This window comes from Noviherbaspirillum aridicola (assembly GCF_019656455.1).
GTDB classification, from domain to species: domain Bacteria; phylum Pseudomonadota; class Gammaproteobacteria; order Burkholderiales; family Burkholderiaceae_D; genus Noviherbaspirillum; species Noviherbaspirillum aridicola.
The window spans coordinates 1-110,611 of sequence record NZ_BPMK01000007.1 but is presented as its reverse complement, the minus strand read 5'-3'; the positions used below and the strand labels follow the sequence as shown (position 1 = coordinate 110,611).

The 110,611-nt window shown below is 65.6% G+C and carries 109 protein-coding genes, 2 tRNA genes and 1 riboswitch; of the genes, 33 read left to right on the top strand and 78 right to left on the bottom strand.

Translation table 11 applies throughout. The features are described 5' to 3' along the window. Positions 1 to 166: 166 nt before the first annotated feature. The 6 genes from bioB to NCCP691_RS09205 are packed head-to-tail and all read right to left on the bottom strand — an operon-like array spanning position 167 to position 6,826. Positions 167 to 1,192 carry a biotin synthase BioB gene (bioB, locus tag NCCP691_RS09230; protein ID WP_220807976.1) on the bottom strand — a complete coding sequence of 342 codons (1,026 nt, stop codon included), beginning with the start codon at positions 1,190 to 1,192 and terminating at the stop codon, positions 167 to 169. Positions 1,193 to 1,206: 14 nt separating this feature from the next. Beyond that, positions 1,207 to 1,905, bottom strand: coding sequence for a dethiobiotin synthase (gene bioD / locus NCCP691_RS09225; protein WP_220807975.1), 699 nt, complete (start codon positions 1,903 to 1,905; stop codon positions 1,207 to 1,209). Then, positions 1,902 to 3,086, bottom strand: a complete 1,185-nt coding sequence (gene bioF / locus NCCP691_RS09220; protein ID WP_220807974.1) for an 8-amino-7-oxononanoate synthase — start codon at positions 3,084 to 3,086, stop codon at positions 1,902 to 1,904. The genes bioD and bioF overlap by 4 nt, the downstream gene beginning before the upstream one ends. After that, on the bottom strand, positions 3,083 to 4,408 hold the full coding sequence (gene bioA / locus NCCP691_RS09215) for an adenosylmethionine--8-amino-7-oxononanoate transaminase (RefSeq protein WP_220807973.1): 1,326 nt from the start codon (positions 4,406 to 4,408) through the stop codon (positions 3,083 to 3,085). The genes bioF and bioA overlap by 4 nt, the downstream gene beginning before the upstream one ends. A gap of 25 nt (positions 4,409 to 4,433) precedes the next feature. Further along, positions 4,434 to 5,216 carry an enoyl-CoA hydratase/isomerase family protein gene (locus NCCP691_RS09210; protein ID WP_220807972.1) on the bottom strand — a complete coding sequence of 261 codons (783 nt, stop codon included), beginning with the start codon at positions 5,214 to 5,216 and terminating at the stop codon, positions 4,434 to 4,436. A 2-nt stretch (positions 5,217 to 5,218) separates the two neighbouring features. Beyond that, positions 5,219 to 6,826 (bottom strand): carboxyl transferase domain-containing protein, encoded by a 1,608-nt coding sequence (locus tag NCCP691_RS09205; protein ID WP_220807971.1) that lies wholly within the window; start codon positions 6,824 to 6,826, stop codon positions 5,219 to 5,221. Between the two features lie 408 nt (positions 6,827 to 7,234). On the opposite strand from NCCP691_RS09205, the gene NCCP691_RS09200 reads away from it, so the two are divergent. Both NCCP691_RS09200 and NCCP691_RS09195 read left to right on the top strand, forming a co-directional pair. Next, positions 7,235 to 7,576: a helix-turn-helix domain-containing protein gene (locus NCCP691_RS09200; RefSeq protein WP_220807970.1), complete on the top strand. Its 342-nt coding sequence runs from the start codon at positions 7,235 to 7,237 to the stop codon at positions 7,574 to 7,576. 9 nt (positions 7,577 to 7,585) lie between these two features. Beyond that, entirely contained in the window at positions 7,586 to 8,926 is a 1,341-nt protein-coding gene (locus NCCP691_RS09195; RefSeq protein ID WP_220807969.1) for a type II toxin-antitoxin system HipA family toxin, read from the top strand. Positions 8,927 to 8,963: 37 nt separating this feature from the next. Here the strand turns inward: NCCP691_RS09195 and NCCP691_RS09190 are convergent, their stop codons facing one another. The 12 genes from NCCP691_RS09190 to NCCP691_RS09135 all read right to left on the bottom strand — a co-directional run bounded on the left by NCCP691_RS09190 (position 8,964) and on the right by NCCP691_RS09135 (position 19,609). After that, positions 8,964 to 9,356: a YchJ family protein gene (locus NCCP691_RS09190; RefSeq protein ID WP_220807968.1), complete on the bottom strand. Its 393-nt coding sequence runs from the start codon at positions 9,354 to 9,356 to the stop codon at positions 8,964 to 8,966. Beyond that, the gene (locus NCCP691_RS09185; protein ID WP_220807967.1) at positions 9,353 to 10,006 is read right to left on the bottom strand and encodes an HAD family hydrolase; all 654 of its coding nucleotides are present in this window, start codon (positions 10,004 to 10,006) and stop codon (positions 9,353 to 9,355) included. Before NCCP691_RS09185 ends, NCCP691_RS09190 begins: the two co-directional genes overlap by 4 nt. Then, the gene (locus NCCP691_RS09180; RefSeq protein WP_220807966.1) at positions 10,006 to 10,401 is read right to left on the bottom strand and encodes a rhodanese-like domain-containing protein; all 396 of its coding nucleotides are present in this window, start codon (positions 10,399 to 10,401) and stop codon (positions 10,006 to 10,008) included. The genes NCCP691_RS09185 and NCCP691_RS09180 overlap by 1 nt, the downstream gene beginning before the upstream one ends. A gap of 260 nt (positions 10,402 to 10,661) precedes the next feature. Then, positions 10,662 to 11,111, bottom strand: a complete 450-nt coding sequence (locus NCCP691_RS09175) for a transposase (RefSeq protein WP_220807965.1) — start codon at positions 11,109 to 11,111, stop codon at positions 10,662 to 10,664. A 465-nt stretch (positions 11,112 to 11,576) separates the two neighbouring features. Continuing rightward, complete coding sequence (locus NCCP691_RS09170; protein ID WP_220807964.1) at positions 11,577 to 12,707, bottom strand: acyl-CoA dehydrogenase family protein; 1,131 nt, start codon at positions 12,705 to 12,707, stop codon at positions 11,577 to 11,579. A gap of 36 nt (positions 12,708 to 12,743) precedes the next feature. Next, positions 12,744 to 13,412 carry an SDR family oxidoreductase gene (locus NCCP691_RS09165; protein ID WP_220807963.1) on the bottom strand — a complete coding sequence of 223 codons (669 nt, stop codon included), beginning with the start codon at positions 13,410 to 13,412 and terminating at the stop codon, positions 12,744 to 12,746. A gap of 48 nt (positions 13,413 to 13,460) precedes the next feature. Beyond that, complete coding sequence (locus tag NCCP691_RS09160) at positions 13,461 to 14,645, bottom strand: acetyl-CoA C-acetyltransferase (RefSeq protein WP_220807962.1); 1,185 nt, start codon at positions 14,643 to 14,645, stop codon at positions 13,461 to 13,463. Positions 14,646 to 14,660: 15 nt separating this feature from the next. Then, a complete protein-coding gene (gene aceK, locus NCCP691_RS09155) occupies positions 14,661 to 16,457 on the bottom strand; it encodes a bifunctional isocitrate dehydrogenase kinase/phosphatase (RefSeq protein ID WP_220807961.1) in 1,797 nt (598 codons plus the stop codon). Between the two features lie 2 nt (positions 16,458 to 16,459). Further along, positions 16,460 to 17,386, bottom strand: a complete 927-nt coding sequence (locus NCCP691_RS09150) for a pyridoxal-phosphate dependent enzyme (protein WP_220807960.1) — start codon at positions 17,384 to 17,386, stop codon at positions 16,460 to 16,462. 54 nt (positions 17,387 to 17,440) lie between these two features. After that, positions 17,441 to 17,878 (bottom strand): PaaI family thioesterase, encoded by a 438-nt coding sequence (locus NCCP691_RS09145; protein ID WP_220807959.1) that lies wholly within the window; start codon positions 17,876 to 17,878, stop codon positions 17,441 to 17,443. A gap of 6 nt (positions 17,879 to 17,884) precedes the next feature. After that, positions 17,885 to 19,069 carry an isovaleryl-CoA dehydrogenase gene (locus NCCP691_RS09140; RefSeq protein ID WP_220807958.1) on the bottom strand — a complete coding sequence of 395 codons (1,185 nt, stop codon included), beginning with the start codon at positions 19,067 to 19,069 and terminating at the stop codon, positions 17,885 to 17,887. 108 nt (positions 19,070 to 19,177) lie between these two features. Next, complete coding sequence (locus NCCP691_RS09135) at positions 19,178 to 19,609, bottom strand: MerR family transcriptional regulator (RefSeq protein ID WP_220807957.1); 432 nt, start codon at positions 19,607 to 19,609, stop codon at positions 19,178 to 19,180. Positions 19,610 to 19,761: 152 nt separating this feature from the next. Between NCCP691_RS09135 and NCCP691_RS09130 the strand changes: the two genes are divergently transcribed. Next, positions 19,762 to 20,817 carry an MBL fold metallo-hydrolase gene (locus tag NCCP691_RS09130; protein WP_220807956.1) on the top strand — a complete coding sequence of 352 codons (1,056 nt, stop codon included), beginning with the start codon at positions 19,762 to 19,764 and terminating at the stop codon, positions 20,815 to 20,817. Positions 20,818 to 20,825: 8 nt separating this feature from the next. On the opposite strand, the gene NCCP691_RS09125 is transcribed toward NCCP691_RS09130, so the two are convergent. After that, the gene (locus tag NCCP691_RS09125) at positions 20,826 to 21,575 is read right to left on the bottom strand and encodes a M48 family metalloprotease (RefSeq protein WP_220807955.1); all 750 of its coding nucleotides are present in this window, start codon (positions 21,573 to 21,575) and stop codon (positions 20,826 to 20,828) included. Between the two features lie 245 nt (positions 21,576 to 21,820). Between NCCP691_RS09125 and NCCP691_RS09120 the strand changes: the two genes are divergently transcribed. Next, entirely contained in the window at positions 21,821 to 22,222 is a 402-nt protein-coding gene (locus NCCP691_RS09120; RefSeq protein WP_220807954.1) for a hypothetical protein, read from the top strand. 1 nt (position 22,223) lies between these two features. Here the strand turns inward: NCCP691_RS09120 and NCCP691_RS09115 are convergent, their stop codons facing one another. The 8 genes from NCCP691_RS09115 to NCCP691_RS09075 form a co-directional block, all read right to left on the bottom strand. Continuing rightward, positions 22,224 to 23,015 carry a helical backbone metal receptor gene (locus NCCP691_RS09115; RefSeq protein WP_220808097.1) on the bottom strand — a complete coding sequence of 264 codons (792 nt, stop codon included), beginning with the start codon at positions 23,013 to 23,015 and terminating at the stop codon, positions 22,224 to 22,226. Further along, positions 23,015 to 23,800, bottom strand: a complete 786-nt coding sequence (locus NCCP691_RS09110; RefSeq protein WP_220807953.1) for an SDR family oxidoreductase — start codon at positions 23,798 to 23,800, stop codon at positions 23,015 to 23,017. Before NCCP691_RS09110 ends, NCCP691_RS09115 begins: the two co-directional genes overlap by 1 nt. Positions 23,801 to 23,911: 111 nt before the next feature. Continuing rightward, complete coding sequence (locus tag NCCP691_RS09105) at positions 23,912 to 24,577, bottom strand: thiol:disulfide interchange protein DsbA/DsbL (protein WP_220807952.1); 666 nt, start codon at positions 24,575 to 24,577, stop codon at positions 23,912 to 23,914. A 27-nt stretch (positions 24,578 to 24,604) separates the two neighbouring features. After that, positions 24,605 to 25,237 carry an SPOR domain-containing protein gene (locus tag NCCP691_RS09100; RefSeq protein WP_238482379.1) on the bottom strand — a complete coding sequence of 211 codons (633 nt, stop codon included), beginning with the start codon at positions 25,235 to 25,237 and terminating at the stop codon, positions 24,605 to 24,607. 18 nt (positions 25,238 to 25,255) lie between these two features. After that, positions 25,256 to 26,986 carry an arginine--tRNA ligase gene (gene argS, locus NCCP691_RS09095; RefSeq protein WP_220807950.1) on the bottom strand — a complete coding sequence of 577 codons (1,731 nt, stop codon included), beginning with the start codon at positions 26,984 to 26,986 and terminating at the stop codon, positions 25,256 to 25,258. An 81-nt stretch (positions 26,987 to 27,067) separates the two neighbouring features. Further along, on the bottom strand, positions 27,068 to 27,847 hold the full coding sequence (locus tag NCCP691_RS21365) for a gamma-glutamylcyclotransferase family protein (RefSeq protein ID WP_238482378.1): 780 nt from the start codon (positions 27,845 to 27,847) through the stop codon (positions 27,068 to 27,070). A gap of 16 nt (positions 27,848 to 27,863) precedes the next feature. Continuing rightward, the gene (locus tag NCCP691_RS09080) at positions 27,864 to 29,081 is read right to left on the bottom strand and encodes a GGDEF domain-containing protein (protein ID WP_220807949.1); all 1,218 of its coding nucleotides are present in this window, start codon (positions 29,079 to 29,081) and stop codon (positions 27,864 to 27,866) included. Between the two features lie 109 nt (positions 29,082 to 29,190). Then, positions 29,191 to 29,526, bottom strand: a complete 336-nt coding sequence (locus NCCP691_RS09075; protein ID WP_220807948.1) for a TFIIB-type zinc ribbon-containing protein — start codon at positions 29,524 to 29,526, stop codon at positions 29,191 to 29,193. Positions 29,527 to 29,759: 233 nt separating this feature from the next. Here NCCP691_RS09075 and NCCP691_RS09070 point away from each other — a divergent pair, with 233 nt between their 5' ends. Both NCCP691_RS09070 and NCCP691_RS09065 read left to right on the top strand, forming a co-directional pair. Then, positions 29,760 to 30,686, top strand: coding sequence for a histone deacetylase family protein (locus NCCP691_RS09070; RefSeq protein ID WP_220808095.1), 927 nt, complete (start codon positions 29,760 to 29,762; stop codon positions 30,684 to 30,686). A 23-nt stretch (positions 30,687 to 30,709) separates the two neighbouring features. After that, entirely contained in the window at positions 30,710 to 33,349 is a 2,640-nt protein-coding gene (locus NCCP691_RS09065) for a bifunctional acetate--CoA ligase family protein/GNAT family N-acetyltransferase (RefSeq protein WP_220807947.1), read from the top strand. 9 nt (positions 33,350 to 33,358) lie between these two features. Here NCCP691_RS09065 and NCCP691_RS09060 read toward each other — a convergent pair whose 3' ends face one another. Continuing rightward, positions 33,359 to 34,501, bottom strand: a complete 1,143-nt coding sequence (locus NCCP691_RS09060) for a GGDEF domain-containing protein (protein WP_220807946.1) — start codon at positions 34,499 to 34,501, stop codon at positions 33,359 to 33,361. Between the two features lie 137 nt (positions 34,502 to 34,638). After that, positions 34,639 to 35,529, bottom strand: coding sequence for a patatin-like phospholipase family protein (locus tag NCCP691_RS09055; RefSeq protein WP_220807945.1), 891 nt, complete (start codon positions 35,527 to 35,529; stop codon positions 34,639 to 34,641). Positions 35,530 to 35,663: 134 nt separating this feature from the next. Between NCCP691_RS09055 and NCCP691_RS09050 the strand changes: the two genes are divergently transcribed. Then, complete coding sequence (locus tag NCCP691_RS09050) at positions 35,664 to 38,009, top strand: hybrid sensor histidine kinase/response regulator (RefSeq protein WP_238482377.1); 2,346 nt, start codon at positions 35,664 to 35,666, stop codon at positions 38,007 to 38,009. Here NCCP691_RS09050 and NCCP691_RS09045 read toward each other — a convergent pair. Beyond that, positions 37,960 to 39,132 carry a methyltransferase gene (locus NCCP691_RS09045; protein ID WP_220807944.1) on the bottom strand — a complete coding sequence of 391 codons (1,173 nt, stop codon included), beginning with the start codon at positions 39,130 to 39,132 and terminating at the stop codon, positions 37,960 to 37,962. The two genes, NCCP691_RS09050 and NCCP691_RS09045, sit on opposite strands and share 50 nt — an antisense overlap. 211 nt (positions 39,133 to 39,343) lie before the next feature. On the opposite strand from NCCP691_RS09045, the gene NCCP691_RS09040 reads away from it, so the two are divergent. Continuing rightward, a complete protein-coding gene (locus tag NCCP691_RS09040; RefSeq protein ID WP_220807943.1) occupies positions 39,344 to 41,482 on the top strand; it encodes a putative bifunctional diguanylate cyclase/phosphodiesterase in 2,139 nt (712 codons plus the stop codon). Between the two features lie 7 nt (positions 41,483 to 41,489). Here the strand turns inward: NCCP691_RS09040 and NCCP691_RS09035 are convergent, their stop codons facing one another. The 3 genes from NCCP691_RS09035 to NCCP691_RS09025 all read right to left on the bottom strand — a co-directional run bounded on the left by NCCP691_RS09035 (position 41,490) and on the right by NCCP691_RS09025 (position 43,097). After that, the gene (locus NCCP691_RS09035) at positions 41,490 to 41,885 is read right to left on the bottom strand and encodes an aminoacyl-tRNA synthetase (RefSeq protein WP_220807942.1); all 396 of its coding nucleotides are present in this window, start codon (positions 41,883 to 41,885) and stop codon (positions 41,490 to 41,492) included. A gap of 48 nt (positions 41,886 to 41,933) precedes the next feature. Beyond that, positions 41,934 to 42,257: a hypothetical protein gene (locus NCCP691_RS09030; RefSeq protein WP_220807941.1), complete on the bottom strand. Its 324-nt coding sequence runs from the start codon at positions 42,255 to 42,257 to the stop codon at positions 41,934 to 41,936. Positions 42,258 to 42,316: 59 nt separating this feature from the next. Next, a riboswitch (cyclic di-GMP riboswitch) is annotated at positions 42,317 to 42,405 on the bottom strand. Between the two features lie 47 nt (positions 42,406 to 42,452). Next, positions 42,453 to 43,097 (bottom strand): MBL fold metallo-hydrolase, encoded by a 645-nt coding sequence (locus NCCP691_RS09025; protein WP_220807940.1) that lies wholly within the window; start codon positions 43,095 to 43,097, stop codon positions 42,453 to 42,455. 113 nt (positions 43,098 to 43,210) lie between these two features. Here NCCP691_RS09025 and NCCP691_RS09020 point away from each other — a divergent pair, with 113 nt between their 5' ends. Further along, on the top strand, positions 43,211 to 43,930 hold the full coding sequence (locus NCCP691_RS09020; protein WP_220807939.1) for an SDR family oxidoreductase: 720 nt from the start codon (positions 43,211 to 43,213) through the stop codon (positions 43,928 to 43,930). A gap of 30 nt (positions 43,931 to 43,960) precedes the next feature. On the opposite strand, the gene NCCP691_RS09015 is transcribed toward NCCP691_RS09020, so the two are convergent. Beyond that, positions 43,961 to 44,713 carry a metallophosphoesterase family protein gene (locus NCCP691_RS09015; RefSeq protein ID WP_220807938.1) on the bottom strand — a complete coding sequence of 251 codons (753 nt, stop codon included), beginning with the start codon at positions 44,711 to 44,713 and terminating at the stop codon, positions 43,961 to 43,963. A gap of 105 nt (positions 44,714 to 44,818) precedes the next feature. On the opposite strand from NCCP691_RS09015, the gene NCCP691_RS09010 reads away from it, so the two are divergent. The 5 genes from NCCP691_RS09010 (at position 44,819) to NCCP691_RS08990 (ending at position 49,515) form a co-directional block, all read left to right on the top strand. Further along, on the top strand, positions 44,819 to 45,646 hold the full coding sequence (locus NCCP691_RS09010; protein WP_220807937.1) for a nucleotidyltransferase family protein: 828 nt from the start codon (positions 44,819 to 44,821) through the stop codon (positions 45,644 to 45,646). A 64-nt stretch (positions 45,647 to 45,710) separates the two neighbouring features. Further along, positions 45,711 to 46,235, top strand: a complete 525-nt coding sequence (locus NCCP691_RS09005; RefSeq protein WP_220807936.1) for a hypothetical protein — start codon at positions 45,711 to 45,713, stop codon at positions 46,233 to 46,235. Positions 46,236 to 46,541: 306 nt separating this feature from the next. Further along, positions 46,542 to 47,588 carry a porin gene (locus tag NCCP691_RS09000; protein ID WP_220807935.1) on the top strand — a complete coding sequence of 349 codons (1,047 nt, stop codon included), beginning with the start codon at positions 46,542 to 46,544 and terminating at the stop codon, positions 47,586 to 47,588. A 296-nt stretch (positions 47,589 to 47,884) separates the two neighbouring features. Next, the gene (locus NCCP691_RS08995; protein WP_220807934.1) at positions 47,885 to 48,778 is read left to right on the top strand and encodes a LysR substrate-binding domain-containing protein; all 894 of its coding nucleotides are present in this window, start codon (positions 47,885 to 47,887) and stop codon (positions 48,776 to 48,778) included. Between the two features lie 59 nt (positions 48,779 to 48,837). After that, the gene (locus NCCP691_RS08990) at positions 48,838 to 49,515 is read left to right on the top strand and encodes an SOS response-associated peptidase (RefSeq protein ID WP_220807933.1); all 678 of its coding nucleotides are present in this window, start codon (positions 48,838 to 48,840) and stop codon (positions 49,513 to 49,515) included. A 6-nt stretch (positions 49,516 to 49,521) separates the two neighbouring features. On the opposite strand, the gene NCCP691_RS08985 is transcribed toward NCCP691_RS08990, so the two are convergent. Next, entirely contained in the window at positions 49,522 to 49,689 is a 168-nt protein-coding gene (locus NCCP691_RS08985; protein ID WP_220807932.1) for a hypothetical protein, read from the bottom strand. A gap of 254 nt (positions 49,690 to 49,943) precedes the next feature. On the opposite strand from NCCP691_RS08985, the gene NCCP691_RS08980 reads away from it, so the two are divergent. Beyond that, the gene (locus tag NCCP691_RS08980) at positions 49,944 to 50,210 is read left to right on the top strand and encodes a hypothetical protein (RefSeq protein WP_220807931.1); all 267 of its coding nucleotides are present in this window, start codon (positions 49,944 to 49,946) and stop codon (positions 50,208 to 50,210) included. Between the two features lie 11 nt (positions 50,211 to 50,221). On the opposite strand, the gene NCCP691_RS08975 is transcribed toward NCCP691_RS08980, so the two are convergent. Both NCCP691_RS08975 and NCCP691_RS08970 read right to left on the bottom strand, forming a co-directional pair. Then, positions 50,222 to 51,910, bottom strand: a complete 1,689-nt coding sequence (locus tag NCCP691_RS08975) for a cation:proton antiporter domain-containing protein (RefSeq protein ID WP_220807930.1) — start codon at positions 51,908 to 51,910, stop codon at positions 50,222 to 50,224. A gap of 98 nt (positions 51,911 to 52,008) precedes the next feature. Further along, positions 52,009 to 52,305 carry a hypothetical protein gene (locus NCCP691_RS08970; RefSeq protein ID WP_220807929.1) on the bottom strand — a complete coding sequence of 99 codons (297 nt, stop codon included), beginning with the start codon at positions 52,303 to 52,305 and terminating at the stop codon, positions 52,009 to 52,011. Positions 52,306 to 52,519: 214 nt separating this feature from the next. On the opposite strand from NCCP691_RS08970, the gene NCCP691_RS08965 reads away from it, so the two are divergent. Further along, the gene (locus tag NCCP691_RS08965) at positions 52,520 to 52,912 is read left to right on the top strand and encodes a PA2779 family protein (RefSeq protein ID WP_220807928.1); all 393 of its coding nucleotides are present in this window, start codon (positions 52,520 to 52,522) and stop codon (positions 52,910 to 52,912) included. A gap of 16 nt (positions 52,913 to 52,928) precedes the next feature. Here the strand turns inward: NCCP691_RS08965 and NCCP691_RS08960 are convergent, their stop codons facing one another. The 3 genes from NCCP691_RS08960 to NCCP691_RS08950 form a co-directional block, all read right to left on the bottom strand. Next, positions 52,929 to 55,772, bottom strand: a complete 2,844-nt coding sequence (locus NCCP691_RS08960; RefSeq protein ID WP_220807927.1) for an adenosylcobalamin-dependent ribonucleoside-diphosphate reductase — start codon at positions 55,770 to 55,772, stop codon at positions 52,929 to 52,931. A gap of 461 nt (positions 55,773 to 56,233) precedes the next feature. Continuing rightward, the gene (locus tag NCCP691_RS08955) at positions 56,234 to 56,857 is read right to left on the bottom strand and encodes an energy-coupling factor ABC transporter permease (protein ID WP_220807926.1); all 624 of its coding nucleotides are present in this window, start codon (positions 56,855 to 56,857) and stop codon (positions 56,234 to 56,236) included. Between the two features lie 121 nt (positions 56,858 to 56,978). Next, positions 56,979 to 57,272 (bottom strand): PsiF family protein, encoded by a 294-nt coding sequence (locus NCCP691_RS08950; RefSeq protein ID WP_220807925.1) that lies wholly within the window; start codon positions 57,270 to 57,272, stop codon positions 56,979 to 56,981. Positions 57,273 to 57,435: 163 nt separating this feature from the next. On the opposite strand from NCCP691_RS08950, the gene NCCP691_RS08945 reads away from it, so the two are divergent. Continuing rightward, positions 57,436 to 59,298, top strand: a complete 1,863-nt coding sequence (locus tag NCCP691_RS08945) for a sensor domain-containing protein (RefSeq protein WP_220807924.1) — start codon at positions 57,436 to 57,438, stop codon at positions 59,296 to 59,298. Between the two features lie 33 nt (positions 59,299 to 59,331). On the opposite strand, the gene NCCP691_RS08940 is transcribed toward NCCP691_RS08945, so the two are convergent. The 9 genes from NCCP691_RS08940 to NCCP691_RS08900 form a co-directional block, all read right to left on the bottom strand. Next, positions 59,332 to 60,621: a caspase family protein gene (locus NCCP691_RS08940; protein WP_220807923.1), complete on the bottom strand. Its 1,290-nt coding sequence runs from the start codon at positions 60,619 to 60,621 to the stop codon at positions 59,332 to 59,334. After that, entirely contained in the window at positions 60,618 to 61,766 is a 1,149-nt protein-coding gene (locus tag NCCP691_RS08935; RefSeq protein ID WP_220807922.1) for a hypothetical protein, read from the bottom strand. The genes NCCP691_RS08940 and NCCP691_RS08935 overlap by 4 nt, the downstream gene beginning before the upstream one ends. Positions 61,767 to 61,861: 95 nt before the next feature. Further along, positions 61,862 to 62,746 carry a hypothetical protein gene (locus tag NCCP691_RS08930; protein WP_220807921.1) on the bottom strand — a complete coding sequence of 295 codons (885 nt, stop codon included), beginning with the start codon at positions 62,744 to 62,746 and terminating at the stop codon, positions 61,862 to 61,864. 10 nt (positions 62,747 to 62,756) lie between these two features. Beyond that, positions 62,757 to 63,464 carry a head GIN domain-containing protein gene (locus tag NCCP691_RS08925; protein WP_220807920.1) on the bottom strand — a complete coding sequence of 236 codons (708 nt, stop codon included), beginning with the start codon at positions 63,462 to 63,464 and terminating at the stop codon, positions 62,757 to 62,759. Continuing rightward, positions 63,443 to 63,793, bottom strand: a complete 351-nt coding sequence (locus tag NCCP691_RS08920; RefSeq protein ID WP_220807919.1) for a hypothetical protein — start codon at positions 63,791 to 63,793, stop codon at positions 63,443 to 63,445. The genes NCCP691_RS08925 and NCCP691_RS08920 overlap by 22 nt, the downstream gene beginning before the upstream one ends. 1 nt (position 63,794) lies before the next feature. Next, complete coding sequence (locus tag NCCP691_RS08915; RefSeq protein WP_220807918.1) at positions 63,795 to 65,339, bottom strand: DUF4384 domain-containing protein; 1,545 nt, start codon at positions 65,337 to 65,339, stop codon at positions 63,795 to 63,797. A 36-nt stretch (positions 65,340 to 65,375) separates the two neighbouring features. After that, positions 65,376 to 65,720 carry a hypothetical protein gene (locus tag NCCP691_RS08910; protein ID WP_220807917.1) on the bottom strand — a complete coding sequence of 115 codons (345 nt, stop codon included), beginning with the start codon at positions 65,718 to 65,720 and terminating at the stop codon, positions 65,376 to 65,378. An 81-nt stretch (positions 65,721 to 65,801) separates the two neighbouring features. Then, a complete protein-coding gene (locus NCCP691_RS08905; protein WP_220807916.1) occupies positions 65,802 to 66,332 on the bottom strand; it encodes a hypothetical protein in 531 nt (176 codons plus the stop codon). 60 nt (positions 66,333 to 66,392) lie between these two features. Next, positions 66,393 to 66,626 carry a hypothetical protein gene (locus NCCP691_RS08900; RefSeq protein ID WP_220807915.1) on the bottom strand — a complete coding sequence of 78 codons (234 nt, stop codon included), beginning with the start codon at positions 66,624 to 66,626 and terminating at the stop codon, positions 66,393 to 66,395. Between NCCP691_RS08900 and NCCP691_RS08895 the strand changes: the two genes are divergently transcribed. Then, a complete protein-coding gene (locus NCCP691_RS08895; protein WP_220807914.1) occupies positions 66,625 to 67,320 on the top strand; it encodes an OmpA family protein in 696 nt (231 codons plus the stop codon). The genes NCCP691_RS08900 and NCCP691_RS08895 overlap by 2 nt on opposite strands. A 74-nt stretch (positions 67,321 to 67,394) precedes the next feature. After that, positions 67,395 to 68,267, top strand: coding sequence for a hypothetical protein (locus NCCP691_RS08890; RefSeq protein WP_220807913.1), 873 nt, complete (start codon positions 67,395 to 67,397; stop codon positions 68,265 to 68,267). 52 nt (positions 68,268 to 68,319) lie between these two features. On the opposite strand, the gene NCCP691_RS08885 is transcribed toward NCCP691_RS08890, so the two are convergent. Next, complete coding sequence (locus NCCP691_RS08885; RefSeq protein WP_220807912.1) at positions 68,320 to 70,626, bottom strand: CHAT domain-containing protein; 2,307 nt, start codon at positions 70,624 to 70,626, stop codon at positions 68,320 to 68,322. A gap of 63 nt (positions 70,627 to 70,689) precedes the next feature. Further along, positions 70,690 to 71,865: a hypothetical protein gene (locus NCCP691_RS08880; protein WP_220807911.1), complete on the bottom strand. Its 1,176-nt coding sequence runs from the start codon at positions 71,863 to 71,865 to the stop codon at positions 70,690 to 70,692. 789 nt (positions 71,866 to 72,654) lie between these two features. On the opposite strand from NCCP691_RS08880, the gene NCCP691_RS08875 reads away from it, so the two are divergent. From NCCP691_RS08875 to NCCP691_RS08850, 6 genes are all read left to right on the top strand, one after another. Further along, positions 72,655 to 75,447, top strand: a complete 2,793-nt coding sequence (locus NCCP691_RS08875; protein ID WP_220807910.1) for a class I SAM-dependent DNA methyltransferase — start codon at positions 72,655 to 72,657, stop codon at positions 75,445 to 75,447. A gap of 982 nt (positions 75,448 to 76,429) precedes the next feature. Then, entirely contained in the window at positions 76,430 to 77,035 is a 606-nt protein-coding gene (locus tag NCCP691_RS08870) for a recombinase family protein (RefSeq protein ID WP_309295115.1), read from the top strand. A gap of 377 nt (positions 77,036 to 77,412) precedes the next feature. Next, positions 77,413 to 77,823 carry a BRO-N domain-containing protein gene (locus tag NCCP691_RS08865; protein WP_220807908.1) on the top strand — a complete coding sequence of 137 codons (411 nt, stop codon included), beginning with the start codon at positions 77,413 to 77,415 and terminating at the stop codon, positions 77,821 to 77,823. 159 nt (positions 77,824 to 77,982) lie between these two features. Further along, complete coding sequence (locus tag NCCP691_RS08860; protein WP_220807907.1) at positions 77,983 to 78,765, top strand: hypothetical protein; 783 nt, start codon at positions 77,983 to 77,985, stop codon at positions 78,763 to 78,765. A gap of 446 nt (positions 78,766 to 79,211) precedes the next feature. Beyond that, positions 79,212 to 79,805, top strand: a complete 594-nt coding sequence (locus NCCP691_RS21600; protein ID WP_373870343.1) for an HNH endonuclease signature motif containing protein — start codon at positions 79,212 to 79,214, stop codon at positions 79,803 to 79,805. A 134-nt stretch (positions 79,806 to 79,939) separates the two neighbouring features. After that, positions 79,940 to 80,461 (top strand): HNH endonuclease signature motif containing protein, encoded by a 522-nt coding sequence (locus NCCP691_RS08850; protein WP_220807905.1) that lies wholly within the window; start codon positions 79,940 to 79,942, stop codon positions 80,459 to 80,461. A gap of 52 nt (positions 80,462 to 80,513) precedes the next feature. Here the strand turns inward: NCCP691_RS08850 and NCCP691_RS08845 are convergent, their stop codons facing one another. Further along, the gene (locus NCCP691_RS08845; RefSeq protein WP_309295114.1) at positions 80,514 to 81,986 is read right to left on the bottom strand and encodes a DUF6538 domain-containing protein; all 1,473 of its coding nucleotides are present in this window, start codon (positions 81,984 to 81,986) and stop codon (positions 80,514 to 80,516) included. A gap of 99 nt (positions 81,987 to 82,085) precedes the next feature. Next, positions 82,086 to 82,161, bottom strand: a tRNA-Arg gene (locus NCCP691_RS08840). A 239-nt stretch (positions 82,162 to 82,400) separates the two neighbouring features. On the opposite strand from NCCP691_RS08840, the gene NCCP691_RS08835 reads away from it, so the two are divergent. Further along, complete coding sequence (locus NCCP691_RS08835; RefSeq protein ID WP_220807903.1) at positions 82,401 to 83,291, top strand: c-type cytochrome; 891 nt, start codon at positions 82,401 to 82,403, stop codon at positions 83,289 to 83,291. Positions 83,292 to 83,352: 61 nt separating this feature from the next. On the opposite strand, the gene NCCP691_RS08830 is transcribed toward NCCP691_RS08835, so the two are convergent. The 4 genes from NCCP691_RS08830 to NCCP691_RS08815 form a co-directional block, all read right to left on the bottom strand. Beyond that, positions 83,353 to 84,198 (bottom strand): YiaD family glycine zipper/OmpA-like lipoprotein, encoded by an 846-nt coding sequence (locus tag NCCP691_RS08830; RefSeq protein WP_220808093.1) that lies wholly within the window; start codon positions 84,196 to 84,198, stop codon positions 83,353 to 83,355. A gap of 65 nt (positions 84,199 to 84,263) precedes the next feature. After that, on the bottom strand, positions 84,264 to 84,632 hold the full coding sequence (locus tag NCCP691_RS08825) for a hypothetical protein (RefSeq protein ID WP_220807902.1): 369 nt from the start codon (positions 84,630 to 84,632) through the stop codon (positions 84,264 to 84,266). Further along, on the bottom strand, positions 84,625 to 85,035 hold the full coding sequence (locus NCCP691_RS08820) for a phage holin family protein (protein ID WP_220807901.1): 411 nt from the start codon (positions 85,033 to 85,035) through the stop codon (positions 84,625 to 84,627). The genes NCCP691_RS08825 and NCCP691_RS08820 overlap by 8 nt, the downstream gene beginning before the upstream one ends. Then, entirely contained in the window at positions 85,032 to 85,334 is a 303-nt protein-coding gene (locus NCCP691_RS08815; RefSeq protein ID WP_220807900.1) for an ElaB/YgaM/YqjD family protein, read from the bottom strand. The genes NCCP691_RS08820 and NCCP691_RS08815 overlap by 4 nt, the downstream gene beginning before the upstream one ends. Positions 85,335 to 85,639: 305 nt before the next feature. On the opposite strand from NCCP691_RS08815, the gene NCCP691_RS08810 reads away from it, so the two are divergent. Next, entirely contained in the window at positions 85,640 to 86,125 is a 486-nt protein-coding gene (locus tag NCCP691_RS08810) for a hypothetical protein (protein ID WP_220807899.1), read from the top strand. Positions 86,126 to 86,192: 67 nt separating this feature from the next. Here NCCP691_RS08810 and NCCP691_RS08805 read toward each other — a convergent pair whose 3' ends face one another. From NCCP691_RS08805 to pip, 3 genes are all read right to left on the bottom strand, one after another. Beyond that, positions 86,193 to 86,711, bottom strand: coding sequence for a hypothetical protein (locus tag NCCP691_RS08805; protein ID WP_220807898.1), 519 nt, complete (start codon positions 86,709 to 86,711; stop codon positions 86,193 to 86,195). Between the two features lie 180 nt (positions 86,712 to 86,891). After that, a complete protein-coding gene (locus NCCP691_RS08800; protein ID WP_220807897.1) occupies positions 86,892 to 87,377 on the bottom strand; it encodes an energy transducer TonB family protein in 486 nt (161 codons plus the stop codon). A 90-nt stretch (positions 87,378 to 87,467) separates the two neighbouring features. Next, positions 87,468 to 88,463: a prolyl aminopeptidase gene (pip, locus tag NCCP691_RS08795; protein ID WP_220807896.1), complete on the bottom strand. Its 996-nt coding sequence runs from the start codon at positions 88,461 to 88,463 to the stop codon at positions 87,468 to 87,470. Between the two features lie 132 nt (positions 88,464 to 88,595). Between pip and NCCP691_RS08790 the strand changes: the two genes are divergently transcribed. After that, positions 88,596 to 88,672: transfer RNA gene (locus NCCP691_RS08790), tRNA-Asp, on the top strand. Between the two features lie 95 nt (positions 88,673 to 88,767). Here NCCP691_RS08790 and NCCP691_RS08785 read toward each other — a convergent pair. From NCCP691_RS08785 to NCCP691_RS08775, 3 genes are all read right to left on the bottom strand, one after another. Further along, positions 88,768 to 89,679 carry a recombination-associated protein RdgC gene (locus NCCP691_RS08785; RefSeq protein ID WP_220807895.1) on the bottom strand — a complete coding sequence of 304 codons (912 nt, stop codon included), beginning with the start codon at positions 89,677 to 89,679 and terminating at the stop codon, positions 88,768 to 88,770. 179 nt (positions 89,680 to 89,858) lie between these two features. Next, positions 89,859 to 91,007 (bottom strand): DNA polymerase IV, encoded by a 1,149-nt coding sequence (gene dinB, locus NCCP691_RS08780; protein ID WP_220807894.1) that lies wholly within the window; start codon positions 91,005 to 91,007, stop codon positions 89,859 to 89,861. A 121-nt stretch (positions 91,008 to 91,128) separates the two neighbouring features. Then, positions 91,129 to 91,734 (bottom strand): hypothetical protein, encoded by a 606-nt coding sequence (locus NCCP691_RS08775; protein WP_220807893.1) that lies wholly within the window; start codon positions 91,732 to 91,734, stop codon positions 91,129 to 91,131. Between the two features lie 294 nt (positions 91,735 to 92,028). On the opposite strand from NCCP691_RS08775, the gene NCCP691_RS08770 reads away from it, so the two are divergent. Beyond that, positions 92,029 to 92,418: a hypothetical protein gene (locus NCCP691_RS08770; protein ID WP_220807892.1), complete on the top strand. Its 390-nt coding sequence runs from the start codon at positions 92,029 to 92,031 to the stop codon at positions 92,416 to 92,418. After that, on the top strand, positions 92,418 to 93,338 hold the full coding sequence (locus NCCP691_RS08765) for an NAD(P)/FAD-dependent oxidoreductase (RefSeq protein ID WP_220807891.1): 921 nt from the start codon (positions 92,418 to 92,420) through the stop codon (positions 93,336 to 93,338). The genes NCCP691_RS08770 and NCCP691_RS08765 overlap by 1 nt, the downstream gene beginning before the upstream one ends. Here NCCP691_RS08765 and NCCP691_RS08760 read toward each other — a convergent pair. Genes NCCP691_RS08760 through NCCP691_RS08740 form a run of 5 tightly spaced genes read right to left on the bottom strand, consistent with a single transcriptional unit; the run spans position 93,332 to position 95,864 of the window. Next, a complete protein-coding gene (locus tag NCCP691_RS08760; RefSeq protein ID WP_220807890.1) occupies positions 93,332 to 93,754 on the bottom strand; it encodes a hypothetical protein in 423 nt (140 codons plus the stop codon). The genes NCCP691_RS08765 and NCCP691_RS08760 overlap by 7 nt on opposite strands. Positions 93,755 to 93,756: 2 nt before the next feature. After that, the gene (locus NCCP691_RS08755) at positions 93,757 to 94,071 is read right to left on the bottom strand and encodes a DUF2288 domain-containing protein (protein ID WP_220807889.1); all 315 of its coding nucleotides are present in this window, start codon (positions 94,069 to 94,071) and stop codon (positions 93,757 to 93,759) included. A gap of 1 nt (position 94,072) precedes the next feature. After that, on the bottom strand, positions 94,073 to 94,279 hold the full coding sequence (locus tag NCCP691_RS08750) for a SlyX family protein (RefSeq protein ID WP_220807888.1): 207 nt from the start codon (positions 94,277 to 94,279) through the stop codon (positions 94,073 to 94,075). Positions 94,280 to 94,296: 17 nt separating this feature from the next. Then, entirely contained in the window at positions 94,297 to 94,977 is a 681-nt protein-coding gene (locus NCCP691_RS08745) for an SDR family oxidoreductase (protein ID WP_220807887.1), read from the bottom strand. Next, positions 94,977 to 95,864 carry a DUF6544 family protein gene (locus NCCP691_RS08740; RefSeq protein WP_220807886.1) on the bottom strand — a complete coding sequence of 296 codons (888 nt, stop codon included), beginning with the start codon at positions 95,862 to 95,864 and terminating at the stop codon, positions 94,977 to 94,979. Before NCCP691_RS08740 ends, NCCP691_RS08745 begins: the two co-directional genes overlap by 1 nt. 37 nt (positions 95,865 to 95,901) lie before the next feature. Between NCCP691_RS08740 and NCCP691_RS08735 the strand changes: the two genes are divergently transcribed. Further along, entirely contained in the window at positions 95,902 to 96,273 is a 372-nt protein-coding gene (locus tag NCCP691_RS08735) for a hypothetical protein (protein WP_238482376.1), read from the top strand. 69 nt (positions 96,274 to 96,342) lie between these two features. Here the strand turns inward: NCCP691_RS08735 and NCCP691_RS08730 are convergent, their stop codons facing one another. The 3 genes from NCCP691_RS08730 to NCCP691_RS08720 form a co-directional block, all read right to left on the bottom strand. Continuing rightward, positions 96,343 to 97,368 (bottom strand): porin, encoded by a 1,026-nt coding sequence (locus NCCP691_RS08730; protein WP_220807885.1) that lies wholly within the window; start codon positions 97,366 to 97,368, stop codon positions 96,343 to 96,345. Between the two features lie 232 nt (positions 97,369 to 97,600). Continuing rightward, positions 97,601 to 99,658, bottom strand: a complete 2,058-nt coding sequence (locus NCCP691_RS08725) for a UvrD-helicase domain-containing protein (protein WP_220807884.1) — start codon at positions 99,656 to 99,658, stop codon at positions 97,601 to 97,603. Between the two features lie 157 nt (positions 99,659 to 99,815). Next, positions 99,816 to 100,646, bottom strand: a complete 831-nt coding sequence (locus NCCP691_RS08720) for an amidohydrolase family protein (RefSeq protein ID WP_220807883.1) — start codon at positions 100,644 to 100,646, stop codon at positions 99,816 to 99,818. 110 nt (positions 100,647 to 100,756) lie between these two features. On the opposite strand from NCCP691_RS08720, the gene NCCP691_RS08715 reads away from it, so the two are divergent. Further along, on the top strand, positions 100,757 to 101,227 hold the full coding sequence (locus NCCP691_RS08715) for an SRPBCC family protein (protein WP_220807882.1): 471 nt from the start codon (positions 100,757 to 100,759) through the stop codon (positions 101,225 to 101,227). Positions 101,228 to 101,274: 47 nt separating this feature from the next. On the opposite strand, the gene NCCP691_RS08710 is transcribed toward NCCP691_RS08715, so the two are convergent. Next, positions 101,275 to 102,477, bottom strand: a complete 1,203-nt coding sequence (locus NCCP691_RS08710) for a YsnF/AvaK domain-containing protein (protein ID WP_220807881.1) — start codon at positions 102,475 to 102,477, stop codon at positions 101,275 to 101,277. Positions 102,478 to 102,571: 94 nt separating this feature from the next. Continuing rightward, entirely contained in the window at positions 102,572 to 103,177 is a 606-nt protein-coding gene (locus NCCP691_RS21360; protein ID WP_238482375.1) for a YsnF/AvaK domain-containing protein, read from the bottom strand. Between the two features lie 213 nt (positions 103,178 to 103,390). Between NCCP691_RS21360 and NCCP691_RS08700 the strand changes: the two genes are divergently transcribed. Beyond that, the gene (locus tag NCCP691_RS08700; protein ID WP_220807880.1) at positions 103,391 to 103,984 is read left to right on the top strand and encodes a hypothetical protein; all 594 of its coding nucleotides are present in this window, start codon (positions 103,391 to 103,393) and stop codon (positions 103,982 to 103,984) included. 36 nt (positions 103,985 to 104,020) lie between these two features. Here the strand turns inward: NCCP691_RS08700 and NCCP691_RS08695 are convergent, their stop codons facing one another. The 5 genes from NCCP691_RS08695 to NCCP691_RS08675 all read right to left on the bottom strand — a co-directional run. After that, complete coding sequence (locus tag NCCP691_RS08695) at positions 104,021 to 104,764, bottom strand: endonuclease/exonuclease/phosphatase family protein (RefSeq protein WP_220807879.1); 744 nt, start codon at positions 104,762 to 104,764, stop codon at positions 104,021 to 104,023. Further along, complete coding sequence (locus NCCP691_RS08690) at positions 104,757 to 106,916, bottom strand: VTT domain-containing protein (RefSeq protein WP_220807878.1); 2,160 nt, start codon at positions 106,914 to 106,916, stop codon at positions 104,757 to 104,759. Before NCCP691_RS08690 ends, NCCP691_RS08695 begins: the two co-directional genes overlap by 8 nt. 82 nt (positions 106,917 to 106,998) lie before the next feature. Continuing rightward, on the bottom strand, positions 106,999 to 107,670 hold the full coding sequence (locus NCCP691_RS08685; RefSeq protein WP_220807877.1) for a glutathione S-transferase: 672 nt from the start codon (positions 107,668 to 107,670) through the stop codon (positions 106,999 to 107,001). 68 nt (positions 107,671 to 107,738) lie between these two features. After that, positions 107,739 to 109,754 (bottom strand): primosomal protein N', encoded by a 2,016-nt coding sequence (locus tag NCCP691_RS08680; RefSeq protein WP_220807876.1) that lies wholly within the window; start codon positions 109,752 to 109,754, stop codon positions 107,739 to 107,741. A 698-nt stretch (positions 109,755 to 110,452) separates the two neighbouring features. Beyond that, positions 110,453 to 110,611: uroporphyrinogen decarboxylase family protein (locus tag NCCP691_RS08675; RefSeq protein ID WP_274387233.1), on the bottom strand; the 159-nt coding region annotated here is incomplete at its 5' end.

The window sequence follows — 110,611 nt, the reverse complement described above, 5'->3', positions numbered from 1 at the left end:
AGGCGGCCTGCCGGGGCCGGTCCCGGCTAGCATCCACGGAGTGACTACCGCTTTGAAGCTCCGGAGAGATCCGACGTAAAGAGAGCAAGCTGCGCGCAATCCTCCGGAAGCGCCCTGCACGATCTGAGAAAAATAGTGCATCCCAACAGCTCCCCGAAACGACGTTTCACTCCGCCATATTCGCACTAACCTGCGTATGCTTAATCCGCATCCCCAGCTTCTCCAACAACGCCATATCCGCCTCCGCATCCGGATTCCCGGTAGTCAGCAGCTTATCCCCATAAAAAATCGAATTAGCCCCCGCGGCAAAGCACATGGCCTGCACCGCCTCCCCCAGTTCCCGGCGCCCGGCCGACAGCCGCACGCGCGCCTTCGGCATGGTGATGCGCGCCACCGCGATGGTGCGCACGAACTCCAGCGGATCGAGCGGGTCGAGACCGTGCAGCGGCGTGCCGGCGACCTGGACCAGGTGGTTGATCGGCACCGATTCCGGGTAGGGGTCGAGGTTGGCGACCTGCGCGATCAGGCCGGCGCGCTGGCGGCGCGACTCGCCCATGCCCACGATGCCGCCGCAGCAGACCTTGATGCCGGCGCCGCGCACCTTGTTCAGCGTGTCGAGCCGGTTTTCATAGTCGCGCGTCGTGATGATGTTGTTGTAGAACTCGGGCGCGGTGTCGAGGTTGTGGTTGTAGTAGTCGAGACCGGCGGCGGCGAGGCGTTCGGCCTGGCCGTCTTCCAGCATGCCGAGCGTGGCGCAGGCTTCCAGGCCGAGTTCCTTGACGCCGCGCACCATCGCTTCCACATGGTCGAGGTCGCGGTCCTTGGGGCCGCGCCAGGCGGCGCCCATGCAGAAGCGGGTGGCGCCGTGTTCCTTGGCGGCGCGGGCGGCGGCGAGCACCTGTTCCAGTTCGAGCAGCTTTTGCGCCTGCACGCCGGTGTCGTAGCGCGCGGCCTGCGGGCAGTAGCCGCAGTCTTCCGGGCAACCGCCGGTCTTGATCGAGAGCAGGGTCGCGAGTTCGACTTCCTGCGGGTCGAAATGCTGGCGGTGGACCTGCTGGGCGCGGTACATCAGTTCATTGAACGGCAGGTTGAACAGTTCCAGCACTTTCTCCACCGGCCAGGTCTTCGCGGCTTCGGCGCGGGCGGCGGCAGGGGTACGCAGTTCGAGGAAAGAGACGGCTTGACTAGACATTGTTGTCCTTTGTTTCAGTGTGAGCTTCCCTGCGGCCAGTCGGCCAGCAGGGTGAAATCGAGATGCGCGGCGGCGGGGGCAGGGCCGGGCGCGGCCAGGCGCGGGATGCGGCCGAGCAGCGGCGCGGACAGCCGCGCCGCGAGGGATTCTACATTGGCCTCGAGGTGGCGCATCTGCGGATCGACGGTGTTGGCGACCCAGCCGGCGAGTGTCAGCCCGCGCGCGGCGATCGCCTCGGCGCTCAGCAGCGCGTGGCTGATGCAGCCCAGCCGCAGGCCGACCACCAGGATCACCGGCAGCCCGAGCTGCCGCGCCAGTCCGGCGGTATCTTCCTCGTCGTTGAGCGGCACGCAGAAACCGCCGACGCCCTCGACCACCACCGCATCGGCCTGCGCCGACACCTGCCGGTAACAGTCGAGGATGGGCGCGATGCGCAGCGTCACGCCCTCCTGCTCGGCCGCGAGATGCGGCGCGGCGGCGTCGCGCAGCAGGTACGGCGTGGTCAGCTCGCGCGGCAGCGTCAGGCTGGCGGCCGCGGCGATGGCATCGACGTCTTCATTGCGCCAGGCGTCGTCGCGCCACTCCATGCCGGCGGCGACCGGCTTCATGCCGGCGGCGCGCAGGCCGAGCCGGCCGAGCGCATGCAGCAGCGCGCAGGAAACCAGGGTCTTGCCGATCTCGGTATCGGTGCCGGTGATGAACCACGCGCTCATGCCGATGCCTCCAGCCGGTTCAGCGCGCGCGCCAGCTGCCGCACGTCTTCCGCCTCGTGGGAAGCCGACAGCGTCACGCGCAGACGCGCGGTGTCCTTCGGCACCGTCGGCGGCCGGATCGCCGGCACCCACAAGCCCTGCTCATGCAGCGCGGCGGCGGCGCGCAGCGCTTCGTCGTTGGCGCCGATGACCACGGGCTGGATCGCGGTGTCCGAAGGCAGCAGCTGCCAGCGCGACAGGCGCAGGCTGTCGCGCAGCTGGGCCACCAGGGCGCGCAGATGGTCGCGGCGCGACTGCCCTTCTTCGCCGGCGATGATGTCGAGGCTGGTCAGCAGCGCATGCGCGAGCGCCGGCGGCGTGGCGGTGCTGTAGATGTAGGGCCGGGCGCGCTGCACCAGCCATTCGATCATCGTCTCGTGCGCGGCGACGAAAGCGCCGGCCACGCCGGCGGCCTTGCCGAGCGTGCCCATGTAGACGATGTTGGGCGAACGCAGCCCGCAATGCTCGAGTGCGCCGCGGCCGTTCTCGCCCAGCACCCCGAAGCCGTGCGCGTCATCGATCACCAGCCATGCGCCATGGCGTTCGCACAGCGCCAGCAGATCGGCCAGCGGCGCGAGGTCGCCATCCATGCTGAACACGCTGTCGGTGACCACCAGCTTCTTCTCCGCGCGGCTGGCCTGCAGCAGGCCTTCCAGCGCCACGGTGTCGCCGTGGGCATAGACCTGCACGTTCGCGCGCGACAGCCGGGCGCCGTCGATCAGCGACGCATGGTTGAGCGATTCCGAGAACAGGTCGGCATCGCGTCCGCCGAGCGCGCCGAGCAGCGCGAGATTGGCCATGTAGCCGGTGCAGAAATACAGCGCGCGGGCGCTGTCGATCTGCGGCGCCATGAATTCCGCAAGCGCCTCTTCCAGCAGCACATGCGCGCGCGAGTGGCCGCTGATCAGGTGCGAGGCGCCGCTGCCGGCGCCATAGCGGGATGCGCCTTCGGCCAGCGCCTCAATGATGCGCGGATGCGCGGCGAGACCGAGGTAGTCGTTGCTGCAGAAGGCCAGCATCTCGCGCCCGTCGACCGTCACGCGCGGCGCGCACGGCGTCTCGGTGGTGCGCAGGCGGCGGCGCAGGCTCTGGCTGTCGAGCTGCCGCAGCTGCTGTTCCAGTCCGGCGATCAGCGCGCTCATGCCGTCACCTCGTCGAATACCTGCATCGTGCGGGCGGCGAGCAGTGCCGTCTCCTCGTCGTCGAGCACATAGGGCGGCATCAGGTAGACCGTGTTACCGATCGGCCGCAGCAGCAGTTCATGGCGCAGCGCGGCGGTGAAGAAGCGGCGCGCGAAGGCAGGATCTTCCGTGACCGCATCGAAGGCCCAGATCATGCCGCGCCGGCGCAGGTGACGGACCTTCGGATGCGCGGCCAGCGGCGCAAGCGCGCGATCAAGGTGTTCTCCCCGCTCGCGGTTGCGCTCGAGCACCCGGTCTTCGCGGAAGATTTCCAGCGTCGCCAGCGCCGCGCGGCAGGCCAGCGGATTGCCGGTATAGGAATGGGAATGCAGGAAGCCGCGCCGAATGTCGGCATCATAGAACGCGGCATAGATGTCGTCGCGCGTCATCACCAGCGACAGCGGCAGGTAGCCGCCGCTGATGCCCTTGGACAGGCAAACGAAATCCGGCCAGATGCCGGCCTGCTCGCAGGCGAAGAAGCTGCCCGTGCGTCCGCAACCGACGGCGATCTCGTCAGCGATCAGGTGCACGCGGTAGCGGTCGCACAGCTCCCGCAGCAGCTGCAGATAGAGCGGATCGTGCATGGCCATGCCGCCGGCGCACTGCACCAATGGCTCGACGATGATGGCGGCGATCCTGCCGGCGCGGTCCTGCAGCAGGCTTTCGAAGGCGGCGGCGGCACGGCGTGCCACATCCTGCGCCGTCTCGCCCTCGCGCGCGGCGCGGGCGTCGGGCGAGGCGACCACATGCGCCTGCCGCAGCAGCGGCCCGTAGGCGTCGCGGAACAGCGCGACATCGGTGACGCCGAGCGCGCCGACGGTCTCGCCGTGATAGCTGCCCTGCAGGCAGACGAATTCGCGCTTGTCCGGCTGGCCGCTGTTGCGCCAGTAATGGAAGCTCATCTTGAGCGCGATTTCGGTGGCGGAAGCGCCGTCGGATGCATAGAAGGCATGGCCGAGCACGCCGCCGGTCAGCGCCGACAATTGCTCCGACAGTTTGACCACCGGTTCATGCGTGAAGCCCGCCAGCATCGCGTGCTCCAGCAGGTCGAGCTGCTCGCGCAGCGCGGCGTTGATGCGCGGATTGGCATGGCCGAAGAGATTGACCCACCACGAACTGATGGCGTCGAGATAGCGCTTCCCCTCGCGGTCGTACAGCCACGCGCCGCGGCCGTGGCTGACCGGGATCAGCGGCATGCTTTCATGGTGCTGCATCTGGGTGCACGGGTGCCAGACGCTTTTCAGGCTGCGCGCGACCCAGTTGCCTTGTTCTGCGTGCTTCAAGCAGGACTCCTGGATGAATGATCGATCAGAGCCAGCCCGGTTTGCGCTTTTCCAGGAATGCGGCGACGCCTTCCTTGCCCTCGTCCGAGCTGCGGATGTCCGCGATCCGTTCCGCCGTGTCGGCGATCAGGTCCGCCGTCAGCGGCGCGCCGGCCATGTCGCGCACCAGGCGCTTGGCTTCCCGCATTGCATGGGGACTGTTGGCCGAGAGCGCCCTGACGATGTCGGCGACGGCCGCATCGAGCGCGCCGGCGGCGGCGGTCTGATGGATGAAGCCGATGCGCAGCGCCTCCTGCGCGGAAAACCGCTCCGCCGTCAGGAAGTAGCGGCGCGCGGCGTTTTCACCCATGGCCCGGATCACGTAGGGCGAGATTGTCGCAGGAATCAGGCCGAGTTTGACCTCGCTCAGGCAAAAATTGACTGTCTCAGCGGCAATTGCGATGTCACAGGCGGCGACCAAGCCCATGCCGCCCGCATAGCAGTCGCCCTGCACCCTGGCCACCACCGGCTTGGAGCAGGTGTGGATGGTGCGCAGCATTTCCGCCAGCTGGGCCGCATCGGCGAGATTCTCGTCGCGCGTATAGCCGGCCATTTTCTTCATCCAGTTCAGGTCGGCGCCAGCGCAGAAGGCCGGTCCGTTCGCGGCCAGCACGACCGCCCGCACTTCCTGGGCGTGATCCAGCGCGCGGAAGGCGCCGGTGATTTCGCCGATCGCGGTTTCGTTGAAGGCATTGCGCATGTCGGGCCGGTTGAGCGTCACCGTCGCCACCCGGCCCTCGGTGGTCACGGTCAGTGTCTGGAAATTCATGATCACATCCTGAAGATGCCGAACTTCGTGTCGGGGATCGGCGCGTTCAAGGCCGCGGACAGGCCGAGGCCGAGCACCATGCGGGTATCGGCCGGGTCGATCACGCCGTCGTCCCACAGCCGCGCGGTGGCGTAATACGGATGGCCCTGCTGCTCGTATTGCTGCCGGATCGGCGCCTTGAAGGCCTCTTCCTCGTCGGCGCTCCAGCTGCCGCCCCGGCCCTCGATGCCGTCGCGCTTGACGGTGGCCAGCACGCTCGCCGCCTGCTCGCCGCCCATCACCGAGATGCGCGCGTTCGGCCACATCCACATGAAGCGCGGCGAATACGCCCGGCCGCACATGCCGTAGTTGCCGGCGCCGAAGCTGCCGCCGATGACGACGGTGAATTTCGGCACCGCCGCGGTGGCGACCGCCGTCACCATCTTCGCGCCGTGACGGGCGATGCCTTCGTTCTCATACTTGCGGCCGACCATGAAGCCGGTGATGTTCTGCAGGAAGACCAGCGGGATCTTGCGCTGGCAGCACAGCTCGATGAAGTGCGCGCCCTTCTGCGCCGACTCGGAAAACAGGATGCCGTTGTTGGCAATGATCCCGACCGGCATGCCGTAGATATGCGCGAAGCCGCATACCAGCGTGGTGCCGAAGCGCGCCTTGAATTCATCGAAGGCGCTGCCGTCGACCACCCGCGCGATGACTTCGCGCACGTCGAAGGGCTTGCGGGTATCGGTGGGAATGACGCCGTACAGCTCGCGCGCGTCGTACTTGGGCGCGACCGGTTCGCGCAGCGGCAGCTGCTGCGGCTTTTGCCGGTTCAGATTGCCGACGATGCGGCGCGCCAGTGACAGCGCATGCATGTCGTCCTGCGCCAGGTGGTCGGCCACGCCGGACAGCCGGGTATGGACATCGCCGCCGCCGAGGTCTTCCGCGCTCACCACCTCGCCGGTGGCCGCCTTCACCAGCGGCGGGCCGCCGAGGAAGATGGTGCCCTGTTCCTTGACGATGATGGATTCGTCGCTCATCGCCGGGACGTAGGCGCCGCCGGCGGTGCAGGAGCCCATCACCACCGCGATCTGCGGGATGCCCTGCGCCGACATGTTGGCCTGGTTGTAGAAGATGCGGCCGAAATGGTCGCGGTCGGGAAAGACCTCGTCCTGGTTAGGCAGGTTGGCGCCGCCGGAATCGACCAGGTAGATGCAGGGCAGCTTGTTCTGCTCGGCGATTTCCTGCGCCCGCAGGTGTTTCTTGACGGTGACCGGATAGTAGGTGCCGCCCTTGACCGTGGCGTCGTTGCAGACGATCACGCATTCCTGTCCGGCGACGCGGCCGATGCCGGTGATGATGCCGGCCGCCGGGGCGGCGTTGTCGTACATGTCGTAGGCTGCCATCTGCGACAGCTCGAGGAAGGGCGTGCCGGGATCGAGCAGCATCTGCACCCGGTCGCGCGGCAGCAGCTTGCCGCGCGCGGTGTGTTTCTTGCGCGCTTCCTCGCCGCCGCCCTGTGCGATCCGGGCCACCTTGGCCTTCAGGTCGTCCACCAGTTTCTGCATCGCAGAGGCATTGGCCTGGAAGTCTTCGGAACGCGCATTGAGTTTGGATTCGATCGTGTTCATGTTGTGCTTGTCCGGTCGTGGGTCTCCAGGCGGGCATTGTACTTTACGTTTACGTAAACGTAAGGCCCGCCGCTCACTTCGCCTGCTGGAGCGCAAGAATTGGCGGCTTTGTCAGGGATAGACCGCGAACGGAGCCTGCCGCCAGCGGCTGGCTTCAGGCGGCAGGGGCGCGTTACGGAAATTCATCTTCAACCGTTCTCCGGACCGCCGCCATTCGGGCCGGCAGGGACGCCGGCCCTACCGACTCAGCCCAGGCAGGGCCGGCCTCCGTGCCGCTCGGCGGAACCTGCACAACCTGCATCCCATGACCCGACCTGAGTATGCACTGCGCGCCGCTCGCCAGTAAATCGACTACAATTCATGTATCTTAAATCGAGCAAAAAGCGACTTACACTCGTTTTTACGAACATGAAGGTAGCACAAAACCGCGCCTTGCCCGCCGACCGGCTCGCCGAAATCGCGCTGGTCGGCACCCGGCTGGCGAGGCTGCGTATTGCGCGTCACATGACGCAGGCGGATGCAGCCGTGCGCGCCGGCCTGTCGCGTAATACCGCGTACCGAATCGAGAAAGGCGACGCAGGCCTGGCGATAGGACAGGTGCTGCGCTACCTGGAAGCGATAGCCCCGGGCAAGAGCCTGCTCGCGCTACTGCAGGAAGACGACCCGGCGGTCGCCGCGCTTGAAGCCAGCGAAAGGCGGCAGCGCACGCGGCGCCTGACGCGGGAAGAACAGGACAAGCTGGACTTTTAGGACAGATGCATGGCCAAGCGCGAACTGACAGTGTTTGCAAACCTTGACGGCGAATTCGTTCCTGCCGGTCTGCTGGAGCTGACCGAGAAGAACGAGCGCCTGCTCGCTTCAGAATTCGCGTACGGCACCCGCTACATCGACAGGCCGGGCGCCCTGGAAATCGATCCTGTCAGTCTTGCCCTGACGGACAAGGAGATCATCCGGGGCAGGAAAATTTTCCCAAAAAACGGCCTGCCGTTTTTCGGCGGCATCCGCGATGCCGCGCCCGACGCCTGGGGCCGCCGCGTCATCGAGGCGAGGCTGCATGCGCCGCCGAACAGCCTGCCGGAGTCGGTCTATCTGCTCGAGGCCGGCGGCGAGCGCGTGGGCGCGCTGGATATTCGGGAGAGCCGTGAAAGCGAACAGAAAAACGGACATGTTCTGATGACCGATCTGCAGTACCTCATCGAAGCGGCTGAACGCATCGAGGCGGGACTGCCGGTGCCGTCGCATCTGGAAGTCATCTTCGCCGGAGGCTCTGCGCTGGGTGGCGCGCGGCCGAAGGCGACTGTCCGCGATGCCCACGGCATTCTGTGGCTGGCGAAGTTTTCAAGCGCAGGCGAGCGACTGAACGTGCCGGAGATCGAAGCCGCGACGCTGCGCCTTGCCGGATTATGCGGAATGCACGTCCCCGAAGTGCGCACGGTTTCCATCGGCGAGCGCCGGGTGATGCTGATTCGCCGTTTCGACAGGTACTGGGCAACGCGCGGGACAATTCCTCCTCCAGACGGTATGTTTGAACCGACGCATCCAGGGCCGGGATTGCTGGAAAAGCGCGTGCCGTTCGTCAGCGGCCTGACGCTTCTTTCGTGCGATGAAACCGATGCACGCACCAGGAGCTATGGCGAACTTGCCGAAGCCATACAAAGATATTGTCATACCAGCGTTGTGCGGGACGACAAAAGGGAATTGTTCGCGCGCATGGTGTTCAACATCTTCGTCACGAACGACGACGACCACCTTCGCAACCACGGCTTCCTCTGGGACCCCGCCATCAAGGGCTGGCGTCTGAGCCCCTTGTACGACGTCATGCCGAGGCCGAGCATTTCGTCCGAAAGGTATTTGTTCCTCGCTCCGGGGCCTCAGGGCCGGCTCGCAAGCCTCGACAACGCAATGGGATCGCGCGAGAAGTTCGGGCTAGGCGAGAAGGATGCGGCCAATATCATTGCGCGCGTGTGGCGCGAAGTGCGGGAGTGGAAGATTCACTTTGAGTCTTTCGGCGCAAGCGGCCGGTCAATCGCCCAGGCAGAGCCGGCGTTCCGTCATATCGACGCGATTTCGAGCGCAGGTTTGCGGCAGAAGCTGCCCTGATATTTCCAGCGCAGCGCCGGAAAACCACAACCGCAGCTTATCCGCTCCCCGGAAAGCTCCCATCCACGTAATACCACCTGCCCCCCTCGCGCACGAAGCGGCTCACCTCGTGCAGCCGCTGCGCCCTTCCGCCCAGCTTGCAGCGCGCCACGAATTCCACCGTCGCCTCGTCGCCTTGCGGGACGTGGCGGCGCACGTCCAGCCCCAGCCATTTCACGCCGTCATCCTGCACGATCGGTTCCTGCGGGCGCGTCGTCGGATGCCAGCTGTCCCGCAGGTAGGCCTCGCGGCCGAGGGTATAGGCGGTGTAGCGCGAGCGCATCAGCTGCTCCGCCGTCTGCGGCAGTTCGCCGCCGTCGAGGTAGCGGCCGCAGCAGGCGGCGTAGTCCGTGCCGCCGCAGGGGCAGGCATTGCTCGCGGTCTTCTTCATGCCAGCGCCAGCGCCGGCAATTGCGCCATGTCGTCGAACACCCGCTCGGCGCCGGCCTCCAGCAGCAGTTGCGCATCCATGCGCTCGGCGTAGCCGTAGACGGTCATGCCGGCATCGCGGCCGGCGCGGATGCCGGTCGGGGTGTCCTCGATCACGAGGCAGCGCGCCGGGGCCACGCCCATCACCCGCGCCGCTTCGAGGTAGACATCGGGCGCGGGCTTGGACCTCGGCACCTCCAGCCCGGAAAACATCTTGCCGTCGAACCACGGCAGCAGCCCCGTCTTGCCGAGCGTGAGCTGCATCTTCGCGCGGTCCGCGCCGCTGGCCACGCAAAAGCGCATGCCGGCGGCATCCAGGCGCGCGATCGCATCGGCGACATGGCGCACAGGTTCGATGGCTTCGCGCAGCGCCGCATCGCGGCGGGCGACGAACTGCTGGTAGAAATCGGCGGGCGCCGGGCGCCCGGTGCGCTGCTCGATCAGGGGAATCTCGTCGCGCACCAGCCGGCCGACAAACGTGTGGATGGTTTCTTCCAGCGTGATTTGCCAGCCCAGCTCGCACAGCATCGCGGCCAGCACGCCGCAGGTCACCGGTTCGCTGTCGACCAGCACGCCGTCGCAGTCGAATGCGACCATGTCGAACTTCTTCATCAAGCCTTCTTTGCCTTCTCCGCCACCGGCGCTCCGGCCGCTTTCCATGCGCCGAAGCCGCCTTCGACATGGGCGACGTTGTCCATGCCCATGTCCTGGACGGTCTTGGTGGTCAATGCGCTGCGCCAGCCGGCCGCGCAAAAGAAAATGAATTCCTTCTTCTCGCCGAACACCGGCTTGAAGTAAGGGGAATCGGGATCGACCCAGAATTCGATCATCCCGCGCGGCGCGGAAAACGCGCCCGGTATTATCCCCTCGCGCTCCTGTTCCCGCACGTCGCGCACGTCGACGAACTGCACGTTCGGATCCTCGAACTTGTCCCTGGCCTCGGCGACGCTGTAGGTCTTTACCTCTGCCATGGCTTCATCGACCAGCTGGCGGTAGCCTTTTTTCATGACTTGTCTCCATTGGTAGTGCAGGCATCCCGGCCTGCATCATCTTTCCATCGCCCGGTAGTGCAGGCCTCCGTGCCTGCACAAACCACGTTCATTCAGAGAGACCGCTCTCCGGACCACCTCCGCCGTGCAGGCAGGGACGCCTGCACTACCTCTTCACCGCCGGTAGTGCAGGCCTCCGTGCCTGCACAAACCACGTTCATGCGGAGAGACCTCTCTCCGGACCACCTCCGCCGTGCAGGCAGGGACGCCTGCACTACTTATTTCGCCCACGACGGCCACACCCACGCATATTCCTTCAAATCCGGCCATCGTTTCAGCGGATTGTTCATGATGTACCGGATCTTCTCAAGCCTCTCATGTTCATCCCGCACGATGCGGTCAAAGGATTCCTGCTGCCAGACTGCGCCGCGGCGTCCATTCTCGCGCTGCAATCGGTTCGCCGAGAACGATTTCCAGCTGTGGACAATACGCTCAAGCGACACGTCCAGGGCGGGCTGCACGACCGCATGCACATGATCGTCCATCACCACGTACGCGTCGAGCGCATAACGCCTGCCGTCGAAGCATGTGATCGCCTCTGCAACCTTGGTTCGTTCGCCGTCGTCCAGATTCCGGCAGCCTGGATAGAGGCGCCACGTCACGAAATAGATCGCGCCATCGGAGCGCCAGTGCGGCAGATTGCGGCGATAGATTTGCAGATCGCTCATGGTCATCCCTTGCCAATGGAACAAGAGGGATTTTATGAGCCCCGGGGTGAATCTTCGAAGCAGTGCACGCGTCTGCGACTGCGTTTGCGGCGAAAACAATACACTTCACTTCTCCGGGCCACCTCCGTCGTGCAGGCAGGGACGCCTGCACTACCTCTTCACCGCCCGGTAGTGCAGGCCTCCGTGCCTGCACAAACCACGTTCATGCGGAGAGTCTCCGGACGACCTCCGCTTTGCAGGCAGGGACGCCTGCACTACCTCTTCACCGCAGGTAGTGCAGGCCTCCGTGCCTGCACAAACCGCGTTCATCCGGAGAGAATGTTCTCCGGACCACCTCCGTCGTGCAGGCAGGGACACCTGCACTACCCTTCACCGCCCGGTAGTGCAGGCCTCCGTGCCTGCACAAACCACGTCCATGCGGAGAGTCTCCGGACAACCTCCGCTTTGCAGGCAGGGACGCCTGCACTACTGCAGCGCCCGCGCGATCAGGATCTTCTGGATGTCGCTCGTGCCTTCGTAGATCTGGCACACGCGCACGTCGCGGTAGATGCGCTCGACCGGGAAGTCGCTGACATAGCCGTAGCCGCCGTGGATCTGGATGGCGTCGGAGCAGACGCGCTCGGACATTTCGGAGGCGAACAGCTTGGCCATCGCCGCTTCCTTCAGGCAGGGCCTGCCGGCATCCTTGAGGCTGGCGGCGTGCAGGATCAGCTGGCGCGCGGCTTCGATCTGCGTGGCCATGTCCGACAGCCGGAACTGCACCGCCTGGTGCTCGAACAGCGGCTTGCCGAAGGAGGTGCGCTCCTTGGCATAGGCCAGCGCGGCCTCGAAGGCGGCGCGCGCCATGCCCACCGATTGCGAGGCAATGCCGATGCGGCCGCCCTCCAGCCCGGACAGCGCGATCTTGTAGCCCTGGCCTTCCTCGCCGATGAGGTTGGCGGCCGGGATCCGGCAGTTCTCGAATACGATCTGCGCGGTGTCCGAGCTGTGCTGGCCGAGCTTGTCCTCCAGCCTGGCGACGATGTAGCCGGGCGTGTCGGTCGGCACCCAGAACGCGCTGATGCCGCGCTTGCCGGCGGCCTTGTCGGTCACCGCCATCACGATGGCGACGTCCGCATGCTTGCCGCTGGTGATGAACTGCTTGACGCCGTTGATCACGTAGTGATCGCCGTCCCGCACGGCGGTCGTACGCAGCGCGGCGGCATCGCTGCCCACGTGCGGCTCGGTCAGGCAGAAGGCGCCGAGCATCTGTCCGCTGGCGAGCGGGCGCAGCCACTGCTCTTTCTGCGGCTCGCTGGCATAGGCCATCGCGATGCTGCACACCGGGCAGTTGTTGACCGAGATGATGGTGGAAGTGCCGCCGTCGCCGGCCGCGATTTCTTCCAGCACCACGGCCAGCGCCACATAGTCGAGGCCGGCGCCGCCGTATTCCTCCGGAACCGCCACGCCGAACACGCCGAGCTGCGCCAGGCCCGCCAGCGCCTCCTTCGGAAAATAATGCTCCCTGTCCCAGCGCGCGGCATTCGGCGCCAGCATTTCGTCCGCGAATTCGCGCATGGCGTCGCGGATCATTTGATGTTGTTCGCTCAGAACCATTGCTCCTCCATCTGCCGCTTGTGGCGGTCTTGGTGATCACCAGGCGAGGTTGCGCCCGGCGTAGTTGCGGTAGCTGCCCGTGTCCTGCGGTCCGAGCTGTCCGATCACGTCCAGCAGCCCCGACACGCTCTCCTCGACCGAGATGCTGGCGTTCGGCCCGCCCATGTCGGTGCGAACCCAGCCCGGGCAGAGCGCGACGAAGACGGCGTCGGGATGATCGAAGGCGGCGGTTTTCACCGCCATGTTGAGCGCGGCCTTCGACGCCCGGTACAGCCAGCCGTAGCTGGATTCGGCTTCGCCGATGCTGCCCATGCCGCTGCTGATGAAGGCGAACTTGCCGCGCGCCGCCTCGACCATCGGCGCCAGCAGCGGTATCGCCTGCATCGCGCCGAAGACGTTGGTATGCATCACATTGTCGAAATCCTGCAGGGTGGGCGCGTTGCGCTCCTGGTGCTGCGGACCGTAGACGCCGGCGACGTAGACGGCGAGGTCGAGCTGCTCGCCGTCGAGCTGCCAGCCGAGCCCCGCCAGCGACTCGGGTTTCGTCACATCCAGCTTCAGCGCCTCGGCGCCGAGATCGCGCAGCGCCTGCAGGCCGGCGTCGTCTCGCGCGGTGGCGAACACTTTCCAGCCGCCTTCGCGCAGCTGGCGCACGAATTCATGGCCAATGCCGCGCGAGGCGCCGATGATGAGCGCAGTAGGCATGATGTGTCTCCGATAAAAAAAGGGGCGGCAGCGCCGCCCCGTGGTGGATCAGACCAGCTCGATCGCCATCGCGGTGCCTTCGCCGCCGCCGATGCACAGCGATGCGACGCCCAGCTTGCCGCCGGTCTTCTGCAGGGCGCCGAGCAGGGTCACGATGATGCGCGCGCCGGAAGCGCCGATCGGGTGGCCGAGCGCGCAGGCGCCGCCGTGGATGTTGACCTTCGCATGGTCGATGCCGTGGTCGCGCATGGCGGCCATCGGTACCGCGGCGAAGGCTTCGTTGATCTCGAACAGGTCCACGTCCTTGGTGGTCAGGCCGAGCTTCTTGTACAGCTTGTCGATCGCGCCCACCGGTGCGGTGGTGAACCAGTTCGGTTCCTGCGAATGCGTGGCGTGGCCGAGCACGCGGGCGATCGGCTTGCAGCCCAGCTTCTTGGCGGTCGATTCGCGCATCATCACCAGCGCGGCGGCGCCGTCGTTGATGGAGGACGAGGAAGCGGCGGTGATGGTGCCGTCCTTCTTGAACGCCGGCTTGAGCGACGGGATCTTGTCCAGCTTCGCCTTGAGCGGGCCTTCATCCTTGTCGATCACGGTCTCGCCGCCCTTGCCCGCCACCGTCACGGGCGCGATTTCCCACTTGAACGAACCATCGGCGGTCGCCGCCTGGGCGCGCTTGACCGATTCGATCGCGTAGGCGTCCTGCTCTTCGCGGGTGAACTGGTACTTGGCCGCGCACTCCTCGGCGAAGGTGCCCATGGAGCGGCCGCGCTCATAGGCGTCTTCCAGGCCGTCGAGCATCATGTGGTCGTACATCATCGCGTGGCCGATGCGGTAGCCGCCTCGTGCCTTCGGGATCAGGTAGGGCGCGTTGGTCATCGACTCCATGCCGCCGGCCACCACCACGTCGTTGGTGCCGACCACCAGCGAGTCGAAGCCGAACATGGCCGCCTTCATCGCCGAGCCGCACATCTTGGACAGCGTGACCGCGCCGGCCGAGACCGGGATGCCGGCCTTGATCGCTGCCTGGCGCGCGGGCGCCTGGCCCTGGCCGGCCATCAGGCAGTTGCCGAACAGGACTTCATTGACGAATTGCGGCTCCAGGTTGGCGCGCTCGACGGCGGCGCGGATCGCGACGGCGCCGAGATCGGCCGCTGCGAGCGACGAGAAGTCGCCCTGAAAGGCGCCCATCGGGGTACGGGCGGCGCCGACGATGACAATAGGATCGTTGTTCATGCTTGTCTCCAAGGTTCATGCAGCCTGGGCTGCGGGATTGAGTGGTTTGTAACTGAATCGCAATTCCTGCGGGTAGGGGAACACGTCTTCAACATGGCCATCCAGGATGCGCTGTTTGGCGTTCTGCCAGTACTGCGGGGTAAGCAGGTCGGCGTGGTGCTTCAGGAAAAACTTGCGGACCAGCGGATTCCCGAGCAGGAAGGTGCCGAACTGCTCGGGGAATACATCGTTCTTCGCGACCGGGTACCAGGGTTCGCTCGACATCTCGTCCTCCTCGTTGCGCGGCTCGGGGATTGCGCGGAAGTTGCAGTCGGTGATGTATTCGATCTCGTCGTAATCGTAGAACACGACGCGGCCGTGGCGGGTGACGCCGAAATTCTTGTACAGCATGTCGCCGGGGAAGATGTTGACGCCGACGAGGTCCTTGATCGCATTGCCGTATTCGACGATGCCGTGCTCGAGCGCCGCCACGTCGCCGCGCCGCTCGGCCTCGGTCAGCCAGATGTTCAGCGGCGTCATCCTGCGCTCGATGTAGAGATGCCTGACGATGATCTCGTCGCCCTCTTCCTCGATGATGGACGGCGCGACTTCCTTGAGCTCGGCGAGCAGCTCCGGCGCGAATCGCGAGCGCGGAAAGGCGACGTTCGAATATTCCAGCGTGTCGGCCATGCGGCCCACGCGGTCGTGGTATTTGACCAGCAGGTATTTTTCCTTGACCAGCGCGCGTGTGGTGTCCTTGGGCGGCGGGAAGAAATCCTTGATCGCCTTGAACACATACGGAAACGACGGCAGCGCGAACACCACCATCACCAGGCCGCGGATGCCGGGCGCGGCCTCGAAGCAGTCGGAGGAATGCTTCAGGTGATGCAGGAAGTCGCGGTAGAACGCCGCCTTGCCCAGCTTCTGCAGGCCGAGGATGGTGTAGATCTCGCTGCGCGGCTTGTACGGCATCAGCGAGCGCAGGAAATGCACATAGGCCGACGGCACTTCCATGTCGACCATGAAGTAGGCGCGGGTGAAGGAAAACAGCACCGTGATCAGGGTCGGGTCGAACAGCACGGTGTCGAGCACCAGCTCGCGCCGCCGGTTGTACAGGATCGGCACCACGAACGGGAACACCCGGTTGCCGTTGATGCACTTGCCGACGATGTAGGCGCCCTTGTTGCGGTAGAACAGCGAGGACAACACCTGTATCTGGTGATTCGGCTCGAGCACGTCGGTGCCGAACATCGCGCGCAGGCGCGTTTCCACCAGGCCGATGTCGCGGTCGAGATCGGCGAACGGCGGCGTCAGCTGGAAATTGGTGACGATGCGCTTGAGCGTGTAGCGCAGGCCGTCGGTGGACGGATAGTAGACGCGGTAGCTCGGCTGCGGCTCGTCGTTGTCGATGTACTCGGTGGACACCGCGGGCCGCACGAAGATGAAGTCATTGTGATAGTAGGAGCGGTGCAGGATGTTGCAGCAGACCGAGTTGAAGAAGGTCTCGGCCAGCTCCGGCTGCTTGTGGTTGACCAGCAGGCCGATGTAATGCAGCTTCACCTCGCGCCAGACTTCATCGCTGATCTCGTCCTGAGAATACTCGTCCTCCAGCGCCTGCACGCATTCCTGCACCCGCTTGTCATAGAAGGAGATGCGCTCGCGCGCATTCTTCTGCGCCGCCTGCCAGTCGCCCCGCTCGAAAAACCGCCGCGCGTCCTGGCTGGCCTGCCGGAACAGCCGGTAATGCTTGTCGAAGCCGTCGAGGATCGCGCGCGCGATGTCGAACGCGATCTGCGAGGACAGGAGCTTGGGGAAGGCGGGCGTGAGCGGCATGGTCAGAGTTCGAACCGGACTTTCCAGTCCTCCAGTTTAGCCAGATCCACGCCGATGCCGCCGCAGACGATGAACAATGGCCGCGAGAAATCTTGCAACACGGCCAAGGCGTCGTAGCCGACCGCGAGCGCGGCGCCGCAGGCCGGCTCCACCAGCGTGCGCATGTCGTCGGCGAAGCGCCGGCAGGCCGCCACCGCGCGCGCGTCGCTGACCAGCACGCTGCGCACCTCATGGCGCCGGGTCCAGTCCAGCGCCTCGCGCGCCACGCGGCGGGCGCCGAGCGTGCCGGCGATCGAGGTAATCGCCGGCAGGGTGACGAGTTCGCCGGCCTTGATCGCCGCATGCAGCGATGCCGCGCCCTCGGTCTCCACCGCGATCAGCGGGACATGGCCCAGCCCGTTGCGCTGCAGGCCCTGCAGGACGCCGCTCATCAGGCCGCCGCCGCCAACCGAACACACCACTACGTCGAAATCCGCCTGCCCGGCAGCCTCGTCGATCATCGTCGCATTGCCGTCCCAGATGTCGGCATGGTCGAAGGGCGGGATGTACATCGCGCCCGGCGCCTCGCACAGCCGCAGCGCGTGGTCGTTGGCTTCGTCCCAGACCGATCCGTGCACCAGCAGTTCGGCGCCGATGTCGCGGATGCGCTGGCGCACCGATTCCGGCGTCGTCTCCGGCACCACGATAGTGGTGCGCACACCGAGCGCCTTGCCGGCCACCGCGGCGGCGAAACCGGCGTTGCCGCCCGACGGACAGACGAAGCGGCTGGCGCCGCGCGCGGCGGCGCGCTCGCACATGCGGCCGATGCCGCGCAGCTTGAAGGATCCCGACGGCTGCAGGTTTTCCATCTTGAGCAGCACGTCCTTGCCGAGCGCGGCGGACAGCGCGTCATGGCGCAGGATCGGGGTGGAAATATGAAGGGAAGTCATGATGATGCGTAGTCGATGATGGAGGCGTGGCGCGCAAAAGTCACTACCGTAGGATTACTGCCGTGGCAGGACCGCCATCGTACCCGAGAGCTTGGCCACGAGTGTCCGGGCGCCCGCAGTGAGCGCATACACCTCCGATTCGACCACGTGGAAGGACTTGCCGGGCTTGAGCACCTGCGCCCGGCAGAACAGGGAGTCGCCGCGGCCCGGCCGCAGGAGATGGATCTTGAACTCCGTCGTCAGGATGAAGCCGTCGGCCGGCGTGACCGTCATCGCCGCGCCGCCGGCGGTATGGTCGGCGATGGTCGACAGCACGCCGGCATGCACCACGCCGGTATGCTGCAGATGTCGCGGGGCGAGTTCGAGGGTCGCCTCGCACCAGCCCGGCCCGCAGCCGGCGAGCCGGATGCCGAGATCCGCCAGGAAGGCGGCGTCGGCGAAGCCGGCCTCCACCACCCTGCGATAGTCGGGATCGGGCGCCCGCGGCGTCATGGCCGTCTACTTCGTCTCGGCGAAGAGTTCGCGGCCGATCAGCATGCGGCGGATTTCGCTGGTGCCGGCGCCGATCTCGTACAGCTTGGCGTCGCGCCACAGGCGTCCGGTCGGGTTTTCATTGATGTAGCCGTTGCCGCCCAGGGTCTGGATCGCTTCGCCGGCCATCCAGGTCGCCTTCTCGGCCGAGTACAGGATGGCGCCGGCCGCATCCTTGCGCAGCGCCCGCACCTGCTCCGGCGTCCTGGCCCGGTCGCAGGCCTGGCCGACTGCGTAGACATAGGCCTTGCAGGCCATCATGGTCGAATACATGTCGGCGATCTTGCCCTGCATCAGCTGGAATTCGCCGATCGGCTGGCCGAACTGCTTGCGCTCGTGGATGTAGGGCACGACCACGTCCATGCAGGCCTGCATGATGCCCAGCGGTCCGCCCGACAGCACGGTGCGCTCGAAGTCGAGGCCGGACATCAGCACGTTGACGCCCTTGCCGAGTCCGCCGAGCACGTTCTCGGCCGGCACTTCGCAGTCCTGGAACACCAGCTCGCCGGTATGCGAGCCGCGCATGCCGAGCTTGTCGAGCTTCTGCGCGATCGAGAATCCCTTGAAGCCCTTCTCGATCAGGAAGGCGGTCATGCCGCGCGGGCCGGCCTCGAGGTCGTTCTTGGCGTAGACCACCAGCACGTCGGCGTCGGGGCCGTTGGTGATCCACATCTTGGTGCCGTTGAGCACCCAGCGGTCGCCCTTCCAGTCCGCGCGCAGCTTCATGCTGACGACGTCGGAGCCGGCGTTCGGCTCGGACATCGCGAGCGCGCCGACGTGCTCGCCGGAGATCAGCTTGGGCAGGTATTTCGCCTTCTGCTCGGGGGTGCCGTTGCGGTTGATCTGGTTGACGCAGAGATTGGAGTGGGCGCCGTAGGACAGGCCCACCGAGGCGGAGGCGCGGGAGATTTCCTCCATCGCCACGATGTGGGCGAGATAGCCCATGTCGGTGCCGCCGAATTCCTCGGAAACGGTCACGCCGAGCAGGCCGAGTTCGCCCATCTTCTTCCACAGGTCCATCGGAAACTGGTCGCTGCGGTCGATTTCCGCGGCGCGCGGGGCAATTTCCGCCTGCGCGAATTGCTGCACGGTCTCGCGCAGCGCGGCGATGTCCTCGCCATGGTCGAAGGTCAAGCCGGGAAGATGCAACATGTCGTCCTCGCTGTGTTATTGGAATGGTCGCCGCCGATGATAGCGGCAAGTTACGTTAACGTAAACGTAAAGGGAAGATCGTGGAAATACGGTATTTGCGCCGCCTCATCAGGCGGCGTCGCGCAGCTTGCGGCCGCCGGTCCTGACGGTTTTGCCTGTCTTGCCCTCGGCCAGCATCTTGCGGCAGGTTTCCTCGTGCGCCGCGATCTCGGCCAGCGTCACCTCCAGGTCTTCGCGCTGGCGCTCCAGGGTTTCCCTGTGCTGGGCCAGCACCGCGAGAAAGCGCTTGAGCTGGGCCTCGGTATCCTTGGGCGACTCGTACATGTCGACCAGATCCTTGATTTCCGAGAGCGACAGGCCGAGCCGCTTGCCGCGCAGGGTCAGCTTGAGCCGCGTGCGCTCGCGCGCGCCGTAGACCCGGGTGCGGCCGCCGGCGCCTTCGCGCTTGGGGCTGAGCAGGCCCTGGTCTTCATAGAAGCGGATCGCGCGCGGCGTCACGTCGAATTCGCGTGCCAGTTCGGTGATGGTGTAGGTTGGCATGGCTGGTACGGACGGCCTCAGCAGTGAAATGGCTTTGTGTTTAGAATCGGGATCATGTATCCGCAGTTTACGTTAACGTAAACCACGCCGGCCTATTGTAGGCGGACGCCGCGCAAATGTGAATGTGTGTCCGCAACCTGACGGGAGATCCGATGAATCCACTTGAATCCCAGCTCGACTATCCGTTCGGGGAAGCCCTGCCGGCGCACGGCGGCGTGCGCGAGATCCTGCCCGGCGTGCTGTGGGTGCGCATGGGCCTGCCGTTCGCGCTCAACCACATCAACCTCTGGCTGCTGCGGGACAAGGATGAGCAGGGCGACGGCTGGACCATCGTCGACTGCGGCATCGCCAGCGAGGATACGCGCGCGGGCTGGGACAGCGTGTTCGCCTCGCATCTCGACGGTCTGCCTGTGCGGCGGGTGATCGTCACCCATTGCCACCCGGATCATGTCGGCCTTTCCGGCTGGCTGTGCGATCGCTGGCAGGCGCCGCTGTGGATGACCACCGGGGAATTCGGCTTCGCGCGGATGATGGCGGCCGCGCTGCCCGGCGTCGACGGTACCGCCGCGCTGCCGCATTTCCGCCGCCACGGCCTGGCCGATGCCGACATGCTCGACAAGCTGGGCAGCCGGAAGAACTACTATCCGAGCCTGGTGCCCGCCGTCCCCGCCGCCTACCGGCGCATGCAGGACGGGCAGCCGGTCCGCATCGGCGACCGCGACTGGACCGTGATCACCGGCTTCGGCCATTCGCCCGAACATGCCTCGCTGTACTGCGCGGAGCTCGGCCTGCTGATTTCCGGCGACATGGTGCTGCCGCGCATTTCGACCAATGTCTCGGTGTTCGCGGTCGAGCCGGAAGCCAATCCGGTGCAGCTCTATCTCGATTCGCTCGCGAAGTTCTCGCATCTGCCGGCAGACACCCTCGTGCTGCCTTCGCACGGCAAGCCTTTCCGCGGCCTTCACACCCGCATCCGGCAACTGGCCGATCATCACGACGCGCGGCTGGCGGAAGTGGTCGATGCCTGCGCGAGCGCGCGGTCGGCCGCCGATATCGTGCCGCTGATGTTCCGCCGTCCGCTGGATGCGCACCAGCTCACCTTCGCCCTGGGCGAGGCCCTGTCGCACCTGCACAAGCTGTGGTTCGACGGCGTGCTGGCGCGCGAGACCGGCGCCGACGGCGTGGTCCGCTTCCGGCGCGCCGGCTGAGCCGGATCTCACATCCCTTCCGGGCGTAATCTCCTGCGTCCCTGGGAAACGACGGGATCGGGATGATAGGGGCTGGTACCGTGCCGGCCGCCCTGCCTGGCCAGCTTGCGCTCGGCACGCTCCATCGCCTCGACCGGGTAGCGGTGCCGGTTCAGGAATGCCGCCGCGTAGTCCCCGGCCGCCTGTTCCTGCGCCTGCGAAAACTGCGACCTGAGCGCCTGTTCCAGCACGTCGCCCAACTCGCGCGCAGCCGTGCCGGCGGCGTAACCCTGGGTGCCGGCGGCGCCGCCGGCGAGATTGCGCGCCGCCGAGCCGAGGTAGGCGGTGCGCAGCGCACTCATCGAATGACCAAGGCTGACATGGCCGATCTGGTGGCCGATGACGGCGCGCAGCTCGTCGTCGTCGAGCTGGTCCATCAGCGCACTGGTCAGGCGGATGCTGCCGTCGGCGGCGGCGAAGACCGCCGGCGACGACGACTGGTATGCCTTGAAGTTGAGCGACAGTCCGTCTTCGCCCGCATGGGCGGCGGTGAGCGCCTGCAGGCGCCGGGCATGCGGGCTGGCATCGGCCGCCACCTGCTGGGCCTGGTCCTTCTGCTGTACCGCGCGGCGGGCGGCGCCGAGAATATCCTGTTCACGCAAGGTGGCCGCGCCGACCACATCCCTGGCGGCTTCGAAGAGACCCCATGCCTCGGCGGCGGCGGTGGCGGGCAGGACGGCGAGCAGGATGGCCAGGGCTTGGCGCAATTCGGACCTCATAAACACTCCCTCGTTGACAGAAACATAAGAATGGAGTGTACTGGCGGGGGCCTGGGCGCCGCTCCTCGTATCGAAAAATTGATCTATCGCCGCGGCGCGCGTCGCATATGGTTAGTAACAAGTAGACGAAGACTGGCGGGCGTGCAGAATGAGCGTCGTTTCACCGGCGTTACACATTTGGTCACGATTGGTTGGCCAGTCCCAATGACTGACTGTCAATAACCGACGTGGAATAGTTCGCGCTCATGAACCCTGCAAATGAACGAGAAGGTTTTAGCGAGCGCTTGCAGCAAGCGCTGCGCAATGCCAATTATTCGGCGGAGAGCCCGACCCAGCTCGCCCGCGAATTCAATATTCGCTTCGAGGGCAAGCCGATCACGGTCCATGCCGCGCGCAAGTGGCTGGTCGGCGAGGCCATTCCGACGCAGGAAAAACTGCGTACGCTGGCGCACTGGCTGGGCGTGCCGGCGGAGTGGCTGCGTTTCGGCGGCGCCGGGCCGGGCGAGGCGGCCGACGGCGGCGGCCAGCAGCGCTTCGAGTCGGCCGACGTCAAGCTGATCAACGACCTGCTGCGCCTGGACGAGCATCACCAGACGCTGGCCAGGGAATTCATCCGCATGCTGGTCAGGGTGAACCGGGAACGCTAGATCATCCGGCGCCCGCGGCCAGCGCGCGCAGATAGCGCAGGCCGTCGATCGCGCGGCTGCCATACCAGGACATCATCTCGCCATCGACCAGGGTCACCGGCTTGCCTATCTGCCGCTCCAGCGCGTCGGCATGCGCCTCGGTGAAACGATAGGGCTCGGTCGACAGGAGCACGCCGTCGACCGCCGCCGCCATCTCGTCCGACCAGCGGAACACCGGATAGCGCGCATCGCTGCCGGGCGCCGCCCAGCACCGCCAGCCTATCTCTTCCATCATGCGTGCGATGTAGGTGTCGCGCGATACCGTCATCCACGGGTCCTTCCATATGCAGTACAGCATGGTCTGCGGCGGCCCCTTGGGGGCGGCGCGCAGCAGCGCGTACTCGCGCTCGAAGGCCTCGCACAGCTGCAGCGCCCGTTCGCGCGCATGGAAGATCGCGCCGAGCAGCCGGTAAAGCGCGAGGTTGTCGCGCGGCGCCAGCGGATGGGTCACGATCACATGCGGTATGAACGCGGCGAGCGCATCGACGGTCGGTTTTTCGTTTTCGTCGATATTGACCACGAGATGGGTCGGCGCCAGCTTGCGGATCTTGTCGATGTTGACGTCCTTGGTGCCGCCGACCTTGGCGATGCCGCGCACAATGCCGGCGGGATGGATGCAGAAGCCGGTGCGGCCGACGATGTTTTCCGCCAGGCCGAGCGCGCACAGCAGTTCGGTCACCGACGGCACCAGCGAGACGATGCGCGGGCTGTCTCCGGCCGGCGGATGCACGGTGCCGAGCGCATCGGCCGGCATCACGGCTGCGGCTCCCGCGTCTTGTGCGGCGCGCGCGAGAACGCCAGGTCATACAGCGCGTTCGGCAACAGCCGCAACAGTTTGGCGACCACGCCCATCTGCCAGGGAATGACGCGGTAGCTGACGCCGGCATCGATCGCCTCCACCGCGCGCCGCGCGAACTCGGGCGCCGGCATCAGGAAGGGCATCGGGTAGCGGTTCACCCGCGTCATCGGGGTATCGATGTAGCCGGGCGCGATCGTGACCACGCGGACGCCGCTGCGCGCCAGCTCCACCCGAAGCGACTCGCAATAGCTGATCACCGCCGCTTTCGATGCGCTGTAACCGGCGGCGCCGGGCAGGCCGCGAATGCCGGCGACACTGGCGATGCCCACCAGCCGGCAGTCGCGGCTGCCGGCCTGCGCCTGGCGCTTCATGGTGCCGATGAAGGGACTGAAGGTGGCGAAGGTGGCCGACACATTGGTGGCGAGGATGCGCTCGAACACCGCCAGGTCGTCCGCGATCTCCGTGAGCGTGCCGCGAGAGATCCCGGCATTGGCGATCACGACGTCGCAGCCCCCGTTGGCGACGATGAAATCCTCCGCCGCCGCACGCAGCGCGGCGGCATCGGTGACGTCGAGCGGATAGACGCGGTGCTTCTGCGCATTCGGCAGCCGCGCCGCCAGCTCCCGCAGCTGCGGCTCCCGTCGCGCCGCGAGCCCGAGAATCGCGCCCTGTTCGGCATAGCGCATGGCGAGCGCCTCGCCGATGCCGCTGGAGGCGCCGGTGATGAATACGCGTTTCATGTCGTTCACAAAGGTGGAAACCTGCGATTCTAGCGGCAGTACCGCGCTACAAAAACAAAAAGCCCGCCGTCGTCACGACAGCGGGCTTTTCCTCAGATCCCTGATCCCCGATCACTTGCCCTGCTTGGCCTGCCTGACGAGGAAATCCATCACCTGGAAGGTACCCTGGTGCAGAACCGGTTCCGGGCGGTTGCCGATACTGCCGGCGATGATGGAGGGCGAGGTCAGGTAGCGGCCGCCCACGGCCAGCAGCGGCACGCCATCGACCTGGTAGGCCTGCATCAGCTGCGTGGCGCGCTTGGCCTTGGCCTGTACGCCGAAGGAGTTGTAGACGTCGAGGAATTTCTGCTTGTCGATGCCGTTGGCGGTGACGAACTCGATGATCTCGCTCTCGCTGTCGGTGCGCTTCTTTTCGACGTGGATGCGGTTGAACAGTTTCTGGTGCAGTTCATCGAACTTGCCCATCGCCTCGAGCGTATAGAACAGCTTCTGCTGGGGCACCATGGAGTCGCGGAAGGCGACCGGCACGCGCTTGAAGGAGATGCTGTCTCCCTGCTTCTTGACCCAGGCGACGAGCTCGTGCTCGAGCGCGAAGCAGTGCGGGCAGGAGTACCAGAAGAATTCCGTCACTTCGACCTTCTGGCCGGATTCGGTCTGCTGGGGCTTTTCCAGCGTGCGGTAATCGACGCCGTTCTGCGGCTTGTCGGGCGCGGCGCCGGCGCCGGCGGCGAGCAGGCTCAGGCCGAGTGCGGCGATCAGTTGTTTCAGAAAACGCATAGCTTTGCTGACTCCTGTAAAAGTGGATTACTTCGCGCTGCGCACGACGGCGGCGTCGATGCCGCTGTCAGACAGCTTGGCGCGCACCTTGTTCATGGCGTCGATGTCGTTGAACGGACCGACCCGTACCCGGTACAGCACGCCGCTTTCGGACTGGCGCTCGGATACGCGCGCTTCGACGCCCTGCAGCGCGAGCTTGGCGCGCATGCCTTCGGCATCGCCCTGCTCGCGGAAAGCGCCGGCCTGGAGGAAGTATATCCATTTATCCTCCGGCGCCGCGGGCGCGGGCGCGGACAGCGCGGGCCTGGCGCTGGCCGACTGTTCGACCACCGGCGGCTTGCCCGCCGCCGGCGCTTCGGCGGCGGGAGCGACCTGGATTTCGCGCGGCTTGTCGGCCGGCTGCGGCGCGGCGGTGTTCTGCGGCGGCGCGACTTCCTTCGCCGCTTCGCGCGAGGGAGCCTTGCTGCCGTAGAGCGGGCGGTTGGGATCGCTGACCTGGGCGCCGGGGTCGCTCGCCTTCTGCCGTCCCGACTTGTCGGTAAACGGCATCGGCGTCTTGGTGATGGCCATCGCCACCGCGAGTGCGATGCCGAGACCGATGACCAGTCCGATGATGATGCCGAGCAGGGTACCGCCCTGCTGCCTGGTAGTGTGAATCATGCTTGCTCTTGCCATTCCTTACATCCTTGCGGGGGCCGATACGCCGATCAGCGCCAGTCCGTTGCGCAGCACCTGGCGCGTCGCCAGCAGCAGCGCCAGGCGCGCACTGCGCAGCGCGGCGTCGTCGACGAGCACGCGCTCGGCGTTGTAGTAGCTGTGCAGTTCGCCGGCGAGATCGCGCAGGTAGAAAGCTACCTGATGCGGTCCGAGTTCGTCGAGCGCTTTCTGCAGCATTTCCGGATACTCGGCCAGGCGGGCGAGCAGTGCCGCCTCGCGTGGCGAGGTCAGCGGCGACAGGTCGGTGTCGGCGGAGACGCTCTTTTCGTCGCCGCCCCACTGCGCCAGCACCGAGCAGATGCGCGCATGCGCATACTGCACGTAGTAGACCGGGTTTTCATCCGATTGCGACAGCGCGAGGTCGACGTCGAAGGTGAACTCGGTGTCGGCCTTGCGCGAGATGAGGAAGAAGCGCACCGCGTCGCGGCCGCGCGTCAGGTCGCGCTCGCCGGCTTCATCGACCGCATCGCCGGACGACCATTCGATCAGGTCGCGCACGGTGACGTAGGAACCGGCGCGCTTGGAGATCTTCACTTCCTCGCCGTTCTTCATCACGGTGACCATCTTGTGCAGCACGTAGTCGGGATAGCCCTGCGGGATGCCGAGGCCGACCGCCTGCAGGCCGGCGCGCACGCGGGCGATGGTGCCGTGGTGATCGCTGCCCTGCACGTTGATGACCTTGCCGTAGCCGCGCTGCCACTTGGTGATGTGATACGCGACGTCCGGCACGAAGTAGGTGTAGGTGCCGTCGGACTTCTTCATCACGCGGTCCTTGTCGTCGCCGTACTCGGTGGTGCGCAGCCACAGCGCGCCGTCCTGCTCGTAGGTCTTGCCGGCCTTGACCAGGGCGTCGACCGCCGCGGCCACCTTGCCGTCGCTGTAGAGCGAGGACTCGAGATAGTAGTTGTCGAAGCGTACGCCGAAGGCCTGCAGGTCGAGATCCTGCTCGTGGCGCAGATAGGCGACCGCGAAGCGGCGGATGGAATCGATATCGTCCGGGTCGCCGCTGGCGGCAACCGGTTTGCCGTCGCTGGCGGCAACGGTTTTCCTGTCCAGGAAGTCGGCGGCGATGTCGGCGATGTAGTCGCCGTTGTAGGCGGCTTCCGGCCACTGCGCGTCGCCCGGCTTGAAGCCGCGTGCGCGCGCCTGGACCGACAGCGCGAGGTTGCCGATCTGGACGCCGGCGTCGTTGTAGTAGAACTCGCGGGTGACGTCATAGCCCTGCGCCTCGAGCAGCGACGACAGGGCGTCGCCGAGCGCGCCCTGGCGGCCGTGGCCGACATGCAGCGGGCCGGTGGGATTGGCGGAGACGAATTCCACCATCACCTTGCGGCCGGCGCCGGCGCTGCCGCGTCCGTACTGTTCCCGGGCGCGCAGGATCTCCCCGACCACCGCCTGTTTGGCGGCGGCGGCCACGCGCAGGTTGATGAAGCCGGGACCGGCGATCTCGGCCGATTCGATCAGCTGCCCGCGGTTGTCGAGCAGGAAGGCGACGATGGCCTGCGCGACCTCGCGCGGGTTTTTCTTCAGCGGCTTGGCCAGCTGCATGGCGATGTTGCAGGCGATGTCGCCGTGCGACGGATCGCGCGGACGCTCCAGCGCCACGGCGGGCTGCAGTCCGGTGCCGTCGACGATCGGCGCGAGCGCGCGCTGGAACAGGTCGATGATCTGCTGTTTTTGTGATGCGAGCATGGAAGAGATGCTTGCGGCGCGGGCCGCTCAAGGAGTGGAAGAACGGCGGCAATTATACCGGCTTGCGCTGTCCCCCCGTCGTCATCGGCAATGCCGGGCGATGAAGCCGGCGAGGTCGAAAGCCTGCGGTTCCCAGGGCGACGCGGACAGTTTCCCGGGCACCAGGTAGAGATAGGCGGCGGCGTCGACCTGCGCGCCGGCGGCGTCGCGCACGCGCACGGTGACGCGCTCGTATTCCGGGCCCTCGAAGGCGTCGAGCGCGGCCAGCGCGGCCTCGCCGACGTCGCGGTACAGCACGCCCGGGACCTGGGCGCCGCACCGGGCGACGACGCCGGGATAGCTTTCGCCGTGTATTGCATGACGGGCATGATCGGCCAGCAGCGCCGGTTCGCCGCGCCGGGTGTCGCCGGTGACGCGGCGCCAGACCTCGGGAAACATCAGCGATCCGTAGGCGAACACATGCATGGCGGCGGCGCGGACCTCAGGCGGCCGGGCGATGAAGCCGGCGAGGTCGAAAGCCTGCGGTTCCCAGGGCGACGCGGACAGTTTCCCGGGCACCAGGTAGAGATAGGCGGCGGCGTCGACCTGCGCGCCGGCGGCGTCGCGCACGCGCACGGTGACGCGCTCGTATTCCGGGCCCTCGAAGGCGTCGAGCGCGGCCAGCGCGGCCTCGCCGACGTCGCGGTACAGCACGCCCGGGACCTGGGCGCCGCACCGGGCGACGACGCCGGGATAGCTTTCGCCGTGTATTGCATGACGGGCATGATCGGCCAGCAGCGCCGGTTCGCCGCGCCGGGTGTCGCCGGTGACGCGGCGCCAGACCTCGGGAAACATCAGCGATCCGTAGGCGAACACATGCATGGCGGCGGCGCGGACCTCAGGCGACCACCGCTTCGCGCGAGGCCACCACCTGGTTGCGTCCGAGCTCCTTGGCGCGATACAGGGCGGCATCGGCCGCGGCCACCAGCGACGACGGCGAGCGGCTGCCATCCGGCACGACCGAGGCGACGCCGAAGCTGGCGGTCACGTGGCCGGCGGCGCCCGAGGCGGCATGCGGGATCTCGGCGGCGGCAACCGCCAGCCGCATGCGCTCGGCCAGCTGTACGGCGGCAGCCGTGCCGGCCGACGGCAGCAGAACCGCGAATTCCTCGCCGCCGACGCGGGCGACCAGGTCGGCCGGACGCCTCGCATGCGCATCCAGCACGGCGGCGACGCGCTGCAGGCAGACGTCGCCGGCCGGGTGGCCGTAGTGGTCGTTGTAGCGCTTGAAGAAGTCGATATCCATCATCAGCAGCGACAGCGGCTCGCCGGCGCGGCGCGCGCGCGCCCATTCGGCCTCGAGCCGCTGGTCGAAGGCGCGGCGGTTCGCCAGGCCGGTCAGCCCGTCTTCCGACGAGAGTTTCTCGAGCAGGGCGTTGGCGCGGCTGAGCTGGTCGTTGCGCTCAGTCTCGCGCATGCGGGCCAGGAAGGCGCGCCGCTGGTCCTGGTCCATGCGATGGCAGGCGATCAGGCTGATCACGGCGGTGGACAGGCAGAACAATACGTTGTTGAAGCGGGCGGCGAGCGGCAGCGTCTCGGCCTGGGCGATCAGCGCGCCGTAGACGCCCAACAGGATCAACGAGGTGATCAGGGCGCTGCGAAAGCGCTGGTTCATCACGATATTGCCGAACAGGATGATCAGCATGACGCCGCTGATGTAATGCTCGGAATTCGGATGGCGGCTGAGCGTCGCGATCCAGGCGAGGCTGGCGCCGCTGAGGATGACGCATACCGCGACCAGGACCTCGCGCGCGACGAGGCGGCGCAGCCGGACCAGGAACAGGGTGCAGGCGAGCATGAGCGGAATCACCAGCAGGAAGCGCACGGCCCATGCCTTGAGGTAGATGTCCGGCACCATGTTCATGTCGGAGATCGCAAACGATGCGTACAGGCCGACGCCCACCAGTCCGGTCTTCACGTAGCGCCGCTCGCGCGAGCGCTCGCTCTCGAGCTGGTAGAGATGCTCCAGCTCGGGCGGAAAGCCGTCGCCGCCCACGGGGCGCGCGGGCCCGCCCGGCGGGTCGGACTGCGAGTTGGCTTGCGTGTCGGCTGGCATCGGAAAGGGCGCGCCCCGGAAAGGTGCATCGTATTGCTGTATGGCAAGCATAACGCCGCCCCCGTTCCGAGTCCAGCAGGAAGCGCTTTCCCGTGTCCTGGATGGGGAATTAGTCGAAATCGAACAACTCGCCGAGGAAGCCCTTCTTCTTGCGCTTGTGATAATCGTTGCCGTAGTGGGAGTGCTGGCCGGGCGGGTAGCCGGACTGATGGCCAGGCTGATAGCCGGGCTGCGGACCCGGCTGCTGCCGGCCGAAGCCCGGGGGCGGAGCAGCCTGGGCGGGCTGGGCGGCCTGCTGCTGCGGCACCTGGGCGCTGCGGTCGATGATCTTGTCGAGTTCGCCGCGGTCGAGCCAGACGCCCCGGCATTGCGGGCAGTAGTCGATCTCGATGCCTTGTCTTTCCGACATCACGAGCTGCGTATTGCTGCATACGGGACATTGCATGGACGTTCTCCTGTGACGGGTGCTCAGGGCTGCCAGTTTGCCATGTCCGGGGCCGGAAGGAGAAAATGGGGGCGCGCCGCCGCTTCCGGCATTGCTTGATGCAGGACAAGGAAAGCCGTTTGCCAAACGCGCAATGTTCCAACGACAACCAAATCCCGCCCGGCGGCGTCCAAGCGTCACAGACAACGCTATGGAACGCCAGTACGACGCCGTGCGTCTTCGAGGTCCGTTTGATGCTACCCGCCTATATCTATCATCCCGACTGCAGCAAGCATGAGATGGGATCCATGCACCCCGAATGCCCCGAGCGCACCGGCGCCATTCATGACCATCTGCTGATGAAGGGCCTGCTCGAGTTCATGCAGCCTTTCGAGGCGCCGGCCGCCACCGAGGAACAGCTCGCGCGTGCCCACACGATGCTCCATGTGCACGAGATGGCGGCGAAGTCGCCGGCCGAAGGCTATGAACAGGTGGATCCGGATACCTGGATGAATCCGCACACCTACCAGGCAGCCCTGCACGCCGCCGGCGCCGCGGTGCTGGCGACCGACCTGGTGCTGCGCGGCGAGGCGCCGGTCGCGTTCTGCAATGTGCGTCCGCCGGGACACCACGCCGAGCGGGCGCAGGCGGGCGGCTTCTGCTTCTTCAACAATGTCGCCATCGGCATTCGCCACGCGCTCGACGTGCACGGCCTGCAGCGGGTGGCGCTGGTGGATTTCGACGTACATCACGGCAACGGCAGCGAAGACATTTTCCACGACGATGAGCGGGTGCTGATGTGCTCGACCTTCGAATACGACCTTTACCCGTTCTTCGGCCACGAACCGCGCGGACCCAACATGGTCAACATCGGACTGACGCCGCGCGCCGGGGGCGAGGGTTTCCGCATGGCGGTCGACCAGTTCTGGCTGCCGGCGCTGGAGAAATTCCGGCCGCAGATGATCTTCATCTCCGCCGGCTTCGACGGCCACCGGGAGGACGACATGGGCAACCTCGGGCTGGTGGAGGCCGACTATGAATGGGTGACGCGGCAGGTGATGGAGATCGCGCGCCGCTATGCACAGGGACGGGTCGTGTCCTGCCTGGAGGGCGGCTACGTGATGTCGCCGCTGGCGCGCAGCGCCGCCGCGCATGTCAAGGTCCTCATCGGCGCGGACTAGCACCGGACAACAACAAGGCAGGCATGGACAAGCATTATCTCGCTCCGCTTTTCTCTCCGCAGTCGGTGGTGGTCTTCGCCGGCAACGACAGCGATCCCGACAGCCGCACGCCGCAGGCGCGCTTCCTGGTCGAACAACTCAGAAACGGCGGATTCGCCGGCGCGGTGCGCTGGCTGGACGTCGGCATGAGCGGCACGCTCGGCGACCTGGTGCAGTCGAAATCGGACCTCGCGATCATCGCGCTGCCGCATGCGCAGCTGGCGCCGGCGCTGGAACTGGCGGCACGGGTGCGCAGCAAGGCGGCGCTGATCCTGTCGACCGGGGTCGATGCGCGGCTGGCGTCGGAACTGCATGCGATCGCGCGCCACCACGGGCTGCATCTGCTGGGACCGAACTCGCTCGGCTTCCAGCGTCCGCGCCTGAAGCTCAACGCCAGCGCGCTCGGTCCGCTCGCACGCGAAGGCGGGCTGTCGCTGGTGTCGCAGTCGGGCGCGCTGACCTCGGCCATCCTCGACTGGGCGATCAAGAACGGCGTCGGTTTTTCCAGCGTGGTCTCGCTCGGCGCCAATACCGCGCTCGGCCTGGCCGATGTGCTGGACTTTTTCGCGGACGACCGCGGCACCCAGAGCATCGTGGTCTACCTCGAAGGCATACGCGATGCGCGCCGCTTCATGAGCGCGCTGCGCGCGGCGGCCAATGCCAAGCCGGTGTTCGTGCTCAAGGCCGGCCGCCGCCCGGGCGGCTCGAGCGCGGCGCTCACGCATTCCGGAGCGATCGTCGGCAGCGACGATGTGTTCGACGCCGCGCTCAAGCGCGCCGGCGCGGTGCGGGTGAAGAGTTTCGTGCAGCTGTTCACGGCGGCCAAGGGCCTGTCGGCGCGCAATCTCCCGGTCGGCAAGCGGCTCGCCATCGTCAGCAATGGCGGCGGTCCCGGCGTGCTGGCGGCGGACTGGGCCAACGAGCTGGGCATCGAGCTGGCGGCGCTGCCGGCCGACGCCGCCGCCGCGCTGGCCAAGGCGCTGCCGCCGCAGGCGACGGTGGATGCGCTGATCGACCTGGCCGAGGATGCCGATCCGGCCCACTACCGCACCGCGGTGTCGGCCTGCGCGGCGGCCTCGGGCGTCGACGGCATCCTGGTCATTCTTTCGCCCAAGCCCGATCTCGACACCGCCGCGGTGGCGCAGGCGCTGGCCGAGCTGTACCCGTCGGTGGGCAAGCCGCTGATCACCTGCTGGATGGGCGACGAGCGCGCGTCGTCCGCGCGGCAGATCCTGGTGAAGGCGGCGATTCCGACCTTCCGCACGCCGGAGGCGGCGGTCGACGCCTTCTACAACATCGCCTCTTTCCACCAGAACCAGCAGCTGCTGCACCAGACGCCGCCGCCGCTGTCGCCGCTGCCCAAGCCCGACGTGGAAGGCGCGCGCATCCTGATCGAGAGCGTGCTGGCCGAGCGCCGCAAGGTGCTGACCGAAATGGAATCCAAGGCCCTGCTGGCGGCCTTCCACATCCCCGTGACCAAGACCATCCTGGCGCGCTCGGCGAGCGAGGCGATCCTGGTGGCCAACCAGCTCGGCTACCCGGTGGCGCTGAAGATCGATTCGCCGGACATCCCGCACAAGACCGATGTCGGCGGCGTGGCGCTCAACCTGCTCAACGCGACCGCGGTGCGCGATACCTGGGTCAGCATGATGGCCGGCGTCAGCGCGCGGCATCCCGAGGCCCGCATCAACGGCGTCACGGTGCAGCCGATGTCGGGCAAGCCGCAGGGGCGGGAGCTGTACATCGGCGTCACCACCGACCGTCCTTTCGGGCCGGTGATCTCCTTCGGCGCCGGCGGCACCATGATCGAGCTGATCGACGACCGGGCGATCGAACTGCCGCCGCTGAACCAGTTCCTCGCGCAGCGCCTGATCGACCGCGCGCGCTGCGCCGGCACGCTCGGCGCCTGGCGGGGCGCGCCGCCGGCGGACCGCGAGGCGCTCGAACGCATCCTGCTGCGCGTATCGGAAATGGTGTGCGCGCTGCCGCAGCTGCGGGAGATGGACATCAATCCGGTGATCGTCGATGCCGGCGGCGCGCTGGCGGTCGACGCGCGGGTGGTGGTGGACCACGCGACCGGCGGCAGCGGCCATTATCCGCACCTGGCGATCCTGCCCTACCCGTCCGACCGGGAACAGGAATGGCCGCTGCGCGGCGGCGGTCAGTTCACGCTGCGCCCGGTGCGGCCGGACGATGCCGAGATGCTGCAGGATTTCGTGCGGCGCATGTCGCCGGAGAGCCGCTACTTCCGCTTCGTCTCCACGATGCGCGAGCTGCCGCTGCGCATGCTGGCCCGCTTCACCCTGATCGACTACGACCGCGAGATGGCGCTGGTGGCGGTGCATGAGGGCCGCATCATCGCGGTGTCGCGCTATGTGACGAATCCGGATCTCGACAGCTGCGAGTTCTCGCTGGCGGTGGCCGACGACTTCAACGGCCAGGGCCTGGGCTCGCGCATGATGTACGCGATCATGGACGCGGCGCGCGCCAAGGGCCTGAAACAGATCGAGGGCCTGGTGCTGACCAACAATGCGCCGATGCTGCGGCTGATGCGCAGCCTGGAATTCGAAGTGCGGCGCTTCGAAGAGGATCCGGATTTCCGCCTGTGCGTGCGGCCGCTGTAGCCGCCGCACTCAGTCCGGCTCGCACACCACCCGGTTGCGGCCGGTGGCCTTGGCCGCATAGAGCGCGGCATCGGCCCGCTTCATCACGTCGTGATAGGACTCGGTGCCGTGCAGGGTGGCCACGCCGATGCTGACGGTATAGGCGGCCACGCCCAGCCCCGGCTTGCGCTCGAGCACCGCGCGCAGCCGCTCGGCCACCACCAGCGCCGCCGCGCGGCTGGTCTCGGGCAGCAATACCGCGAACTCTTCGCCGCCGATGCGGGAGAAGTAATCGATGCTGCGCGACACCGTCTCGGCGCGCAGCACGACCTCGATCAGCACCTGGTCGCCGGCGGCGTGGCCGTAGGTGTCGTTGATCTGCTTGAAGTTGTCGACGTCGATCAGCAGCAGCGACAGGTCGCGGCCGGTGCGCTGCGAGCGCGACATCTCGCGCTCGGCGATCTCGAAGAACGCCCGGCGGGACCAGGCGCCGGTCAGGAAGTCGCGGTTGGCCGCATGCTCGGCCTTCTCCATCATCGAGTCGTGCACCATCATCACCGCGCCGAAGGTCAGCGCCGGCATCACGAAGCTGCCGAGCGACAGGAAGAACAGGTTCAGCGGCGCCGGCTGCAGCAGCGAGGTGAGGTCGCCGGCGTGGACGAAATAGACCGCGCTGCGCCCGAAATGGCCGAGCGCCACCGCCAGCGCCATGCCCTGGGTGAAATAGTAGGGATAGCGCGAGCGCCAGTTCTTGCGCGAGCGCTGTATCGTCATCACGATGCCGGCGCAGACCGCGCCCTGAAACAGCGCCACCGCGATGGTGCGCGCGGCGTGGGAATCCACGCGGTAATGGAAGAAGGCGATCACGCCGGCGAATGCCACCACCGATCCCGCCAGCACCGGCAGCGACACCCGCAAGCCGAAGAAGCGCCGGAAGCCGGCGTACAGCGCCACGGCGCCGGCGGCATATACGCCGTTGGCGATCTCATAGGCGACAAACGGCGACAGCTCGCGGCCGTAGGCATACAGGACCAGCCCGCCGGCGGCGAGCGCATTAGCCGCGCACCATTCGCGGATGCCGGCGATGCTGCTGCGCAAGAGGGAAACCAGGACCAGCAGCATCAGGACACATAGCAGCGCCCCAACCAGCAGGATGACAAACGTACTCGACATGGAATGACTGGCCGCGGCGTCAGCGGACCCGTTGGGGTTGAGTCGGAAGTATAGACATTTCCACTTCAGACAAGATCAGCCGGGCATGCGTTCGCGTTCGCGTCCGCGGCGTGAGATGGCTCAGGTTTTTCCGCCCGTCATGCGATGCAGCGGCTTTCGAAGACGCGCGCCGTCCGCTCCCGCCCCAGCACGATCATTTCCTCGGCGCGCCAGAATTCATGGATGCGGCAGGCGTTGCGCGGCAGCTCGATGACTGCGTCCGGCGAGTTGGCGGCCAGCTTGAAACGCGCGATGGTGTTTTCCATCGCCTCCATTGAGCGCAGGCCGATGCTGATCATGTCCGGCGCGGCAAGCCCGGTCTCGCGCGCCGACTGCAGGCTGTCGAGAAAGGCCAGGATGCGGCGGCGGTAATCGCCGCCGGCGGCGGGAATGCTGTCGCTTTGCGGCGGCGCCGGCATCGTTTCGTAACGCCCGCCGCAGTTGACGGCCACGGTGAGGCCGGTGCGGTCGTTGAGGGTGGGCGCGACCGGCACCGGGTTGACCAGGCCGCCGTCGACCAGGGTCAGTCCGTCGCGCTGAACCGGGGTCAGCAGCAGGGGAATGGCGATCGAGGCGCGCACCGCGTCGAACAGGCTGCCCTCGCGCAGCCAGATTTCCTTGCCCGTTTCCAGATCCATCGCCACCGCGGTGAAGGCCACCGGCAGGTCGCGGATGTCGCCGTCGCCGATCAGCGCGCGCAGCGCCGCCATCACTCTTTCGCCCTTGAAGAGTCCGGCACGGTTGAAGGCGGGGTCGAGCAGGCGCAGCACATCGGCACGCTCCAGCGCCAGCACCCACTCGGCGAATTGCTCCAGCTTGCCACTGGCAAACACGGCGCCGACGACGGCCCCCATCGACGCGCCCGCGATCGAGCGGATCGTGTAGCCGTTGTCGAGCAGCCAGCGGATGACGCCGATGTGCGCGAGCCCGCGCGCGCCGCCCGAGCCGAGTACCAGGGAGACCGACTTGTCCTGCGTCGCCTTGTCCATAGCCATGCCTGTGGGATAAAGACGGCAGTATGCAATCAAATCGCAGAAATGTGCATGAGGGAAAGAATGGCGACGGCATGTGCCGTGCCTGTTTTATTACAGGCCCGGCCGAAGCTGTTTACAATGCATTTCCCATGAATGAGAAAACAGGCGACGCTTTGTCCGCGACCCCCTCCCCCCGCACCGAACCCATGGCCCAGGACCAGCTTTTCCGGTTGCTGGTGCATGGCGTCGTCGACTACGCGATCTTCATGCTCACCCCGGACGGCACGGTCAACAGCTGGAACGCGGGCGCGCAGCGGATCAAGGGTTACCAGGAAAGCGAGATCATCGGGCAGCATTTCTCCCGCTTCTACCGGGAAAAGGAACGCCTGGCCGGCGACCCGGAGCGCGCGCTGGCCACCGCGCTGCGCGAAGGGCGTTATGAATCCGAGGGCTGGCGCGTGCGCAAGGACGGCACCGAGTTCTGGGCCAATGCGGTGCTCGACGTCCTGCACGATCCCGAGGGGCGCTTCATCGGCTATGCCAAGGTCACGCGCGACCTGACGGAGCGCCGCATCGCGCGCGAGGCGCTCGACGCCAGCGAGCAGCGCTTCCGCCTGCTGGTGCAGGGCGTGACCGACTACGCGATCTACATGCTCGATCCCGACGGCATCATCAGCAACTGGAACTACGGCGCGCAGCGCATCAAGGGTTATCCGGAGGCGGATGTGATCGGCACCCATTTCTCGCGCTTCTATACCGAGGAAGACCGCGCCGCCGGCGAACCGCGGCGCGCGCTGGACATCGCGGCGAGCACCGGCAAGTACGAGCGGGAGGGCTGGCGCGTGCGGCGCGACGGCACGCGCTTCATGGCCAGCGTGCTGATCCAGCCGATCCGCGACGAACGCAATCAGCTGGTCGGATTTTCCAAGATCACCCGCGACATCACCGAAAAACGCAAGGCCGAGGAGCAGCTCGAAAAGGCCCGCGTGCGCCTGGCCCACGCGCAGCGGCTGGAAGCGATCGGCAAGCTGACCGGCGGCGTCGCGCATGACTTCAACAACGCGCTGCAGATCATCGGCGGCAACCTGCAGCTGCTGCAGCCGCGGGTGGAGGGCGACGAACAGGCGCGCCGCCACCTGGCGCTGGCCCAGGAGGGCGTGGAACGCGGCACCCGGCTGTCCTCGCAGCTGCTGGCTTTCGCGCGGCGCCAGCCGCTCCAGCCCCGGGTCACGAATCTCGCCCGGCTGATGCGCGCCATCGATGCGCTGCTGCGCCGCGCGCTCGGCGACTCCATCTCGATCCATACCCATGTCGCGGACGATCTGTGGAATACGCTGGTCGACCCGAGCCAGCTGGAAAACGTGATCCTCAACATCGCGCTCAACAGCCGCGACGCCATGGGCGGCGACGGCCAGCTCACGATCGAGCTGGGCAATGCCATGCTCGCCGGCGAGCCGCTGGTGGGCGCCTCCGATGTGGTGCCCGGCGATTATGTGATGCTCGCCATTACCGATACCGGCTGCGGCATGTCGCCGGAGGTGCTGGACCGGGTGTTCGAACCCTTCTACACCACCAAGGCCGAAGGCGAAGGCACCGGTCTCGGCCTGTCGATGGCCTATGGCTTCGTGCAGCAGAGCGGCGGCCAGATCAAGATCTACAGCGAGCCCGGCCACGGCACCACGGTGCGCATCTACCTGCCGCGTTCGCTCGAGCAGGAAGAGGAAGCGCCGGCGCGCAGCAGCGGCCCGGTGGTCGGCGGCGACGAAACCGTCCTGGTGGTGGAGGACGATCCGCGGGTGCAGCTGACGGTGGTGGAAATGCTCGCCGGCCTCGGTTACCGCGTGCTCAAGGCCGACGACGCGCAGGCCGCCCTGTCCATCATCCGCAGCGGCCTGCCGGTCGACCTGATGTTCACCGACGTGGTCATGCCCGGTCCGCTGCGCAGCACCGACATGGTCAGGCAGGCGCGACGCCATCAGCCGACGATGGCCGTGCTGTTCACCTCGGGCTATACGCAGAACGCGATCGTGCACGGCGGCCGGCTCGACCCCGGCATCGAACTGCTGAGCAAGCCCTACCGGCGCGAAGACCTGGCGCGCAAGGTGCGCGAGATGCTGTCGGCGCGCGCCGAACGCGTGCGCGCCGAGGCGGCGGACAAGCGCCGCATCCTGGTGGTGGACGACAACGACGACTTGCGGCTGACGGTATGCCAGTTGCTCGAGGCGCTCGGCTATGCGCCGCACGGCGTGGGCAGCGCCGAAGCGGCGCTCGAAGAACTGCGGGGCGGCGAGTATGGTGTGCTGTTGACGGACGTCATGCTGCCCGGCATGTCGGGCATCGAACTGGCGCGGCTGGCGCGCGGGCAGATGCCCTCCCTCAGGCTGATCATCGCATCGGGCGCCGAGGAAGCGCGTGCCGCCGGCGCGGCGCTGCAGGCCCGGCTGCTCAGGAAACCGTTCGATCTGTCGGCGCTGCAGGCGGCGCTGGCGCCCTGAGACGCAGCCGCCACAGCGAGGTCACCTCGGCCGCGCGTGCGCGATGCAGCGGATCGTCGGCATCGCTCGCCTTCGGATGGCGCGGCTTCGCGTCATGCCGGGCCAGCACCTCGAGCCCGGCCTCGGCGATCCAGCCCAGCAGCGTTTCGCGGCTGCGCAGGCCGAGATGCTCGGCGAAATCCGACAGGATCAGCCAGCCCTCGCCGGCGGGCGCGAGATGGGCGCCGAGGCCGGACAGGAAACCGCGCAGCATGCGGCTGTCCGGGTCGTAGACCGCCGCCTCGACCGGCGAGCTCGGACGCGCGGGCAGCCAGGGCGGATTGCAGACGATCAGCGGCGCCTGCCCCGGCGGGAACAGATCGGCCTGCAGCAGCTCGACCCGCCCGGTCAGCCCCAGCCGCGAGAGATTGTCGCGGGCGCAGGCCAGGGCACGAGGATCCTGGTCGGTGGCCACCACCTTGCGCACGCCGCGCCGCGCCAGCAGCGCCGCCAGCACGCCGGAGCCGGTGCCGATGTCGAAGGCGAGCGCGTCCGACGGCAGCGGCGCGGCGGCCACCAGGTCGATGTACTCGCCGCGCACCGGCGAAAACACGCCGTAATGCGGATGGATGCGCGCCCCGAGCGCGGGCAGCTCCACGCCCTTCTTGCGCCATTCATGGGCGCCGATCAGGCCGAGCAGTTCGCGCATCGAGGCCACGTAGGGCTCGCGCGCCTCCCCCCACACTTCCTCGCACGCCGCATGCACATCCGGCGCGCGGCGCAGCGGCAGCGCATGCCCGGCATCGAACGGCAGCAGCAGCATGCCGAGGATGCGCGCGCGGCGGCCCTGCGCCTGCCGGTGCCGGTGAAAGGCCTCGGCCTGGTCCGCCGGTTCGGGACGCGGCTTGCGCGGCTTGCGGTCCACCCGCCGCGCCAGCGCCTGCAGCAGCTGCCGCCCGTTCTGATAGTCGCCCCGCCAGAGCAGGGCCGTCCCTTCGCAGGCCAGCTTGTAGGCGGCGTCGGCATTGCTGCGGTCGTCCGCGATGACGATGCGCGGCGGCGGCGGCAGGCCGGCCTCGGAGCGCCAGCGCGCGCGCTTCACGGCGCCGTCTTCATGCCATTCGACAAAAGGGAGTTCGTTCATTGCGCGCGGACATGCCGGGCCGGGGCCGCGGACACGGGAGGTGGAAGGGAGCGCTATTGTAAGCCCTGCGCCGGCCGCGCGAGTGCGCCTGCGCTGGCGCAAACGCGCCGCCGGAACCTCGACGCGGCTGGTCATTCCTAGAAGATGAACATGGACATGTGTCCAAAATCCGCTTGGACACCAGCAAGACCACGCATCCGACAGGCATGTGATGACACAGCAAGAGCAGGCGCCGCGACCGACACCGGACAATCCGGCGAAGGCGGCTGTGCCCACCGACGGCTCGCTCGTGACGCTTGCCCATCGCCTGTTCCAGATCGCGCCGGGCTTCGCCTGCATCCTGCGCGGCGCCGACCATGTGTTCGAATTCGCCAATGACGGTTTCTACGACCTGGTCGGCCAGCGTCCCCTGATCGGCAAGCCGGTCCGGGTTGCGTTTCCCCACCCGGAACTGGAAGAACTCATCCGCCTGCTCGACCAGGTCTACCGCACGCGCCGCCCCTATGCCGGCCGGGCGGTGCAGCTGCTGGTGCGCCGCGGTCCGGACGCGCCGCCGGAAGAGCGCTTCCTGGATCTGTCCTATCTGCCGATCCCGGGCCCCGACGACGACGCGGCAGGCATCCTGGCCCAGGGTTACGAGGTGACGGAACTGGTGCGCGCGCAGCAGGCGTTGCATGCCAGCGAACAGCGACTGCACCTGGCGCTGGAAGCGGCCGGCGAAGGCGTGTGGGACTGGAACATCGCCGACGGCCGCTTCTCCTTTTCCGAGCGCGGCCGCGACATGCTCGGCTACGGGCCCGGCGACATCGGCGCGCGTCTCGAGGACTGGGTCGCGATCACCCATCCCGACGACATGCAGCGGCTCCAGGACGAGACCATGGCCTGCGTGCGCGGCAGGGTGCCGACCGTGCTGCTCGAATACCGGGTGCGCAACCGCCAGGGGGACTGGCAATGGATACTGGCGCGCGGCGCCGTCGTCGAACGCAGCCCCGAGGGGCGCGCGCTGCGCATGATGGGTACCACGGTCGACATCTCCGGCGAGCTGGAGACGCTGCACCGCGCCAATTTCGATACCCTCACCGGCCTGGCCAACCGCGCGCTGTTTCGCGAGCAGCTCGAGCATGAGGTCGAGCTGTCGCGCCGCAACGGCCGACCGCTCGCGCTGTTCTTCATCGATCTCGACCGCTTCAAGGAAATCAACGACCTGTTCGGCCATGATGCCGGCGATGCCCTGCTGTGCGAGGCGGCGGAGCGCATCCGCGACTGCGTGCGCAAGTCCGACATGGCGGCCCGCCTCTCGGGCGACGAGTTCACCGTGATCCTGACCGAACTCGACAGCGCCACCCATGCAAGCGGCGTGGCGCAGAAGATCCTGCATGCGCTGGCGCGGCCCTTCGACCTCGACGGCAAGGAAGTGAGCATTTCCGGCAGCATCGGCATCACCCTGTTCCCCGCCGATGCGGCCGGGACCGGGGACCTGCTGCGCAATGCCGACCAGGCGATGTACGCCGCCAAGAAGGCGGGCCGCAACCAGTTCCGCTTCTTCACCCCGGCCATGCAGGAGGACGCCACGCGCCGGCTCGCCCTGCTGCGCGAACTGCGGGAAGCCCTGCCGAAGCGGCAGCTGCAGGTGGTATTCCAGCCCATCGTCGAGCTCGCCGGCGGACGCATCGTCAAGGCCGAGGCGCTGCTGCGCTGGCAGCACCCGGAGCGTGGCCTGCTGCGCCCCGCCGCTTTCATGGCACAGGCCGAGGAAAGCGGGCTCATCAGCGAGATCGGCCACTGGGTCTTCAGCGAAGCCGCCGCCTGGGCGCGCCGCTGGACGGAACAGACCGGCGCCACCTTCCAGGTCAGCATCAACCGCTCGCCGGTGGAATTCGCCGCGCACGCGCAGGCGCCCGACTGGGAAGCGCTGCTGCGCGACCTGGGTCTGGCCTGGCACAGCCTGTCGGTCGACATCACCGAAGCCCTGCTGCTCAAGCCCAGCCTGGCGGTGGAGAACGGACTGCTGCAACTGCGCCAGTCGGGCATACAGGTCTCGATCGACGGCTTCGGCAGCGGTTATTCCTCGCTGGCCTCGGTCAAGAAGTACGACGTGGACTTTCTCAAGATCGACCAGTCCTTCGTGCGCGAGGCCGACACTCCCGGCAATGCGCGCACCATCGCCGAGACCATCGTCCTCATGGCGCACAAGCTGGGCCTGCGGGTGGTGGCCGAAGGCGTGGAAACCGCGCAGCAGCGCGACTGGCTGAGGGCGGCGGGATGCGACTACGCGCAGGGCTATCTGTTTTCCGAACCCCTGCCGCCGGAAGGCTTCAGCGCGCTGCTCGCCGCCCAGGGGCGGGCCTGAGCGCGCATCAGCAATGGGGCGGTTCCGGATCCGGCAGATGCTGCCGGCGCAGCGGCATGCGGTGGCAGGCGCCATGCTCGAGCAGATGCACGACCGCCTTGACGACGGCGAAGCGCAGCGCATGCTCGGCATCGGGATGCTCGGCCAGGCGCACGATCACCGGGCCGACGCTGACCGCGCTGCTGTGCGCCTCGCCCGGCGCATGGGTGAATGCGATGGACAGCTCGTACTCGGCGATCAGCGCGCCGCACGCGGCCCAGTCGCGGGTCCACTTCGGCATCGGCGTCCGGCCTTCCCACAGCGTGCCGGCGCTGTCCGCGTATTCCTCGACTTCATGTCCGAGCAGCTGCGCCAGCCGGCGCTCCCTGGCCACGCAGGACCGGAAATATTCTTCGTCGCTCATCCGCATACCGTCACCTCCTTCGGATTAGACGGCGGGATGGCGATCGGTTCAGCGCTGGCCGTAGTAGGCGGCGTTGGCCAGGCTCGCCTGGCGGCGGCCTTCGGCGATGTTCCAGAGCTTGGCGCCGCGCGCGCTGCGTTCGTCGATCGAGCGCTTGCGGCCGTCGGCGGTCGCGGTCCCGGCGTCCATGGCCTGCACCGAGGACACCAGGGTTTCGCGGAATGCGTTGCGGAAGCCGCCGGAATCGAAGCAGCGATTGCTCTTGCCGACGATGATCGTCAGTCCCTGCTCGCCCTGCGCAAAGCCGCACTCGGCCAGCGCCGCGCCGGGCAGCAGCGAAAGGAAGAACAGGGACAGTAACCGCTTCGGCATGGGAATCCTCACAAGAAGCGCAAGGCAATGCCGACGGCTGGAGCATGTCTTCGCTCCCGGAAGGCGGCCCCGCTGCCGTGGGAGCGGTCGCTCCTTTAGGCCGGTGGCTTTGCGTCCCGTTCTTTCAAACGGTTTGCCCTGCAGTTGATGTGCGGCAAGTATAGCAGCGTCAAAAAATTCCTGCTGCGGCGCACACTAACCCCAGCGCCGGTCCGCGACGAAGGGGTTGGTCTGCCGCTCGTGGCCGAATGTCGACGCCGGGCCGTGGCCGGGCACGAAGGTGACGTCGTCGCCGAGCGGGAACAGCTTGTCGCGGATCGAGCGGATCAGGGTGTCATGGTCGCCGCGCGGGAAGTCGGTGCGGCCGATCGATCCCTGGAACAGCACGTCGCCGACCAGCGCGAGCCGCTGCCGGCGATGGAAGAAGACGACGTGGCCCGGCGTGTGGCCGGGGCAGTGCAGCACCTCCAGCGTCTGCGCGCCGAACGCGAGGGTGTCGCCGTCCCGCAGCCAGCGGTCGGGCTCGAAGGCTTGCGCGGGCGGGAAACCCATGCGCCGCGTCGCCTCCTCCAGCTGATCGAGCCAGAAACGGTCGTCCTCGTGCGGCCCCTCGATCGGCACGCCGAACTGCCGGCGCGCCAGATCCGCCGCCGCGCAATGGTCGAGATGGCCGTGCGTGAGGAAGATCTTCTCCAGGCTGACTTCCAGCTCTTCGAGCGCCTGCGCCAGGCGCGGCAGTTCTCCGCCGGGGTCGACCAGGGCCGCCTTGCCCGTCTCCTCGCAGACGAGGATGCTGCAGTTCTGCTGATAGGGCGTGACCGGAACGATGGCGCATTTCATGGGTTTTGCCGAAGAGGTTGAAACGGCGTGAGTATGCCATGCCGGCGCGCGTGTGCAGGAAGGCGCGCATCCTGATAATCTGCCAACGCATCGAGACCAGGAGGGAGACCGACATGAAAGCGATTTTGACCGGACACAGCCGCGGACTGGGCGCGGCCATCGGCGCCGAACTGCTCGCGCGCGACATTCCCGTGCTGGGGCTGGCGCGGCGCGCCAACCAGGCGCTTGCCGCGCGCTTCCCGCAGCGGCTGCTGCAGCACGAGCTCGACCTCGGCGACACCGCGGCGCTCGGAGAGTGGCTCGCCGGCGACGCGTTGCCCGGCTTCCTCGCCGGCGCGCGCAGCGTCGTGCTGATCAACAATGCCGGCATCGTGCAGCCGGTGGGTCCCGCCGCCGCCCAGGATCCCGCGCTCGTGGCGCAGGCGGTGACGCTCAACGTGGCCGCGCCGCTGATGCTGGCGGCCGCGGTCGCGCGCTCGCAGGCGGCGGAAAAGCGCATCCTGCATGTCTCCAGCGGCGCCGCCCGCCAGGCCTATCCCGGCTGGAGCGTGTACTGCGCCACCAAGGCCGCGCTCGATCATCATGCGCGCGCCACCGTGCTCGACGGCGTGCCCGGCATGCGCATCTGCAGTCTCGCGCCCGGCGTCATCGATACCGACATGCAGGCGGAAATCCGCGAGGTCGGCAGCGACCGCTTTCCGCTGCGCGAGCGTTTCGTCGCCCTCAAGCGCGAAGGCCAGCTCACCAGCCCCGAGGACTGCGCGCGCCGCCTGGTCGACTTCCTGCTCGCGCCGGGTTTCGGCGACAACCCGGTCGCCGACCTGCGCGACTGAAGTCATTCTTGCGCACCCGCCGGGCGAGATTTACACGGCGGGTGCCGAGGGCGCCGGCACTTCGATGATGCGGAAAGGCGGACGGTCGGTGAAGGTCCGCTGCAGCAGCGGCTTGGCCACGTTGTAGACGGGAATACCGTTGGCGGTCTTGCCTTCGGGCGTGCCGCGGTGCGCGTGGCCGTGCACCACCGCGTTGACCGGATAGCGGATGAGCGGGTCTTCCAGCCGGCTGGTGCCGAGGAAGGGAAATATCTCCAGCGGCTCGCCCTGCACGGTGGCGGCGATCGGCGAATAATGCAGCATCGCGATGCGCTGCTCGGTGCGCAGCTTGGCCAGCGCCGATTCCAGCTTCAGCGCTTCCTGTATCGCTTCGTTGACGAACTGCTTGATCGCCCGCTCCCCCCACGGCCCCAGCGCGCCCCGTCCGTAGCCGCCGGCGAAGCCCTTGACGCCGGCGATGCCGACGCCGTGGATCTCGACCGCCTCGCCGTCGAGCACCTTGACGCCGGCGTCGGTCAGGATGCGCCGCACCTGGTCCGGATCGTCGGATTCAAAATCATGGTTGCCGAGTACCGCGACGATCGGGATGCGCGCGCCGCCGAGTTCTTCGACCAGCACATGCGCTTCGGCGGCAAGGCCGTAGTCGGTCAGGTCGCCGCACAGCAGCAGCGCATCGGCCGCCTCGGCCGCCTCCGCGAAGAATCTGCGCAGCGATCCGCCCGAGTCCTTGGTGCAATGCAGGTCGCCGACCGCGGCAAACCGGATTTTGTCCCTGGAAATCACCCGTTCCTCCTTTGTCCGTGACACCCCTTACAGACCGCAGCCTGGTGGCATAAGTTTTGCTGATTCCGGTTGTCATCACCTCTTTTCTTCGAGGGAACAATGAAAATGACCGAACCCGTACCGGTGTCGCATCCGGTGGACGAAACCGACGCCGACACCGCGCGCTTCTACCGCGGCGTGCTCGAGACACTCAACGCGTCGTCGCTGCCCTACCTGATCGGCGGCGCCTACGCCTTCAACCGGCATACCGACGTCAACCGCCCCACGCGCGACCTCGACATCTTCATCCGCCGCGCCGATTTCGACCGCATCGGGGAGGCGTTGCGCGCGGCCGGCTACCAGTGCGAGCTGACCTATCCGCACTGGCTCGGCAAGGTGCACCATCAGGAGGTCTACATCGACCTGATCTTCAGTTCCGGCAATGCGATCGCCGAGGTCGACGACGCCTGGTTCGAGCATGCGTCGCCCGGGGAAGTGCTGGGCGTGCCGGTGAAGATATGCCCGGCGGAGGAAATGATCTGGTCCAAGGCGTTCATCATGGAAAAGGAACGCTTCGACGGCGCCGACATCGCGCACCTGATCCGTGCGCGCGGCCACCTGCTCGACTGGCCGCGGATGTTCCGGCGCTTCGAGCCGCACTGGCGGGTGCTGCTCAGCCACCTGGTGCTGTTCGGCTTCGTCTACCCGGCCCATCGCGACATCGTGCCGGCGGCAATCATGGATGAACTGATCGAACGCCTGCACAAGGAAACCCACAGCGAACCGCCGGACAGCAGCCTCTGCCTCGGCACCCTGCTCTCGCGCGAGCAGTATCTCAACGACATCCGGCGCGAAGGCCTGCAGGACGGCCGCATCGCGCCGGTCGGCAAGATGACGCCCGAAGATACCGAGCAGTGGACGCGCGCCATCTCGGACGATCACGATCCCGACTAGCGGCATCGGGAGTCCGGCCGGGCGTCCCGTACAATCTTCTCGCGAACAAGTTCAGGAGGTTGCCATGAACGGATTGACACCACCCCGCCCCCGCTTACTGCCGGCCGCCCTCGCGGCGGGCCTGCTCGCGGCCGCTCCGGCCGCGTTCGCGGCGGGCACCGCGTCCGACCAGCGCTATCAGGACGAGCGCGCCGCCTGCATGCAGCGGCCCGAGCCGGAACGCGCTCCCTGCCTGCGCGAGGCGGCGGCCGCGCGCCAGGCGGCCCGCAAGGGCGAGTTCGACAGCGGCGGCGCATACGAGGCCAACCGCGTGAAGCGCTGCGAAGCGCTGCCGGCCGCCGAGCGCGATGCCTGCGTGCGCCGCGCCCGCGACGAAGGGACAGCGAGCGGCAGCGTCGCCGGCGGCGGGATTCTGCGGGAATACCGCGAAGTCATTCTTCCGCCGGTCCCGCCCGCGCCGGCTGTCGACATCCCGCAACAGGCACCGACGGTAACCGCCCCGGCGCCGGCCGGCGTCGCCGCGACGCCCGCGCCCGTCCTGCCGCCCCAGCCTGCCCCCGCCGGCGTCATGCTGCAGCCCGCCCGGTAAGACCTGCCCGCCCGCGGCAGCGCGCCTGATTCCCTCTTCCCGCGCCGTTCGATTGCTACTTTTTCCGTAGCCGTCGGGCGACCGCCTTCCCGATCGTCTCCGCGCGCGTCCCATTCCTATTCGGAATGGGCGCCGGAATTTTAATCATTTGCTAACACCGGATTAATCGATCGATACTCCGCTTCACCCGGCCAGATGACCTACGGCAACGGGCTGAACCAGGCAGTCGTGCTTGATGCGGCGCCGTTCAGAACCAAGTATCTGCAGCTTCCAATCATCAGAGAATTCGTTAGGGACCGACAAACAATGAAAACCAAACTCCTTCTCGCTGGCGCAGGTTTGCTGGCAGCAGGTCTGGCGCATGCGCAGACCAACGTCACCATCTACGGCATCGCCGACGCCGGCGTGGAATTCCTCACCAATGCCGGCGGCGACGACGACAATGTCTTCCGCATGTCGTCCGGCAACCTCTCCGGTTCCCGTATCGGATTTCGCGGCACCGAGGATATCGGCGGCGGCCTGAAGGGCGTTTTCCTCCTGGAGAACGGCTTCGACATCGACACCGGCGCGCTCGGACAGAACGGCCGCCTGTTCGGCCGCCAGGCTTACGTCGGACTGCAGGGAGATTTCGGCGCCATCACCCTGGGCCGCCAGCAGAACGCCCTGTATGACGTGATCATCAAGTACGACCCGATGGCCTTCGCCAGCCGCTATTCCGCGCTGAGCCACGACCCGCTGTTCACCGGCCGCGCCGACAACGCGATCAAGTACACCGGCAACTTCGGCCCGGTCATCGCCACCGCCTTCTACAGCTTCGGCCGCAATGCGGACGGTGAAGTGCCCGGCAGCACCAAGGTCTCGCGCAACGTCGGCGCAGGCGTGGCGTATGCGAGCGGCCCCTTCGGCGTCGGTTTCGCATATGACCAGTTCCAGGGCAATACCGTGGCCACGGCCGGCGACAGCGCCCGCCGCATGGCCGTCGGCGGCAGCTACGAGATGGGTCCGGTCAAGGGTTTCGTGGGCTATCGCTGGCTCAAGGATGAACTCGTCGCCGCGGGCACGCCCAACGTCCGCTCGAACATGTACTGGGTTGGCGCGAGCTGGGACGCAAGCCCCGCGCTCAAGCTGACCGGTGTGGTCTATCACACCGACCGCCGCGACAGCGGCGCGGACCCCACCAGCCTGGTTCTGTCCGCCGATTACGCCCTGTCCAAGCGCACCGATGTTTACCTGACGGTTGGCCATGCCCGCAACAAGTCCGGTTCGAATCTCGGCCTCAACGGTTTCGGCAGTTCGATCATCGCCGGCGAAAACCAGAGCGGCGTGATCGCCGGCGTCCGCCACCGCTTCTAACTTCGAAGTTTTCGATTCAGTCGCAACAGTTTCTACGCTTGTCTCCTCCAATCCACGGATCCCCTAGGATTGGCTTTGGCCCGCCTCCCCCGCGGGCCTTTTTTTCTTGGATTCATCCGCTTCGGCTGCTCGGTTCGCATGAGCTGAACCGGGGGCATGCGCGGCGCGTGCAACACCGCGGCGGATATAAACGCGTACCTGAATACACCTACCGGAGGGGATAGCGACGCGCTGCCCGTGCTTGCCCCGCCGGACCGGAAAAGAAATAGCCCGCAATGCCATCTTGTCCCATGACGATGCAACAGCTACCTCAGTCCCTGACGGCGATACGTGTGTTCGACGCTGCCGCGCGCCATCTCTCCTGCTCGCGCGCGGCGGAAGAACTTTGTCTGACCCAAAGCGCGGTGAGCAAGCAGATACATGCCCTCGAGGAACACCTGGGCCTGCCCCTGTTCAACCGCGTGCATCACGGGCTGGAGCTGACCCTGGCGGGGCAGATTTACTGGGATGCGGTCAAGCCGGCGCTGGCGCTGCTCGCCGAGGGCACGACGAGAATACGCGCGCTGCGCGCCGACGACCGCGTCATCCATCTCGGGCTGCCGGCCGCGGTCGGCCAGAAGTGGCTCATCCCCCGGCTGGCCGGCTTCAATCGACGGCACCCCGACATCAATGTCGAGTTCACCCCGCGACTCACGCACGATGCCAAGTCCGGCGCGCTGACCGCCGAGATTCGCTTCGGCCGGGGGAAATGGCCCGGCGTGCGCGCCCACTACCTGCTCGGGCGCGAACTCTACGCGGTCGGCAGTCCCGCCCTGCTGAAACAGATGCCGGTCGAGCAGCCGGCGGATGTACTGCGGCATCGCCTGCTCGAACATATCGAACTGCCCAACATCTGGGAGCGCTGGTTCGCCGGGCACGGCGTCGCCGGATACGATGCGCGCCTCATCCAGAAGTACGAACAGTACACGCTCATGATCCCGGCGCTGACCGCAGGGCTCGGCGTCGGCATCCTGCCTCGCTTCCTGGTGGAGGAAGAGTTACGACGGCGCAAGCTGGTGCTGCTCGAGAAAGAGGCGCTCCGCAGCGACTATGGCTACTACCTGGTCCACGCGAAGGACCGCAAGGCCAGCGACGCGCTCGAACACTTCACCCGCTGGCTACTCGCCGAGGCGAAGCACACGCCGGTCTGATCGACCCGGCCCCGCGCGCCCTCAAACCGCGATCGCGCGCCGGGGCTAGAATGAGCGGCATGTGCGCGAACTACATACCCTCCACACGCCGGCAGCTGGAACAGCATTTCGGCGTGGCGCCGCCGGACTCCGAGTACAAGGCGGAATCCTTCCCCGGTTACATGGCGCCCTTCATCCGCACGCCGGGTCCCGATTCGGTGCCGGGCGACCGCGCCTGCGCGCTGGGCATGTTCGGCATCGTTCCGGCATGGGCGGAGCCGCGGCTGGCGCGCCAGACCTACAATGCGCGCAGCGAAACCGCCGCCAGCAAGCCGAGCTTCCGCAGCGCATACAAGCGCGGCCAGTTCTGCATCATCCCGGTCGGCGCTTTCTATGAGCCGAGCTACGAGTCGGGCCGGCCGGTCCGGCATGAGATCGCGGCGGCGGACGGCGCGCCGCTGGGCATCGCCGGACTGTGGGAGTACAAGCCGGCGGCGGATTCGGGCCTGCCGCTGCTGTCCTTCTCCATGCTGACCGTCAATGCAGACGGCCATCCGCTGATGCAGCGCTTTCACAAGCCGGACGATGAGAAGCGCATGGTCGTCATCCTGCATCCGGAACAGTATGACGAGTGGCTGCATTGCAAGCCCGAGCAGAGCGGCCCGTTTCTGACGCGCTATCCTGCCGAACTGCTCGTTGCCCGGCCGGCGCCGCGCCAGGCCGCGCCGAAGGCGCAGCCGGGGCTGCCCGGTCTCTGATCCCGCTCAGCGCCGGCGGCGGTCGGTCTGACGCCGTTCCGTCTCGCCCCAGCCGATTTCCTTGCGTATCTGTTCCGCGTCGTGCAGCGGCGCGCGGGCATCCTTGCGCCGCTCGGCCTGCCTGCGTTCGAGGTACTCCCGGACCTTTTCCTTGGCCTGTTTCTCGTGTTCCATGTGCTCGGCCTCCGCATGGCGCTTCCGAATGTGCCGCATTGTCCCGATTCGGAGGCCGCCGCGTCCTCAAGGTTTCAGGCGGGTCGGCGCAGGTCAGGACCTGGCGCAAATCGCTGAACTTTTGTCGTACGGCGACACTCGCCAACAGTACGAGATGCACGGAGTCGAGAATGCCCGCAACACGATTTTTTCAACGCAGACGCGCCGCCGGGGGATCCGGCCAGCGCGATCGGCAGGACAGGAAACACCAGGACATGCTGACCCGCAAGGCGGCATTGTGCGGCGAGCTGTCGCGCATCGATGACATCCTCGATCGTCTGCGCGACAGGCGCTCGATCGCTCCCGACATGTCCAGCGACGACCTGCTAGAACTGTTCCGGGAAGAGCGCGACCGCCTGTTCGCGCAGCTGCGGGAAGTCGACTGCGCGCTGGCCGGCGAGGAGGCGACGCAACAGGACGCGCAGATTGTCGAACTGCGCGTCCGCGGGACCGCCCGCCGCGACGTGCCCGACTTCAGCTGACCTGCCGGCGTTCACGTATCCTCGTGCCGGCGCGCCAGCCGCTCGAGCACAAATGCGCTCATCCCCTTGGCCAGCTCGTGCTCGCCGATGAACACCTCGCCCGCTTTTTCCTGCCGCAATAATGCGGCCTCTTCTTCGCTGTGCGTGCGCACGACGGTGCAGATGCCGGGATTGAGGATGCGCGCGGTCTCGATCATCGCGCGCACGTGGAAGGTATCCGGCGTCGCAATGACGAGGGCGCTGGCGCGCGCGATGTGGGCCTGGATCAGCACCGCGGGTTCGGCCGCGTTGCCGGCCACCGCCCAGGCGCCTTTCTGGCGCAGCATCTGCACCAGTTCGCGGTTCTGTTCGACCACCACGCAAGCCGTCCCGCGCGAGGCGAGCGTGGCCGCGATCTGCCGGCCGACGCGGCCGTAGCCCACCAGCACCACCTGCCCGGTCACTTTCTCGCTCGGCACGCTCGCCGGCAGTTCTGCCAGCGGGTCGGCGCGGCGCTGGTAGCCGGCGCGCGCCTGCAGCCGCGCCCGCACCGGCTCGATCAGGCGGAAGGTGAAGGGATTGACCGCAATGGAGATGATCGCGCCGGCGAGCACCAGGCTTTGCGCCTCCTGCGGCAGCAGTCCGAGCGACAGGCCGAGACCGACCAGGATGAACGAAAACTCGCCGATCTGGGCCAGGCTTGCCGAGACCGTGAGCGCGGTATGCAGCGGATAGCGCAGGGCCAGCACCAGCGCGAAGGCCGCCAGCGACTTGCCGAGCACGATGATGAGCACGGTGGCGAGCAGTTGCAGCGGCTGATCGATGATCACGCGCGGGTCGAACAGCATGCCGACCGAGACGAAGAACAGCACCGAAAACGCGTCGCGCAGCGGCAGCGATTCCTGCGCCGCGCGGTGGCTGAGTTCGGATTCGCGCAGCACCATGCCGGCGAAGAACGCGCCGAGCGCGAACGACACGCCGAACAGCTCGGCCGATCCATAGGCGATGCCGACGGCGGCGGCGATCACGCATAGCGTGAACAGCTCGCGCGAGTTGGTGCGCGCGACCTGCCACAGCAGCCAGGGAAAAATCCGGCGCCCGACCGCCAGCATGAGGCCGATGAACAGCGCCACCTCGCCCAGCGTCCACGCCAGGGTGGACCAGAGCGAGCCGCTCGGTCCCTCGGTCTTGCCGCCGAGCCAGCCGGAGAGGGCGGGCAGCAGCACCAGCACCAGCACCATGACCAGGTCTTCCACGACCAGCCAGCCGACGGCGATGCGGCCGTTCATGGTCTCCAGCATGCCGCGCTCTTCCAGCGCGCGTAGCAGGACCACCGTGCTGGCGACCGACAGCGCCAGGCCGAACACCAGCCCCGCTCCGATGCCCCAGCCCATCATCCACGCCAGTCCCATGCCGAGCACCGTGGCGGCCGCGATCTGCAGCACCGCGCCCGGCAGCGCGATGCGCCGCACTTCCATCAGGTCGTCGAGCGAGAAGTGCAGGCCGACGCCGAACATGAGCAGCATCACGCCGATTTCCGCGAGCTGGTTGGCGAGGTCGACATCGGCGATGTAGCCGGGCGTGAAGGGGCCGATCAGGATGCCGGCCATCAGGTAGCCGACCAGGGCGGGCAGCTTCATCCTGACGGCGACGAATCCGAATATGAGCGCGAGCCCGAAGGCGGCGGAGATGGTGGTGATGAGACTGAGGTTGTGGTGCATGGAAGCCGGACGATTGAATGAGCGAACAGGCGCCGCACCGGGCAACGGCGTCGGCGCCGGCAACGACAGGCGGCGCGCTCGGGCGCGCCTCGATCCGCTCAGGCCCGGGGCGGCGGCGGCGCGCGCGGCAGATCGATCGATTCCGGGTGCTGCGCCGACTGCGGCGTGCTCGTGCGAGGCCGGTCCGGCTGCGCGGCGGCCATTGCCGCCGCGACGTAATCGGACATCTCTTCGATATCCGCATCGACCGGCGCCTGGACGCTGTCTGCCGCGCCGCCTTCCTCATGCCCGTAGTCCTGCGCCGCGGCCTGTGCGAGCAGATTGCCGCCCACGGCCACGGTGAGGCCCTGGACGGCAAAGACCAGCAACAGGAATGCGAGCAGGATGCTTCTCATTAAAGGAACAAGGGGCGGTCGCTGATTGGGAACGGAACGGGCCGCGCGGCAAGATGCGGCCGGTCCTTTGCGGGCATTGTAGCGCGACCGCCACCGATGCACCCGGGCCGGCGGAGGGCGCTGACACCGGTCAAACCGCCCGGCGCTGCAGATGAAAGACTGGAAGGCGTGGCCCGTCCGGGCTCACATCTCCACTCGCGAAGGAGCAGACGTCATGATGCCGAAACTCAAGCGGTCCACCGCCTCGCTGGTCACGCTCGCGCTGATGCTGGGCGGCCTCGCCCAGCCAGCCGGCGCCGCCATCGTCACCACCGAGCAGCTTGTCGCCGCTCCCTCCTCCGCGGCCGGCCGCGCCCGCATCGCCGAGCTGCTGGAGCGGCCGCAGGTCGCGCAACGGCTGTCCGCCCTCGGCGTCGATGCGGATGATGCGCGGGCGCGCGTGGCGGCGCTGAGCGACGAAGAGGCGAGCGCGCTCGCCGCCCACCTCGACAGCGCCCCGGCGGGCGGCGATTTCTTCGCCACGCTGGGGCTGATCGTGGTGCTGCTGGTCGTCACCGACCTGCTCGGCGTGACCGACATCTTCCCGTTCATTAACTCGGTCCGCTGACGGACCGCCGGAACGGTCAGCCGCAGGCGCCGATGGCGCCGCAGGCGGTGCAGAACTCGCAGCCGTCCTTCTTGATCACGCTGGCATTGCCGCATTCACGGCAGGTCTTGCCATGCAGCTGCGGCGCCGCGCGCACCGCCTGACGCGGTTCGTCGGTGACCACGCCCATGGCCTTGACCGGCATGCCTTCCTCCGTGAGGATGCCGAGCATCGCGTAGCGGTGGATCACCAGCCTGGCGATGTAGGCCACGGTCGACGGATAACTGGCCAGCTTGTCGCCGCCCGGCACGCGCGCCATGAAATCGCCGCGCGGTTCGGCGTAGTTGAGCAGCTTGCGCAGCTTCATGCCGATCCAGGCCGGGTCGACCACGCGCATGTCGTGGCTGAGCAGCTTGCACAGCCCGTCGAGCGTGTGCGGGTGGCCGCCGGTGAGCCACATGCTGTAGGGGCGGCGGGTGCCGTCCGGCATCTGCAGCTCCTTGAGCATCAGCACGAAGTCGTCGTCGGTGGCCGGGTTGACCACGTCAGCGACCCAGGCCAGCGTGCCGTCGGGTCCGGTCTTGGGCTCGTGCGGCGCGAACAGGGCGTCGAGCACCGGCGACGGATCGTTGTCCTTCTGGTCGAGCGCGCCGAGCTGGTTGTAGCGCCAGGCGACCAGCCGCGCGAAGGCGGCGGTGGCGCTGGGCACCTGCAGCAGCTGCCCGTGCGGGGGCATCGGCATGTCGAACGGGTCGCCCCATGCGTTCGACAGCAGGGACAGGCGCTTGCGCAGCCAGCCGCGGTCGTTGGCCCGCATGTCGGTGGACAGGGTCTTGGCGATCGCATCCAGGCCGCGCGGCGGCTGGCCGCCGAGCACCCAGACTTCGAAGGGCACGCCGGCCTGGTCGCTGACCGCCACCGCGAACTCGCCTTGCGGGGTTTCGATCATCTCGCTGACCCAGGCGCTGGCCCCGGCGGGCAGGCCGGGGCGCGACGGCCAGCGCAGCGAGGCCAGCACCGGCGTGACCGCCAGCTCCTTGAGCACCAGGCGCTTGTCCTGCTCGGACAGCGTCATCGGCTTGGGCGCGTTGTCGGCGGCGGGCACCGACAGCACCGCGCCCAGCACGCCGTTGGGGCGGTAGGTGGTGATGCCCTTGAGCCCCCGCCGCCAGGCGGCCATGTAGAGGTCCTTGAAGTCTTCGTACGGATAGTCTTCCGGCACGTTGACCGTCTTGGAAATCGCCGCGTCGATGTAGGGCGCGACCGCCGCCACCATCAGCATGTGGTCGGTGGCGGAGATGTCCAGCGCCGAGACGAAGGCTTCCGGCAGCTTGGCGGTGTCGTTGCCGAGCGCGCGGTAGACGCGGTAGGCGTGGTCCTCCACGGTGTAGTCTTTCTTGCTGCCGTCGGGCATGCGCTTGGTGCGGTTGTAGAACCAGGAGAAGGCGGGCTCGATGCCGTTGGAGGCGTTGTCGGCGAAGGCGAGCGAAATGGTGCCGGTCGGCGCGATCGACGTCAGGTGGGAATTGCGGATGCCGTGCTGGCGGATCTGCTCGCGCAGGTGCTCCGGCAGACGGGAGGCGAAACCCGCGGCCAGGTAGCGCTCGGCATCGAACAGCGGGAAGGCGCCGCGTTCGCGGGCCAGTTCCACCGAGCCTTCATAGGCGGCGTCGCGCATGATGCGGGAGATCTCCGCGGCGAGGCTGCGTCCGGCTTCGCTGTCGTAGCGCAGGCCGAGCATGATCAGCGCATCGCCCAGGCCGGTGAAGCCCAGGCCGAGACGGCGCTTGGCTTCAGCTTCGGCGGCCTGCTCCGGCAGCGGCCAGCGGGTCGCGGTCAGCACGTTGTCGAGCATGCGCACCGCGATCTTCGTCACCTCCGCCATCCTGGCGAAGTCGAAGCGGGCCTGCTCGGTGAAGGGCTGCTCCACGTAGGCGGTGAGATTGAGGCTGCCCAGGCAGCAGCAGCCATAGGCGGGCAGCGGCTGCTCGCCGCAGGGATTGGTGGCCTCGATGCTTTCGCACCACGCCAGGTTGTTGTCGGCATTGATGCGGTCGAGATAGAGCACGCCCGGCTCGGCCGCGTTGTAGGTGCTCTGCATGATCAGGTCCCAGATCTCGCGCGCCCTGACCTTGCGGTAGACCCATTTGCCATCCTCGCGCCGCGTGGCGCCCCGGCGCTTGAGCTCCGCGCTCGGCTCGACGTCATGCACGAGTTCGAACTCGGTGTCGGCTTCGACGGCGCGCATGAAGACATCGGTGACGCCGACCGAGACGTTGAAGTTGTTGAGCTGTCCCTTTTCCTGCTTGACGGTGATGAAGTCGACGATATCCGGATGGTCGACATTGAGCACCGCCATCTGCGCGCCGCGCCGGGCGCCGGCCGACTCCACCGTCTCGCAGGAACGGTCGAACACCTTCATGTAGGAGATCGGGCCGGAGGCGCTGCTGCCCGTGCCCTTGACCTGGGCGCCCTTGGGGCGGATCGCGGAGAAGTTGTAGCCCACCCCGCCGCCGCGGCGCATGGTTTCGGCCGCCTGCGCGAGCGCGGTGTAGATGCCGGGCTTCCCGGCGGCATCCTCGGTGATGGAGTCGCCGACCGGCTGCACGAAGCAGTTGATCAGCGTGGTCTGCAGGCCGGTGCCCGCGGCGCTGGAGACGCGGCCGGCGGGAATGAAGCCGTGGCGCATCGCCCACAGGAACTGCTCGGCGCGCTGCTTGCGGGCGCGGGCCGGTTCCACCTCCGCGAGCGCGCGCGCCACGCGGGTGATGACCTGCCCGATCGTGGTCTCGTCGCCCTTGGCGTATTTTTCGATCAGGACTTCGGTGGAAATGTCTTGGGGTTCGGCGAGCGCGATTGAAGCGCTTTCCAGTTGATGCATAGTGACTCCTCGGGACCGGCTGGGACAGGAAGGGCGGCGGGCAGCGGGTAGCTGTCGCCTGATGGTGCGGCCATTCTAGCGATCGGCAAAAATTTCCGCCCTTGACTTGAGTCAAGCAAATCCGGGCGGGATCGCCGGCGGGCCGCAGGCAAAAAAAAACCCGCAGGCCTTGCGGCTTGCGGGTGAATCCAATTCTAGGAGAGTTGGAGGAGACAGGGAGAACTATATCGGCCTCGCCTGTCCGTGTCCGCTTCACAGTCGTGATGAGCGATATACGCTTTGTGTATATCAGCGGAAATAAAAAGCCCGCCGGACTGTCGCCGCCGGCGGGCTTTCGGGTCTCCTCGGCATCCTTTGCATGGATTTTTCTGGTGGCGGAATATTACAACGGAATGACGGCGAATGGCCAAATCTTTATCGGGGAGCGGACGACTTTTTACCTTCCCGTTCGGCCCCTGCGCCTACTTCCCGTTCAGATAGACCTCGTCGTCGAAAGTCAGCACCCACTGCGGGCGGTAGATGGTGAACATCGTGAGCAGAAAGCCGGTGATGAACGCCTCGCCCCAGGACAGCAGCAGCATGAAGGCCAGCGCATCGCCCTGTATCGGGGACGGCGCCATCCACAGCCGCTGCACGCCGAGCGACAGCATGCCGACCAGCGCCAGCATCACCATCGCGCCGAAAAAGCCGTTGCCGAGCAGGTAGACGAACAGGTGGTGGGGCAGGAAGCGTTCGACCGCGCGCATCACCGCCTCGCCGCAGTAGGCCGGCAGGATGGCCAGCAGCAGCAGGTTGACGCCGATGTTCTGCCACAGGTGCGGGTTCATGCCGGTGTAGGCAAGCACCGCGAGTGCGATGCCGGCCATCGCCAGCCGTCGGCCGAACATCAGGACGAACAGCGGCATACCGAGCAGGTGCAGCGCGGGCGCGTTGGGCAGCGCAACCGAGAAATGCCAGGTCAGGGGCAGCAGGATGACCGCCATGCACCAGGCGGAAAACGCGCCGTGCTCATCCAGGGTACGCCATGGTGCCCGCCGGACGTTGTCCCATAACACCAGCGAGGCGGCGGCCATCGCGGGCCACACGGCAATTTCGGGCGGAGTGTAGGAGAAAATACCCATGGCGCATTATAGAAAGGTGAGCGGGGACGACTATTGGCGTTTGCGCAAGATGCGGCGCACGCCCGCTTGTCCTGCTGCGGACCGGTCAGCTCGCGGCGGGCTTCTTCAGGCACTGGCTCATGAACTGCTTGCGCTCGTCGCCGGTCTTGCCCTTGGCCTCGGCGTTGCAGGTCTTCATGCGCTCCTGCTGCGCCTTCTGCGGGGTCGTCGCGGCGGGCTTGCTCAGGCACTCCTTCATGAAAGTCTTGCGCTCGTCGCCCTTCATGCCGGTCGCCTCCTTGTTGCAGGCGGCCATTTTGTTCTGTTGTTCATTGGCGGCGTGGGCGGTCGAGGCCAGCGCCGGCAGCGCGATCAGCAGTGCAAAGGCAAGATGTTTCATCGTGTCTCCTTGTCGGTTCTCCTCGGTTCAGCATATTTCATGCCGGCGCAAATGTGAAGGAAGATCATTTCTTTCTGAAAACAGGTTATGCTCGGTGTCCGACATAAAAAGACAGACAGTCGCCGACAAGCCAGGTGGCGTCACACCAATGGAGACAAGCGGCATGAGGAGCCCCCTCCCCGCCACGCCCGTCATGGAATCCGTCAGCCTGGACATCTACAGGCGGGTGTTCTTTTCCTCGCCCGAGTTCATCTCGATCAGCCGCCTCTGCGACGCCCGCTATGTCGATGTCAATCCGGGTTTCGAAGCTTTCACCGGGCTGCGGCGCGACGAAGTCATCGGGCGCAGCGCCCTGGCGCTCGGCATCTGGCCCGACGAGGGGACGCGCGACCTTATGCTGGCCTCCCTCGAGCAGCAGGGCCGGCTGCATCTGTTTCCCACCCATTTGCGCAAGCGCGGCGGCGAATTGTGCGAAGTCGAGTTGTCGGCGAGCGTGGCCCGGATTGAGGGCGAAGCCTTCCTGATCTGCGTGGTGCGCGACGTCACCGAGCGCAGGCGCAGCGAGGACGAGCTGCGTCTGTACCGCGACCGGCTGGAATACCTGATCGAGGAAAGGACTTCGGCGCTGCGCCGCAGCAATGCCGAACTGCGGCAGACCAATCTGCGGCTGGAAGAAGCCCACCAGCGTCTGCTGGACACCGAAAAGCGGCTGCGCCACATGGCCCTGCACGACCTGCTGACCGGGCTGCCGAACCGGGCGCTGCTGCAGGACCGGGTGACGCAGGCGATATCGCAGGCCCGGCGCGACGGCAAGCGGGCGGCGATACTCTTCATCGATCTCGACCACTTCAAGCACGTCAACGACTCGCTCGGGCACCTGGTGGGCGACCGCCTGCTGCAGATCGTGGCCGGCAGGCTGGAGCAGTGCGTGCGGCGCGGCGACACCGTGGCGCGGCTGGGCGGGGACGAGTTCGTGATGTGCCTCGGCGGGCTCGACGACGGCGGCGGCGCGGCGGTGGTCGCGCAAAAGATCCTGGCGGCGCTCGATGCCTCGACCGTCGTCGAGGGCCATGAACTGCATGTCACCGGCAGCATCGGGATCGGCCTGTATCCGGACGACGGTCCGCATGCGGAAGCGCTGCTGCAGGCCGCCGACACGGCCATGTACCACGCCAAGAGCCGCGGCCGCAACAGCTTCAGCTTCTTCACGCCGGCGCTCAACGAAGCGGTGCAGCAGCGGCTGACGATCGAAAGCCAGCTGCACCAGGCGCTGCCGCGCGGAGAGCTGCGGCTGCACTATCAGCCGCAGGTCGACCTGCGCAACGGTCGCATCGTGTCGGCCGAGGTGCTGCTGCGCTGGCAGCAGCCGCAACGCGGCATGATCGCGCCGAATGAATTCATCCCGGTGGCGGAAGACACCGGCCTCATCCTGCGCATCGGCGAATGGGTGCTGCGCGAAGCCTGCGCCCAGCTCGGGCGCTGGCGGCACGAGGGCCACCGCGAACTGTCCCTGGCGGTCAACCTGTCGGCGCGCCAGGTGCTGCAGCCGGGATTCGCGGCGACCGTGGCCGGCATCATCGCGCAGGCCGGTGTGCCGGCTTCGTCACTGGTGCTGGAGATCACGGAAAGCGTGCTGATGCAGCCGAGCGAAGACAACCTCGCGCTGCTGCATGCGCTGACCGATCTCGGGCTGAAGCTGTCGCTCGACGATTTCGGCACCGGCTATTCCAGCCTGTCGTACCTGAAGCGATTCCCGATCAGCGAACTCAAGATCGACCGCTCGTTCGTCGACGGCATCGAGCAGGACGAAAACGACCGCGCGATCGCCGCCACCGTCATCGCGATGGCGCGCGGGCTGCGGCTGACGGTGATGGCCGAAGGCGTGGAAACGGCGGGGCAGGAAGCCTATCTGCGCGCGAACGGCTGCGGCCTGGCGCAGGGCTACCGTTACGGCAGGCCGATGCCGGCGGACGACTTCGCGGCGCTGCTGGCGCGGCAGGCGGCGGAGTCGGTCTCGCGGCGCTGACGGCGGCGCTGCGGCCCGAGCGCCCCGCGCCGCTTACATCCGGGTGTCGGCGACTTCCGGCACCACCAGCATGCGCGGCGTCTGCGAATGCCCCATCGTGCGGGCGATGCGGATCACCGACGGCTTGGTCTGGTCGAAGGCGTTGGCGAAATCGCGGGCATCCCGCAGCGAGCGGATATAGGTCTGGGTAAAGGCGCCGCCGCCCAGCTCGGGCGATTCCAGCGATTCCTCGTTTTCCGAGGCGGAGACGATGACGATGCGCGAGGTGCGGGCATCGCGCGCCTTTTGCGCCAGGTCGGTGATCGCTTCCTGCGAGGGGCTGGCCGCATACTCGGCTTCCTTCTTGTGCTGCCGCAGCGAGCGCGTGCGCGACGGCAGGTAGCCCGGGATCGCGACGAAGGTCTTGCCGCTGTAGCAGGTGTCGAGCAGCACCACCGAGCGCACGTTGCGCGCGGTGAGCTGGGCGACGAACGCCTGCAGATCGTCGTCGGATAGCGCGGTCTTGCGATTCGTGATGACGAACTCGAAGGACTGGCCGCCGGCGGCATTGACCTTCTGGCGCGGGAACTCGGTATCGTGCAGGACGATGTCGAACTTGTTCATCGCATTGGGCAGTCCGTGCGCGGCGACGAACAGCACCACGGTGTCGCCCGACTGCACCTGGTCCATGATGTCGCGCATCGCCGACTTCACCGCCGCGGACGTGGCCTTGTCGTGGCGCAGCAGCCGTACGTGGTCGGCGGGGATCTTGCCGCCATCGGGCGAGGTCATGAACTTGTAGATGTCGACCGCATCCTTGTCCGCGCCTTCCAGCCCGTGCTCCGGCGGCAGGTACTTGTAGGTGCTGACGCCGACGATCAGGCCGAGCGTGCGCGCGGCGCGGCCCGCCGCCTGCGGCTGCAGCGCGGCGGCCACCGGCACGGCGGCCGCGGGTACCGGAGCGGGCTGCGCGGACGCGGGCTTTTGCATCATTTTCGCGACCGTGGAGGAGAACGCGCCGCTGAAGTTCTTGAGCCGGTAGCGGATCGCCGACGGCGTGGTGGGCGCGACCCGGCTCAGGCCGACCACTGCGCGCGCGGCGGCGAACGCGGTCTCGACCTCGTCGCGGTTTTCATACTCGCCGACCAGCGTGACGCGGCCGTCGTCGGCGAGCGCGACGTCCGCCTGGCGCAGGCCGATTCCCTGGAACGCACCCCGGATCTCCGCCAGTTCCTGCTGGCTGACCCGCTCCGGCGCTTCGCGCTGGGCATGGACCGGCGAAAAGGGCAGCGCGAGCGCGGCCAGCAGCGCCAGCCGCGCGGCGGCGACGAGCAGCGGGGTCATTTGATTTCCGCCAGCTCGCTTTCGGCGACCCAGCCGCCGTTGCCGGCGCCGCGCTCGGGCGCGACTTTCACCCAGCGCTCGCTCTTGCCCTTTTGTTCGACTTCCGCCCGCTCTTCGATGCGCACCCTGGCACCCCTGGCGAGAGAACCGGTGATCTTGCGCTTGCCGTCGGCGGCGCTGTAGAGCGAGACCTTGCGCTTGGCGCTGTGGGTCGCGCCCGCGGCCGGAGACGGCAGCGCGCGCATGGCACCGCCGCCGGCGGCGCCTGCGGCCGCGGTGAAGCGCTTCGGCCGTTCAGCCGCGGGCAGCAGCGCAAAGTCGACGGTACGGCGGTCGCTCAGGCCGTCGGCTTCCACCGTCAGCGTATAGCGCATCGGCACCGGCAGGGGCAGCGGCATCTGGTCGCGCGGCGGCACCTGCAGCTTGTGGCGGTAGCTCATGCGCGCGCCCTGCTGGATCACCACGTCTTCCACGTAGTCGTCCTTGCCCTCTTCGGCGATCGTCACCCACTGCAGGCGCTCGCGCGGCATTCTGGCCGCCATCTCCAGCGGAATCGTGTTGCCAGCTGCGTCGCGCATCGGCGCGCCGGCGGCATCGGCGAGCACCAGCTTGTCGTTGTCGTCGGGGGTGAAGCGGACGATCTCGACCTTGTGGCGGAAACGTGCCTTGATGTCCTTGGTCGCGGCATCGGCGGCGAAGTAGCTGAAGTCGAACTCGGGGATCGGCGGATCGTTCTCGCCGCCCTCGACCCGCACTTCCAGCCGGTCCAGATTCAGTCCGCGCTGCCGGTTCGCGGGTAACTGCGGCTGCGCGGTGGTCTTCTGCGCCACCGGCTCCGAGGTGTTGTAGACCGCGGCGCACTTGCGCCAGGCAGTCATGGCAATCATGGTGGCGGTGGCGATGCCGGCGGCGGCGCCGATCGCATTGGAAGTCGACTTGCCGGTGCCGCGGGTGAGCTTGGCGGTGAGCATGCCGGCGCCGACACCGCCGAGCGCGGCCAGCCCGAGATTGGATGCGAAGCAGGAATCGAAGGTCTCGAACGCCTTCTCGCCGGACGGCATGTGAGTACAGCCGGCGGCATAGGTGACGAGGACGAGGGATGCGGTGATGCGCTTGCACCAGGCTGCGCGCGGGGAGTGCTGCATGATGTTCTCCGGGAGTTTTTGCTTCTAGCTGTTCTTGTCGCGGTTCTGCGACCGCTCGGCGGGGCGCGCAAGCCGCGCCCGCGCTTGCCGCTGCCTTATTTGTTGCCGATGTTGACCGACTGCGCGTTGAGCATGCCGGCCTGGCCCTGCACGATCGCGCCGGTCACCACGGTGGTCGCGCCACCGCTGGAATTGCCGACATTGACCGACTGATGGTTGAGCATGCCGGCCTGTCCCTGCACGACGGCGCCCACCGCGACATTCGAAACGCCGCCGGTGGAGTTGCCGATCTTCGCCTGCTGGTTGTTGAGCATGCCGGCCTGGCCTTGCACCACCGCGCCCACCGCGACATTGGAAACGCCCTTGCCCGAGGCGTTGCCGATCTCGAGCTGCTGGTTCTGCAGCATGCCGGCCTGGCCCTGGGCGACGGCGCCGACCGCCACATTCGACTTGCCGCCGTTGGAGGCATTGCCGATCTTGGCCTGCTGGTTGTTGAGCATGCCGGCCTGCCCCTGCACCACGGCGCCGACGGCGACGTTGGACTTGCCGCCGTTCTTGGCGTTGCCGATCTGCAGATCCTGGTTGTTGAGCATGCCTGCCTGGCCCTGCAGCACCGCGCCCGCCGCCACATTGCTCCTGGAGCCGTTGCCGTCGGCATTGCCGATCTCCAGGTTCTGGTTCTGCAGCATGCCGGCCTGTCCCTGCTGGATGGTGCCGACGGCGACATTGCTCTTGCCGCCGTTCTTGGCATTGCCGACCGCCATCTTCTGATTGTTGAGCATGCCCGCCTGGCCCTGATTCACGCTGCCGACATTGACCTTGGCCTCGCCCTTCTTGTTGGAATTGCCGAGGTCCAGCGTCTGGTTGTTGAGCATGCCCGCCTGGCCCTGGTTGAGGCTGCTCGCGGTGACTTGCGCAAGTGCCGGCGCGCCGGCGATGGCGAAGCCGGCGGCAATGCCGGCGACGATCATGGTTTTCATGTGTATCTCCCTATAGTCGATCGACACTGCCGGCGCCGGTGATCGACTCTGTCACCTTCGCCTTCCCCTTGTATTCGATATTGCCGGCGCCGCTGATGACTGCCTGCAGGTCGCGCTCGGCATGGACGCGGATGCTGCCGGAACCGGCAATCCTTGCCTGCGCCGCCTGCGCGCGGAAACCGGCGGCATCGATCTCGCCGCTGCCGCCCACGCTTGCCTGCAGGCTGTTGCCGCTGCCATCGGCCTCGATGTTGCCGGAGCCCTTGATCGTCAGTGTCAGCTGCGCGGGTTTCACGTTTGCCAGCGCGATATTGCCGCTGCCGTCGGCGACCGCCTCGATCGCATCGCCGCCGAAGCCCTCGATGCGGCTGTTGCCGCTGCCGTCGGCGACGAGACCGCGCAATGACTTGAGCGTGAGCGTGAGGCGTATGCCCTTGTTGGTCTTGAAGCTGCCCCTGGAAGCAATCACGAGCTGATCGCCCCGGACGCGGACATCGAGCTGCTGCAGCACTTTCGGGTCGGCCTCCACCACCAGCTTCTCCTGCGCGCCCTGGCGGATCAGCAGCTCGCCGGGCAGCGAATACCTGACCCGCGTCACGCCGTCCGCCGCGAAGCTGGCGCTGTCGGCCAGTGCGGGCAGCGCCGGCGATACCAGCGCCGCCGCGATCGCGGCGATGAGGGCGCGGCGTCCCGGCTTCATTTCTTCGACAGGATGCATATCGAGTCTTTCTGGTCGAACACCACGACCGAGTCGCCGTCGTTGCGCTGTATCGTGACCGCATTGGGGCCGCGGTCCTGGTCGGCCCGGAAGCCGGTGCCCTCGTACAGCAGGCGTCCGTTCTGCCAGCAGCGCAGCGTCTGTCCGCCGGCCTTCTTCGGCTCGCGCGCGGTAGGCGCCTGTTCGGACGGCGCGACCGCGCCGGTGTTGGCCGCCGGCGGCACCAGCGCCACCCCCGGCTTGTTCACCGCCAGCTCCGCCTGCGCGCAGGCGGGCAGCACGGCCGCGCCGATCAGCGCAGCGGCGAGAATTGCGTTCCTGTTCGTCATGTCAGCGCACATTGAGGGTGAATGAACCGACGCCGAGCGCCGGGCCGCCCGCCTTTTCGAACACCGACTTCAGCTGCGCCAGCGTCTTGACCTGCACCGGCACATCGATGTCGCCGCCGCCGAGGGTGGGGATCACCTCCGCATACAAGTCCTTGTTGGACCCGAAGCACATGATGTGTTCCTGCAGACCCTTGTTGTTGGCATTGATGCTGAACTGGTTGCCGTTCGGCAGAACCAGCCCCTTCCTGGCCGACACCAGCGCATCCTTGCTGAAGCGGTTCGGGAAGAAGCGCGCGATCTTGCCGGTCTCGTCCTGCATGAAGCAGTAGACATAGGCGTCGCGGTTCGGCACCACCTTCACCGCCAGCTTCTCGCCGCGGCGGAACTGGTTGCCGCCCTTGACCGAATCCACCAGCAGCGCGATCGGGCTGTTGTCCGTGCTCGGCGCCGCCGGCGCGCCCTGCGTGCGCGCGGCCAGCTTTGCGCGTGCCTTGGGCGCGACATCGTAATGATTGGCGTCCAGATAGGCGGTGAAGAACTTGAGGTCGACCACCGCATTCTTTTCCAGGCCGAGCGCTTCCCGATAGGCGGTGATGGCGCGCGTCAGGTTTTCGTCGTTCTCGCCGTTGACCTCGCCGGAATAGACGCCGCGGATGCGCATCTGCTGCTGCCAGTAGGAGACGATTTCGCCATCGCTGTAGAGGCCGGAGTACCAGTCGCTGATTTCGTTCTTCACGGTTTCCGACTGGCTGTTGGCGCCGAGGCAGACCCAGTACGGGGTCTTGGTCAGCTTGCCGAACAGCTCGACCACCGACATCTCGACCAGGTTGCGCAGCGCCTGGGCGGTGCCCTCGGAGCGGGACAGGTTGGCCTGGTAGTTGATGCCGAACTTCTTGTAGCCGGCTTCGCCCTCGACGCCGGAACCCGAACGGACGATGGCCACCGAGTTGCTCGAGGTGACGCCGGACACGATGGACAGGTCCTCGGTGCTCATCATCGTCAGGTCCAGGCCGAGGATGGTGGTGGCGGCGGTCGACGCGCTGCCGATGCCGAAGTTGCCGATGGAAATGCCGCCGCCCTCGGTCTTCTTGGCGACGTTTTCATCCAGCTGCGAAATCGAACCGCGGATACCGTATTTCGGCGTGAGCTGGAACAGGTTCTTCTTCTCGGCTTCCTTCATGAAGCCGATCAGGTTGCTGGAGTCGGAGCCGTAGGCGATCAGGCGGATGGCCTTGCTGCGCTTGGTCATCTCGGACACCGCCGAGATCAGCATGTCGCGCGTGCCGGCGCTGACCTTCTTGGTGTTGTCGCTCAGGTCCTCGCTGATGACCACCAGGTCGCGCACGCCATACATGAGGAACATGTTGTCCATGCAGCGAAGCGCCGACGTGAAGCCGGTGATGTTGCGCAGGGGCGCCTGTTCGGGGCCGGTGCGCATCGCCGCGGCCGCGGTGTTGGCTTCCTTCTTGACGGATTCCTCGGTCGTCACGCACGCGGTCAGGCCGAAGGCCAGGCCGAGTGCCAGTATCGCTGCTTTGAGTCGCATGCTGTTCTCTCTACGTCTGGTATGGGTTGCGCTGGCTTACTTGCAGTTCGCCATGTTGATCACAGGGCCGGTCACGATGGTGGTCGACTGCTTGCCGAACATGTCCTTGATGCCGCTGTTGCTCTTCTTTTCGTTGCTGTTGATGTTGACCGTGCCGCAGTTGTCACCGCCGCCGCTTCCACCGCTGCCGCCGCCGATCTTCTGGCCGTCGAGCATGGAGTTGCGCTTGGATTTTTCCTTGCCGATCTTGGCGTTGATCTCCACGCCCATGTCCATCTGCTCCGGGTTCACGACCGGAGGCGGGGCTGCGTGCGCAAGGGAAGAAATGGCAAAAAGCAGTGCGGCGCATGCGCCCACTGCGTAGGGATGATGCTTGTTCATGTAACGGCTCCGGCAAACCGCGTGGTGGATGGAACGTCAAAACCAACACGGGGCCAGCGGCCCCGTGTGATTCAGGTCGGCTTATTCAGCGTTGCCGACGTTGGCTTTCTGGTTGTTGAGCATGCCGGCCTGGTTCTGGCTGACATTCTTCAGCTTGACGTCGGACTTGCCGCCGTTGGCCGCGGCGCCGACCTTCAGTTCCTGGTTGTTCAGCATGCCGGCCTGGTTCTGCGTCACGTTGCCCATCGTGACCTTGGACTTGCCGCCGGAGGAAGCGTCGCCGATCGACAGCTTCTGGTTGTTCAGCATGCCGGCCTGGTTCTGCTTGATTTCACCGACGGTGACCTTGGACTCGCTGCCCTTGTCCTTGGCGTTGCCGATGGAGGCGGACTGGTTGTTGAGCATGCCGGCCTGGTTCTGGGTGATGCCCTTGGCCTGCACGTTCGACTTGCCGCCGCCCTTGGCGTTGCCGAGGTCCAGTGTCTGGTTGTTCAGCATGCCGGCCTGGTTCTGCTTCAGGTCGTCGGCGCTGACCTTCGACTCCGAACCGGTTTGTGCGAAAGCGGCGCCTGCGAACAGGGTGGCGACTGCAACGGCGATCAGTTTTTTCATCTTCTTCTCCCTCATTAAGTTGTCAGCGGTCTGCTGGTTTTAATACGTCCTGTGACGTGATTAATTATCTGCACCTACCACATCTTTTTTCTTTAAACCATCGCTCGCTGCAAGCGCCGAGTGACTGTGTGGCAATGTTCCGATAACTGCGCGCATGATAAACTCGTTGCCATACCGATACAAGTTACCGGCGGTCACACTCCTGCAGCCTAATTGCAACAACTTGTAACTAAATTCTACGCAGCTGTATTCATCTCTTTTAATGATCGCGCTTAAAACATCGAGGACCCCCATGCGCCACTCCGTCTTAAACGCCAGCAGAACCATCGTTCTTCTTCTTGCCGGTTGCGGCCTCGCCGCTCTCGCCGGCGCCCAGGAAGTGAAATCCTTGCGCGGCAAGCCGAGCAGCGACCAGATCCTGCAGGCGCTGACGCCGGCCGGCAATGCCGATGCGCCCGCTGCCCCCGCGCCCGGCGTGCGCCGCCGCGGCCTGTCCCTCAACAGCAGCGAAGAAGCTGCCGCGCCGGCGGAACCGGCCGCTGCCGCACCGGCGCCGGCGCCGGCCACGATGGCTGCCGCGGCGGCGAGCGCCAACACCGCGCCGCGTCCCGTCGTCGCTGCCGCGCCGGTGCAGCAGCGTGCCCAGCGCGCGCTCGATCTCGACATTCAGTTCCAGTTCAACTCGGACCAGCTCACCAATGACGGCAAGGACGTGCTGGACCAGCTCGCCGCCGCGCTGAAGTCGCAGCAGCTCGCCGCGGCCAACCTGGTGATCCTCGAAGGCCACGCGGATGCGAAGGGCAGCGCGAATTACAACCAGGCGCTCTCCCTCAAGCGCGCCCAGTCGGCGCGCAGCTACCTCGCCACGCGCCACGGCATCGCCGGCGCCAAGCTGCGCGCGGTGGGCAAGGGATCGAGCGAACCGGCGGACCCGAACAATCCGGAAGACGAAGTCAATCGCCGTGTGCGCGTCATCGTGGACATGTGACCGCCGCGCTGCGTCTTCAGTGATTTGCATGAGGCTGTGACGCTGTCGCAGCCTTTTTTCTGCCCGGAGAAATCGTGCCGAACCTGTTTCCGATAACGCGCTGGGCCATGCTGCTCGGCCTCTTGATCGCATGCGGCGCCCATGCGCAAGGCTACCTGCAGCAGCTGCCGCAGCTGAATGAAGAAGAAATCGCCGCGCGCCGCGCGCCCGGCTTCGACGCCTATCGGCTGCGCGGCAACGACCGCACCGTGGTGCTGGATTTTCCAAGCGTGCGTGAACAGGGTCAGGCCTTCGGCCGCATCGTGCTGTTCATCGAACGTCACGGCGCGCCGCGCAACCGGGTGTTGAGCATGGCCGAGGCGGACGACTGGCTCGCGCGCAATGGACAGCGCCTCTACACGCTCACCTATGGCAACAATTTCCGCACCGAAGAACTGGCGCGCTTCTTCAACGCGGTGCGGCGCCAGGGCGACCGCCTCACGCCGGACGAGAAATTCCTGCATGACTGGCTGCTGCGCATGCAGCTGCTCAGACCCGACGGACGCGACGTGACCGCCGGCGCGGCCGCCATCGTGATCACCGTGCCGCAGCCTTCCACCGTCGATGGTTGCGCGCCATGCACGGTGCTCGCCGAACATCGTGCCGCCATCCTCTCGCATGAACTCGCGCATGCCCGCTTCACCACGGATGACGCCTACCAGGCGCGCGTGCTGCGTTTCTGGGCGCGCGAGATGGGCGACAGCGCGCGCGAACGCTTCACCGACTTCCTGCGCAAGCGCGGCTATGACGCCGACAACGATGAGCTGCTGGCCAACGAAATGCAGGCCTTCCTGATGCACACGCCGCACGCGGCACTGTTCAGCGCGAAGGAGGTCGGCCTGACGGAAGAAGAGCTCGCCGATCTGCGCAAGCGCTTCGGCGCCGGCCTGCCCGGGCCATCCATGTGACCCTGGTCATCGGCGGCTGTCGCGCCCTGGCGACAGCCGCGCGTGACCCGCGTCACTGTCCGCTGCCCGTCAGGTAGAACGCCGACCAGAAATACGGGTGCGGGTATTTCTTCATCACGTCGAGTTGCGCCAGCCGCAGCGCCTCGGCCTTCGGATGCGAGGCGAGCGCTTCATAGAAACGGATCATCAGCTGCGAGGTCGCCTCGTCGTCGACCTGCCACAGGCTGGCCACCACATTGCTCGCGCCGGCATAAAGGAAACCGCGCGTCAGGCCGACCACGTCGTCGCCGGTATTGATCTGGCCGAGACCGGTCTCGCAGGCCGACAGCGTGACCAGATCGGCGTCGAGACGCAGGCCGTAGAGTTCGCTCACGGTCAGCTTGCCGTCGTTGTCGCCGTCCCTGGCGAGCAGCAGGTGCGAGTCGAGCGGACGCCTGGCATTGAAGATGCCGTGCGACGCGATGTGCAGCGCCGGATAGCGGACGCCGTCGGCCTTGAGCGCGCTTTCGCTGGCGTGTTGCCGCATCAGCAGTCGCGCCTGGCCCGCGCGCTGCGCGATCTTCTCCGCCTCCACCTGGGCACTGGGCAGATCGAGCTTGGGATCGCCGAGATCGGGATTGCCGAGCACCAGCATCTGGCGCGCAATGCCGGGCTTGCCCTTGCGCAGATACTTGAGCACGGAAGCGCTCGGCAGCGCGCGCAGCGCGTAACGCTCGAGCAGGTATTTCCGGCCGTCGTGCAGTGCGCTGAATGGTAGATAGTGCAGGGCGCCGTGCGGCACGATCAGCAGCCGCTGGCTCTTTGCCAAAGGGCCTTCGAGGGGCCGCAGCAGGCTGTCGTACAGTTTGCGCGCCAGCGTCGCCGCCTGCGGATCCATCTGATCCACCAGCTCGCGGAAGCGGCGGATGTCCTCGTCCAAACCGGCGGCCTCCAGCCTGAGCATGCGCACCTCGCCGCCCGCATACACCGTGGCGTACAGCAGCTGCCCCTGGTAGTAGTACTGCACCAGCGCCTCGTCGGCCGGCAGCAGCGCACGCAGTTCGGCGAGCGGCAGCGAGGACACCGTGACCAGCGACCCGAGTTCGGGCGCCGCGCTGCGCAGCCGGCCGGCGGCGCGTGCGGCGGCCGCGCGCTGGCCCTGCTTGCCTTCCTGCGCGCTGACCGGCACCTGCGCCGTCAGCTCGGCCTCGGCCTCATCGAACTCGCGTGCGGCGTCGGCCGCCGCGCCCGCCTGCAACGACGCGACCTGCTTCGATGCCAGCATGTCGACCAGGGCGCGCGACTTGGCGCGCTCGATGTATTCGAAGGCGTCGGCGCTGCGCTGCCTCGCATACAGCACGTCGACCAGCCGCTCGTAGACCCGCTGCTTGTCGCCGACGAAGCCGATCTTGCTGGCTTCGGTATGAATGGTGGCGCGCTGCTGCTCGATCACCTCGATGGCCTTCTTGTAGAAGTCGGCGGCTTCATCGCTGCGGCCTTCGCCTTCCGCGATCAGTCCGCGCTCGAACAGAATGATCCAGTAGATCTCGCCGTTGTCGCGCACCTGCGGAATCGCCAGCAGCTGGTCGTAGCCTGCCTTGGCCTGCCCGGTCTGGCCGATGCCGCGCAGCGCCCGGTTGGTCATGAACGCGCGCGGCAGCTCCTGCCAGGTCCAGTTGTTCTTGCCGGTGACGACTGCGCCGCTGACCAGCCGGTCGAGGAAGGCATGCACCGAAAACAGCCTGTCGCTCGCGATCGCATCGAGCGTCTTCTGATAATTGCCGAGCGCCATGTGCGCCCGCGCCAGTGCCATCGCCTTCACCGACACATAGCCATTGCCGCGCAGGGTGAAGGTACTGACTTCTTCCAGCTGCCTCGCGTATTTCTCGCCTTCTGCGCGCTGGCCGCCGAGGGTGGAGGCCATCGACAGCAGGGCCAGTCCCTCGAGCTCGATATCGGCGTCATCGCCGCCCTCTTCCTTGAACCACGCCAGCGCCTTCTTCGCTTCCTCGGCGGCGGCGGCGAAGTTGCCGAGCTCGAGCTGCGCCTCGCCCCGCATCAGATGCAGCACCGGCGTGGCGTCGTCGAGCCCGAACAGCCGGGTGCGCAGGTCTCCCCTGGCGAGGTTGGCCGCCATCTTGTCCAGGCACTCGAACAGCTTCGCATAGCGCTTGGTCCTGGAATAGGCGAAGCACAGCGCGTGCAGATCGCGCGTCTTCAGCGGCCCCCGCGCCGCGTCCTGCTCCAGTGCCAGCCTCAGCTCTTCATAGCGGCCGCTGCCGGCAAGTTCGACCTGTTCATTGCCGGAGATGGCATGGCTCGGGACCGGCGCGCCGAGCGCCATCGCAAGTACGAGAGAAAAACGGGTGAGCGTACGCATGACGATATTCGCGTGCAGGCAGCAGAAAGCAAAAGGCCCGGCTGGTGCCGGGCCCGCAGCGACTCAGAACCAGTAGCCGAGATTGAGCGTGAAGCCCTTGCTCCTGGGCGAGAACAGATAAGTCGCGCCCGCCCGCAGGAAGCTGCGCGCCGAGGACGCATTCTTGTTGGTGCCGAGCGTGACGCCGATCTCGTCGTAGCCTTCGTTGTAGAGCTTGGTCCCGGTATAGCGCGTGTCGATCAGCGAGTATTCGATCGACATCTTCCTGCCGAAGACGTTGACCGGCTGCGAGAACATCACGCCGTTGCGGAAGACCAGGTTCTGGATGTCTGGGTTGTACGAGTAGCCGCCGGCTTCCAGCTTCAGCGTCTTGTAAATGCCGACCATGTTGCCGATCGCGATGTCGTAGCCGCTGCCGCTGATCACGTAAGCGCTCGTGAGCGCGGCGGACACCGCCTGGCCATAGGCGCCGAGATCCTTGGAGCCGGTCGCGCCGTAACCCGCGGACGGCGTGATCGTCCATTCGTCGTTGATCGGCAGGCGGTAGGCGACGCCGAAGCCGAGGTTGTAGGCCTTGGCGCTTTCGACCGATGTATAGGTCAGCGGCAGATTGAAGATCAGCTGGCGGCGCGGATCGATGTCGGAGCGGATGGTATACGACAGCGGAATCGTGACGCTCGTATTGCGAAGTCCATCCTGCTTGATCGAGCTTACGCGTGCCCCGATGCCGATCAGATTGCTCGCGTTGTCTTCCTTCGTCCCGGCGTTGCTCACCAGGCTGGTGAAGCCGTTGGCGAAATCGTTCGCCACCATCTGGCCCATCAGGCTGTTCGGATTGCCGGCGATCGGATCGTTGGCGGACTCGGCGACCAGGCGCTTCATGATGCGGTTGAGGATGCCGCCGCCGTTCTTCTTCATGAAGTCGGAGAAGGCTCGCCGGCTTTCCTCGCGTGTCGCGCCGTGGAATTCCTCGTGAATGTTCAGGTCCGGCACATGAAGCACGAGGAGCGAAGACTCGGCGACAGGATAGGAGACCACCATCGGCAATCCGCGAAAATCGATGTGCATCGCCGCGGCTTCGACACCGGTGTAATTGCCGAAACGGGTGTGCAGGCTTTCAAACCTGGGAAAGTTGAACACGTCCTCGGCGCTGGACAAGCCGAAGGACCGCGTTTCCGACGACAGCCCGGACACCGTGCCGGTCACGGTAAACAGATCCGCCGCTGCGGCTGCCTGCATGAACACGAGCCCGGCGGCTGCCAGCACGATTTGTTTTAAACGCCCTTGCTTGATCCGCACTCTTCCTCTCCCATGTTAAAAGTCTTAAAGACGCCGACCCTGCTGTCTTTTCGTCATGCTTGCGAGTTTAACATTGGGTTTAAGAAAGATTGCTTATCCTCAATCAGAATTTTACGGTTTCCCGAATACGGGATTGAAAGTGTCTTTTTGCCGCTGATCCGGCCAAAAAAAAGCCCGCGGCCGGCGGCCACGGGCGAAAAGTCGACTTCTTTGGAGACACGACGGCCCGAAGTCTAATAAGCAAGTGTGTCAGGATCATGACGGCAGTGGCCGTCAACGAAGAAACGAAAAAGGGGGGGAGAAGCTTTTGAATGGCGCGGCTGGCGGGGATCGAACCCACGGCTTTAAAATCAAGCACTTAGATTCGGCTGGGTGTTACTCTTGTAATGTATAAGTGTAACAAAACCGGCACTGACACCGCTAGTCTTTCGCAAAAATGCACAACTACTCTCTTATTGCCCGAAAGGGACACTTACAGGGACAGCGCCAGTCAAAGAAGGAAATAGCCCACGAGTCGCTAACCGCGACTCACAGCCCTGCTAGCGAGACGGCTGAGCAGAAGCGTGAACTGGCAGGCTTCTCGGGACCTATCCTAGCCAAACTGTATTTCCAAGTACGGCTATCGACACTTTGGTTGTTTCGGATCGCTGCCGTCTAGCGTCTGCCTTTCCTACACCGGCAACTTTGGTCCATAATGCCCTGTAACAAATCCTCCTGCACAACACCCGAATGCCCACTTTAACTCGCAACGAAGTCCGTCGCCGACTCGCCCTGTTTGCAAAGCAATGGGCCGAAGCAAAGTCTGAGAAATCGCAGGCCCAGACATTCTGGCTTCGTTTTTATGAGTGTTTCGGCATTCGGGCCGAATCTGCCACAATCTACGAGCAATCGGTTAAGAGATTGGGCGGGGATCAGGGCTTCATTGACAGCTTCATTCCAGGCAAGCTTATCGTCGAACACAAGAGTGCTGGAAAAGATCTGGATGCGGCATTCGACCAAGCCAGCACTTATTTTCTTGCACTTAAGGAAGCCGAGCGTCCCCGTTACATAATCACGTCAGACTTTGCACGCTTTCGCCTTTACGATCTTGGAAGCGGCCAGCGGTATGAATGCACACTTGCGGAGCTTCCCAAGAAAGCCGACTGGTTTAGCTTTTTGTCGGATGAGTCCCCAGGCGAGGTCTTAGAAGAATCGCCAATAAATCGAGAAGCAGCGTACCGCATCTCGCGACTTCACGAAGCACTGCTACAGGCTAAGTTCAAGGGTCGCGACCTAGAGGTCTTTCTGACCCGTTTGCTTTTTTGTCTGTTTGCCGACGACACCGGGATCTTTGGGGCGAATGGCCAGTTTAGGAGATTAGTTGAATCGACGCGCCCCGACGGGAAGGATCTGGGTGCCTCATTGGCGGAGCTGTTTCAGGTTCTCAATCAGCCAGTCGAGGAACGGCAATCCAGCCTAGACGAAGCCCTCGCGTCCTTTGAATACATCAACGGGAGTCTGTTCGCAGATAATACGCGTATCCCAGCGTTCAACCACGAACTTCGTACGCTCCTAATGGAATGCGTGACCCTTGATTGGAGCGGGATTTCACCTGCCATTTTTGGGGCTATGTTTCAGGGGGTGCTGGAGGAACACGAGCCTGCTGAGTCTCGGAAGGCATCACGCCGAGAGCTAGGAGCCCACTACACAAGCGAGCGCAACATTCTACGGGTCATCGATCCGTTATTTATGGACGATTTGCGTGCAGAGCTAGAGGCGGCGAAGCGCAATAAGCCCCGCTTGCAGGCACTCTATAACAGATTGCCAACGCTAACGTTCTTCGATCCGGCCTGCGGCTGCGGAAACTTCTTGGTGATTGCATACCGGGAACTCAGGAGACTAGAGAATGAAGTAATAAGTCTCCTCTTCAACCGAGGCGGACAAACGAAAGGTTTGATTGATGTCGAGCATCTTTGCAGAGTTAGCGTAAACCAGTTTTATGGCATTGAAATAGACGAATCAGCAGCGCACATCGCTAGAGTGGCCCTGTGGATCACAGATCACCAGATGAACATGGAGGCTGCGGCGTTATTTGGCACGACGCGCGCAACTGTTCCACTTGTTGCCAGTCCGACAATCGTGTGTGCGAACGCCCTTCGCACGAACTGGCATGAAGTCCTAAACGCAGCGAACTGCGACTACTTGTTCGGAAATCCTCCCTTCGTAGGAAAGAAAGAACAAACACTCGAGCAAAAGAACGACGTAGCACCGCTTTTTCGAGACCTGAAAGGAGCGGGCGTCCTTGATTATGTTTGCGCCTGGTATCTGCTAGCCGCTGTCTACCTTAGAAGCAATCCCGGCATAAAGGCTGCGTTTGTTTCCACCAATAGCATTACGCAGGGTGAGCAGGTGGGCGTCTTATGGAGTCACTTGCTGTCGCAAGGGATACACATCCATTTCGCACATCGCACGTTCCGTTGGAGCAACGAAGGTAAAGCGAATGCTGCAGTTCATTGCGTCATTATTGGATTTGGACTAAGAGAAAGCGCAAATCCTCGGATCTTCGACTATTCCAAAGACCTGAAGGGCGAAGAAGCTCCCATTGTAATAAAGGCAAAGCGCATCAACCCATACCTCGTTGATGCACCGGACGTTTGCCTAACAAAACGGACCCAACCATTATGCGTAGTCCCCGTAATGAACTACGGGAGTATGCCAATCGATGACGGACACCTCATTTTATCGCCGGAGGATCGCCGAGCGTTCGTTGCCGAGTCTCAGCTGAACAAAGCTTTGATTCGTGAGTACATGGGCGGGGACGAGTTCATTAACGGCCACAAGCGTTACTGCCTATGGCTCGTGGACGCGCCGCCTGCAGCTGTCAAGCAAAGCCGTCTCGTTATGGGGCGCCTGGCTTTGTGCAGGAAGTTTCGTGAAAATAGCGGCCGCGGCACCACCAAGAATCTAGCAGATTACCCCGGCTTGTTTGGAGAGATTCGACAGCCAGATAGCAGCTATCTGTTGCTCCCCAAGGTGTCGTCAGAGAACCGTGAGTACATGCCGATCGGTTTTATCAAGCCAACCGTGATTGCAAATGGTAGTGCGCTCATAGTTCCCAATGCCCGGCTCTACCATCTAGGAATACTTACCTCTGCAATGCACATGGCGTGGATGCGCGCCACGTGCGGACGGCTGGAAAGCCGGTATCAGTACTCGTCGAGCATCGTATACAACAACTTCCCTTGGCCGGACGGTGTAACGGAGAAGCAGTTCGCGGAGATTGAGACAAGAGCACAAGACATACTCAATGCTCGCGCCCTATTTCCCGACGCAACACTTGCAGACCTTTATGACGTGAATGCTATGCCGAAGGAGCTGCGCGTCGCGCACAAAAAACTCGACAACGCGGTTGATGCTGCCTACCGTTTTAAGGGTAGCGACAACGACCCGGCTCGTGTTGCTTATCTCTTCGAGATGTATCAGAAGCTAGCTAGCCCGCTAGTCACTGTTGCTACTAAGACCAAACGTCGAGCTGTGGCTTAGCAGCTCGAAAAACGCCTCGACTTGACTGCATCTTGGGCACGGGGACGTGCCCGCTATACTCACACCTAAAGTCGATTGGCTTAGCCGCGGTACTTCCAAGAGACTAGCGCCCTCTATTTCCCCCGCGGGTCCTTAAGGTCTTAACAACTCTTCTTTTATCATGCACATTACCGGACTGCTAGGAAGGCCGCAATGGCACTCGCAAGTCCAATCATTGTCCCAATCAACCATTGGTAATGCGTACGTAACCACTCCGACAGGCTACTTTGCGTCGTTGGCACTGAGGGCTCAACCAAGGGAGTAGTAGAATCTGCGGCATGCACTGCATACTCCCCGCACTCCGTGTAGTGCCCTGTCTCGTGCACCCTGTAAGCATCGCTCCAGTACTTATCGTACTCACCTCGCGTTAGAGGAGTTCGCGGGAATCCTTCGTGGACCGTCGTAGGCTCGAACAAAGCAACTTCGGGGCACTGCCGATTGAGGATAAAGTTGTTAGTCCCACCTATCTTGCTTGGTGTCTCGCCAAGCGTTTGTATAACAGGCGCTAGCAGTCCTGCCCTAGTGTTAGCTTCGCCGCGAGGCCAATCCGCACCGAGGGCTAGAGTCTGCGCTCGACGCTCGCATCTGGCGAGAAGAGGACAGCGGAGTGGTAACCCGCTACTTCTCGACTTTTCTAGATAATCCTCTTTGCTATGCAACATCTTGACTCAATCCTTGCTCGTCGTTCGCCCGTAGGCAGCTTCAGATGGAGTCTAAGTTATGCCCGTTCTATTGTCACGTGACGCCCTACCTGTAATGCTCTATCGAGGCTTGCCTACATCAACAGGTCCTGACGCGTACTTCGGCGAAGACGAAAAACGCCTCGGATTATTGAAAGCTTAAAAGTTTCAACTTTTGACCTACCCGCAACGAGTGCCTGGAAACTAGCTCAAAAGGTACTTGACCTTCTTTATGACCTAGCCCAGAATAGGCACTATAACTTATGAACCATCTGGGGCCAAGCATGAGCCACATTGCGTATTACCGAGTATCGACCACAGACCAAAGCATTGAAGCTCAACGTGCAGCACTGGCCCAAGGACACAGGATAGATCGGGAGTTCAAGGACGAGGGTGTATCAGGTGCCGTACTTGCCGCTGATAGGCCAGGGTTCAGCGCCCTACTCGATTACATCCGGGAGGGTGACGTTCTGCATGTGTACGCAGTAGACCGGCTAGGCCGGGACGCTATCGACGTGCAGAGCACAATCCGCGCATTGCTCGCCAAGGGTGTAACCGTAGAGATTCGGGGCCTTGGCCAGATTGCCAAGGGTGTCGGGGAGTTGATTATCGCCGTGCTTGCTCAGGTCGCGGACATGGAGCGACAACGTATCCGGGAACGTACAGCAACGGGCCGGGAACTAGCTCGTGCAACCCTCGCCGCGACTGGCAAGACCCACCGTGGCAAGGAGAGCCTCGGCAGGCCAGCGATTGGAAATGCCGAAGCCGTGCGGGCATGGCGCACGGAGCATAGCGCCAGCATTAGACAGACAGCGGAGCACTTTAAACTGTCTGAGTCCACTGTCAAGCGGTACTGCTCTACGGCTTGAATACAGCCCCGGTTAGCGATTTTTTGACGAGGAGGGCACCGGCCACACTCGTTGAAATAGAAACGCGCAGAGACCCGGCAAGTCGGGTCTCTTTAGAGTCCGACGTAGTGAGGAAAGCGAGCGGGCCGCAAGAACAATGAAACGAACGGCTCGGTATCGGCTCGTTATCTCTAGAGAGATGGGGCACCGCAATCCTTTAGAGTCGCACGTAGTGATAGAGGCCAGGCGTCGCATTCTGAAGGACAGAGGCCCACGTAGTGGAGAACATAGGTATGCCCTATTTAGAGCCACACGTAGCGAAGGAAGGAGCTGCCAGTCCACCACCCGGCTCTACCCTCCACGAACAATCCCGTAATACCCCGCCAGCAGGAATCTCCATGACTTACCCAACAAGCAGTATGACCATTGATTCTGTACGTACAGCGCAGTTTAAGGGAACGCCCGTGCGAATCATCACTGCAGACAATGCGCTTTGGTTCGTAGCGTCCGACATCTTCCGGTGCCTTAGCGTGCAGAACACAACCACTGCAGTGCAGAACCTGCGTGAAGATGAAACCCGATTGGTTTCCATCCTTGGGAGCCGTCCACTGAATGCTTTGTCAGAGCACGGACTCCGTAAACGCCTGACGCGTTCAAGGAAGATGGAAGCGCAAGCCTTGCTTGATTGGACGCAACGCGAAGTTATCCGCGAGTGCGAGAGAGCTGAGGAGCAACCAGAGCCAGATGCAGTGCAGCGCCTTGCAGCCCGAGTGACTCAGTTGGAACGGCAACTCTCTGTACTCGTATAAGAACCTGAGCAGCCGCACCCTAGCACCACCGCCCGAGCAGGGCAACATGAATCACTCCGAGGCCCGCCACCATGCGGGCTTTGTCCATCTAATGCCGGATAACCTGGCCCGCACCAAGGCCCCCGAAGTGTCGGCCTTCACAGTTATAGAAACACCGCAATGAACCTCACGAAAGAACACGAGCAGTACCTCGACTGGGTACGCATTCAGGTGTGTTTGGTCAAATCCGGGCACAAGACGTTAGCCCAAGTCTCGGAGAAGTACCGCGCATGTGCCCGGCGTGAACTGGAAGCAGAGGGCTACAGGGAATCGGCCAAGGCTCCAAGTCTCGTCCTGCAATGGCAGCGTGAAGATAGGGAGCGCGCCAAGCAGCGCATGCACGAACTCCGTGCAGCGGGATGCGAAATGTACAGTCCAGGGCAAGATGTGTTTACAGCGGTAGTCCGCGAGCATTTGGACGGATGCGAAGCTGGAACGTACCCGACAGCTCGTGCTACTGCTGAGGCAGTGGCTGGTATTAACGCGCATAAGCTACTTGCCAAGACCAGTAAGAAGCGCATGAAGCAAGCCTTCCGAGATAACAAGGACCATTCAGCCATGAAAAGTATTTGCACTGTCGCCGATTACTCAACGCTTACCGCGGTGGCATCTGGGAGCGTATCGTCCTACCTGGGTGCCTTAGCGAACAGTCATAAACTGGCTCGACGCCTAGAGCGTATTGAAAGCAAAGCCGCTGAACTCGACGCCGAGCTGACAGCAGTGAGAGCAGAAGCAGTCCGAGCAAACGCTCGGCTGGGTCTGAAGGATCAAGGAAAAGACTGGAAGGAAAGGGCACGAACCATCCTTGCGGCAGATCCGGGAATCTCCAATCGAAAGCTCGGCGAGAGGGTCGGGGTGCATGAAAGCACAATCCGAAAGTACCGCACGGACTTGACCACTTAATAGCCCCGGCCAAACGCCCGCCGCGTGCGTACTCGGTACGCACCTGAAACACGGTGTTTCCATAAGCTCTAAAGAGCTATTACATCTCCGCTCTGTGCATGAAAGCGGAAGTGGCTTCCTCGGATGACAGAAGAACCATGACGATTGAACCTGTTCAGTTTATGGCTGAGCGATTCCTTGGAGCGGCAAGGCTGAGCTTCCCCGTCCTTGCTGAAACCCGTCGTGAGCGTTCCTGATGCCCTTGCCGGGGCATGTATCGAGAACGCGCAGTAGCATCCCCCTGAGCGTCTGAGCGTGAGCTTGGACTGCCTCTTATCGAGTGCGTAGCGCCATCCTCCGTGCAACGTAGTCCTCCCTTGCGTTGAGCAGCGCTCAGCAGTAACCCCGTTCAACCAGTCTTGCAACTGCCCGAGACCCGCGCAGTGCTTTTTCACGTCTATACCAGTATGAAAATCGTAGCAGCAGTACAAGGAATAACCGCAGCACCAGCAGCACAAACCACGGCAATGCCCCAAAGAACCAGCGTCAAGCCGTTCCCATACTCGATCGAAGAACTGGAAATCCTATTCATCCTCGACCGAAAGAACGGTGTACTTATCCGCGGGAAGCCCGCCCGAGGACGTAAGCGCGGGGAGATACCGCCCAAAGGGAACTACCGCCGTGTGAAGATCGATGGGAATCTGTACTTCGAGCACCGTGTTATCTGGATGATGGAGCACAGACAGCACATCCCAGAAGGATGCGAGATTGACCACATCAACCGTGACCACTATGACAACAGGCCCCAAAACCTGCGCCTCGCTCTGCACAGACAGAACCTCGTGAATCGAGAAGTTCCTACAGGCCGTTCAGGATTCCGGGGAGTACGCCGTTCCAGGAATGGCCGGTTCCAAGCATGCATCGTAGAGAACGGGAAGCGACACAGCCTCGGCAGCTTTGGTACGGCAGACGCTGCCGCTGCCGCGTATGACACAGCAGCCCTTCAACTACATGGTGCATTCGCAATGACGAACGCTCGAATGGGCCTCTTGCCGGACTGAATCCGCAACGCCCTCCGTGACGGCGCTGCACATGACAGCCAGCACTCCACATCCACAGCGCAACACCAATCCCTTGAATCCATCTGGCCGCTGAGGCGACTCGCTCCAGTGCGCCACCTAATGATCATCGCACCATGACAGCAGCAAATCCAATCCCGTTCTCAGTCGAGGAACTGGAATCGATCTTCGCCCTGGATCGAGAGAAAGGTCGCCTAGTCCGCACGAGGCCCGGTCAAGGACGGAAGAATAGGGACAACTTCAGAGCGGATTACCGATACGTTAGTATTAACGGGGTTCAGTACTTCGAGCACCGTTTGATCTGGATGCTTACTAATCGACAGCACATTCCGCCCGACATGGACGTGGATCACATCAACCGAAACAAGCGCGACAACAGGCCGGAGAACCTTCGGCTCGCAACCACTGCGCAAAACCGTGCAAACATTGGCAAGCAGCGCAATAACAGCACCGGCTACAAGGGTGTTTTCCTCGACAAGGGGAAGTTCCGAGCCAAAATCAAGACCAATGGCACACAGCGTTTCCTTGGCTCCTATGGCACCGCAGAAGCCGCAGCAGCAGCGTATGACAGCGCAGCCCTTGCGGCATTCGGTGAGTTCGCAATGACGAATGCACAGATGGGACTCCTAGCTGCATAGAGCGTCAACCCGCAGCCCCTGTATTCGCAATCCAAATCGAAAGCTCCCAGCCTCAAATCCCAACCGCTGTCCCCATCTGGCCTGCATGGCCGCACGCCCGCCAAGGAGCGGGAAGCGTGAGGCCGGGAATCCTGTACCGCTTGATAGCATTCACCAAAGGCCGGAGCGGATAAGCATCTCCTCCGTATTTGTCTCCGACATCCCCGGATTCATGCCCAGTCAATGCGTCGTTAATCTCTTTCGGAATCTCTGCTTCGCGCAGGACTTCCTTGAACAAATGCCTGAAGGAGTGGAACACCATACGCTTGTCCGCAACCATGCAAGCATCCCGCAGATAGCGGCCAAACCACTTGCTGAAGTTCCCGCCCTCCTTGCCGTCAATGCTTGGGACTAGCTTGTGGAAGATGCGCTTGCGCCCTTCGGCTTTTGCCCGCCGCACGTACTCGACAAAGCCTAGCCGCTCAAGCTCCGGGTGAACTGGAACCCGCCTGCGGCTCCCCGCATTCTTTAGTCCCTGGCCCTCGCCTTCGTCCGTAATCCTGATTACCCACGCGGAGGAGTCACTGCCTTCGTCGTGATAAGGCACTTGCATTACATCGTCAGGGTGCAACTGGCAAAGCTCCTCCAATCGGGCACCTGTAAAGAGTGCCAAGAGCGGAATCCAGTACGATGCATCCCCGCCACCGCCCTTCGGTCGATGCCCCGCTGTATAAACGGGACTGCTAAAGATGCCCCGGAGTGCAGGAAGATCGAACGACCTTCGCGCCTTCTCGCCGGTGGGAGCTTTGACGGTCAAGCCGGATGCCTCATTCGTCTTTATCAGGTCAAGACGCACCGCGTAGTTCAGGAGCTTTATCAGGCTCGCCAAGTGCATGTTGATGTTCTGGGGGGTCTGCCCTGCCTTCTGCAACTGCTCGATAAACCGGATCGCGTGCTGCCGTGTCACTTCCTCGACGGTATGAACACCGACCATTTCCTCGAATCGGCGTGCATGCATCCGTGTCCGGCTAATCGTGTTTTCCTCGGGCTGGACTCCCGACGCCCACTTATCAATCAGTAGATCGAAGCCGGTTTTCCCCTTGAACGCCGTCGCCGCTTTTGGATGGCCCTGCGCAGTTCGGCGTGATGCCCATGCACCGGCAGTACGGGCGGTTACGTCGCTTGCTGAAACCCCTTGCAATCTATTCCCGATGCCTCCTTGCTGGGAAAGATGGCGCTGCACTACGTCCGAGCAAAGCAGGCCGGGTTCAGCGCCGAACTCCCTGATCGCACCTGCAGCCGTAGCCACAGTAGATGGTTGCGCATCCGACAACTCACTGCCAGTTTGGGAGTGATTCGCTCTAAGCCGCTCGAACTCTCGGTCGAGTTCCACACCGATACTGCGGGCGAGTCGCTCCGCTTCCCTCCGGTCGGAAGTCCCAAGCGAGCGCATTATTTCTCGGCCTTTGAACTGCGCGAGTAGATCTAGGGGGATTTTGCGTCGGAAATAGTATCGAGAGCCGCGCTTTGCGAGATGTGTACACATAAGCCTATTAAGGTTAGGTGTAACACCCACGGGGTACTTTCCCCGCTTGAAAGCCTTGCTGGCTCTAGGTTCCGCGTCCCATAAGGACTTTGGGACGGATGGCGCGGCTGGCGGGGATCGAACCCACGACCCTTGGCTTCGGAGGCCAATACTCTATCCACTGAGCTACAGCCGCTGCATGGGGTGAAGAGGCAGAAGAATACCGGGTTTCCGTCTTGCCGTCCATGCAGTTACCGCCGTTGCGGGCTGCGCCGGAGCAAAAAAACATGCGAAAGCCGGCCTGCGCGGGTATGCCGATGGGTATCGGGTGCATGCCAATTCGGCAGTTTTCCGACTATAATCAAGGGTTTTGCAAAGGTTTACCGCACGGCCGCATGCCGCATTCTCGTATCTGAATAATGTCCTGAGGGAATAATGAGCGACGCACACAACGAACACCAATCTCTAATCAAGACGCCGAAGCAGTTGGTCGCGGTGGTCATCGCGGCCTTCGTGGTGCCGATCATCTGCATCGTGTTGCTGGTGCAGTACGTGGCGAACACCGAGAAGGCGGGTGCGGGCTCGGACAGCCAGTCCCCGGAATCGATCGCGGCACGGCTGGCGCCGGTCGCCGACCAGGGCTTCACCTTCAAGGATGCGAGCGCGCCGAAGCAGCTTCAGGCTGGCGACGCGGTGTACAAGATGGTTTGCGCGGCCTGCCATGACAGCGGTGCGGCCGGCGCGCCCAAGACCGGCGACGCCGGTGCATGGACGGCCCGCCTTGCCCAGGGTCAGGCGACGCTCGTCGAGCACGCGATCAAGGGCATCCGCGCCATGCCGGCCAAGGGCGGCAATCCGGATCTGGACGATATCGAAGTCGAGCGCGCGGTGGTCTTCATGGCCAACCAGTCCGGCGGCAAGCTGAAGGAACCGGCAGCCAAGGCACCGGCCCAGGCAGAGGGCGCTCCGGCGGCTTCCGAAGCCGGCGCCCAGACGGCTTCCGCCACCGCACCGGTGGCCTCCTCGCCGACGCAGCAGCAGAAAGCCGTGGCCGACGCCGGCAAGTCCGACGCAAAGGTCGACGGCAAGAAGGTGTACGACACCGCTTGCGCCGCCTGCCACGCCACCGGCGTCGCGGGTGCGCCGAAGGTGGGCGACAAGGAAAACTGGGCGCCGCGCATCAAGCAGGGCAATGCCACGTTGTACGAGCATGCGATCAAGGGCTTCCAGGGCAAGGCCGGCATGATGCCGCCGAAGGGTGGCTCCGCCGCCTCGGACGACGAGGTCAAGGCTGCGGTGGACTACATGGTCTCCGCATCGAAGTAAGCATCCCGCACTGCAAAAAGAAAGCCGACCCGAGGGTCGGCTTTTTCATTTCCGTTCCGGTTCAGCGGCCCGCCGGGTACGGCGGCGAATACACCGGCTGCCCCGGCTGCTGGTAGACCGGCTGGCCCTGATACACCGGCTGGCCCTGCTGGTAGACGGGCTGACCGCCCTGCTGATACACCGGCTGTCCCTGCTGATACACGGGCTGGCCCTGCTGCGGTATCGGCTGCGCCCCTTGCCCCTGCTGCGCCACCGCCTGCGGTTCGGCCACGAAAATCTCGACCCGGCGGTTGCGTGCGCGGTTGACCTCGGTGTCATTGGAGACCAGCGGCTCCCGCGAGCCGCGGCCGTCGATGCTGATGCGGTTGGCTGCAACGCCGCGCGAGGTCAGGTAGTCGCGCGCCGAGGCCGCGCGGTTGACCGACAGCGGGTTGTTGATGGCATCGCCGCCCGTGCTGTCGGTGTGGCCGATGATGGTAACCTGGGCGTAGGGGTTGCTGACCAGGCCTTGCGCGAACTTGTCCAGGATGGGGCGGAAGTTGGACTTGATTTCGGCGCGGTTGGTATCGAAGGAGATGTCGCTGGGGATGTCGAGCTTGAGCCGGTTGTCGGCGGTCTGCGTCACCTGCACGCCGGTGCCCTGGGTCGCCTGCTCCATCTGCCGCTTCTGCTGCTCCATGCGGCTCGACCAGATGTTGCCGATCACCGCGCCGGCAGCGCTGCCGAGCACCGCGCCGGTGGCGGCGCGCCTTCCGCCGCCCGGGCCCACCGTTCCGCCGAGGACGGCGCCGACGCCGGCACCGATGCCGGCCCCGGTGGCCGTGCCGCGCTGCACTTCATTCATGTTGGCGCAGCCGGTGAGCGCCATGACCGCCGCGAGCGAAGTGAGGGTGAAGTGTTTGACCATCATGCTGTCCTTGAATGTTTTTGATTCACTTTTGGACAGATGGCGGTTGAGCCGAGTTCGAGAGGTTACAAATGCTCACCCGGCGCCGCGGCCCTGCCCCGGCGGCGACGCAGGAAGGCGAGTGCGCCGGTCGCGAGGCCGGCAAGAGCGCCGCCGCGCAGCAGCAGCCGGACCAGTCCGCCGCGCCCGCGGAGCAGGGATGCGCCGCCGGCAAGCAGGGGCAGGACGGTGGCGAGATCGAGTCGCGACAGGTCGAGGCCGGTCTTTTGTTCGGCGGCGCCGACCACGCGGCCAGCTACCTGCTGCAGCGCCGCGCGGGCGAGCGCCTGCGGCTGCGCGGCGGCGCGTATCGCCTCCCTGCCGGCGACCAGTTCGGCGCGGTACATCGCGCCGAGAGCAAGCAATTCCTTCTTGCGCAGAGCGCGATCATGCATGGCCATCCCCTCGCAGCAGTGCGTCGCGGTCCTTGCGCAGCTCGTCCATGGTCAACGGCAGCGACAGTTTTCCCGGCGCCAGCAAGGCCCGGATCTGCCGGTACAGCAGGAAGGCGCCGAGCGACCACGCGAGTGCGACCAGCAGCAAAATCGTCCAGCCCATCCTGTCCCAGCCCAGCACGACGACCAGCGCGGTCCAGCAGCCGAGGGCGAACAGCAGCGCCAGCATGCCGGCAGCGCCGACCAGCAACAGGCGGACCAGATTGTCCCGCAGCTCGCCAAGCTCGATGGCGGCCAGTTCGGCGCGGCTGCCGAGCAGGGCGGACAGGTTGCCGAGGAAGTTGCCGAGGCTGACGGCCAGCCCCGGGCTGGCCTCGTCGGCGTGCGGGTCGGGTGCGTTCATCGGCGCGAGATCAGCAGGCCCACGACCAGTCCGATGCCGGCGGCCAGGCCGACCGCCTGCCACGGCTTCTGGTGCACGAACTCGTCCGCGCCGTGCGCGGCTGCCTTGCCTTTTTCAAGCGCGACAGCCTGCACCTCGTGGGCCTTTTCCATCGCTCCGTCGAGCAGCTTCAGGCCGCGCGCGCGCAGGTCTTCGGCTTTTTCGCCGGTGTTATGGGAGGCTTCGCGAAAAAGCTCGCGGGCGTCTTCGATCAGGGTCTTCATGTCGTTACGCACGGTCTTGATGCTGGGATTGGGCATGGCTGTACTCCTTTCGAAAAATCAAGCAGCGATTCTAACGCGGACGCCGCTCGTCTTTACCTAAAGGTAACACAGTGGGAACGGGCAAGTCCTGGCGGCAACAGGCAGAGCCCCACGCTTCTTGACCTCGGTCAGGCGGGGCAGAACCGCCGGGACTCGCTTCGCCACAAATCCTCGTCGGGGGCCTGCGCTTGTGTCGGCATGGCGCCTGTTGTAACTGTTGTTACGTGTCAACATGTTGCCGCATGGATTTGTCTTAATATGCGCGCATCCGGCGCAAAGCGCCTGCCTGAGAGGAAATCACTATGCAACACAAGCTGAAGATCGTCGCCGGTGTCCTGTTTGCCGCCATCGCCGGCTCCGCGCACGCGAGCGACGTGAACGTGGGCGTGAGCCTGTCGGGCGAAGTCGCGCCAGGCGTCTACGGCCGGGTCGACATCGGCAATACCCGCCCCGTCCTGGTTTATCAGCAGCCGATGGTCATCGTGCGGGAAGCGCGCCCGGTACGCCCGGTCTACATGCATGTGCCGCCGGGCCATGCAAAGAACTGGGGCAAGCATTGCCATCGTTACGACGCCTGCGGCGTGCCGGTGTATTTCGTGAAATCCGCGGAATACGAACCGCGCCGTCATCGACATGACGACGGCCATCACTACCGCGGCAAGGACCGGGACCATCACGATGGCCACCATGGCCGCGGCAAGGATCGCGACCATCACGACGGCCATCATGGCCGCGGCCATGGCAAGGGCCATGGCGAAGGTCACGGCAAGGGCAAGCACCACGACTGAACCAGCCGTCCGATGTGAAAAAGCGGCCTTCGAGGCCGCTTTTTTTGTCGCCGGCCGGAGCCGGGGCTTACTTGCTCGCGCCGGCTGCGGGGGATGAAGTGTCGCCCGTGCTGTTGCCGCTGGTCGCGCTGCCGCTGGCGCGGTCGCTCTTGCGGGCGGCCTTTTTCTCTTCCTTCTTCTCTTCCTTCCGGGCCGATTTCTTTGCGCTCGACGGCTTGGTGGCGGGATCGTTGCTGGCCGCGGAGCCGCTCAGCGCGGCGCCCTTGTCGGTCTGCTGGCCGACGGGTGCGGTGCCGGTGCCTGCGGAACTGCCCGATGACGAGCTCGCCCCTGCCTGGCCTGACGAGGACGCGCCGCTGCTTGCGCCCGGGGCAGGCGTATTCGAGGGGATCGAGGTCGACGTGCCGGTGCCACCGACCATGCCTGCGTCGCTGCCGGTACCGGCGCCGGTGGCACCGGTGGCGTTCTGGGATTTGATCTGCTGCTGCGTCGATGTCCCGCTGGTCGACGAGGACTGGGCCAATGCGAGGGAGGATACCGATGCGACGATCACGAACGACAGGGTTTTCAGTGTATTGAGCGTCATGACTTGGACTCCTTGGATGGACTGCATTCATGGAATGAACCTGCTGCAGCTGTTTCGACTGCGGCGAGGGAATGCATGTTCAGGAGCGACGGCGAAAGCAGCGCAGCATTGGCTGTTAAAGCGCAAGGAAACCGCTGATATTCAAGCCGTTCCGCGTATGTAAGCGGGTGTAACGCAGACTCACTGGTCCATCTGCGGCTCGGCGATGCTGCGCAGCTGGAAGCGGCCGTCACTGTTGAACAGCCAGGTCTCGGCGAGCTCGAGCCGGCCGTGACGCAGCAGGTGGGAGGCGGGCTTGGGGAAGGGGGCGGCTCCGCGCAGGGTGGCCAGCGCGGTGCTCTCGGTTTCGCGGTCACGGTTGGAGCGCATGATCTCGCTGCGGATCAGCGAGCCACCGCTATCCACTGTGTAGCGGACCACGACGACCGAGCGCAGCAGCGCCTGTGGGCGGCCGACATAGACGCGGGTGGAATTGACCTGCGAAATGCGCTGCGCGACATCGCGCTTGTAGCCTTCGACGGTCTGCGCGGTGGAGGTGGCGTCGCGGCGGGTCTCGACCCGGTCGTCGGACGGGCCGCCAGGACGGCCGGCCGGCGTCCTGTCGTCGCGGGATGCGCAGGCGGCCAGCAGGCCGGCGGCTAACAGTATGGCGAATCGGGTATGCATGGCACGCTCCGGGGCGGACTTGGGCAAGCGCGGGGAATTCGAAAAACATTAATCGATCCCGTCGATGCCGCTTCGCAATCTTACCGCTGCTTACAAGTCGGCGGCACCGGGGCGGTCGGTTTCAGGAAAGGCGCCGTGTCGCCGGAACTGCTCGGTGGCGGCGACCAGCGCATGCGCGGTACCGGGTTCGAAAGCGGAATGGCCGGCGTCGCCGACGATGCGCAGGCGCGAGCCGGGCCAGGCCGCGTGCAGGCGGTGCGCGGTGGCCGGCGGACAGACGACGTCGTAGCGGCCCTGGACGATGAAGGCGGGCAGATGGCGGATGCGGCCGAGGCCGGCGATCAGTTCGTCCGGCTCGAAAAATCCCTGGTGGCGGAAGTAATGGGCCTCCAGGCGGCCGATGCCGAGGCTGGCGTCGTCGTCGGACCAGTCGTCGACCACCTCCGGATCGGGCAGCAGGAACAGGCAGGCGGCTTCGTAACGGCTCCAGCTGCGGGCCGCGGGCAGGTAGACGGCGGGATCCTCGCTGAACAGGCGACGGCAATAGGCCTGCAGCAGATCCGGGCGTTCCGCGGGCGGAATCGGCGCGACGAAAGCCTCATGCACTTCCGGGAAGAACCAGCGCATGCCGTGCATGAACCAGTCGATTTCGGCGGGTGTGCAGAGGAAGATGCCGCGCAGGATGAAGCCGAGGCAGCGTGCGGGATGGGCCTGGCCGTAGGCCAGTGCCAGCGTCGAGCCCCAGGAGCCGCCGAACAGCAGCCAGCGCTCGATGCCGAGCAGTTCGCGCAGGCGCTCGATGTCCTGTATCAGCAGCTGCGTGGTGTTGTTCCGGTATTCGCCCAGCGGCGTCGACTTGCCTGCGCCGCGCTGGTCGAACATCACGATGCGGTAATGCGCGGGATCGAAGAAGCGGCGATGCGCGGGCGAGGTGCCGCCTCCCGGCCCGCCGTGGAGAAACAGCACGGGCACGCCGTCGGGCCTGCCCGATTCTTCCCAGTACAGCGTGTGAATATCGTCCACCTGCATCATGCCGGCGCGGCGCGGCTCGATCGGCGGGAATAGCGGCAGGTCGCTGGATCTCATGTCGAAATGGGCAAGACGGGAGGTGCGAACATTCTAGACTAGCCAAACGAAAATATTTGCTGTATATTTCAGGCCCTTCAGACGTCGTGACAAACGTCGCATCACCGGCCTGCCGGGGATGAGCAGTTTTCAGGAGTGGTAGTTCAGTCGGTTAGAATACCGGCCTGTCACGCCGGGGGTCGCGGGTTCGAGTCCCGTCCACTCCGCCAGACAAAAAAAGACGAACCTTCGGGTTCGTCTTTTTTTTCGTCCACACATCCGCAAGCGGCAAGGACGGCATCGCCGCCCTGCCCGCCAGCCTGCCTCAGGCAGCCTTCTTCTGCTGTTCCTCGCCGCCGAGCGCCAGCACCAGGTCGGCCACCAGCTGCGCCAGCTCGCCGCTCATCAGCGCGAAATCGGTATCGAAGCGCTCATCCTCGTTCATGGTCGCGGCGTCGGCGTTTTCCTTGAGCACGTCGAGCGGCGCGACGCGCTTGATGGCCAGCGTCTCGGTCAGCACGAAGGAGACGCGGTCGTTCCAGGTCATGGCCAGCCGGGTGCACTGCTTGCCTGCGGCGATATGGCGGCGCACGTCTTCCGCTTCCAGCGTGTGGCGCACATAGCGCACGGTGGCCTTGCCTTCTCCGGTGGCGCGCAGCTCGGTGTCCTGGTCGACGGTGAAGCCGGCCGGGGCCTCGTCGGCGGCCAGCCAGTCGGTCATCGCCGACTGCGGCGAGCGCTCGGTGCGCAGCGAGGCGAAGGGCAGCGTGTCGAGCGACTTGAGCAGCAGCTTGAAGACTTCATCGGCCTTGGCGGCGCTGGCGGCATCGACCGCCATCCAGCCGTGCACCGGATCGATCCAGACGCGGGTGCTGCGGCGGATGCTGAAGGCGCGCGGCAGCAGCTCTTCGGTGACCTGCTCCTTGAGCTCCTTCATCTGCTTGCGGCCGGGCTTGAAGCCCTGCTGCTCTTCCAGTTCAGTGGCGCGCGCCTTGGTCACCTGGTTGATCACTGACGACGGCAGCAGTTTTCTTTCGCTGCCGAGCTGCAGCAGCAGCTGGCGGTTCACGGTGTGCACCAGCATGCCGTTCTCGCGCGGCGAGAGCCAGCCGCTGCTGTCCATGTCGCCGCTGCCGCAGGGCGCGAAGGCTTGCGGCGCGAGCTTTTCTTCCAGCTGTTCGGCGGTCCAGGTCCAGGGCGCGGTGAGTCGGTAAAGCTGCAGATTCTTGAACCACATGAGACGGCATTCCTTGTAAAAAACGAGGGGCCATTCTACACGCGGGTATGGCCCCAGTCAGTGGCGCGCGTGCCGCATCAGCGATTGACAAAACGCGCGGGAAACAGCCTTTGCAGGATCCGCGCGCGTGCGCGCACAGATGCAATTTCTCACGCCTGTGGACGCAGCGCGACGCTGCCTCAGGTGGCGAACAGGTCGTGCTGCACCGCGTCCTGCGGCGCCTCGTCGGGCCGCGCCAGCGCCCCCGCCCGCACGCCGAGCAGGCGGATGCGCCGCTCCAGCGGCACGCGACGCAGGCATTCGCCGGCGGCACGGCGTATCGTCGCCGGGTCGGCGGTGGGCGCGGTCAGCGTGATGTCGCGGGTGACGGTGCGGAAGTCGGCGAAGCGCAGCTTGATGCCGATGGTGCGGCTGACATAGCCCTTGCGCTTGAGGTCGTCGGCCACCCGCGTGCAGAGACCGGTAAAGATGCCCGACAGCGTATCGCGGTCCAGCCGCGCATGCAGGTCGCGCTCGAAGGTGGTTTCGCGGCTGATCGACTTCGGTTCGGAGCTGGTGACGACCGGGCGCTGATCCCTGCCGTGGGCGACGCTGTGCAGCCACTCCGCATAGTTGCGGCCGAAATGCGTCTGCAGCAGTCCGGCGTCGGCATGGGCGAGATCGCCTACCGTGAGAATGCCGAGCGCACCCAGCTTGTCGTTGGCCTTCGGACCGATGCCATTGATCTTGCGCACCGCCAGCGGCCAGATGCGCGCCGGGATGTCGGCCTCGCCGATGATGGTCAGGCCATTGGGTTTTTCGAGGTCGGAGCAGATCTTCGCCAGCAGCTTGTTGGGGGCGATGCCGATCGAGCAGGACAGGCCGGTGGCGTCGCGCACCGCCTGCTTGATGCGCGTGCCGAGCGAGCGCGAGTCTTCGTCGATGGCGCTGAGGTCGATATAGATCTCGTCGATGCCGCGGTCTTCGATGTGCGGCGCGATCGATGCGACGGCGGCCTTGAACAGGCGGGAGTAATGACGATAGGCGTCGAAGTCGGCCGGCAGCAGGATCGCGTCGGGCGCGAGCTGCGCGGCCTTCATCACGCCCATGGCGGAGAACACGCCTAGTGCGCGCGCCTCGTAGGTGGAAGTGGTCACTACGCCGCGTCCCGCGTACTCGCGCAGGCGGGAAAATTCACGGCTGCCGTCGGCGCGCTCGGCGGGCTTGTGGATGGAGCGGCCGCCGATCACGACGGGCTGGCCGCGCAGCTCGGGGTAACGCAGCAATTCGACCGACGCATAGAAGGCATCCATATCGAGATGCGCGATACGGCGGTCCGGGGCATTCATGGGAGCTGGGGCGGGTGCTGAACAGGTCAAGGTCTTGCCTGCGCATTGTACGCGCGGGGCAAGAAAAACGCCGCCGGGAATCGCTCCCCGGCGGCGCATGAGTCGAGCGTCGTCGCCTGGCTTAGCGGCTGGTGCTGCCGGAGGTGCCGCTGCCCGAGGCGCCGGTGCCGCTGGTCGCGCCCGGAGCGGGCGTGTTCGACGGTACCGAGGTCGAGGTGCCGGTGCCCCCCACCATGCCGGCATCGCTGCCGGTGCCCGAACCGGTCGCGCCGGTGGCGTTCTGGGCCGGGATGGAATTGGAGGACGAAGCGCCGGAAGCGCCGCTGCTCATGCCGGTCGAGCCGCCGCTGCTCATGCCGCTGGACGAGCTTCCCGTGGTGGAGCCGCCGCTGCTCATGCCGCTGGAGGAGGTGCCGGTGGTGGAGTCTCCGCCGCTCATGCCGCTGGCCGAAGTGCCGCTGCCGGAACTGCCGCTGCTCATGCCGCCGGAGGTGCCGGTGGCGGAGCCGCTCGGGATCGAGCCGGGCGCCGGGGTGTTCGAGGGCACCGAAGTCGAGGTGCCGGTGCCGCCGACCATGCCGGCATCGCTGCCGGTGGTGGCGCCGCTGGCGCCGGTGGCGTTCTGCGCGGGGATCGAGTTGGACGGCACTGTGGTCGATTGCGCATAAGCGAGGTTGGCACAGGCGATGACCGCCGAGCCGATTAAGATCCTGTGTAGTCTTGCCATGATGTACTCCTGGGATTCGTTGCGTCACTGATGGCGGCCTGCGCCATCCCGTCGAGAGCCGAAGACCCGCCAGGGCTGCTCTCATTGTCCGAGTGACAAAGACGCGAACGCGAAAGTTCCAGTCTCGCCAGGTTGAAGTGCTGCCGTGCATGGCGCGCACAACTGCGCGGGGGACGCAAAATTTACATCCGCTGCGATGGCTTCGTCTCCGCGCGCGGCGCGCGTGAGCGAGGCATGCTTATTGCACCGCCTCCGTGATGCGCTTCGCATTCATTCATCAAAGAGGAGTTCATCATGGCAGGCAGCACACTTGACCCGGACCTGATGCCGGAACCGGACCGCTCCCTGGGCAGCGGGCACGACAGCAAGTCGCTCGGCCCGAGCGACGTAACCGACACCGGCAGCGATGTGCAACCCGGCATCAAGGCAGTGGAAGAAGACGATATCGGCCTGGACAAGGGCACGACCGAGGATCCGGACACGCGCCTGATCGACGTCGAGGGCGACTCGGATGCGACCGGCACCGGGGAGCGGGCGACCGCGGTAAGGGAATCGGTGGAGACGGCGGCGGACATCAACATCGACCGCATCGACGAGGTCAATGACGACATGCCGGGCGGCCTCGACGACATGCCGCGGCCCGGCGGCCGCAACGGCGAGCAGCGTCAGCAGGGGCGTCCCTGATGGCCGAGGCGCCGCTGCTCGACTGCCTGATCATCGGCGGCGGGGCCGCCGGGCTGACGGCCGCGATCTACCTCGCGCGCTATCGCCGGCGCCTGATGCTGCTCGACGGCGATGCCAGCCGGCTGCACAAGATTCCGACATCGCACAACTATCCCGGATTCGTCGCCGGGGTGCACGGCGAGGATCTGCTCGGCCGCCTGCGCGCGCAGGCGCTGGAATACGGCGCGCCGATGGCGACCGGCATCGTCGATCGCCTGCAGCGCAATGACGACGGCAGCTTCACCGCCTGGTGCGGCAGGCAGGCCTGGCATGCACGCTATGTGATCCTGGCGACCGGGGTGCAGGACGTGGAGCCGGGCTTCGGCGAGGTCGCCGAGGCGGTGGCGGGCGGACAGCTTCGGTACTGCCCGATCTGCGACGGCTTCGAAGCGATCGGCAAGCGGGTGGCGGTGATCGGCCGCGGCGATGCGGCGGTGGGCGAGGCGGAGTTCATCCGCCACTTCGCGCACGAGCTCACGCTGTTTTCGGTCGCCGACACGCCGCCGCTCTCCGAACAGAGCTGTGCTCGCCTGCGCGCCGCGGACATCGGATGGTGTCCGGAGCCGGTGGAGAGGCTGGTCCACGAAGACCATGCGGTGCTGGTGCAGGCGCGCGGCCAGCCGGCGCGGCGCTTCGATGTGATCTACGCCGCGCTCGGCACCCTCGTCAACGGCGGACTGGCGCAGCTGCTCGGCGCGCGCGCGAGTGACGAAGGCGAGCTGCATGTCGACGACCATCAGCAGACCACGGTCGATGGCCTCTATGCGGCCGGCGACGTGGTGCTGGGCCTGAACCAGATCGCGGTGGCCATGGGACATGCGGCAATCGCGGCCACGGCCGTTCACAACCGCCTGCGCAGGCAGGATGACCGTCTTCAGTAATCGCCTTCGGACACCAGGAAGTCGGTGACCACCGCTTCCCGTACCTTGTCGGTCTTGAGCAGCTGGTTGCAGGTTTCGGCGATGTCCTGCTGCAGCTGGCGGATGCCGCGCGGGCCGCGCGAGGCGACCGGGTCGGCCTGCATCAGCGCCACCTTCACCGCCTCTTCAAGCCCGCGCCGGTTGCCGGCGGCCCAGTCGGCGGCGGTGCCGTCGGTGCGGATGGCGACGGTGGCGGCCATCGAATGCCCGTCGCGGCTGATCGCCACGCGGGGCAGGGTCAGGTAATGCACTTCGGCCTGGAGCCGCTGGGCACGTTCGAAGTACAGCCAGATCGCACCGAAGCCGACGATCAGCGCGACGATCGACACCAGCACGGTATTGCGTACCGAGCGGTCTCTTGCGGTTGGCTTCGGCATGATCAGTGCAGCTTGTCGTGCTGCACCAGTATCCACGGCTTGACCACGACCGCCCACAGGGTGGCGTCGGTCTGTACCCATGTCTGCGCCTGGTCGTCGCTCACGCGCGCCACGCGGCTGTCGGCCATCCACCCGGCGACGGCGTCCTTGTCATCGCTGGCGATGCGGTAGGCCACTTCGACGAGGTCGAGGTCGGCGGCCACCGAAATCATCGCCCCACTGGCGAAGAAGCGCTGCAGCTCGCTCCATTTCATGCGGGAGGTTTCGCCGTTGATCTTGGCGCGCAGCAGCTCGCCCTGTTCGTGATTCTTGCTCATGTCAGTAATGCGGAGGTTTTTCATTGGCCTGGCCGGGTTCGGCCGCGGCTTCGCGTATTTCACGGATATGGCGCGCCAGCGCGCTGCACAGCGCCTCGAGTTCATCGATCTTCTGCTGCTGACGGAAAACCGTCCGGTTCAGCGTGTCCAGCAGATCGTCCTGGCGCGCCAGCCTGATTTCGATATCGACCAGGCGGTCTTCGTTCATGCTCTGTCCCTCGGCGCTCATCGCGTCACCCATCCGCCGCATACCGGGAAAACCTGTCCGACGAAGCAGTCGGCGGCGTCGCTGCACAGATAGGCGGCGAACTGCGCGTCTTCGCGCTGCGTCACCAGCCGGCCGAGCGGGACTTCACGCTTCAGGCGCTCCTGAAAGGCGGGGAGCGCCTGCACCTCGGGCGGAAAGTAGGTGGGGTTTTCGACGAAGTTCTGCGCGATGGCGTTGACCTGGATGTTGTGCGGCGCCAGCTCCACGCCCGCCGCCTGCGCCCAGGCGAGCTGCGCGCCGCGGGCGGCGCTGTAGGTCGAACAGCGCTTCATGCCGCGCAGGGCGGAAGAGCTGCCCATCACCAGGATCTTGCCCGACTTGCGGGTCATCATGGCCGGCGCGACGGCGCGCGCCAGTCGGGGCAGCGGATCGACCATGTGGGCGAATGCGTTGCGCCATTCCTCCTCGCCGACCTCCGCCACCGCCGTGGTCGGCGCGGGGATGGCCAGGTTGGCGACCAGTACATCGATCTCGCCGGCGGCGCGGACGACCGCGGCCGGCAGATCGGGGTCGAGCAAGGGGCGCACGTCGGCGATGACGTCGGCGCCGAGTTCGCCCAGCGTCTTGCACAGGGCCGGGCCCATGAAATCCGCCGCCTGGGTCACCAGGATGCGCTTGCCGCTCAGATCAATAGCCATCAGTTCTCCTTCCTTGATTGGTCCCCGGGGAACAGTTCATAAGCAATGTCGCGGATTCCGCCCTGCCACACGCAGTGCCAGGCATCGTCGTCGTACCAGCCGGCTTCCGCCTGCAGCGGTATGCGCAGGCCGGCCACCTGCTGCCAGTTGCCGAAGCGCCCTTCCCATGCCTGCGACACAAAGCCCTCGCGCGTGCTGCGCCAGCGCGCGGGCGCATAGACGGAGGCGATGTCGCCGTCGTCATTGAAACGGAATTCGAGCGCGACGACCGTGCCGCGGTCCTCCAGCGTCGCCAGCGCCCGATGCGCGTCGAGCGCCTGCCACCGCACGCCGGCTTCGGGCAGCAGTCCGGCGGGATACCAGGCGGCCTCGGCCAGATAACGCTGCAGCGCGGCGCTGTTCATCTCGGGACAGGGTCCGCGTTCCTGCAGCTGGAAGGCGGCCTGCAGCGCAAGGCGTCCGGTCCCCTCCCCCTGCATGTACGCATCGCTGATCTGGAGGCCGAGCGGTCCGGCAAGCGCCATGCGCGCGTGCCAGAGAAAGCCGGGCGCCCAGGGCGTGCTGACCTGCCAGGCCTCGAAAGGCAGCCAGCGCGGACTGTCGGGCGCGATGCGCAGCCGTCCGTGCTGGCGGAACCGGGCCACGCGCGGCAGCGGGCGTCCCGCGGGCAGCGCGCGAGCGAGATAGCGCGCCGCCGGGGGCGGCAGGCCGTCGAGCAGCGCCGGCGTGAATACCGTCCGTGCCGGCTGGCGGAGTCCGTCCAGCAGCCGCCGCTCGGCCTCCTTCGCCATGCGCGCCTGCTGCGCGCCGCCGCTGCGCATTGCCGCCGCAAGACCGGCGAAGAACAGGCCCGCGCCCGCCAGGCGCCAATTTGCCCACGCCGCCATGCCTCCCCTTTCCGTCTCGCGATTGAACGAACGGCTATTGTACGGCCTCCCCGCCGCCGGCCGCGCTTGCCTGTTTTCAAGCGCTGTGCGGGAAGCGGCGCTGCAGTATGATGAACGCCTGCCCACCTCCCTCTCCGATGCCATGCGCTCGACCAAGGCCAGCTCCGCCATCGCCCGTCTCAATGAACGCGATACCGATTACCGCTATTCGCTCGGCATCAATGCCAGCGGCATGTTCTACCTGCTGCGGGCCGCACCGGGCGGCAAGCCGGAGCGCGTCAGCCCCGACCTGCCGCTGGATGAATTCGTGGAACTGGTGAAGAAGACCGGGCCGCAGAAGAAGGTGCGGGTCAGCAAGCTGGATGAGGCGTTCGAGAAACAGCTCGGCAACCGGGCGCGCGGGGAATAGGCCTTGCCCGAGGGGCAAAAAAAAACGCCGCTCCGTGGAGCGGCGTTTCTGTTTCAGATCCGAAGCGGATCAGAAGCGGTGACGGATACCGACGTTGAAGACCGACGGGTTTTCACCGTTACGGGCAGCGCCGCCTACACGAGCGCGGTCGTCATTGCTGACGCGTGCATAGGAAGTGTACAGATTGGTACGCTTGGATAGGGCGTGGATGTAGCCGATTGCAAACTGATCCGCGTCACGATCGGCGCCGATGTCGTCGCTGCGACGGGTGTAGGACGCCAGGACCGTACCTGCCGCGCCCACGGGTGCACTTACACCTATCATCATGTCGTCCCGATCCACAGTATCGACCGCACCGTCATCGGCCTTGGTGCGCTCCCAAGCTGCATGCAGCTTCGCGACACGGAAGTCGAACGTGGCGCCGAGCATGGTGCTCTTGGAATCGCCCGCGTCAACGTCTGCAGTATCGGAAAGATCCTGGTTGTGATGTGCCAGTACGACGTTCAGCGGACCGGCCGCATAGCCAATAGACAAGCCGACCTGACGGCTCGCGGAGGTGTCACCGGCGATCTCGCCGAAGCTGTATGCGACCTGGCCGCTTAGGCCGCCGAAGTTCGGCGACGTGTAGTTGATGGTGTTATCGGCCCGCTCGCCGTAGACATTGAAGAAGCGGCTGGCGTTGCCCGCCAGGCCGAGACCGAACGGGTCGACACTTTCTACTGCGACCCGGATCGGGTTGTACTGACGTCCCAGCTTGAGCTCGCCGAAGCCGCCTGACAAACCAACGAAAGCCTGACGTCCGAACAGGACGTCGTCGCCGTCGGCATTCTGGGTCATTCGGCCGTTATCGACCGTGAATCCGTTTTCCAGAACGAAGATTGCCTTCATACCGCCACCAAGGTCTTCGGTTCCACGAAAGCCGATCCGGCTGCCAGACTGGCCGCCGCTCTGCAGGCCATAAGTCGTCTCATCACCGTTGTCAATGCGGCTGATGCCTGCGTCGACGATACCGTAGATGGTGACATTCGTTTGTGCTTGGGCGCCAGCGGCACTCAGAGCGGCGACGGCTGCGGCCGCCAGTAGCGTTTTTTTCATTGTGATCCCCTAGGATGATTCATCTGAAGGTGCGCGCAGCGCATCGCATGCATTTGCGCGCCGTGGCGCTCGTGTTGGCGCCGCGGGTTGCCGCACCGGAGTGATGCGGACAAACGCGACGGATTGTATGTTCGGCAAATGACGGTTTCATTACACAAACACCTGGCTGTCACATGTCCGCAACTTAGCGCCAGTGCGTATTGACGGATGCCGAGCGGGGATTGCTGCCTTGCTAAACGGCCTTCGGCCTGGACAGCAGCGCCTTGAGATTCGCCAGCCGGTCCTGCGGCGTCAGCACTTCCTCTTCCTTCGGTACCGCGTCGCCTTCGTCGAGCTTCATCTCCTTGATGAAGCGGGAGGGATCGCAGTTGACGGTTTCCCTGGCCCGCTTGCGGCGCTTGCACCAGGTGATGTGCAGGCTGCGCTGGGCGCGGGTAATGCCGACGTACATCAGGCGGCGCTCTTCCTCGATGCGGGCGGCCAGGGTGTCGGCGGGTGCGTCGGGATCGCCCTTGTGCGGCAGGATGCCTTCTTCCACGCCGACCAGGAAGACGTGCGGGAATTCCAGGCCCTTGGACGCGTGCAGCGTCGACATGCGCACCGCGTCGGGCTCTTCATCCTTCCCTTCCAGCATGGTCATCAGCGCCACCATCTGGGTCAGCTCGAGCAGGCTGCGCTCGTCGGCGCTGCCGTCCTTGCCGCCGGTTCCCTTTTCCTTGAGCCAGCTGGTGAAGTCGAGCACGTTCTGCCACTTGGCCTGCGCGGCGCGCTCCTCGAAGGTGTCGTACAGGTAGCCTTCGTAGTTAATCTCTTTCATCATCTCGTCGAGCAGCGACGCGGCATCCTCGCCGCGCCTGGATGCGCGCGCCTCGAGTCCGTTGATGAAGTGGCAGAACTCGCGCAGCGGGGTCAGCTGCCGGTCGGCGAGTTTCGCCTCGATGCCGCCCTTGAACACGGCCTCGAACAGCGAACACTGCCACTGCCCGGCGAAGGCGCCGAGCGCTTCCAGCGTGGACTGGCCGACGCCGCGCTTTGGGGTGGTGACGGCGCGGATGAAGGCGGGATCGTCGTCGCCGTTGGCGACCAGGCGCAGGTAAGCGACGATGTCCTTGATCTCGGCACGGTCGAAGAAGCTCTGGCCGCCGGAGATGGTGTAGGGAATGCGTTCCTTGCGCAGCGCCTGCTCGATCACGCGCGCCTGGTGATTGCCGCGATAGAGCACCGCATAGTCGGAAAACTTCGCGCGCCGCTCGAACTTGTGGGCGGAGATCATGATCGCCACCTGCTCGGCTTCCTGTTCGTCGTCCTGCATCGCCAGCACCTTGACCGGGTCGCCGAGGCCGTGTTCCGACCACAGCTGCTTTTCGAAGAGCTTGGGATTGTTGCCGATGACCGCGTTGGCGGCCTGCAGGATGCGGGTGCTGGAGCGGTAGTTCTGTTCCAGCTTGATCACCTTCAGATCGGGGAAGTCGACCTGCAGCTGCTTGAGGTTTTCGATGGTGGCGCCGCGCCATGCGTAGATCGCCTGGTCGTCGTCACCGACCGCCGTGAACAGCGGTTTCTTGCCGAGGCCGGTGACCAGCAGCTTCACCAGTTCGTACTGGCAGGTGTTCGTATCCTGGTATTCGTCCACCAGCAGATAGCGCAGCTTGCGCTGCCAGCGGTCGCGCACTTCTTCCTTGTTGCGGAAGAGTTCGACCGGCAGCCGGATCAGATCGTCGAAGTCCACCGCCTGGTACGAGGACAGCGTGGCGAGATAGTTGCGGTAGATGCGAGCGGCCTGCGCCTCGTCCTCGGTGCGCGCGAGTCTGACCGCCTGCTCAGGATCGACCAGCCCGTTCTTCCACAGCGAGATCGCGGTCTGGATGCGCCGGATCTCCTGCTTGTCGGTGGTGCAGGCGAGATCCTGCACGAGCGAGAAGCAGTCGTCGCTGTCCATGATGGAAAAGCGGTCCTTGAGCCCGAGCTCCTTGGCCTCGCGCCTCAGGATCTGCACGCCGAGCGAATGGAAGGTGCAGACGGTGAGCTGCCTGGCCTGCTTCGGCTCCCTGAGCAGTTTGGCGATACGCTCCTGCATTTCCAGCGCCGCCTTGTTGGTGAAGGTGACGGCCGCGATGTTGCGCGGGTCGTAGCCGCAGGTTTCGATCAGGTGCGCGATCTTGGTGGTGATCACCTTGGTCTTGCCCGAACCGGCGCCGGCCAGCACCAGGCAGGGACCGTCGAGATAATTCACCGCCTCGCGCTGCGGCTTGTTCAATCCCTGTGCGGCGGGATGGGGAGCGTGTGACATGCGTTGGAGAGGCTGGCGGAAAAGCGCTTGATTGTAGCAGCGGGACCCGCTGCGATGCCGCCGGTTGTGCGGGGGAGACAGATGTGCAAGGAAGACAACTCTTGCGCTTGCGGGTCCTGCGTAATCTCCGCAAAAAATGCGGAGAATAAGACGCGATTCACCGCAAGCCGAACATCGCCTGCCCGTTGCCGTAGGCGATCTTGCGGGCGGCCTCAGGCGGCAGCTGGGCCAGAATGCGGCGGTAGCCGGCGATGATTTCCTCTACCTGCCCCCAGCGCGGCGTGATCCAGGTGTCGGTGCCGAGCAGGAAGCGGTCGGGGTATTTGAGCAAGAGCTGCTTCCAGCGCGGGTTGAGCACGCCATCCTGTTCGAGATCGCCTCGGTAGGACAGCTCGCCGACGATGTTCGGATATTGCTCGAACATCTGCTCCACCTTGTCGAGGGACGTGCTCATGCCGGTATGCGCCCAGATCAGCCGGACGCCGGGGGCATGGCGCAGAATCCGTTCCACCGCGTCTTCATCCGCGTGCGCGTGCAGCCACAGGCCGCGGTCCTTCGCCAGGCGCGCGATCTTCGCCATGTAGGGCGCGTCGGCGTCGGCGCCGAAGATGTGGAATTCGCCGATGCCGCGATAGATGCCGCGCCTGAGTTCCTGCTCGACATATTGCTCGACCTCCCGGTTGTTGCCGAACCAGTCGTAGCGGTCGGGCTGCCTGAGATAGGGCCGCAGGAAGGGCACGATCGGGATGTCGGGCGCCTTCAGTGCCATCAGGTCGAGCGTGCCGTCATTGGGCCGGCTCGTCGCCAGCACCGCGCCGATGTCGACCTTGCGCCACAGATCGAGAACCTGCGGCGGGCTGATCACGCTCCTCGCTTCGACGTTGTAGTGCATGTGGGCGTCGAAGATCGGCGCCAGCTGCGTGGCGTGGGCGGCGAGCGGCAACAGCAGGGCCAGCAGCGAGGCGGCGGCGCGCGGGAGGGCGGACATGCGGGTCTCCTGACGGACGGAAAGCCCCATTTTGCCAAAGCCCGGCGAACTGCGGTAACCGGGGCCGGTCTGCGCTACACTGCCCGATTGTCTTTCCCGCTTCACCCATCATGAAATTTGCCCACCTGGTCGAAATCAACGACCCGCTCAATCCCCTGATCGAACGACTCTCGCGCACCCAGCTGTGGCGCGGCCTGGTGCGCCGGGCCGAGACGCCGACGGCCTTCGTTCCCTGGCTGAATACCTGTCGCATCCTGGAAAAGTCGGAGCACAGGATCAGCCGCGAACTGCATTACGGCGATCTCGTCGTGCGCGACACGGTCACCTTCATTCCGCAACGCCAGGTGATCTACAACGTGCCGGCGCAGGAGAGCATTCCGGCATCGACGCTGACGATGACGATCGAGGAGCCGGAGCCGGAGATATTTTTCGTGCGCTTCGAATACGACGACGGCGCCAGCGAAGCAGCCGACAATGCGGAGGCCTTCTACAACGACTTCCGCAAATCGGCGTACACCGAGTCGGACATCGATACCATCCGCACCATCCGCGAACTGGCGGAGCTCGGCCAGCTCGGCTGAAAAAAAAGCCCCGCCGTGGCGGGGCATTCCTCATCGGGATCCGATGATCAATGGCGGGCGCGGCCCGAGACCTTTTCCGCGCCGTAGCGCACCGCGTCCTTCACCTTGTCCCAGGTGCTCTCGGGATGGCTGGACTCCCAGCTGCGGCGCATTTCAGGCTCGGCGTCTTCCCAGCGGTAGTTGCTGAAGCGCGAGCTGCCGGCCATGGTGGAGCCATGGCGATAGGCGGCATCGTAGTCTTCATAGCGGCCGCCGCTGCTGCCGTAGGCCTGCTGCCAGTGGGTGCGATAGTCGCTGTCGTCCGAGGTCGCCATGGTGTCGGCGAAATCGGTGTTGCGGGTGGCGCCCGACGCGCCCAGCTGCTCGACCTCGACGTCGGTGCGGCGCACGGTGTCGTTGATGTTGGCGGTCTCCTGGGTGACTTCCTTGCCGACCACCACTTCCTCGACCACGCGCGCGGTCTTCGATACCACCGGCTCCTCGGCCGTCTCGCGCAGCTCGACCGAACCTTCCTTGAAGGCGGCGATGTCGGCCTCGCTCGCCGGCTGATTCACCGGATGGCGCTCGACGTGCACGTGCTCTTCCCGCAGGGTCACGCTTTCATTGACCGGCGTCTCGCGGATGCGCGAATAGATGCGCACGCCGCCGCGCTGCACTTCGCGCTTGCCGACGCGCAGCTCTTCCTCGACGATCGGGATGCGCTGCTCGTTGGTCATGCCGGTGCCGGTCCCGGTGGCGCCCGCCACGCCGGCGGTTCCCGACGCCATGGCGGCGGAGCCGACGCCCGAGGTGGTGGTGCCGGTGCGGCCCATGCCGTAGGCGGTGCGGTCCTTTTCGATTTCGCTGTCGCTCAGCATCGGCGCGGAATCGTCATAGCCGCTCCAGCCCTGGGTGCGCCAGTGCGAGGAACGCTCGTCGATGTCGACCGGGTCATAGCGGTTCATGATTTCGGTGGCGCGGTCGAGCAGATCGTCGCTCGCCGCATTCACGGTGAGCACGCAGCTGCCGCGGCGCACCGCTTCCGAATAGACGTCGCGCGTGTCGCGCTCGTCATCCATGCCGAACAGGGAGCGGAAGAAATTGCCGATGCCGGAACCTCCGCCGGCATCGCTGCTGTTGCTGCCGGTCGCGCGTTCGGTATCAGGGCTGAGCTGCACGTCGGACCGGGAGAAGCCCGCGGACAGCAGTTCATTCATCGCATTCTGGGCCTGGGCATAACTGTCGTACACACCAACTACGGTATTTTCCATGATCAGTTCTCCATCAAAATGTTGATACTCGAAACAGCCGTGCCGTTCCAAGGGGTCGGGCCATGCAGGCACAAGCCGTGCCTGGCCGTCTTGCCTACTCGAAGCGCTCGACCTTCACCTGCTCCGATCGCAGCGTCACCTTCTGCGGCGCATGCACTTCGCGCTGCCGGCGGGTGACGCGCACTTCCTCCTTGAGCATCAGCTGCTTCTGCACGACGAGCACTTCCTCGAACACGGGCAGCACCAGGGTCTCGCCTTCATAGCGCGTCAGCGGTACTTCATCCTCCTTTACCATGCGGCCCACGGGCACGTGCTCCACCACCAGCTCGTCGTGCAGCAGCGGCTGGTCGATCAGCTCCTCGCGCTGCTCCACGCTCTTGTGCAGCCGGACGCCGCGGCCGGTGTCGACGCGGCGCTTGTCGACATGCAGTTCTTCCTGGATCACCGGAATGCGCATGTGCGCGGTCGTCCCCTGGAAGGTGAAAGGAAGCAGATAGCTGCCGTCGTCCTGGCGCACGAGCAGATTCGCCGGGACCAGCACCCGCCTGCCGTCCTCGAGCTGCACCATCGCCTGTTGCGCGCCGTTGTCGCCGGCATGTAGTGAAACGATCGATGCCGCGTTGCCGCTGGCATCCTGTACGCGCGCATGCAGCGCGCCGGCGGAGGAAGAGGCGCCGTCGCCCCTGGTAATGTCGCTCATGGCTGCTCTGTCGTCGGGTCGAAGGGACCGCGGTCGCATGCAAGTTGCGGGCCGGTGCGCAGCGGGGGACGCGCGCCACGCGGGCGTGCATCGCGCGCCCGTTTTTACAGGCGTGCAGAAAAATTTACATTGGCGCCCGGCAAGATGCGAAAAGAACTAATTTCGGGACACGCGCCTCTCACTCATGTTCACTTTGTCCACGAGGAGCCAGCCATGACAACGATTATTGCGGGCAGATTTCAGGAGCAGGCCGAAGCGCAGGGAACGATAGAGGAGTTGCTGCGCGCAGGCTTCGCTCGCGAGCATGTCTCCACTTTCTATTGCAACCCGCCGGGGCAGCACGGCACCTACGCGCTGGGCGGCGATGCCGACAAGTCGCAGGGTGCGAAGGAGTCCGACAAGGGCGTGGCCAAGGGAGCGGCCGCGGGCGCCGCGGTCGGCCTGGCGGCGGCACCGGTTCTCGGCCCGATCGGCGCGGTCACGGGGGGACTCGTCGGTGCGCACATCGGCGGCACCATGGGTGCGATGTCCGAGATGAAGGAGCGCGGCGAGACCAGCGAGGAAGACCAGGCCAATGCAGTGGGCGAACGCCGGGCGGGGATGATGGTGGCGGTACGCGTGAGCGACCAGGATTTCGAGGACCGCGCCGTCAACGTGCTGCGCTCGCTCGGCGCCGCCGACATCGAACGCGCCGAGGGCACGATAGAGAATGGCGACTGGGTGGATTTCGATCCGCTCGCGCCGCCGACGCTGGTGCAGCATGCGCGCGCCGGCCACCCGGGCCAGGCGCCGCAGCGCCGCCTCTGAGCGTACCCGCGCGGGCGTCATCCGCCCGCCCGGGCCTCAGCCGTCGATGTGCGCGATCAGCGGCAGGTGATCGGAAGCCAGGCGCGCGAGTCTGGAGTCGTGCACCTGCACATGCACCAAGCGGTTGCGGGGGCGGATCCAGATGCGGTCGAGTGCGAACAGCGGCCGGCGCGAGGGAAAGGTGCGCGGCGCCGGCACCGCCTGAAAGTGCGATACCAGCCAGCGCAATGAGCGCCCCCAGACGAACCACTCGTTGATATCCCCCATCAGGATCACCGGCATTTCCTCGGTATCGAAAACCTGCAGCAGGCGCCGAATCTGGTCGCGCCTTTCCGCGGGACGCAGACCGAGGTGGGTGGCGATCACCCTGAGCATGTGGCCGTGGCAGTTGATGTCGGCGTCGAGCGCGCCGCGCGGTTCGCGGCTGCCGAAGGACAGGTCGATGGTGCGCATCGACAGGATGGGATAGCGGGTGAGCACCGCGTTGCCGTAGCGCCGCTCGGGGCGGATGCAGGCCGGGCCCTCGGCCGCGTGGAAGCCGGTGGCTTCCTGCAGCATGGTCAGCACGTTGGGCGTGCGGCTGCCGCCGAGCGGCACTTCCTGCAGCGCGATGATGTCGGCGTCGAGCTCCTGCAGCACGCCGGCCACCCGCTCGGGCGCGAAGCGCCCGTCGGTGCCGACGGCGGCATGGATGTTGTAGGTGGCAATGGTCACCGGCCAGGGATTGAGATCCGGCGCGGCCTGCCGTATCGGGACTGCGGTCGCTGTCAGGTCATCCATGCGCGGCGATATCCTCTTTTCGTTTCAACAGTTTCTGCAGGCCGATCGCGATCGAGATGATGAGCGCGGCCAGCGTGACCAGCACGGCGATCGTGCCGGGGCTCGGATTGCGCACCGCCTCGGCGAGGTGATGCACGAAGGTCACGGTCATCGTGATCCCGGGCAGCATGCCGAACAGGGTGCCGATCAGGTAGTCGCGAAAGCGGATGTGCGATGCCCCCGCCACCACGTTGACCACGGTGAAGGGGGCGATCGGCAGCATGCGCACCACCACCATGGCGACGATGCCCTGCCTGGCAAGCCGCTGGCTGAGGCGGTTGATGCGCGGGCCGAGCATCTTCTGCACGGTCTCGCGACCCAGCCAGTGGCCGATGCCGTAGGCGCAGGCGGCCGACAGCAGCGTGCCGGTCAGCGCATAGGCGGTGCCGAGCAAGGGGCCGAACACGATGCCCGTCACCGCGATGAGCAGCATCACCGGCACCATCGCGATGCCCGCGAGCACGTAGCCGCCGACGACCGCCAGCGGCGTGAAGGGCAAGGCATCGAGTTCGCGCGCCACGCCGACCAGGGCGGCGAGATTGACGTAGTCGCCGAGCGGTGTCCAGCGCCAGGCCACGGCCAGCAGCGCCAGCGCCACCGCCAGCAGGCCGATGCCGGCCAGGCGCCGCGGCACCGGCTTGCGCGCCTCGCGCGGCACGAATTCCTTGGCCAGTTCGTCCGGCTTGATGGGTTTCTCCGGATCGAAGATCGCCTGTTCGGGGATCAGGGAATCGAGTTCGGGCGTCGTGCTCGGCTCCATGACGCGCAGGCTGCGCTCGGACAGCTGCAGTGCCGCCACGGCGGCCTGCAATCCGCCATGGGCGGCGATGGCCTCCTGCACGCGTGCCGGCGCGGTGTCGAGGTGTTCCGCCAGCAGACGGTTGCGCATCGACGCGATGGCGCGGCGGATGCGGTCGTCGCCGCGCGCCTCGATGGTGAGATTGCATTCGGTGTCCAGCGCCATCGACCGGCTGCTCAGATTGGCCGAGCCGATCGACAGCATGTCGTCGTCGACGGTGAATACCTTGCTGTGCACGTTCAGGCACTGCGGGCCGAGGCCGGGTATGTGCGGGCAGTACATGCGGTAGCGGTCATGCACGTCGGCGCTCTTGAGCCGCTTGTGCACCCGCGCGCGCAGCACGCCCATGGTCGCCTGCTCCAGCCAGCCGCTCTGCGTCTGCGGCGAGATGACCATCACCTCGGGTCCCTGCGGTTCCTGCAGGCGCGTGCCGAGCGCGTCGGCGATCATGCCGGAGGTGAAGTACTGGTTCTCGAAGAACAGTGCGCGCCGCGCGGCGGCGATGGCATCGAGGTGCAACTGCCGGACTTCGTGCACGCCGGCACGGCCTTCGAATTCCGGCTCGGTGCGCGAGATGCCGACATCCACGTCGGTGAGGTCGGGCTGCACGCAGTCCGGCCATGGATCTTCGGTCGCTGTCGCCGGTGCGATTGCCGCGCCGCCGCCCGAACGCTGCCAGCGTATGCGGGCGAGTTCGCCGAGCGCGCGCGCGGCGGGGCCGTCGACGATGGCCTGCACGTCGTGAAAGGGAGCATAGGGCTTGCCGTCGGCGTCGCAGCGCAGCGGATTGCCGCACTCGTGCGCGGGACTGTCCCAGCGGCAGCGGGTGAGATCGAGTCCGCCGACGAAGGCGACGGCGTCGTCCACCACCACGATCTTCTGATGATGGGAGCCGCCGATCGGATGGTGTGCGTCCATGCGGAAGGCGAGCCGGCGATGGGTGCGCCAGTCCAGCTTGTAGACCGGCAACCATTCCCGCTCCAGCGCGTACAGCATCGCGAAGTCCCAGTTCAGCACGTAGGCGCGCAGGCTGGGACGCGACGACACCACCGCGTGCAGAAAGTCGCCGAGCGGCTCCGGGTAGCCGTCGTTCGCACCGCCCGGCACCAGGCGCATGCGGCTGTCGATGTCCCAGCTCAGGATGAAGACGCTGTGGCGGGCCTTGAGAATGGCCGCGCGCACCGCGCGGAAATAATCATCGGCATCGACCAGCATCCCGAAGCGGCCCGCCCTGGCGATGCGCCAGCAATTGTGACCGGGCCGGAGCAGGCCCGGATGATCGGAAGTTTGAAGTTGGGCAGCGGGCGTTGACATGCACTGTCGATTGGAAATTTTTCACTATTCCTTTCGACGCCCGCCCCCTGCGTTAGTTTCTGCGGTCGTTGCCCCGGGTGCGTCAGCGCATCAGCGCGTACTCGCCGCCGCGTTCCAGCGCCCGCCGGTAGGCCGGGCGGGCATGGATGCGCTGGAGGAACGCGGCCAGGCGCGGGTACCTTGCATCCAGGCCGGCACGGGCGGCGGCGGCCTCGAGCGGAAAGCTCATCTGCACATCGGCGGCGCTGAATTCCGCGCCGGCGAACCAGTCGCGCGAGGCGAGTTCGGACTCCAGGAAAACCAGGTGCTGGTCGATCTGCGGCTGCACGAAGGAGGACTTGGCGCGGCGCGCGATGGCGCGCGCCACCGGTTTCACGAAGAAGGGCAGCGGGCCGTTTTCGATGCGGTCGAACACCAGCTTGAGCAGCAGCGGCGGCATCGCCGAGCCTTCCGCATAGTGCAGGAAATAGGTGTAGCGCAATCGGTCAGGACTGTCCTGCGGCGGCGCCAGGCGCCCATTGCCGTAGCGCCCCACCAGGTATTCGACGATCGCGCCCGACTCGGCCACCGTCAGCCCGTCGTCCGTCAGCACCGGCGACTTGCCCAGCGGGTGGACCTTGCGCAGCGCCGGCGGCGCCAGCATGGTGCGGGCATCACGCTCGTAGCGCTTCACTTCATACTCGAGGCCGAGTTCCTCGAGCAGCCAGAGCACGCGCTGGGACCGGGAATTGTTGAGATGATGGACGATGATCACGGCTGTCTCCGTTGTGGATGTGGGCGGGCATTCAGGCGGCAAGCATAAGCGTTCATCGGCGCGCGGTGTCAGATGTCCACCGGATCGACTTCCAGCGACCAGCGCGCCCGGGTTTTCATCGCGCGCAGCGCGGCCATCCAGCTTTTCAGGAAGGCCTGCAGCGCGGGGCGCGATGCCGATTCGATGAGCAGCTGCGCGCGCTCGACGTTGGCCACGCGCGTGATCGTCATCGGGATCGGATCGTTGATGACGATCGCGGGGTGCGGCTGCAGGCCCGCGGCCTGCTGCAGGAAGTCGAGCGCGGTCTGCAGCTCGCGCGCCTCGGCCCGCAGCAGCGCCTGGTACATGAAGGGCGGCACGCCCGCCTGCTGCCGCTCCTCCAGCAGTCCGTTGGCGAAGCTGTCGTAGTCGTGCCGCATCAGGGCGCCGTACAGCGGATGGGTCGGGTAGCGGGTCTGGATCAGCACCTCGCTCGCGTTGCCGCCCTCCTTGCGGCCCGCGCGGCCGGCGCGGCCGGCGACCTGCATCAGCTGCGCGAACAGGCGCTCGCTGGCGCGATAGTCGTGCGAGAACAGCGAGGTGTCCGGGTTGAGCACGCCCACCAGGGTGAGGTTGCGGAAGTCGTGCCCCTTGGCCACCATCTGCGTGCCGATCAGGATGTCGACCTCGCCGCGGTGCACGCTCTCGAAGGCCGCCTGCGCGCTGCCCTTGAGACGGGTGGAGTCGGCGTCGATGCGCATGATGCGCGCCTGCGGGAATATCTGCTGCAAGCCTTCCTCGATGCGCTGGGTGCCGCGCCCGAGAGGCTGCAGGTCGACGTTGCCGCAGGTCGGACAGGACTTGGGAATGCGCAGCTCGAGGCTGCAATGGTGGCAGCGCATCCGGTGCTCCGGCTTGTGCAGCACCATGAAGGCGGTGCAGCGCGGACAGTTGCCGATCCAGCCGCAGGCATCGCATGCCAGTACCGGGGCGTAGCCGCGCCGGTTCAGATAGAGCAGCGACTGCTCGCCGCGCTCGAGCCGCAGCTTCATCGCGCTGACCAGGGTGGAGGTGAGGCCCTGCCCCGGGCGGTCGCGCTCCATGTCGATCAGCCGCACCTTCGGCAGCACCGCGTCGCGGCTGGCGCGCTCCCGCAGCTCCAGGCGCCGGTAGCGGCCGGACAATGCGTGCTGCCAGGTCTCGAGCGACGGCGTGGCCGAACCGAGCACGATGGGAATGCCGAGCTGTCGCGCGCGCCACACCGCGAGGTCGCGCGCGGAGTAGCGCAGGCCTTCCTGCTGCTTGTAGGACGGGTCGTGCTCCTCGTCCACAATGATCAGGCCGAGATGCGGCAGCGACGCCAGGATCGCCAGCCGTGTGCCGAGCACGATGCGGGCGCGGCCGAGATGGGCGGCGAGCCAGTTCAGGCCGCGCTCGCCTTCGGCCAGGCCGCTGTGCAGGGTGGCGACATCGGCGCCGGGAAAGCGGGCGCGGATGTTCTGCTCGAGCTGAGGCGTGAGATTGATCTCGGGGACCATGATCAGGACCTGGGCCTGCGCGTCGCGCGCCAGCACGCGTGCCGCCGCCTTCAGGTACACCTCGGTCTTGCCGCTGCCGGTGACGCCGTACAGCAGCAGCGGCGCGAAGCCCTGCGCCTCGCTGATGGCATCGGCGGCCTGCTGCTGGGCGGCGTTGAGCACCGGCGCGTCGGCGGGAGTGGCGTCGCCGGCGGGCGCGAGCTTGTCCAGCTTTTTCAGTGCGCGGTCGAGGGCGACGGTCTTCGCCGCGCGCAGATTCTTCGGCAGTGCCGGCACCGCCACCTCGCCGAGAGGACGCTGGTAGTAGTCCGCCGCGAACGCGCACAGCTCGATCCAGCGCGCCGCCAGCGGCGGCAGCTGGAGGCGCACCGCCAGCGCGTCCTTGAGCTTGTCGGCCGGGACCTCGGTCCGTCCCCCGACGGCGACGATCAGCCCGATCTCTTCCCGCCGGCCGAACGGCACCAGCGCGAGCTGCCCCGGCTGGGGATCGCCGCCGCCCTGCCAGCGATAGTCGAAGCAGGTATCGAGGGGCGTGTCGAGGGCGACGGTCAGGTATAACTGTTCCACGACTTAAGAAAGTTCTTCAGTGTTGAAGGTAAATCCCGGTTTCATAAGGGGTTTTTCAGCTATCCACAAAAGCTGTGGATAACTTTGTGAACAAGGCGGGGCGATGTCTCGCCATCCCCTTGCCAGGCGTGGCCCTTCCTTAATTTGATGATCTGACAAGCAGGAAAAGCGCCCTTATAAATCAATGACTTGGAAGAGCTCCCCGGGGACGGCGGAGACATCGGCAAAAAAAGAATGTTGCCTGGCACAATAACGGCGTTGTGCGGCATGTGTGAATAACTGCAGGGAATTCGGCCCGCCGGATGAGTACTGACCTGCATTTTTTTCTTGTCTTTACGTCGTTTTGTCAACTGCCTGCCGTCATCTTCCGGCTTCCTTATTGCCTGCCGCGAACTTCAAGTAATTCATGAAGAAACGCGCTAACTGCCCGCCCCGTAAGCGCTTTTTCGACTATCCACAAAAGCTGTGGATAACTTTGTGGAGAACAGCATCTTGACAGCCCGGGAAGCCAGATTTCATGCGGGTTTCGACAAAATGCCGAATTGAAAAGCAAAAAAACGGCCTTTATAAATCAAGGACTTATAGGGCCACTTTTGATTAGTTCCCGACTTCAAAAAATTTTTTCTGTTGGAAATCCCGGGCGCGCCGACGTGTGAATAAGAGGCTCCGGGTCGGTCCGAGATTGTCACGCGAACGCGTCACGACTGGCCGGATCCGGCCTGGCGCATGCCGCGGCTCATCTCATGCACCGCCTCGACCAGCACCGCGACCGATTCGGGGGGCGTGAACTGCGAAATCCCGTGCCCGAGGTTGAAGACATGGCCGTGGCCGGGCGTGCCGTAGCTGTCGAGCAGCCG

Coding starts and splice junctions, on each gene's coding strand:
- bioB (WP_220807976.1), bottom strand. CDS start 1,192: ATGTCTAGTCAAGCCGTCTCTTTCCTCGAACTGCGTACCCCTGCCGCC.
- bioD (WP_220807975.1), bottom strand. CDS start 1,905: ATGAGCGCGTGGTTCATCACCGGCACCGATACCGAGATCGGCAAGACC.
- bioF (WP_220807974.1), bottom strand. CDS start 3,086: ATGAGCGCGCTGATCGCCGGACTGGAACAGCAGCTGCGGCAGCTCGAC.
- NCCP691_RS09210 (WP_220807972.1), bottom strand. CDS start 5,216: ATGAATTTCCAGACACTGACCGTGACCACCGAGGGCCGGGTGGCGACG.
- NCCP691_RS09205 (WP_220807971.1), bottom strand. CDS start 6,826: ATGAACACGATCGAATCCAAACTCAATGCGCGTTCCGAAGACTTCCAG.
- NCCP691_RS09200 (WP_220807970.1), top strand. CDS start 7,235: ATGAAGGTAGCACAAAACCGCGCCTTGCCCGCCGACCGGCTCGCCGAA.
- NCCP691_RS09195 (WP_220807969.1), top strand. CDS start 7,586: ATGGCCAAGCGCGAACTGACAGTGTTTGCAAACCTTGACGGCGAATTC.
- NCCP691_RS09190 (WP_220807968.1), bottom strand. CDS start 9,356: ATGAAGAAGACCGCGAGCAATGCCTGCCCCTGCGGCGGCACGGACTAC.
- NCCP691_RS09185 (WP_220807967.1), bottom strand. CDS start 10,006: ATGAAGAAGTTCGACATGGTCGCATTCGACTGCGACGGCGTGCTGGTC.
- NCCP691_RS09180 (WP_220807966.1), bottom strand. CDS start 10,401: ATGAAAAAAGGCTACCGCCAGCTGGTCGATGAAGCCATGGCAGAGGTA.
- NCCP691_RS09175 (WP_220807965.1), bottom strand. CDS start 11,111: ATGAGCGATCTGCAAATCTATCGCCGCAATCTGCCGCACTGGCGCTCC.
- NCCP691_RS09170 (WP_220807964.1), bottom strand. CDS start 12,707: ATGGTTCTGAGCGAACAACATCAAATGATCCGCGACGCCATGCGCGAA.
- NCCP691_RS09165 (WP_220807963.1), bottom strand. CDS start 13,412: ATGCCTACTGCGCTCATCATCGGCGCCTCGCGCGGCATTGGCCATGAA.
- NCCP691_RS09160 (WP_220807962.1), bottom strand. CDS start 14,645: ATGAACAACGATCCTATTGTCATCGTCGGCGCCGCCCGTACCCCGATG.
- aceK (WP_220807961.1), bottom strand. CDS start 16,457: ATGCCGCTCACGCCCGCCTTCCCCAAGCTCCTGTCCTCGCAGATCGCG.
- NCCP691_RS09150 (WP_220807960.1), bottom strand. CDS start 17,386: ATGACTTCCCTTCATATTTCCACCCCGATCCTGCGCCATGACGCGCTG.
- NCCP691_RS09145 (WP_220807959.1), bottom strand. CDS start 17,878: ATGACGCCGCGGGCGCCCGATCCCGACTATCGCAGGGTGGTGGAGGCC.
- NCCP691_RS09140 (WP_220807958.1), bottom strand. CDS start 19,069: ATGTTGCATCTTCCCGGCTTGACCTTCGACCATGGCGAGGACATCGCC.
- NCCP691_RS09135 (WP_220807957.1), bottom strand. CDS start 19,609: ATGCCAACCTACACCATCACCGAACTGGCACGCGAATTCGACGTGACG.
- NCCP691_RS09130 (WP_220807956.1), top strand. CDS start 19,762: ATGAATCCACTTGAATCCCAGCTCGACTATCCGTTCGGGGAAGCCCTG.
- NCCP691_RS09125 (WP_220807955.1), bottom strand. CDS start 21,575: ATGAGGTCCGAATTGCGCCAAGCCCTGGCCATCCTGCTCGCCGTCCTG.
- NCCP691_RS09120 (WP_220807954.1), top strand. CDS start 21,821: ATGAACCCTGCAAATGAACGAGAAGGTTTTAGCGAGCGCTTGCAGCAA.
- NCCP691_RS09115 (WP_220808097.1), bottom strand. CDS start 23,015: ATGCCGGCCGATGCGCTCGGCACCGTGCATCCGCCGGCCGGAGACAGC.
- NCCP691_RS09110 (WP_220807953.1), bottom strand. CDS start 23,800: ATGAAACGCGTATTCATCACCGGCGCCTCCAGCGGCATCGGCGAGGCG.
- NCCP691_RS09105 (WP_220807952.1), bottom strand. CDS start 24,577: ATGCGTTTTCTGAAACAACTGATCGCCGCACTCGGCCTGAGCCTGCTC.
- NCCP691_RS09100 (WP_238482379.1), bottom strand. CDS start 25,237: ATGATTCACACTACCAGGCAGCAGGGCGGTACCCTGCTCGGCATCATC.
- argS (WP_220807950.1), bottom strand. CDS start 26,986: ATGCTCGCATCACAAAAACAGCAGATCATCGACCTGTTCCAGCGCGCG.
- NCCP691_RS21365 (WP_238482378.1), bottom strand. CDS start 27,847: ATGCATGTGTTCGCCTACGGATCGCTGATGTTTCCCGAGGTCTGGCGC.
- NCCP691_RS09080 (WP_220807949.1), bottom strand. CDS start 29,081: ATGCCAGCCGACACGCAAGCCAACTCGCAGTCCGACCCGCCGGGCGGG.
- NCCP691_RS09075 (WP_220807948.1), bottom strand. CDS start 29,526: ATGCAATGTCCCGTATGCAGCAATACGCAGCTCGTGATGTCGGAAAGA.
- NCCP691_RS09070 (WP_220808095.1), top strand. CDS start 29,760: ATGCTACCCGCCTATATCTATCATCCCGACTGCAGCAAGCATGAGATG.
- NCCP691_RS09065 (WP_220807947.1), top strand. CDS start 30,710: ATGGACAAGCATTATCTCGCTCCGCTTTTCTCTCCGCAGTCGGTGGTG.
- NCCP691_RS09060 (WP_220807946.1), bottom strand. CDS start 34,501: ATGTCGAGTACGTTTGTCATCCTGCTGGTTGGGGCGCTGCTATGTGTC.
- NCCP691_RS09055 (WP_220807945.1), bottom strand. CDS start 35,529: ATGGACAAGGCGACGCAGGACAAGTCGGTCTCCCTGGTACTCGGCTCG.
- NCCP691_RS09050 (WP_238482377.1), top strand. CDS start 35,664: ATGAATGAGAAAACAGGCGACGCTTTGTCCGCGACCCCCTCCCCCCGC.
- NCCP691_RS09045 (WP_220807944.1), bottom strand. CDS start 39,132: ATGAACGAACTCCCTTTTGTCGAATGGCATGAAGACGGCGCCGTGAAG.
- NCCP691_RS09040 (WP_220807943.1), top strand. CDS start 39,344: ATGACACAGCAAGAGCAGGCGCCGCGACCGACACCGGACAATCCGGCG.
- NCCP691_RS09035 (WP_220807942.1), bottom strand. CDS start 41,885: ATGAGCGACGAAGAATATTTCCGGTCCTGCGTGGCCAGGGAGCGCCGG.
- NCCP691_RS09030 (WP_220807941.1), bottom strand. CDS start 42,257: ATGCCGAAGCGGTTACTGTCCCTGTTCTTCCTTTCGCTGCTGCCCGGC.
- NCCP691_RS09025 (WP_220807940.1), bottom strand. CDS start 43,097: ATGAAATGCGCCATCGTTCCGGTCACGCCCTATCAGCAGAACTGCAGC.
- NCCP691_RS09020 (WP_220807939.1), top strand. CDS start 43,211: ATGAAAGCGATTTTGACCGGACACAGCCGCGGACTGGGCGCGGCCATC.
- NCCP691_RS09010 (WP_220807937.1), top strand. CDS start 44,819: ATGACCGAACCCGTACCGGTGTCGCATCCGGTGGACGAAACCGACGCC.
- NCCP691_RS09005 (WP_220807936.1), top strand. CDS start 45,711: ATGAACGGATTGACACCACCCCGCCCCCGCTTACTGCCGGCCGCCCTC.
- NCCP691_RS09000 (WP_220807935.1), top strand. CDS start 46,542: ATGAAAACCAAACTCCTTCTCGCTGGCGCAGGTTTGCTGGCAGCAGGT.
- NCCP691_RS08995 (WP_220807934.1), top strand. CDS start 47,885: ATGCAACAGCTACCTCAGTCCCTGACGGCGATACGTGTGTTCGACGCT.
- NCCP691_RS08990 (WP_220807933.1), top strand. CDS start 48,838: ATGTGCGCGAACTACATACCCTCCACACGCCGGCAGCTGGAACAGCAT.
- NCCP691_RS08985 (WP_220807932.1), bottom strand. CDS start 49,689: ATGGAACACGAGAAACAGGCCAAGGAAAAGGTCCGGGAGTACCTCGAA.
- NCCP691_RS08980 (WP_220807931.1), top strand. CDS start 49,944: ATGCTGACCCGCAAGGCGGCATTGTGCGGCGAGCTGTCGCGCATCGAT.
- NCCP691_RS08975 (WP_220807930.1), bottom strand. CDS start 51,910: ATGCACCACAACCTCAGTCTCATCACCACCATCTCCGCCGCCTTCGGG.
- NCCP691_RS08970 (WP_220807929.1), bottom strand. CDS start 52,305: ATGAGAAGCATCCTGCTCGCATTCCTGTTGCTGGTCTTTGCCGTCCAG.
- NCCP691_RS08965 (WP_220807928.1), top strand. CDS start 52,520: ATGATGCCGAAACTCAAGCGGTCCACCGCCTCGCTGGTCACGCTCGCG.
- NCCP691_RS08960 (WP_220807927.1), bottom strand. CDS start 55,772: ATGCATCAACTGGAAAGCGCTTCAATCGCGCTCGCCGAACCCCAAGAC.
- NCCP691_RS08950 (WP_220807925.1), bottom strand. CDS start 57,272: ATGAAACATCTTGCCTTTGCACTGCTGATCGCGCTGCCGGCGCTGGCC.
- NCCP691_RS08945 (WP_220807924.1), top strand. CDS start 57,436: ATGAGGAGCCCCCTCCCCGCCACGCCCGTCATGGAATCCGTCAGCCTG.
- NCCP691_RS08940 (WP_220807923.1), bottom strand. CDS start 60,621: ATGACCCCGCTGCTCGTCGCCGCCGCGCGGCTGGCGCTGCTGGCCGCG.
- NCCP691_RS08935 (WP_220807922.1), bottom strand. CDS start 61,766: ATGCAGCACTCCCCGCGCGCAGCCTGGTGCAAGCGCATCACCGCATCC.
- NCCP691_RS08930 (WP_220807921.1), bottom strand. CDS start 62,746: ATGAAAACCATGATCGTCGCCGGCATTGCCGCCGGCTTCGCCATCGCC.
- NCCP691_RS08925 (WP_220807920.1), bottom strand. CDS start 63,464: ATGCATCCTGTCGAAGAAATGAAGCCGGGACGCCGCGCCCTCATCGCC.
- NCCP691_RS08920 (WP_220807919.1), bottom strand. CDS start 63,793: ATGACGAACAGGAACGCAATTCTCGCCGCTGCGCTGATCGGCGCGGCC.
- NCCP691_RS08915 (WP_220807918.1), bottom strand. CDS start 65,339: ATGCGACTCAAAGCAGCGATACTGGCACTCGGCCTGGCCTTCGGCCTG.
- NCCP691_RS08910 (WP_220807917.1), bottom strand. CDS start 65,720: ATGAACAAGCATCATCCCTACGCAGTGGGCGCATGCGCCGCACTGCTT.
- NCCP691_RS08905 (WP_220807916.1), bottom strand. CDS start 66,332: ATGAAAAAACTGATCGCCGTTGCAGTCGCCACCCTGTTCGCAGGCGCC.
- NCCP691_RS08895 (WP_220807914.1), top strand. CDS start 66,625: ATGCGCCACTCCGTCTTAAACGCCAGCAGAACCATCGTTCTTCTTCTT.
- NCCP691_RS08900 (WP_220807915.1), bottom strand. CDS start 66,626: ATGGGGGTCCTCGATGTTTTAAGCGCGATCATTAAAAGAGATGAATAC.
- NCCP691_RS08885 (WP_220807912.1), bottom strand. CDS start 70,626: ATGCGTACGCTCACCCGTTTTTCTCTCGTACTTGCGATGGCGCTCGGC.
- NCCP691_RS08880 (WP_220807911.1), bottom strand. CDS start 71,865: ATGCAGGCAGCCGCAGCGGCGGATCTGTTTACCGTGACCGGCACGGTG.
- NCCP691_RS08875 (WP_220807910.1), top strand. CDS start 72,655: ATGCCCACTTTAACTCGCAACGAAGTCCGTCGCCGACTCGCCCTGTTT.
- NCCP691_RS08870 (WP_309295115.1), top strand. CDS start 76,430: ATGAACCATCTGGGGCCAAGCATGAGCCACATTGCGTATTACCGAGTA.
- NCCP691_RS08865 (WP_220807908.1), top strand. CDS start 77,413: ATGACTTACCCAACAAGCAGTATGACCATTGATTCTGTACGTACAGCG.
- NCCP691_RS08860 (WP_220807907.1), top strand. CDS start 77,983: ATGAACCTCACGAAAGAACACGAGCAGTACCTCGACTGGGTACGCATT.
- NCCP691_RS21600 (WP_373870343.1), top strand. CDS start 79,212: ATGAAAATCGTAGCAGCAGTACAAGGAATAACCGCAGCACCAGCAGCA.
- NCCP691_RS08850 (WP_220807905.1), top strand. CDS start 79,940: ATGACAGCAGCAAATCCAATCCCGTTCTCAGTCGAGGAACTGGAATCG.
- NCCP691_RS08845 (WP_309295114.1), bottom strand. CDS start 81,986: ATGTGTACACATCTCGCAAAGCGCGGCTCTCGATACTATTTCCGACGC.
- NCCP691_RS08835 (WP_220807903.1), top strand. CDS start 82,401: ATGAGCGACGCACACAACGAACACCAATCTCTAATCAAGACGCCGAAG.
- NCCP691_RS08830 (WP_220808093.1), bottom strand. CDS start 84,198: ATGGTCAAACACTTCACCCTCACTTCGCTCGCGGCGGTCATGGCGCTC.
- NCCP691_RS08825 (WP_220807902.1), bottom strand. CDS start 84,632: ATGCATGATCGCGCTCTGCGCAAGAAGGAATTGCTTGCTCTCGGCGCG.
- NCCP691_RS08820 (WP_220807901.1), bottom strand. CDS start 85,035: ATGAACGCACCCGACCCGCACGCCGACGAGGCCAGCCCGGGGCTGGCC.
- NCCP691_RS08815 (WP_220807900.1), bottom strand. CDS start 85,334: ATGCCCAATCCCAGCATCAAGACCGTGCGTAACGACATGAAGACCCTG.
- NCCP691_RS08810 (WP_220807899.1), top strand. CDS start 85,640: ATGCAACACAAGCTGAAGATCGTCGCCGGTGTCCTGTTTGCCGCCATC.
- NCCP691_RS08805 (WP_220807898.1), bottom strand. CDS start 86,711: ATGACGCTCAATACACTGAAAACCCTGTCGTTCGTGATCGTCGCATCG.
- NCCP691_RS08800 (WP_220807897.1), bottom strand. CDS start 87,377: ATGCATACCCGATTCGCCATACTGTTAGCCGCCGGCCTGCTGGCCGCC.
- pip (WP_220807896.1), bottom strand. CDS start 88,463: ATGAGATCCAGCGACCTGCCGCTATTCCCGCCGATCGAGCCGCGCCGC.
- NCCP691_RS08785 (WP_220807895.1), bottom strand. CDS start 89,679: ATGTGGTTCAAGAATCTGCAGCTTTACCGACTCACCGCGCCCTGGACC.
- dinB (WP_220807894.1), bottom strand. CDS start 91,007: ATGAATGCCCCGGACCGCCGTATCGCGCATCTCGATATGGATGCCTTC.
- NCCP691_RS08775 (WP_220807893.1), bottom strand. CDS start 91,734: ATGGCAAGACTACACAGGATCTTAATCGGCTCGGCGGTCATCGCCTGT.
- NCCP691_RS08770 (WP_220807892.1), top strand. CDS start 92,029: ATGGCAGGCAGCACACTTGACCCGGACCTGATGCCGGAACCGGACCGC.
- NCCP691_RS08765 (WP_220807891.1), top strand. CDS start 92,418: ATGGCCGAGGCGCCGCTGCTCGACTGCCTGATCATCGGCGGCGGGGCC.
- NCCP691_RS08760 (WP_220807890.1), bottom strand. CDS start 93,754: ATGCCGAAGCCAACCGCAAGAGACCGCTCGGTACGCAATACCGTGCTG.
- NCCP691_RS08755 (WP_220807889.1), bottom strand. CDS start 94,071: ATGAGCAAGAATCACGAACAGGGCGAGCTGCTGCGCGCCAAGATCAAC.
- NCCP691_RS08750 (WP_220807888.1), bottom strand. CDS start 94,279: ATGAACGAAGACCGCCTGGTCGATATCGAAATCAGGCTGGCGCGCCAG.
- NCCP691_RS08745 (WP_220807887.1), bottom strand. CDS start 94,977: ATGGCTATTGATCTGAGCGGCAAGCGCATCCTGGTGACCCAGGCGGCG.
- NCCP691_RS08740 (WP_220807886.1), bottom strand. CDS start 95,864: ATGGCGGCGTGGGCAAATTGGCGCCTGGCGGGCGCGGGCCTGTTCTTC.
- NCCP691_RS08730 (WP_220807885.1), bottom strand. CDS start 97,368: ATGAAAAAAACGCTACTGGCGGCCGCAGCCGTCGCCGCTCTGAGTGCC.
- NCCP691_RS08725 (WP_220807884.1), bottom strand. CDS start 99,658: ATGTCACACGCTCCCCATCCCGCCGCACAGGGATTGAACAAGCCGCAG.
- NCCP691_RS08720 (WP_220807883.1), bottom strand. CDS start 100,646: ATGTCCGCCCTCCCGCGCGCCGCCGCCTCGCTGCTGGCCCTGCTGTTG.
- NCCP691_RS08715 (WP_220807882.1), top strand. CDS start 100,757: ATGAAATTTGCCCACCTGGTCGAAATCAACGACCCGCTCAATCCCCTG.
- NCCP691_RS08710 (WP_220807881.1), bottom strand. CDS start 102,477: ATGGAAAATACCGTAGTTGGTGTGTACGACAGTTATGCCCAGGCCCAG.
- NCCP691_RS21360 (WP_238482375.1), bottom strand. CDS start 103,177: ATGAGCGACATTACCAGGGGCGACGGCGCCTCTTCCTCCGCCGGCGCG.
- NCCP691_RS08700 (WP_220807880.1), top strand. CDS start 103,391: ATGACAACGATTATTGCGGGCAGATTTCAGGAGCAGGCCGAAGCGCAG.
- NCCP691_RS08695 (WP_220807879.1), bottom strand. CDS start 104,764: ATGGATGACCTGACAGCGACCGCAGTCCCGATACGGCAGGCCGCGCCG.
- NCCP691_RS08690 (WP_220807878.1), bottom strand. CDS start 106,916: ATGTCAACGCCCGCTGCCCAACTTCAAACTTCCGATCATCCGGGCCTG.